Raw genomic sequence first — 113874 nt, 5'->3', positions numbered from 1 at the left:
GGATCCCGTCCACAACCGGCTGGAGGCGCGCTGGCTGCCGGGGTTCGCCAACGACTGGCTCAATGCCCAGGCCGGGCGCGCGCAGCGCAACATCGCCCGCGTGCGCGACGAGCCCGACCTGTTCAAGGACGCGGCGCTCGGCGCCGCACCCACCGCGCTGATGCTGCTGCTGCCGGTGTTCGCGCTGATGCTGAAGCTCGCCTACCTGTTCAAGCACCGCCTGTACATGGAACACCTGATCATCGCCCTGCACAGCCATGCCTTCCTCTGCCTGGCGCTGCTGCTGGTGCTGGTGGTCGCCGCGCTGGAGCGCTGGCTGGCGCCACAGCCGGGACCGGCGCACACGGCGTTCCTGGTCGTGGAGGGCGCGCTGTGGACGTGGATGCCGCTCTACCTGCTGCTCATGCAGAAGCGCATCTACGGGCAGGGTTGGGTGGCGACGCTGCTCAAATTCAGCGTGCTGGGCATCTCGTACAGCGTGCTGCTGTCGTTCGCGGCGGCATTCGTCGCGATCGCCGGGCTGGTCGGGGTGTAGCCCGCGCTCAGGGGGCGACCTGGCGCCGCAGCCACGCGGCACGGCTGGCAGGCGGCGTGGCCAGCAATGCGATCCGAAGCTCCTCGCGCGCCTGTGGCGGCGTGCGCACGGCGAGCACGGCCAGGTCGGCGCGCGCCTGGGCTGGCAGCGCACGCAGCGCTGCCAACAGCGGCGCGCGTTCATGGCCGGGAACCTGGGCGATCAGGGCATGCAGGCGGGTGTAGTCGGCGCCCAGCCCGGGGCCGAGCAGCCAGCCGTGGCGCTCGCTCTCGTCGAGTGCATCGAACCGGGCGCGCAGTGCGGCGCGCGCGTCGGCATCCAGCGCGGCGAACGCATGCGCGGCGTCCTGCAGCTGGCGGCGCTCGGCGACCGGCAGCGCCTGCCAGGCCTGCCAGCGCTCGCGCAACGCACCCTGCTCGCCCGGCGGCAGCGCGTCCCAGGCTTCGCGGCGCGCCTGGAGCGCGCTGCGCTCGTCCGGTGAAAGCGCGTCGAGGCGGCGCTGCAGGGCCGCCACTTCGGCGCGGCGTTCCGGCGGAAGCGCGGCGAGCGCGTCGCGGACCGCGGGGGCCTGGGGCGGTACCTGCGCCAGGGCGGGGGCCAGCGGCAGGCACAGGACCGCGAGCAGAGCGGCGTGCAGGCTACAGCGACGCATCATCGGTCTCGCTGTGCTGGTCGGGATCGACGGGATGGGCCGGGGCACTGCCCGCGGCGCCGGGTGCCACGCCAGCGGCGGACGTGGGCCCCTCGGCAGCGGCCGCGCGCTGCGCGGCGTACCAGGCGTGGAAGGCGGGATCGATGGCCTCGGGCCCCGCGGCGCCGGCATCGAGCAGCAGGCCGAGATCGGGGTGCAGGGCAAGGGCGGCATCGTCGGGATAACGGGCCGCCGGCGCCGCCGCGGCGGGCAGCGGCTCGACCAGGATGCCCTCCGGCCCGTCGCCGCCCACGAACCCGCTGTCGGCGAACCCCGGCCAGAAGGTGGCGGCGAATGCGAGGAGCGTCAGCAGCGCGATGACCCATAGCGCCGCGCGGTGACGATGTCCTGGCGGCGCCTCGGCCTCCACGCGCGGGCGGGCGCCGGCGGCGGGAGCGGCAATCGCCTCCTCGCGGACGTGCGCCAGGTGCGCCAGGCGGTCCGGCGGCAAGCCGCGCAACATGCCCTGCGCAGCTGCGCCCAGCGCCTGCCAGGCCGCCAGGTCGGCGCTGCCGTCGGCGTTGTGCGGCAGGGCGCGCTGCAGGCCCAGGCGGTAGGTGCCGCGGGCGATGCCAAGGACCGCGGCGGCGTCGGATTCGGCCAGGCCGGCCACCAGGCGCAGCAGCAGTGCGGCGCGTGGCCCGTGGCCCAGATGCGCGAGCCAGCCGAACTCGGGCTCCCAGGCGGGCGTGGCGGGAGGCTGGCGGAGGGCCGGCGTGGCCAACAGCTGCGACCAGAACCGGCGCGGCCAGTCGCCGAAGGCCGTGCGCCCGGCCTCGGCCCGGAACGCCTCCATCGTGTCCGCCAGCGCCGCGTCGCCGGACGCCTGCGAGCCGGACAGCAGGTGCGCGAACACGGCGCCGCGGCGTTCAACTCCGCGCAGGAAGGCTGTGAGTGCGGTGGGCGCCGCGGCGGCGTCTTGCGGGGGGCGTGCTGTCATCGGACTCGCTGCTTTGCTGGCCGCATCATACCCATGCCGTGGTCTCCCCAGTCCCTTGACGGAGAGCACAATTCACGTTCCACCGCGGCCCTGGAGGCATTTGCCGCCTCTGGAGGTTGTGCACAGCGGTCACCGGATCGTCACAAGGCGGGCCCGACGGCAGTACCCGGCAATTTGCGCCAGCATGTTTCACGACCAAGTGTCTGATTGCGATGGCATTTATGGGAATGGTGAAAAAAGCGCCAACCTTCTTGTAATGCCGCGTTCACGGGCTTTCCACGCCCCACTTCGAGTTGCATGCACAGGCTTATCCACAGATCGTGTGGATAAACACAAAAGCCTTGAACATCCGCAACTTGCAGCCGAAAGGTCAATTGCATGGCAACAGTGGCTCGCAAGCAGCGAGGCGGCTGGAAACGCCCCTCCAAACCTGCCCGCCGCCGACCTGCGAGCGCCAGATCCGGACAGCGGCGCGGGGCGGATCGCTAGACTGTCGCGATGCCCGACGACGTCCTGCGCATTGCCCTGCCCTTGCCGCTGCCGCGCCTGTTCGACTACCGGGCGCCGGACGGCGATGCGGTGTCGCCGGGTGATGTCGGGCGCCGGATCCGCGTCCCGTTCGGGCCGCGCGAGCTGGTCGGGGTGGTGGCCGCCGTCGGCCCGGCGGCGAGCGAGGGGCCGGCGCTGCGCGAGGCGCTTGTCTGGATCGACGATGCCGCCCTGTTCCAGGGCGAGCTGCTGGCGTCGGCGCGCTGGTTGGCGCGCTACGTGCACGCACCGCTCGGCGAAGTGCTGGCGACCGCCCTGCCGGCGCCGCTGCGCCACGGCGAGGCACTGCCGGCAACGCACACCTGGGCCTGGCAGCTGACGCCGGCTGGCGCCGAGGCAGTCGACGGACTGCGGCGCGGCAGCCGGCCGCGCCTGGTGGCGGAGCGGCTGCGCAGCGGGCCCGTCGCCGAGGACCTGCTCGACGATGCCATGGACGGCTGGCGCCCGGCGGCACGCAGCCTGGAAAAGCGCGGGCTGGCCGAACGCGTAGCGGTGGCGGCCGCCAGCCAGGCCCCGGTGGCGATCGCCGCGCACACGCCCAACCCCGAGCAGGCCGCGGCGCTGGATACCCTGCGCGAGGCCGACGGCTTCGTGCCGGTGCTGCTGGAGGGCATCACCGGCAGCGGCAAGACCGAGGTCTACCTGCAGGCGATCGCCGAACGCTGCCTGGCGCAGGGCCGGCAGGCGCTGGTGCTGGTGCCCGAGATCGGCCTGACGCCGCAGATGCTGGCGCGCTTCCGCGCCCGGCTCGGCGTGCCCGTGCACGCCCTGCACTCCGGCCTGTCCGACGGCGAGCGCGCGCGCACCTGGGCCGCCGCCTGGCGCGGCGAGGCGCGGGTGATCGTGGGCACGCGCTCGGCGGTGTTCGTGCCGCTGCCCGAGGCCGGCCTGATCGTGGTCGACGAAGAACACGACGGCAGCTTCAAGCAGCAGGACGGCATCCGCTACCACGCGCGCGATTTCGCTCTGGTGCGCGGCAAGGCGCTCGACGTGCCGGTGCTGCTGGGCAGCGCCACGCCGTCGCTGGAAACCCTGCACAACGTGCGCGCCGGGCGCTACGCGCACCTGCGCCTGACCAGCCGCGCCGGCGATGCGCGCCCGCCGCGGGTGCGCGTGCTCGATGTCCGCAAGCGGCCGCTGCAGGCCGGCCTGTCCGAGGAGCTGCTGCAGGCCGCGCGCACTGCACTGGATGCCGGCGGCCAGGTGCTGGTGTTCAAGAACCGCCGCGGCTACGCACCGGTGCTGCTGTGCCACGACTGCGGCTGGAGCGCGCGCTGCCGCCGCTGCAGCACGCCCGAGCATGGCAGCGCGATGACCGTGCACGGCGCCGGCCGGCGCCTGCAGTGCCACCACTGCGGCGCGCGCCAGCCGGTGCCGCTCGCCTGCCCGGACTGCGCCGGACTGGCGCTGCAGCCGCAGGGCGTGGGAACCGAGCGCATCGAGGAGCTGCTGGCCGAGCGCTTCGCCGACGTGCCGGTGCTGCGCATCGACAGCGCCAGCACCCGCCGCCGCGACGGCCTGGAGCAGCAGCTCGCGAAGCTGGGCGACACGCCGGGCGTACTGGTGGGCACGCAGATGCTGGCCAAGGGCCACGACCTGCCGCACCTCACCCTGGTGTGCGTGGTCGGCATCGACGAAGGCCTGTTCTCGGCCGACTTCCGCGCCAGCGAGAAGCTCGCCCAGCTGCTGGTGCAGGTGTCCGGCCGCGCCGGGCGTGCGCAGCGCGCCGGCGAAGTGCTGCTGCAGACGCATCATCCCGAGCACCCGCTGCTGCAGGTGCTGGTGCATGGCGGCTACCGTGCATTCGCCGACGCCGAGCTTGGCCAGCGCGAGGCGGCGGGCTTCCCGCCATCGACGCACCTCGCGCTGCTGCGCGCCGAGGCGGCTCACGTCGCCGCGCCGTCCGCGTTCCTCGAAGCCGCACGCACGCTGTTGGCCGATGCCGCCGGCGATGACACCCGCATCGCCCTGCTCGGCCCGATGCCCGCGCCGATGCCGCGTCGCGCCGGCATGCAGCGCGCGCAGCTGCTGCTGTCGTCGCCGTCACGCGGCGCGCTGCAGCGGCTCCTGGATCGCGGCGTGGCCGCCTTGCATGCGCTGCCCGAAGCGCGCCGCGTGCGGTGGTCGCTGGACGTGGATCCGGTCGACCTGTACTGACCGCCGGGGCGACCCGCCCTCGCCAGACCGCGTGTGTTACCGCGGCTTGTCGGTCTTCGCGGCCGCGGCACCGTGCGCCGCCTTGGCGGTCCTGGCCGGGGCCTTGGCGGCCTTGCCCGCCTTCGCCACCTTCGCCGCCGGCGCACTGCGCGCCTGGCCACCGGCCGCGGCGACGCCCTTGCCACGCCCGCGCAGTTCGATGTTCAGGCCATGGCGGCGCACCTCGAACAGCCCGGTCGCCTCGATCAGGTCGCTGAGCTTGCGGTAGCCGAAGTTGCGCGAATCGAACGAACCCTGGTTGCTGATGTGGCTGCCCACCGCGCCCAGCCGCGACCAGCCGTCCTCGCCCTGGGTGGCATCCACCGACGCGCGCAGCGTGCGTACCAGCGCCTGGTCGGCCTGCAGCTCGGCCTGGCTGCGCGCGCGCGTCGGCGCCGCCGCCTCTTCGGCCGGATCCGGCGTGCCCAGTTTTTCCAGGTAGAGGAACGTCGAGCACGCCTTCACGAACGGCTCCGGTGTCTTCTCCTGGCCGAAGCCGTACACCGCCACGCCGTCGTTGCGCAGGCGCATCACCAGCGGCGTGAAGTCGGCATCCGACGACACGATCGCGAACCCGTCGAGGTTGCCGGCGTACAGCAGGTCCATCGCGTCGATCACCATCGCCATGTCCGAGGCATTCTTGCCGGTGGTGTATGCGAACTGCTGGATCGGGCGGATCGCGTAGGTGTGCAGGCACTTCTCCCAGCTGACGAGGTGCTGGCTCTTCCAGTTGCCATAGGCGCGGCGCACGTTGGCCACGCCGTGGCGCGCGACCTCGGCAAGGATGGCGTCGATCTTCGCCGCCGGTGCGTTGTCGGCGTCGATCAGCACCGCGATGCGCTTTTCGTGTTCGGCCATGTCGGTTGTTCCTCGGGCGCGCCCGGCGCGATGACGCATGATGCCCGACACGCCGCGATGCCCGCGTATCCGCGCCCGGGGGCTTCGGCTAGGATGGCGCGACCGCCCAGGATCCAGCGCCCATGGAAATCCCCACCGCCAACCTGCTCATCGCGCTGGCGGTCACCACGGGTGCAGGACTTGCGACCGGACTGGGCAGCCTGTTCGTGTTCGCGCAGAAGAAGCCCAACGCACGGCTGCTGGCGTTCGGGCTGGCCTTCGCCGGCGGTGCGATGGTCTTCGTCTCGCTGTCCGAGATCCTCAACAAGTCGGTGTGGTCCTTCAGCCAGGGCTACGGTCCCCGCCTGGGCTTCTCCTACGGCACCTTCGCGTTCCTCGCAGGCGTCGGCCTGATCATGCTGGTCGACCACCTGGTGCCCAACCCGCACGAGCGGCTCGAGGTCGACGACCCGTTCTTCCGCGAACACAACGCCGCCTACATCAAGCGCGTCGGCCTGCTGACCGCGCTTGCGATCACCGCACACAATTTCCCGGAGGGTCTCGCGACCTTCTTCGCCACCCTTGAAAACCCGGGCGTCGGCCTGCCGCTGGCGTTCGCGATCGCCATCCACAACATCCCCGAGGGCATCGCGATCGCGGTGCCGGTGTACTTCGCCACCAACAACAAGGCCTACGCCTTTGGTGCCTGCCTGGTATCCGGCCTGGCGGAACCGGTCGGTGCGATCGTCGGCTATGCCCTGCTGCGGCCCTGGCTGTCGGACGCGGTGTTCGGCAGCGTGTTCGGGATCATCGCCGGCGTCATGGTGTTCCTTGCGCTGGACGAGCTGCTGCCCGCGGCCAAGCGCTACTCCAAGGGTCACGAAACCGTGTACGGGCTGGTCTCGGGCATGGCGGTACTGGCGCTGAGCCTGGTGCTGTTCAAGTGGTGAGCGCGTCGTCACAACGCCGGCAGAAACGAAAAAGCCCGGCCTGAGCCGGGCTTTCCAGTTGCGGGGCACTGCACTCAGGCCGCGAACAGCGCCTTCATCTTCTTCAGCGCGTTGGCTTCGACCTGGCGGATGCGTTCGGCGGACACGCCGTACTGGTCGGCCAGTTCCTGCAGGGTGACCTTGCTGTCGTCATCCAGCCAGCGGCGCTTGATGATGTCGCGCGAGCGCGCGTCCAGCCGGCCCAGGCCCTCGCGCAGCAGGGCGAGCTGGTTGTCCTCGCTGTCCTGGCGCTCATACGCCTGCGACGGATCATCCTCGCGCGCGGTGAGGTAGGCGGCCGGCGACGGCGGCGCGTGGTCGTCATCGTCATCGGACGGTGCATCGAAGGCGACGTCGCGGCCCGACAGGCGCGACTCCATCTCCAGCACCTCGCGCTCGGAAACGTTGAGGTCGGCGGCCACGACGCGCACTTCCTCGGCGTTCAACCAGCCCAGGCGCTTCTTGCTCTTGCGCAGGTTGAAGAACAGCTTGCGCTGCGCCTTGGTGGTGGCGACCTTGACGATGCGCCAGTTCTTGATGATGTACTCGTGCATCTCGGCACGGATCCAGTGCACCGCGAACGACACCAGGCGAACGCCTACCGTGGGGTCGAAGCGCTTCACCGCCTTCATCAGGCCGATGTTGCCCTCCTGGATCAGGTCGCCGAGCGGCAGGCCGTAGCCGTTGTAGCCACGCGCCACGTGCACCACGAAGCGCAGGTGCGAGTGCACCAGCTCGCGGGCGGCATCGAGGTCTTCGCCATCGCGGAAACGGTGGGCCAGCGCCTGCTCGTCCTCGACCGTGAGGACGGGGATCTGGTGGACGGCGCCGATGTAGGCCTCGAGCGAGCCCAGCGCGCTGGGGATCGGGAGGCTGTTGGAGACAAGAGCGGTCGCGGTGGTTGCAGTCATGGCCGTGATCTTAGCAGTGGCTCCATGGGACTGCTAAAGACCGGAAGAGTTCCTTAGTGTTCCATTCATGATCAAAAATCAATCCAGACCGATCGATTATTGCTATCGAAGAGGCCATTCACCTGGGTCGCCGATGCCGCGCGCCGGTAGGGAGAGAGGATCCGGCGCGGCGGCACAGACGCCCGCCGCCACCCGTGTGGCGGCGGGAAACCTCAGAGCTGGTCGCCGGGATCCGTTTCCCTGTACAGGATCGTGCCGAGGTCGATCAGGGGCGGCACGTTGCAGCTGAAGTTCAGCGTGCCGTTGGCCGCGCCCTTGTGGACGCCGTTCCAGGTGAGCCACGCCGTGCCGGCGCTCGGGACGACGGCACTGCCGGCGGTGTAGGACAGGTTGTCGGGCGTGCCTGTCACCAGCTGGCAGTTCACCGTGGTCGCCGGGCCGCTGCCGCGCATGGCGAGGCGCACGCTGACCGTGGCGCCACCGGGTGGCGCCGCGGAATCCGCCGGCAGCGAGCAGGAAACGAAGATCGACGTGGTGCCTTCGTTGCCGATGCCGATCGGGCGCTTGCGCAGGGTGGCGTCGAAGACCGGCAGCGGCGCCTCGCACGCGGCGGTGGCGCTCACCCGCTGGACGCGCTCGGTGGCGGCCCTGGCTTCCGGAACGTGCAGGACAGCGGCGAGCGCCAGCGCGATGGCTGCACCCGCCGGCAGGCGGCGGCTCATACCCGGCCCCCGCTGTCGGTCTGGGTGTAGGTGATGGTTTCCATCGCCACCCCCGCGGGCAGGTTGCAGCTGAAGGCATAAGTGCCGGAATTGCTCCACTTGTTGACCTGCAGCCAGGTGATGCCGGCGCGGCCGTTGGCCGCGATCGCCTGGTCCCTCGGCACGTAGAAGACCTGGGCACCGCTGGTTCCGGACACCATCGTGCAGCTCACGGTGGCCGCTCCGGCGAAGCTCTTGAAGCCGACCACCACCGATCCGGAGTTGCTGTCGCCCATGACATCCGTGGGCAGCGTGCAGGACACGAACACCGACTGGTCACTCTCGTTCTGCAGGGCGACCGGGCGACGTCGCAGGTGCACGTTGTAGACCGGCAGCGGCGCGTCGCAGACGCCGGTGGCCGAGACGCTGATCGTCCGCATGGAGGCAGCGTCGGCGTGCGGGGAATGCAGGACCGCGGACACGAGTACGAAGAAACTGGCCGCGGCGATGGTGCGCGGGATGCAGGTTGGAATCATGGGTTGGCTCCGGGGTACGGGTATGGGTGCGGCTGCGTCAGATGCCGCCGGCGCTGTCGCTTTCCTTGGCATAGAGGCCGGTCAGCTGGACGCCAGGTGGCAGCGCGCACATGACCGCGAAGAGGCCATCGATGCTCAGCTTGTCGAGGCCCGCCCAGGTGAACCAGTTGTTTCCGTAGGGCGCCAGCGGGCGGCTGAACGCGTCGTAGACCGGCGCGTCGGCGCTACCGGTGACGAGGGTGCAGGTCACCGAGGTGTTCGCCGCCACCGTGGACTGGATACGAACCTCGACCCAGGCCGACCCGAGATCGCCCACCGGATCGGCAGGCATCGCGCAGTTGACGAACACGGTCTCGTCGCCGGTGTTGGTCACCGCCTGTGGCGACTTGCGCAGATAGGCGTCATAGACCGGCAACGGCGCCTCGCAGATACCGCTGGGGCGGATATGCCGGGCCCGCTGGCTGGCGGCCCTGGCGTCCGTGGGCTGCAGCCCGGCCAGCAGGCCGAGCACGCAGGCCGCCGCCAGCACCGGCGGCATCGTGGAATTCCTCATGGAACAGTGCTCCCGTCGAAGTTGCGGACGCGCCTCCAGGCGGTCCTGACAACATCAATCGAGGAAAGCATCCAGCTCCCGCCACCGCACTTCGAACAACCTCAGCGGCGGTGCCCGGCCAGGACCCGGCGGTACAGGGCCACGTCACGCGCGTGATGCGCCTCGATGCGGCTGCGGAGCAGCGGACTGATCACATATCCGGATTCGCCACGCAGCGGATTCGCCAGCGCCACGGCGGGTACCGCGGTGCCGCCGAGGAACCGCCGCGCCATCTGCTGCAGGTCCTCGTCGTAACGCTCGGTGATGCCGATGAAGTCGAAGCCGGCCGGATCGAAGCGCCACAGGTACTCGTGGTACAGGTCGCGCATCTCGGCACCGAGGGCGAAGCGCTCGAACGACCAGCGTTCGCGCAGCACCCGGTTGCGCAGCGGCTGGGCAGGATCCAGGCCGTCGTAGTCGCGCATCCAGTAGTGGTAATGCGAGGCCAGGCGGTCGACCGGCTCGCGCAGCCAGGTCACGTACCGCACCGCGCGTGCCGCGCCCGCGGCGATGCGGAATTTCACGGGCAGGAAATGGCCATGCACGCAGGCCAGGCCGTCCGGCAACACCCCCCGCCCGGTCAGCCCGGCGCGCAGCGCGCGCCAGCGCCGGCACCAGCGCGTGTACTGCATGGGCTGGTCGACGTATTCGATCTGGCAGGCACCAGGCTCCGGGAACGCCGCGCGCAGGGTTTCCGCAAGGCTCGTGCCCGCGGTCTTCGGCATGTGCAGCGATACCAGCAGCGGTGCGGGCGTCATGCGATCGCGAGCTCCGCGCGCAAGGGCAGCGACCAGTCCAGCGGCGTGCCGCCACGCGCGACGAGATAGCGGTTGGCCGCCGAGAAGTGGCCGCAGCCGAGGAAACCGCGATGCGCCGACAGCGGCGACGGATGGGTGGCCTTGAGCACACGGTGGCGCGACGGATCGATGACCTTGCCCTTGGCCTGCGCGTACGCGCCCCAGAGCACGAACACCAGGCCTTCGCGCTCGCGGTTGAGCACGTCGACCACGTGGTCGGTGAAGCCCTCCCAACCCTTGCGCTGGTGCGAGCCCGCGCAGCCGGCCTCGACCGTCAGCACGGCGTTGAGGAGCAGCACGCCGCGCTGCGCCCAGGGCAGCAGGCAGCCATGGTCCGGCGCGGCGATGCCGAGGTCGCGCTGGATCTCCTTGAAGATGTTGAGCAGAGAAGGCGGCACCGGCACGCCTGGCCGCACCGAGAAACACAGGCCGTGCGCCTGGCCGGCGCCGTGGTAGGGGTCCTGCCCCAGGATCACCACGCGCACATCCTCGAAGGGCGTGGCGTCGAACGCGGAAAAGATCTCCGGCCCGGGCGGGAACACCTGCACGCCTGCCGCCTTGCGTGTGCGCAGGAAGTCGGCCAGCGCCTGCATGTCGTCGCGTTCCAGGTAGTCGCCGATGTGCGGCTTCCAGGAAGGAGCGAGGCGCCCGCGTACGTCGCTCATCCGCCGAACACCGTGGATTCCGGCGTACGCGCCAGGCGCAGCTGGAACAGGGCCTTGGTCACCAGCAGGCGCTCCTCGATGGGCTTCAGCACCAGGTCGTTGGCGCCGTCGCGCAGCAAGGCGGTCTGGTTGTCGGGATTGGCATCGCCGGTCATCACCAGCACCGGCAGCTTGCGCTTGGACCAGCCGAGCTCGCCGCGGATCGCATGCACCACGTCATGCCCGCTCAGCTCGCCCTTGAGATAGACGTCGGTGAGCACGAGGTCGGCGCCCGGGCCTTCGCCGGCATCGTGGCGCTCGCGCAACCAGTCGATCGCGGCCTCGGCGCTCACCACGTGCACGACCTCCATCTGCTGCGCCTTGAGCATGCGCGAGGTGGCCAGCGCCACGGTGCGGCTGTCCTCCACGTAGAGCACGCGCGCGCCCGGGATCGGCTGCGGCTGCACGTAGCCGCGGATGAACTCCGCCAGCGCGTGGTGGCCGTGCGACTTGTCGAAATAGTCGGTGATGTCATCGCTGAAATGCCGTCCCTCGAGATGCGCCTGGGCGTTGCCGGAGACCACGATCACCGGCACGTAGCGCTGTCCCGCGGCGGTGCGCACGAGCTCGGCCAGCTGCTGGCCGTCACCGTCGGGGAGCACCAGGGAGGTCGTGGCGAGGTCGATCGGCGCCGCGTCCAGCGCGGCGCGCGCCTCGGCGAGATTGCCGCAGGCCACCACGTCCACGTCGACCAGTTCGCTGCGCAGCACGTCGCCGATCAGCTTGCGCACCAGCCTGGAACCATCCACCACCATCACGCGCAGGGCGCCGCTGGCGAGATGGCGGATGTCGTGCGAAGCGTCCATCAGGTGTCGGTGGGCCGCGTCTGGCGCAGGAAGTGGCCGGTGACGGCGCCCGCGCCAAGCCAGCCGAGCGCGGTCGTGCCGACCAGTACCACCAGCACCTGGCGCGGAGTGAAGCCGACCAGCCCGAAGCCGCTGCCGTAGCTCGCCGCCAGGTCGGCCAGCGGCAGGCGGAGCGCGGCGCCGGCCGCTGTCAGCAGCGCCAGCGCAAGCGCGCCGGCGGCCAGGCCGTACCACGCACCGAGGTACAGGAAGGGGCGGCGGATGAAGCCGTCGCTGGCGCCCAGCAGCTGCAGAACGCCGAGCTCGTCGCGTCGTGACTGGATGTCGAGGCGCACGGTGTTGCCGACCACCAGCAGCGCGCCCGCGCCCAGCAGGGCGGCCAGCACCCAGGCCACGCGGCCACCGAAGCGCAGCCAGCCGTCCAGGCGCTGGCGCCAGCCGGCATCGTGCTGCACCAGGTCGGCCTCGGGCAGGGTGCGCAGCGAGTCGGCAAGCAGGGCCTCGTCGCCCGTGGGCGTCACCACCAGTACGTGCGGCAGCGGGTTTTCGCCGAGCGCGTCGATCGCCTGGCCCAGGCCACCGCGCGCGCGCAGCTCTTCGAGGCCCTGTTCCGGCGTGCGATGCGCCACGTCGCCGATGTCGGCGCGCCCGCGCAGCGCATCGGCCAGCGCCGCGACCGCGTCGGCCGCCAGGTCCTGCTTCAGGAAGACACTGAGCTGGCGCGACTGCTGCACGTCGCCGGCGAAGCGCTCGACGTTGCCCAGCACCAGCCACAGCCCCAGCGGCAGCGCCAGCGCCACCGCCATCACGCCGATGGTGAGTGCGGTCGACCAGGGTCGGCGGAAGATGCGGCCCAGGCTTGCGACGAAGCTGTAGGCATGGTGGTCGGACCAGGTGCCGAGTCGCGACCGCGCGCGCTCCGGCCTGGGCCTGGCGAGCGGCTCATTCATCGGCCAGGTCCTCCGGCGAGATGTCGTCGGCCAGACGGCCATGGTCGAGCACCAGCACGCGCTTCTTCATGCGCTTGACCAGGCCGAGGTCGTGGCTGGCGACCAGCACGCTGGTGCCGCGCTCGGGCAACGACGCGAACAGCTCCATGATTTCCGCAGCCAGGGTGGGGTCGAGATTGCCGGTGGGCTCGTCGGCCACCAGCAGGCGCGGCTCGGCCACCATGGCACGCGCGATGCCGACGCGCTGCTGCTCGCCGGCCGACAGCTGGCCGGGAAGCGCACTGCCGCGCGCGCCCAGGCCGAGGCGCTCCAGCACCGAACGCACGCGCCGGCCGATGTCGCCGCGGCGCATGCCGCGCAGCACCAGCGGCAGGGCGATGTTGTCGTACACGCTGCGGTCGCCCAGCAGGCGGTGGTCCTGGTAGACCACGCCGACCTCGCGCCGGTGCAGGGCCACCCGGCCGCCGCGCACCTTGAGCAGGTTGCGATCGCCGAACACCACCGCGCCGCGGCTGGGCCGCTCGGAGAGGTGGATCAGGCGCAGCAGGGTGCTCTTGCCGGCGCCCGAATGGCCGGTGACGAACAGCATCTCGCCTGCGTCCACGGCGAAGCTCACGTCCTCGAGCGCGACGTGCCCACCGGGGTATTGCTTGCTGACGCTGTCGAAGCGCAGGACGGGCATCGTGTTGCGGTTCCGGGAAGGGGTGCGCAGCGATTATGGCCGCTGTCGCACCCGCAAATCACCCGCGCGCACACGGGCATCCATTCCCGACCGCGCCGCGGTGCTCAGTGCTGCGAGCGCGGCGCGCGCGTGACCAGCTTCTTCAGGCCAAGGCCGATGCGACCCAACAGCGATGCCGGCTCCGCCGCGGTGGGCTGCGGACGCGCGGCATGCGGCTGCGACTCCGGCTTCGCGCGCGGCGCACGAGGCGCCTGCTTCGCGCCGGCGCCAGCATGGGCCGGCGGCTGGGCCTGCGCCTGGCCACCCTGCTCCGCAGCGCCCTCGGCACTGTCGGCACCTTCGACCCGACGGCCGCCACGGCGGCGACGACGCTTGCGCGGCGCGCGCTCGCCTTCGGCCGCTGGCACACCGGATGCAACCGCGGTTACGACCGGTGCGGCGGCTTCGACCGCGGCGGGCGTTGCCACGGCGACCTGGGCCGTGCCCGTCGCGGAAGCGTCAACGGTCGCCGCTGCAGGCGCGGCGCGCGGCGGACGCGGCGGGCGCGGCCCGCGCTCGCCGTCGGCACGCGGGCCACCACGGCCGCGTCCCGCACCAGCGGATCCGGGACCACCACTGCGGCCACCGCCACGTCGCGCATCCTCGGCGGCACGCTGCTCGCGCGCCTCGCGGAAGATCTCGCTGACGCTTTCACCTTCCTCGGGCACCAGCTCCACGCCTTCGCGCGGCTTGCGCGGCACCGGCGTCATCAGCTCGACGGTCACCGGCTCCGACGGGATCTTCTGCTCGATGAAGGCCTCGATGTCCGGCAGGCCGATCGCATAGCGCTCGCAGGCGAAGCTGATCGCGTCGCCCTCCTCGCCCAGGCGCGCGGTGCGGCCGATGCGGTGCACGTAGTCCTCGGCATCGAACGGCAGGTCGTAGTTGTAGACGTACTTCACGCCGTCGATGTGCAGGCCGCGGGCGGCGACATCGGTGGCGACCAGGATCTCGAGCTGGCCGGCCTGGAACTTCTTCAGCAGGCTCTCGCGCTTCTTCTGCGGCACGTCGCCCGACAGCACGCCGACGCGGTAGCCGGCGCGCTCCAGCGAGCGCGCGACGCGCTCCACGAACGCCTTGGTGTTGACGAACACCATGGTGCGCGCGCCTTCAGAGCGCGACAGCAGGCCCAGCAGCAGCGGCAGCTTCTCTTCGTCGGACGGGTAGTAGAGCTTCTGGCGCACCTGCGCGGCGGTGATGAACTCCGACTCCACGACCAGCTTCTGCGGCTCGTTCATGTGCTCGTAGGCCAGCTCCAGCACGCGGTGGCTGAGCGTGGCCGAGAACAGCAGGGTCTGGCGCTCGGTGCGCACCGGCATGCGGCGCAGCAGGAAGCGGATGTCCTTGATGAAGCCGAGGTCGAACATGCGGTCGGCCTCGTCCAGCACGCAGACCTCGCAGGCGTGCAACGACACCACCTTGTGCTGCTTGACGTAGTCGATCAGCCGGCCGGGGGTGGCGATGATGACGTCCACGCCCTCCTGCAGGATCTGGCGCTGCTTGTCGTAGTCGACGCCGCCGTAGACCAGCGCGAACTTCAGCCCCATCTCGGGACCGAACTTGAGCGCGTCCTTGTGGATCTGGATGGCCAGCTCGCGGGTCGGCGCCAGGATCAGCGCGCGCGGGTCCTCCGGCTTGCGGTCGGCGAGCGCCGGCCGCGTCAGCAGGCGGTTCATCACCGCCACCAGGAAGGCGAGGGTCTTGCCCGTGCCGGTCTGGGCCTGGCCGGCGACGTCGCCCCCGGGCAGCGCGACCGGAAGGGTCAGCGCCTGGATCGGCGTGAGGCGCGTGAAGCCCGCGGTCTCGAGGCCGGCAAGCAGCGACGGATGCAGGTCGAAGGAGGAGAAGGTGAGGTCGGTAAGTGGCTTGTCGGACATTCGTCAGGGAGTCTGCGCGGCGGGCGCGCTTGCGTGGAAGGCGGCAGCCAAGCAGACTGCCCTCGATGAACCGGAGCGGGTACCCGGCCCCGGGGCGGCCCTTGTTCTGGCCGCGGATTCCCCCAGTCTAGCACCACAAATGCCGCCGCCATCGCCGCCATCAGGCCGGCCCGCGGCCACCCCCCATGCAGGAGAAAGCAGTGAGCGACCACGTCATCCATGCCAGCGACGCCGATTTCGACGCCACCGTCCTCGCCTCCGCCGAGCCGGTGCTGGTCGACTTCTGGGCGCCCTGGTGCGGCCCATGCAAGATGATCGCCCCGGCGCTCGACGAGCTGGCCGATACATACGCGGGCCGGGCGAAGGTCGTGAAGATCGACATCGACCAGAACCGCGCCACGGCCATGAAGTACCACGTGCGCTCCATCCCCATGCTGCTGCTGTTCAAGGGCGGCCAGGTGCAGGACACGCAGATCGGCGCGGTCGGCAAGCCGCAGCTCGCGCAGATGATCGAAAAGGCACTCTGAGGCGCCGCACCCCCCCGCTTGCCGTCATGGCGCGGGGGTGCTAGTTTCCGTAACGCACCGGCGCGAGACAGGCGCCGCACCCATCTGCTAGACCCCATCTCATCAACTCACGCCGCCCGTCCCGGGCGCGCTCGCAGCAAGCGAGGATTCCCACTTGTCCGACACTCCATCCGATTCCGGCGACAGCGCCGTGAAGCGCGTGCGCAAGCCGCGCGTCGCCAAGGCCACGGCCGGCGACTCCCCCTCTTCCGAAGCATCCGCGCCGCAGGCTGCACCGCGCGCCGAGGCGCTGCCCCAGGCGACCGGCGTCAGCCAGCCGTCGCTGCCCATGCCGCCACCGGCACCAGCGCCCGCACCTCCGCAGCCCGCCAGCACTGAAGGCGCTCACGGCCGGCATGGCGGACAAAACCAGGGTCAGGGCCAGCAGAGCCAGGGCCAGAACCAGAACCAGAACCAGGGCCAGGGCCAGGGCCAGAACCAGAACCAGGGCCAGGGCCAGGGACAGGGCGGCCAGGGCGGCGGTCATGACGACGACGACCAGGGCTCCGACGGCGGAAGCCGCCAGCAGCATGGCGGCCAGCACGGGCAGGGCCAGGGCCAGGGCAACCGGCGCGACCGCAACCGCAACCGCCGCGACCGGCCGCGCCAGCGTGATGACGGGCTGCCCCAGGACAACGGCAACGACCAGGCCAACCGCCTGCCGCCGCCGAACATGCCGGAAGGCTTCCCGCAGTACTCGCTCTCCGACCTCAAGCGCATGCCGGCGCAGAAGCTGCTCGACATCGCCGAGCAGCTGAACATCCACGAAGGCGTGGCGCGCGCGCGCAAGCAGGACGTGATCTTCGCCCTGCTGAAGGTGCTGACCCGCCACGGCGAAGGCGTCGTCGCCGACGGCGTGCTGGAAATCCTGCCCGACGGCTTCGGGTTCCTGCGCGCGGCCGAGGCGAGCTACCTCGCCGGCCCGGACGACACCTATATCTCGCCCAGCCAGATCCGCCGCTTCAACCTGCGTACCGGAGACCATCTGAGTGGCCGCATCCGCTGGCCCAAGGACGGCGAACGCTACTTCGCGCTGAACGTGGTCGACACCATCAACGGCGAGCCGCTGGAGGCGTCGAAGAACAAGGTGCTGTTCGAGAACCTGACGCCGCTGTTCCCGCGCAAGAAGTTCAAGCTCGAGCGCGGCGATGGCAGCAGCGAGGACATCGCCGGCCGCATCCTCGACCTCATGGCCCCGCAGGGCAAGGGCCAGCGCGCGCTGATCGTGTCGCCGCCGAAGGCCGGCAAGACGATGATGATGCAGCAGATCGCCAGCGCCATCACCTACAACCATCCCGACGTGCACATGATCGTGCTGCTCATCGACGAGCGGCCCGAGGAAGTGACCGAGATGCAGCGCAGCGTGCGCGGCGAAGTGATCAGCTCGACGTTCGACGAGCCGGCCGCGCGCCACGTGCAGGTCGCCGAGATGGTGATCGAGCGCGCCAAGCGCCTGGTCGAGCACAAGAAGGACGTGGTGATCCTGCTCGACTCGATCACCCGCCTGGCGCGCGCCTACAACAACGTCGTGCCGAGCTCGGGCAAGGTGCTCACCGGCGGCGTCGACGCCAACGCCCTGCACCGCCCGAAGCGCTTCTTCGGCGCCGCGCGCAACGTCGAGGAAGGTGGCTCGCTCACCATCATCGCCACCGCGCTGGTCGACACCGGCAGCGCGATGGACAAGGTCATCTACGAGGAGTTCAAGGGCACCGGCAACTCCGAGGTGCACCTGGACCGCCGCATCACCGAGAAGCGCGTCTACCCGGCGATCAACGTCAACCAGTCCGGCACGCGCCGCGAGGACTACCTCATCGAGCCCGAGCTGCTGCAGAAGATCTGGATCCTGCGCAAGCTGCTGCACCCGATGGACGAGATCGCGGCGATGGAGTTCCTGCTCGACAAGATGAAGACCACCAAGTCCAACGACGAGTTCTTCTCTTCGATGAAGCGCTGAGCCGCACGCGGTCGACGCAAGACAGAAAGGCCCCGCGCGAGCGGGGCCTTTCCTGTTCCAGCAGCCGGCGCGTTGACGTGGGCCGGCACCGATGCGCGATACTCGGCCGCACAGGGATCGACAACCGGGGTATCGCATGTCCAAGGGACTGTTCCGCGCTTCCATCGTCGCCGCCATCCTGCTCGCCTGGAGTACCGCCGCAGACGCCAGCCGGTTTGGCCGCGACGGCTTCTCCGGCAACCCCGGCACCAACAACGGCGCCACCTGCACCGCCTGCCATGCCCCCGGCGCAGCACTGCCCACGGTCACGATCAGCGGCCCGCAGACCCTGGATGCCAACACGATCGCCGAGTACACGGTGACCATCGCAGGCGGCCCCGGCGTCACAGGTGGTGTCGGCGTGTCGTCCTCGCGTGCCGCCGGCAGCTTCGAGGCGGTCGGCAGCGACGTGCATGTGGTCGGTACCGAGCTCTCGCATACCCAACCGAAGGCCTTCGCCGCGGGCACGGTGAGCTTCCGTTTCCGCTGGCGCGCGCCGGCCTGGAACGGCCCCATCACCCTGTACGCCGCCGGCAACTCGAGCAACGGCCAGCTGAGCCTGCTCGGCGACGGCATCGGCACCAGGCAACTCACCGTCAACGTGCAGAACGGCAGTGCCGAGCCGCCACCGCCACAGCCCCCGCCGCCGGCCGCCGCCTCGCTTGCGATCTTCGCCACCGGCCTCTCGCAGCCGGTGGTGATCACCCACGCCGGCGACGCTCGGCTGTTCGTTGCCGAGCAGCCGGGCCGCATCCGCGTGATCGACAACGGAGTGGTGCTGCCCACGCCGTTCCTCGACATCACCGCGCGCGTCGATGACGCAGGCAACGAGCAGGGCCTGCTCGGCCTCGCCTTCCACCCGGAGTACGCCAGCAACGGCTACTTCTACGTCAACTACATCTTCGACCCGCCGGCCAGCACCCTGGACCGCACGCGCATCTCGCGCTTCACGGTGGGCGCCAACGCCAACGTCGCCGACCCCGCCTCCGAAGTGGTGCTGATGGAGTTCGAGCAGCCCTACAGCAACCACAACGGCGGCGACCTGCAGTTCGGGCCCGACGGCTACCTGTACATCGCCTCCGGCGACGGCGGCAGCGGCGGCGATCCGCAGAACAACGCGCAGAACCCGGGTCGCCCGCTCGGCAAGCTGCTGCGCATCGACGTGGATGGCGGCGGCGGCACGCCCGACTGCAACCTGGTGGCGGCCAACCACTACGGCATCCCGCCTGGCAACGCGTACACCGATGGCGATGGTGGCGCGGGCTGCGACGAGATCTTCGCCCTGGGCCTGCGCAACCCGTGGCGCATCGCCTTCGACGCGGTCACCGGCAACCTGTGGATCGCCGACGTCGGCCAGAGTGCGCGCGAGGAGATCAACTTCGTGCCGGCGGGCACCGCTGCGGGGCTGAACTTCGGCTGGCGCTGCTATGAGGGCGACCAGCCGTACAACACCGCCGGCTGCAACGGTGCCTACTTCGCGCCGCTGGTCACCACCTCGCATTCGGCCGGCAATTGTTCGATCACCGGCGGGCGCGTGTATCGCGGCAGCGCATCGCCGGCGCTCGCCGGGCGCTATTTCTTCACCGATTACTGCAACACCGCGATCCGCACGGTGACGTTCGCCAACGGCCAGCCGGTGGTGGAGAGCCCGATCCCGGCGGGTGCGGTCGGCCAGCCGGTCGCGTTCGGCGAAGACGTGTTCGGCGAGCTCTATGTCGCCAGCCTGACCGGCACGGTCTATCGCATCGTGGGCGCGGGCGACACGCCGCCGTCGCAGCTCGCCACGCTCTCCAACCAGTGCCTGCACGCGCTCGGCACCGGCCTCGCGGGCGGCACCAAGCTGGCCGCGTGGCCATGCAACGGCAGCGCGGCGCAGCGCTGGATCCTGCGTGCCGACGGCTCGCTGCTGAACCCGGCGTCCGGCGGCTGCGTGGACGTGCCCAACGGCGACACCCGCCCCGGCGCGGTGCAGCTGCGGCTCAGTGCCTGCAACGGCCAGGCGGCGCAGCGTTTCACGACGACTGCCGCGAACGAACTGCGTGGCGTCGGCGGCCTGTGCATGGACGAATCACGCAAGGTGCGTCGCCGCGTGCAGATGTATACCTGCGACGGCAGCGACCACCAGGTCTGGTTCTTCGCACCTTCGCCGGCGCGCGCCGCGCGCTGAGCACGGACGCGGGCGCCGGCTGGATCAGCGCGGCTCCCGCAGGAACCGCGCCATCGACACGCCCGTGGTCGGTGGCGCGAACTCGGCGGCCACGTCCACGAAGCCGCGCATGACCGCGATCTCGCGCGGGGTGCGGTTGAGGGCATCGCGCAGGTCGGGATCGCAGCCTGCGCGCAGCAGGTGGTGGGCCAGGCGCAACAGGCCGTGCAGCGCGGCCAGGTGCAGCGGCCCGAAGCCGCGCGGATCCTGGGCATCCAGCTCGGCGTCTTCATCAAGCAGGCGGTCGACGGCGGGCAGCACCACGTCCTCGTCGCAGGCGGTCCCCGGCTCGGCGCGCGCGCCGAGCAGCAGCAGCAGCGGAGTCACGCCGCCCGCGGCACGGGCACCGGGCTCGGCGCCGGCCAGCAGCAGGGTGTCGAACAGCGCCAGCAGGCGCGGCCGGTCGCGGGCCGTGAACCCGAACAGCGCCGCGCAGTGCAGCGGCGTGAGGCCCTGCGCGTCGGCGGTCTGGATGTTGGCGCCGGCCGCCAGCAGGCGCGCACAGATGTCGGGCAGGCCCAGCGCCGAGGCGAGCATCAGCACGGTGACCTCGCCGGGCAGGCGCTGCTCGAGGCCAACGCGCGCGTCGAGCAGCCGCTCGACGATGTCGCCGTGGCGCATGCTGACCGCGGCCGACAGCGGCGTGGCGCCGGTGTGTGCGGCGCATTGCGGGTCGGCACCGCGTTCCAGCAGGAGTTCGAGGGTGGTGGCGTGGCCGCCGCCGGCGGCACGCAGCAGTGCGCTGCAGCCCTGCGCGTCGGCGGTGTCGACCGCGAAGCCGAGGTCGAGCAGGCGACGCACCGCGTCGTGGTCGCCGACCATGGCGGCGGCCGGGAGGTCACCGGCACGCAGCGGACGGCCGGGCAGCGGCCAGCCGCGCCAGTCGAGCCAGTCGGCGAGATCGCGCCGCCCGGCCGAAAGCGCGACGCCGAGCGGGGTCTGGCCGTCGGCGGCGCGCACTTCGGGCGATGCCCCGCCCTTCACCAGCAGCTTCAGCGCCGGCTCGCGCGCCAGCGCGGCGGCGATGTGCAGCGCGGTCATGCCATGGGCATCGCGCAGGTCGAGGTCGATGCCGGCAGTGACCAGGCGCTCCAGCATGCGCATCCAGCCGAGGCGTACGGCCAGCGCCGGAGCGTGGTCGCCTTCCGGCGACGGCGCGAACACGTCCACGCCCTGGTCGACGAGTTCGAGCGCGAACTGCTCCAGTCCGCGACCGGCCTGGTCGCTGCGCGCGCAGGCGCCGAGGAATCGCGCCAGGCCGCCGGCCCCCGCCACCGAGGCGCCGCCACGCAGCAGCGCCTGCAGCGCCTGCAGGGCGTCGGGGCCGCGCGCCAGCAGGCGCATGGCCACGGTGTCACCGCCGTCGACGCGCACGTCGGGGTCGGCACCACGCGCCAGCAGCCAGTCGATGCGCTCGACCGAAAGGGGGGCGTCGTCGTCGACCAGCAGCTCGCCCAGCTCGGCCGCGGTGACCAGCTGCAGCAGCGGCTCAAGCTGGTCGTAGCGCGCTTCGCGCAGCTGCCCGCGCAGCACCACGAGCGGCGCACGGTCGACCGGCACGCCGGGGTCGTCGGGATCGTCACCGAACACGCTGGCCGGCAGAGGGTGCGCGGGATCGACCGCCGCCACCAGTGCCCAGCGGCCCGCGGCCGCGGCATGGTCGATCGCGCGCTTGCCGCCACCGTCCACGGCGTCGGTGGCCACGCCCAGCTCCAGCAGCCGCTTCACCAGCGCGGGCGATGCCGGCTCGGCGAGGCAGGCGAGGTGCAGGGCGCTGCGACCCTCGCTGTCGATGGCGTGCACGTCGGCGCGCGTGGCCAGCAGTTCGAACGCGGCGATGCCGCCGCCGCGCGCGGCGTCGAGCAGCGGCGTGCGGCCCTGGGCATCGCGGGCATCGATCGCGGCGTGGGCCTCGATCAGCGCGGTGACGATCTCCGCATGCCCGGCCAGCGCCGCTTCGTGCAATGCGCTGCGGCCGCCGGCATCGCGCGCGTCGACCTTGGCCTTGTGCTTGAGCAGCAGGGTGACGCCGGCGATATCGTCATCCTCGCCACCGGCGGCGGCTAGCAGCGCCGGCGTGCCGCCGGCCGGCTCCGGCCTGGCGCCGCGCTCCAGCAGGAAGCGCGCCAGGCGCCAGTTGCCGCTGGCGCAGGCGATGCCGAGCGGGGTGACGCCGTCGTTGTTGAGCACGTCGACTTCGGCCGCGGCGTCGCGCAGCAGTGCGGCCACGCCGGGGTCGGAGCTGCGCGCGGCGTGGTGCAGAGGCGTGTTGCCGTCGCGGTCGACGGCACGCGGATCGGCGCCGTTGGCCAGCAATGTCGTGACCGCGTCCGGCCGGCCGTGCCAGCTGTCGCGGGTGGCCGCGAGCAGCGGGGTGACGCCGGCGTGTGAGGCGTTGAGCTCCACGCCGCCTGCGATCAGCGCGCGCAGCAGGCGCAGGTCCGGGAGCACGGCGGCGAGCACCGGCAGCGAGCGCTGGTCGCGCTCGTCGGCCGGCGGAAGCGCCCGCGGATCGCAGCCGGCTTCGAGCAGCGCCAGCGCGCGATCGACGCGGCCGCTGCGGGCCGCGGCGTAAAGCGCGGCCACGGGATCGCCAGCGCCGTCATCCAGGTCCACGGCCGGGCCGTCCGGCCCCGGCATGTCCACCACGTCCAGCGCCACCATGTCCGGGGCGCCCGCGCGCTGCAGCGCCCAGTGCAGCGCCGGCCAGGCTACCGCCGCCAACGCGACCAGCAGCCAGCGTGCGTTGCCCGCCACCAGGCCCGGCCAGCCCAGCGCCAGGCCGAGCGCGAGGATCGCGGCGATCGCCAGCGCCACGCGCAGCCCGGCCCAGCTCGAGCCGTCGCGGTCGTCCAGCGTGCGCCAGTGGGCGGCGAGCGTGCCTCCGCCGTCGCGCTCGGCGGCGTGCCACAGCGGCCACAGCCGCCACAGCGCAATGACCCCCAGACCCGCGGTCGCGCTCAGCGCCAGCGCGGCGCCCAGCGATGCGCCACCGCTCGCCAGCAGTGCCGACAGCGGCCAGCCGACCAGCAGCGCCGTGGCGCCCATGGCCAGCGCCCACAGCAGCAGCAGGGCAAGCAGGTCGCGGCGCAGGCCGGTCGTATCGACCGCCGCGTGCGTGCCGCGCCAAAGGCGCACGCCGAGCGCAATCAGCGGCTGCGCCAGCCACGCCGCGGGCACGGCAATCGCCGCGACCACAGTGGCGGCCGTGAGCAGGAGTCCGGCGCCGAGGACCAGACCGGCGCGCGGCTGCAGGCGTGGCGACTCAGGCATCGGTGCCCCAATCCTCGGTCATCGGATCCAGCGCCTGCCGCGGCGGCATCTGCAGGTGGAAGCCGCGCAGCGCGAGGTTGCCGCGGACCACCGCGGCGTCCTCGATCGCCAGCTTGCGCCCCGGCTCCAGGTTCACGTCGAGGACGAACCGCAGCTCGCCGAGTTCGGCACGCAGCGACTCCGGAAGGCGGTCGAACTCCTCCCGGGCGGCGAGATAGACATAGGTGTCGGCCTTGCGAAGGCTCTTGTAGACGAAAGCGTGCATCGACGGGTCTGCGGTCGGTTGGTGCCGACGGGCGGACATCGCGCATCGACGCACCGGGGCGGAAGCGTGCAGCATAAAGCAACCGCGCCGCGAAGCCCGCCGCGGGCGCCAGCCGGAGGCGCCGCGCGACGGCGGAGGTTCAGTGGTAGCCGGAATCGGCTTCGATCTTGCCGCGGAACACCGAATACGACCACGCCGTGTAGCCGAGGATCACCGGCAGCAGCACCACCAGCCCGCCGAGCACGAACAGCTGCGACGACGGCGGCGACGCGGCCTCCCAGATGCTCAGCGACGGCGGCACGATGTTCGGCCAGATGCCCAGCACCAGGCCGATGAAGCCCAGCAGGAAAAAGCTCAGCGACAGCAGGAACGGCCGCACGTCGCGCCCCTCGTACATGGTGGCGCGCCACAGCGCGAACACGTTGGCCAGCGCCAGCAGCGGCACCGGCGCGAGCCACCAGAAGTTGCCTTCGGCGAACCAGCGCGCCATCACCTGCGAATCGAGGAACGGCAGCCAGGCGCTGACCAGCCCCATGAACACCGCGACCACCAGCACCAGCGGACGCGCCAGCGTGCGCGCCACCAGCTGCAGCCGGCCGGCGGTCTTCAGGATCAGCCAGCACGCGCCAAGCAGCGCGTAGCCGAACAGCACCGCGGCGCCGGTCAGCATCGAGAACGGGCTGAACCAGTCGAAGATGCCGCCGACATACTTGCCCGCCTCCAGCGGCATGCCTTCGACCAGCGCGCCGAGGATCACGCCCTGCGAGAACGCCGCCACCATCGAGCCGACCGCGAACGCGCCGCCCCAGAAACGCTTCGCGCGCCGCGCCTTGAAGCGGAACTCGAAGGCCACGCCGCGGAAGATCAGCGCGATCAGCATCAGCAGCACCGGCACGTACAGCGCCGACAGCACCACGGCGTACGCCTTGGGGAATGCCGCCAGCAGCGCCGTTCCACCGAGCACCAGCCAGGTCTCGTTGCCGTCCCAGATCGGCGCCGCCGTGTTCATCATGTGGTCGAGCTGGTCGCTGTCCTCGGCGAACGGCGCCAGGATGCCCAGGCCGAGCACGAAGCCGTCGAGCAGCACGTACATCAGCACGCCGAAGCCGATCACGCCGAACCAGACCACCGGCAGCCAGGTCTCCATGCTCATGGCCCCGCCTCCGCGGCATCGTCGTCATCGCCGACAGACAGCGGCCGCGCCGGCGTCTTGTCGCCACCTTCGGTGTCCGGGGCCTCCTCGAACGGCTGCGGGCCCTTGCGCACCAGCCCCAGCAGGTACCAGCTGCCGGCGCCGAAGATCACCGCATAGGCGACCGCATAGGTGGCCAGCGAGGCCATCACCGCCGCCGCCTCGATGTTGGGACTGACCGCCTCGCTGGTGCGCAGCAGCCCGTAGACCACGTACGGCTGGCGGCCGATCTCCACCACGTACCAGCCGGCAAGCAGGGCGATGAAACCCGCCGGGCTCAGCAGCCGCCAGCCATCGAGCAGCCAGCGCGAGCCGAACAGGCGCCCGCGCCACCACGCGAACGCGGAGGCCAGCGCCAGCAGCAGCATCGCCACGCCCAGTCCGACCATGATCCGGAAGCCCCAGAACACCGGCAGCACCGGAGGCCGCTCGCTGGCCGGGACCGCTTTCAGCGGCTGGATCTCGCCGTCCCAGCTGTGGGTCAGGATCAGGCTGCCCAGCCGCGGTACCGCGACCTCGTAACGGTTGCGCTCCTGTTCCGCATCGGGCCATGCGAACAGCACCAGTGGCACGCCCGCCCCCGGCTCGCCCGTTTCCCAGTGTCCTTCCATCGCCGCCAGCTTCACCGGCTGGTGCTCGCCGACGTTCAGTCCGTGCAGGTCGCCCACCAGCACCTGCAGCGGCAGCGCGATCGCGGCGAACGCCACCGCGAGCTTCAGCATCCGCCGCCCCTCCGCCACGTGCACGCCGCGGCGCAGGTACCAGGCGCTCACGCCGCCGATCACGAAGCAGGTGGTGATGAACGCCGCCAGCACCATGTGCGCCAGCCGGTACGGGAACGACGGATTGAAGATGATCGCCATCCAGTCGACCGGCTGGAACATGCCGTCGACGATCTCGTGGCCCTGCGGTGTCTGCATCCAGCTGTTGGCGGCGAGGATCCAGAACGTCGAGAACAGCGTACCGAGCGCCACCATGCAGGTCGCGAAGAAATGCAGCCTGGGCGACACCCGCTTCCAGCCGAACAGCATCACGCCGAGGAAACTGGCTTCGAGGAAGAACGCGGTGAGCACCTCGTAGGCGAGCAGCGGTCCGAGGATCGCGCCGGCGCGCTCGGAGAGCACCGCCCAGTTGGTGCCGAACTGGAAGCTCATCACGATGCCGCTCACCACGCCCATGCCGAACGAGATCGCGAAGATCCTGAGCCAGAAGAAGTACAGGTCGCGCCACATCGTGTCGCGGGTGCGCAGCCAGCGCCATTCCAGGAACGCGAGCCAGTGCGCCAGGCCGATGGTGAAGGCCGGGAACAGGATGTGGAACGAAATCACGAAGCCAAACTGGATCCGCGAGAGCAGCAATGCATCCACGCCGTTCTCCGCGATGCGGGCGGGCGCATCGCCGCCGACGATTGTGCGCCGAAACCGGCGTGACCGCGGTTCGGGCCACGTGAACACCACCATGACCACCGGCCCACGGGCATGACGCGGGCCGGCTGCTACGCTGGCGCGTCACGTTCCAGGGGTCCCTGCACCATGCGCCATCGCTCCGTCGCTCCATTCCTGTCGCTGCTGCTCGCCGCGGTTCCGGCGGGCCACGCCCTGGCCCAACCCGCGCAGGTACTCGACCTGCACCAGGTGATGGCCGACCCGGACTGGATCGGCCAGCCGGTCGAGCGGATGTGGTGGTCGTGGGACGGCGGTACCGCCTACTACAGCGCCAAGCGCATCGGCAGCAACGTCCGCGACACATACGCCCAGCCGATCGCCGGGGGCGCGGCGACGCTGGTCGATGGCGCTGCCCGCGGCGGAATCGATGCGCTCAACCCGCTTTACGATGTGGCGCGCAACCGCATGGCGTTCGTGCGCAACGGCGACGTCTTCGTCCGCGACCTGCGCGGCGGCACGCTGCAGCAGCTGACGCGCAGCGAGGCGCTGGAATCGCAGCTGCAGTGGGCGCGCGATGGCGCGCTGGTGTGGCGCAGCGGCAACGACTGGTTCCGCTGGAGCGCCGCGACCGGGGTCGGCCAGGCGACCAGCCTCAAGGCCGAGGACGCCCCGGGCACCCCGCCCAAGGCCGACGAGCTCCGCGAGCGCCAGCTGCGCTACATCGAGACGCTGCGCGTGGAACGCGCGCGCCGCGACGGGATGCGCGAGCAGGCCGACGCCTGGCGCCGCGCCGACGCCACCCGCGCGCCGGCCCCGGCATACCTCGGCAAGGACGTCGAGATCCAGGGCAGCGCGCTGTCACCGGACGGCCGCTGGCTGCTGGCGGTCACCCAGGCCAAGGGCGCCGAGTCGGGTCAGAAGGGCAAGATGCCGCAGTACGTCACCGAATCCGGCTACGAGGAGTTCGAGGACGTGCGCACCCGCGTCGGCCGCGCCGATCCCGCGCCGCAGTCGTTCTGGCTGGTGTCGGTGGCCGATGGCCAGGTGCGCGAGCTGAAGACCGACAGCCTGCCGGGCATCACCGCCGACCCGCTGGCGGCGCTGCGCAAGGCGGCGGGCCAGGACGCGCTGAAGGGCCACCGCGCCGTGCGCATCGAGGCCGGCGGCCCCGACGGCATCACCGACGCCGCACGCTGGAGCGACGACAGCCGCGGCCTGGCGCTGATGCTGCACTCGGTGGACAACAAGGACCGCTGGCTGGCCACCGTCGACCTGGCGCAGGCGCGGCTGCAGCCGGTGCACCGCCTGACCGACGCCGCCTGGATCAACTGGGGCTTCAACGACTTCGGCTGGATGCCTGACGGCGGCGACCTGTGGTTCCTTTCCGAAGAGTCCGGCTGGTCGCACCTGTACCGGGCGTCCGGCGGCCGTGCCAGGGCGCTGACCTCGGGGCGCTGGGAAGCGTCGATGCCGGTGCTGTCCGCCGACGGCCGCGGCTTCCTGTTCCTGTGCAACCGCGCGCGTCCGGGCGACTACGAGGTCTGCCAGGTGGACGCCGCGGGTGGCGAGGTGCGCGAACTCACCACGCTCGACGGCGTCGAGGATTTCGTCGCTTCGCCCGACGGCAGCCGCGTGCTGGTGCGCCATTCGTCGAGCTACGTGCCGCCGCAGCTGTCGGTGGTCGAGGCCGCGGGCGGCAGCGCGCGCCAGCTCACCGACACCCGTTCTGCGGAATTCAAGCGCTTCGACTGGCTGCAGCCGGAGTACGTGCAGGTGCCGTCGAAGCACGGTGCCGGCGCCGTCTGGGGCAAGTACTACGGTCCTGCCACGATGGAGCCGGGGCGCAACTACCCGGTTGTGATGTTCGTGCACGGCGCCGGCTACCTGCAGAACGTCAGCGACCGCTACCCGAACTACTTCCGCGAGCAGATGTTCCACAACCTGCTGGTGCAGCAGGGCTACATCGTGCTGGACCTGGATTTCCGCGCCTCCGAAGGCTACGGCCGCGACTGGCGCACGGCGATCTACCGGCAGATGGGCCATCCGGAACTCGAGGACCATCTCGACGGCATCGACTGGCTGGTCGCGCACAAGCAGGCCGACCGCGAGCGCGTCGGCATCTACGGCGGCAGCTACGGCGGGTTCCTGACGTTCATGGCGCTGTTCCGCGAGCCGGGCACGTTCAAGGCCGGCGCGGCGCTGCGCCCGGTGAGCGACTGGTCGCAGTACAACCACGCCTACACCGCGAACATCCTCAACACGCCGGCGCTCGATCCGGGCGCCTACGCGAAGTCGTCGCCGCTGGAGTATGCGGAGGGCCTGCAGGACCACCTGCTGATCGCGCACGGCATGATCGACGACAACGTGTTCTACAAGGACTCGGTGATGCTGGCGCAGCGCCTGATCGAGCTGCGCAAGGACAAGTGGGAGCTGGCGAGCTATCCGCTGGAGCGGCACGGGTTCGTGCATGCCGACTCCTGGTACGACGAGTACCGGCGCATCCTCGAGTTGTTCAACCGCACGCTCAAGGCGCCCTGAGGGCGCCGGCACGGCGGCTTACAATGGCGCCATGAACGATTTCGACCGCGTCCGCGGCTACCTGACCGACCTGCAGGACCGCATCTGCGCGGCCATGGAAGGCGCCGACGGCGCCGCCCGGTTCCATGAGGACGCCTGGACACGGCCCGACGACAGCGCCGACGGCGGCCTGTCCGGCGGCGGGCGCACCCGCATCCTGCGCGACGGCGCGGTGTTCGAGCAGGCCGGCATCGGCTTCTCCGACGTCTCCGGCACCCGCCTGCCGCCGTCGGCCACGGCCAACCGGCCGGAGCTCGCCGGCGCCTCGTGGCGCGCGGTCGGCGTGTCGCTGGTGTTCCACCCGCGCAATCCCTACCTGCCCACCACCCACGCCAACGTCCGCCATTTTCGCGCCGAGCGCGATGGCGCCACCGTGGCCTCGTGGTTCGGCGGCGGCTTCGACCTCACGCCCTTCTACCCCTTCCACGACGACGTGCTGCACTGGCACCGCACCGCGCGCGCGCTGTGCGAGCCGTTCGGCGGCGAGGCGCGCTACGCGGCGCACAAGCGCTGGTGCGACGAGTACTTCTTCCTGAAGCACCGCGACGAGACGCGCGGCGTCGGCGGCCTGTTCTTCGACGACCTGGCCGACGACTTCGAACGCGACTTCGCCTACACGCGCGCGGTCGGCGACGGCTTCCTCGATGCGTGGCTGCCGATCGTGGAGCGTCGCAAGGGAATGCCATATGGCGAGCGCGAGCGCGAATTCCAGCTCTACCGCCGCGGCCGCTACGTCGAGTTCAACCTGGTCTGGGACCGCGGCACGCACTTCGGCCTGCAGTCGGGCGGCCGCAGCGAATCGATCCTGATGAGCCTGCCGCCGCTGGCACGCTGGGAATACGGGTACCAGCCCGAGCCGGGCAGCGCCGAAGCGCGCCTGGCCGACTACCTGCGGCCGCGTGACTGGCTGGCGGAGCCGGGCTGAGCCTCCGCGACCGGCTCAGCGCGAGTCATCCTTGCGCGGGACCACGGTGATGGTGCCGTCGACCTCCAGGGTCACCAGCGCGGCACCCGAGACGTCGGGCAGGCCGCTGTCGCGCAGCGCCTCCTCGAGGTCCTTGCGGCTGATGTTCTGGGCTCGCAGGACCGGTTCGAACATCACCCCGTCGCGTGCCAGCAGCACCGGACTGCCCTCGACGAGCTTCTCCACCCGCCGGCTGCGCGCGGTCACGAAGCCCACCACCCAGTTGCAGGCGACCAGGGTGGCGGCCAGCAGCAATCCGCCGAGCAGCGAGGAATCCTCGCCGAGGAGCGCGTTCTGCACCGCGCTTCCCAGCAGCACCACGACCAGCAGGTCGAAGGGCGTGAACTGGCCCACCGTGCGCTTGCCGGACAGGCGCAGCATCGCCAGCAGCATGAAATAGACCGCAACCGCGCGCAGCATGAACTCCCACCACGGCATCGCGAGTGCGAACAGGTCGGACATGGCGCGTGCACCTCTGGACGGGCGACGAGTGTCCCACCGCGCCGTGAAGGAGGTGCGCTCGCGGGCCTGGAGCGCGGTGCATGCCGGGGGCACGACGGGTGACTCCGCGCGACGCCGCGGTGGCGCCTCCTGCACGTGGCGTGGGCTAAAGTGCCGGTCCGCACCCCCGAGACCGTCATGCTTCACCGCCTGAGACTGCCGCGTACGTATTGGGCCGACCGGTCCCTCCTGGCATTCCTGATCGCGACGACCGCGTGGCTCTCGCTCACCCTCGCGCGCGGGCCGGGCGAACTGGCCGCGATCTGGGTGGGCAACGGCATCCTCACCGGCTGGCTGCTGTCCAGGCGCACGGCGACATGGCCCGGCTACATCGCGGTCGCGTTCGCGGCGGAGTTGCCGGCACGCATGCTGGCCGGCGACGAGCCCTCGTACGCGTTCGCCATCGCGGCATGCAACCTGCTTGAAGTGCTGACAGTGGCCGGCTTCGTCCGCAGCCGCGTACCCGACATCCGTGCACCGAAGGACTGGGTCGGGCTGGGTGGCATCGCGACAGGGTCGACGCTCGTGGCCTGCGCGGTGTCCGGACTGATCGCCGCGAGCGTGGCGCAGGCCTTGCACGGCCAGGACTTCGTGCGCTCCCTCGGTGGCTGGTATGCCGCCCACGTCGTCGGCATGGTGATCCTGGCCACCACGACCCTGGTCGCACAGCGCGAGGGGCTGGGCCTGTTCATTGCGCCGGGCCGGCGCTGGAGCCTGGCGATCACCATGGCGGTGCTGGTCGCGGTGGGGTCCGGCGTGTTCCTCACCAGCTACCCGGTGCTGTTCCTGACCTATCCCGCCCTGCTGCTCGTCGCCATGCGCCACCAGTTCGTGGGCGTGGCACTGGGCGTGATCGCCCTGGGGCTGATTGCAGCCGTCGCCACCACCCTGGGGCACGGGCCGCTGTGGCTGCGCGCGGACCTCGACGGCGCAGGCCGGATCGCGCTGCTGCAGATCTACCTCGCGGGTGGCTGCCTGATGACCATCCCCATGTGCCTGGCCATGGCCGAACGCAAGCGCCTCGCCGCGCGCCTGGGTGAGAGCGAACGCCGCTACCGCATGCTCGCCGACCATTCGCATGACGTCATCGCCCGGATCCGGGCTGATGGCGAACGCGTGTATGTGTCGCCATCGGCAGCGGAGATGTTCGGCCGGACACCCGCGGAAATGCTAGGCTCGCGCTGGGACATCGTGCATCCCGACGATGTCGCGCAGCAACGGCAGGCCATGGCCGAGGTGCTTGCCACCGGTGAAACCCGCACCGACATCTACCGGGTGCGGCACAAGGATGGCCACCACGTCTGGATCGAGGCGGTCGCGCGGTGCATCCCCGCTGACGACGGCAGCGGCCCGCCCGACCTCATGCTCACCGCGCGCAACATCAGCCGGCGCGTGGCGGCCGAGCAGGCGCTCGCGGAGAGCCGGCGCGAACTGGAGCGGCTGTCCCGCGTCGATGCCCTCACCGACCTGGCCAACCGGCGCCAGTTCGAGGAACGCTTCGCGCTGGCGCTGAAGCGGCTGCAGCGCCACGGCATGCCGGTCGCGCTGATGTGCCTGGACATCGACCACTTCAAGCAGATCAATGACGGCCACGGCCACGCCGCCGGAGACACCGTGCTGCAGGTGTTCGCGAAGCGCCTGTGCGACAGCGTGCGCGAGACCGACCTGGTCGCGCGCCTGGGCGGCGACGAGTTCGTCATCCTGATCGAGGACGCCGCGCCCGGCGCGGCCGAAACCATCGCGCGCAAGGTGGTCGACGCGACCGCCGGGGCGATCGATGCCGGCGGCACCCTGCTCACCGTCACCACCAGCATCGGCATCGCCTACGCGCAGCGGCCCACCGCTGCCGCGAAACTGATGGCGATGGCGGACGCCGCGCTGTACGAGGCGAAGAAGGCGGGCCGCAACCGCTACGAGGTCGCCACGGTGTCCTGAGGCCCCGCAGCGGCCGGGTCCGGCCCGGCCTCGCGAAGCGCCATCGCCGCACCCAGCAGCCCGGGATTGGCATGGGTGGCGACCTGGATCGACACCGGTTCGAGGTAGGCGGCGAAGCGGCCTTTGGCGAGGAAGCGTTCGCGGAACGCGCTCGCGCGCAGGAAGGGAATGAAGCGCGGCACGATGCCACCGGCAATCACCACCGCGCGCGCGCCATGCACGAGGGCGACGTCGCCGGCGACGCTGCCGAGGATCGCGCAGAAGCGCGCCAGTGCGCGCCGCGATGCCACGTCATGCCCGTCCAGCGCGGCGGCGACGATGTCGGCGGGATCGCGCAGCGGCGCATCCCCGCCGAACGGCGAACCCGTGGCGCCGTCATCCTGGCGCAGCACGGCATCGATCGCGGACAACCCGCTGCCCGACAGCAGCCGTTCCCAGGACACGCGGCCATGGCGCGCGGTCGCCCAGTCCGCCAGCGCGCGCTCCTCCTCGCCCAGCGGGGCGAAGCCGACGTGGCCGCCTTCGGTCTCCACTGCATGCCAGCCGCGCACGGCGTCACCCACCAGCAGGCCGACGCCGAAGCCGGTGCCGGGCCCGAGCACGGAGACCGGGCCGCGCGTGAAGTCGTGCCCCTGGCCATAGAGCGCGACACGCTCGCTTGGCGCCAGCACGGGCACCGCGCGCGCGACGGCGCCGAAATCGTTGATCAGGCGCAGTTCCTCGAGCCCGAGCGAGGCGCGCAGCTCATGCCGGCTGAACGACCAGGCGCGATTGGTCAGGCGGATGCCGTCGCCGTCGACCGGGGCGGCCAACGCGATCGCCGCGCGCCGCGGGCGCGCACCCACGGCGGCGAGGTAATGCTCGGCCGCGTGCTGCAGGCTGGCGAACCCGGCGTTGCGCAGGGACTGAACCTCGTGCAGCTCCGGCACGGGCAGCGACGGGTCGCACAGGGCGAAACGCGCATTTGTGCCGCCGATGTCGGCGATCAGCGCAAGGTCGCTGGTCGAAGGGAGGCTCGTCACGGGCTCCAATGTACGTGCATACGATTCCAGGATCGCGGGCAATAAAAAGCCCCGCAGGCAGGGGGGGCCGGCGGGGCTGGAGAACGGGGCTCGGGGAGAAGCCGTCGTTCCGGGGTCGATCAGCTCCAGGGGAGGGAGTGATCAGTGACAGACCTTGCATCTGTCACGGGCTATATGACCACCGCGCACATTGATAGTTCGTGAAGAACTTCGTTAACTTTCTGTTGGATTCAGCCGACGTTTAGCGGGCCGCCCGGCAACAGAATCTGAATGCGTCAATGCGCCTGTTCCCAGTTGTCGCCGATGCCGCTGTCGACCACGAGGGGCACGCGCAGGGCGGCGGCCCCGGTCATGCGCTCCACCACCGCCGGCAGCAGGGTGGCGACGAAATCCGCATCGCATTCGAACACCAGTTCGTCGTGCACCTGCAGGATCATCCGCGCGCGGTCGGCGTGGCCGGCCAGCCACGCATCCACCGACACCATCGCGCGCTTGATGATGTCGGCCGCGGTGCCCTGCATCGGCGCGTTGATCGCGGCGCGCTCGGCACCGGCGCGCTGCGGCTGCGTGCCGCGGCTGATGTACTCGAGGTAGAGGCGGCGGCCGGAGACCGTTTCCACGTAGCCCTGCTCGCGCGCCTGCGCGCGGGTGCGCTCCATGAAGTCGCGCACGCCCGGATAGCGCGAGAAATACAGCGCGATGTAGTCCTGCGCCTCGCCGCGTGGGATGCCGAGGTTGCGCGCCAGGCCGAACGCACCCATGCCGTACATCAGCCCGAAGTTGATCGCCTTGGCGGCGCGGCGCTCGTCGCCGGTGACCTCGTCCAGCGTGCGCCCGAACACTTCCGCCGCGGTCGCGCGGTGGATGTCGGCGCCGGCCTCGAACGCCGCGACCAGGCCGGCGTCCTGCGACAGGTGCGCCATGATCCGCAACTCGATCTGCGAGTAGTCGCAGGCCACCAGCTTGCGCCCCGGCGGCGCGATGAAGGCGGTACGGATGCGGCGCCCGTCCTCGGTGCGGATCGGGATGTTCTGCAGGTTGGGATCGCTCGACGCCAGCCGCCCGGTGGCAGCGCCCGCCTGCTGGTAACTGGTGTGCAGGCGGCCGGTGTCGGGATTGATCATCTCCGGCAGCTTGTCGGTGTAGGTACCACGCAGTTTGGCGAGGCTGCGGTAGTCCAGGATCACCCGCGGCAGCTCGTGCAGGTCGGCGATCGCCTCCAGCGCCTCTTCGTTGGCGGAAGGCTGGCCTTTCGGCGTCTTCACCAGCGTCGGCAGCTTCAGCTCGTCGTAGAGCAGCGCGCAGACCTGCTTGGGCGAGTCCAGGTTGAAGGTACGCCCGGCAAGCTCGGTGCCGCGCTGCTGCAGCTCCAGCATGCGCCGGCCCAGGCCCGCGCCCTGGCGGCGCAGCTCGTCGGCGTCGACCAGCACGCCATTGGCCTCGATGCGCGCCAGCACCGGCACCAGTGGCATCTCGATGTCGCGATACACGCCGGTGAGACCCGGCTCATCGGCCAGCCGCGCCGACATCACGCGGTGCAGGCGCAGGGTGATGTCGGCATCTTCGGCGGCATAGCGCGTGGCGTCGTCGATGGCGACCTGCGAGAACCGGATCTGCTTGGCACCCTTGCCGGCGACGTCCTCGTAGGCGACGGTCTGGTAGCCGAGTTCGCGCCGTGCCAGCGAATCCATGTCGTGGCGCGCGCGCCCCGAATCGAGCACGAAGCTTTCCAGCAGCGTGTCGTCGGCGTAGCCGGCAACGGCCACGCCGTGGCGGCGCAGCACGTGCAGGTCGTACTTGCCGTTCTGGCCGACCTTGCGCACCGCGGGGTCTTCCAGCAGCGGCCGGAGCGCGTCAAGCGCTTCGGCGCGCGGCAGCTGCGCAGGCGCGCCGGGGTAGTCGTGGCCCAGCGGGAGGTAGGCAGCGTGCCCCGGCTCGAGGCAGAAGCTGATGCCGACCAGGTTGGCGCGCATGGCGTCGAGCGAGTCGGTCTCGGTGTCGAGCGCGAACAGCCCCGCGGCGCGCAGGCGCGCGATCCAGTCGTGCAGCTGTGCAGCCTCGAGCACCGTCTCGTAGCGGCCCGGTGCGGCGAGCGCCGGATCGGTCGGGGCCGCGGGCGTGCTTGGCGCCACGAATCCGGCACCGGGGCGGGTGAATCCGGCACGCGCCGGCACCACGCCCGCGGCGTTGCCACCGTCGAGGTCCTTCAGCGCCTGCACGAATCCGTAGCGTTGGTAGAGCGCGCGCAGGGTCTCGGTGGCGGGCTCGCGCAGGCGCAGCGCGTCGGGTTCCAGGCCCAGTTCCAGGTCGGTGCGGATGGTGGCCAGGGTGCGGTTGAGCGGCAGCCGGTCGAGCGCCTCGCGCAGGTTGTCGCCGATCTTGCCCTTGACCTCGGCGGCATTGGCGATCACGCCGTCCAGCGAGTCGTACGCCGCCAGCCACTTGGCCGCGGTCTTCGGCCCGCACTTGTCGATGCCCGGGATGTTGTCGACCGCGTCGCCCATCAGCGCCAGGAAGTCGACGATCTGGTCGGGGCGCACGCCGAATTTCGCGAATACCGCTTCGGCGGAATCGGTGCGGCTGCCGCTCATGGTGTTGACCAGTGCCACGCCCGGGCGCACCAGCTGCGCGAAGTCCTTGTCGCCCGTGGAAATGGTGACGTCGATGCCGTCCGCGGCGGCGGCGAGTGCCAGCGTGCCGATGACGTCGTCCGCCTCCACGCCCGGCACGCGGAGGATCGGCAGGCCCAGGGCCTCCACGATCCCACACATCGGCTGCACCTGCGCGCGCAGGTCGTCGGGCATCGGTGGGCGGTTGGCCTTGTAGTCCGGGAAGATGTCGTCGCGGAAGGTCTTGCCGGGCGCGTCGACCACGAAGGCCACGAAGTCCGGCTTTTCCTTCAGCGTTGCGCGCAGCATGTTGACCACGCCGAACAGCGCGCCGGTCGGCTCGCCCTCGGCGTTCGACAGCGGCGGCAGCGCGTGGAAGGCGCGGTAGAGGTAGGAGGAACCGTCGATCAGGACCAGGCGCGTCATGCCGCGGATTCTACGTGGTCGCCGGGCGACGGCGGCGCTGGCGCATACTCACGGCCCTTGCCACGGGAGAACGCCATGAAGCGCCTTGCGACCACCCTGCTCGTTGCCATGTCCCTGGGCGCATGCGCCAGCATGGGCGATCCCGCCACCGGCATCCCGGCCGACGCCGAGCAGGCCACCCGCACCGAGTCCAACGGCGACGTGGTCACCGAGTACCGCGTCGACGGTCGCCTGCGCGCGTTGAAGGTCACGCCGTCGCGAGGCGCGCCGTACTACCTGTTCGACCGCAATGGCGACGGCATCGTCGACGACGAACGCGACGGCGTGTCACCCGTCTACTTCAAGCTGTTCGAGTGGAACTGAAACCGGCCGCCAGCGCGGACCCCGCGGCGCCCGCCGGCGGCAAGCGCCTCAACCCGCTGCTCGGCACCTGGCTGACCGGCCTGCTGGCGGTGCTGCCGCTGGTGCTGACCCTGGTGCTGCTGGGCTGGGCGGTGGGCATCGTCAACCGGTTCATCGGCCCGAACAGCCTGTTCGGCCGTTCGTTCACGGTGTTCGGCGACTGGTTCGCCGCGCACCCGATGCTGGCGTACCTGTTCGGCACGTTGCTGCTGGTGGTGGTCATCTACGTGCTGGGCCTGCTGGTGCAGTCGCGCCTCAAGGCGCCGATGAAGGCGCTGCTCGACGGCACCATGCGCCGCATCCCGCTGGTCGGCAGCGTCTACGCGCTGGCCGACCGCTTCGTGTCGGTGATCGGCGACCGCCAGGAGGCGGACATCGCGGCAATGAGCCCGGTGTGGTGCTTCTTCGGTGGCGACGGCGTGGCCGTGCTCGGCCTGTTGCCGAATCCGGAGCCGGTGCACATCGACGGCCGCACCTACCTGACCGTGCTGGTGCCCACCGCACCCATCCCGGTCGGAGGCGGGCTGCTCTACGTGCCCGCGGAGTGGGTGAAACCGGCCGATTTCGGCATCGACACCCTGACCAGCGTGTACCTGTCGATGGGCATCACCCTGCCGCGTGGTAAAATTCCGCGTTCCGTTGGGGAGTAGCCGGCTTCCGTCCCCGGAAGCGTCCGCGTCAACATGCTCGGCAACACATGCCGTGGCGCGGAACACCATCCAGGTTGGCGAGACCATCGGCACGCAGGTGCGATCTCCGGGTCGGGCACGCCGCGTGCCGTTGTCCGCACGCCCGGCCCTGGACCCCACATGCATCCACTTTCGATCCTCCTGCTCGGCATCGCGATGTCGACCGACGCGTTTGCCGCCGCCGTCGGCAAGGGCGCGGCGATGCGCACGCCGCGGCTGCGCGATGCGCTGCGCGCCGGGCTGATCTTCGGCGTCATCGAGGGCCTGACTCCCGTCATCGGCTGGGCACTGGGCACCGCGGCCGCGCCGTACGTGCGGGCCTGGGACCACTGGATCGCGTTCACGCTGCTGGTGCTGCTTGGCCTGCGCATGATCTGGGCCGGACTGCGCAGCGACGATGATGCAGGCGATCCACCGAACCACCACGGATTCTGGGCACTCGCCGCCACCGGGTTCGCGACAAGCATCGATGCGATGGTGGTGGGCGTGGGCCTCGCGTTCCTCGACGTCAACATCATGGTCGTGGCGGCGGTGATCGGACTGACCACGCTGGTGATGGTGACCCTGGGCATCCTGCTGGGTCGCGTGCTGGGCGCGCTGGCGGGCAAGCGCGCCGAGATCGGCGGCGGCGTGATGCTGCTGGTGATCGGCTGCTTCATCCTCTACGAGCACGTCACCGGCGCAGCGTGAGGTCGCAGTGTTCGCGGCACGCGCCACTTCACGTTCCGTACAATGCGCCGGCAACAGAATCCTCGAAACAGAACAGATGGAATCGAATGTACGGTCGCGAGCGACGCAAGCCGCAGGCCAGTGAGCCTGCCACGCTGCGCGCCGGTCTCACCCCGGCACAAGTGAAGGCACTGGAGACGCTCGAGCATTTCGGCTGGACGCTGAAGTTCGTGCGTCGGCCGATGTTCCAGGACGCGATTCCCGTGGTCGTGGACCGCGAAGGCAAGCGCCATGCCGTGCTGCTTCCCGACGGCACGCTGGACGACTCGCCCGCGTTCGCGATCCGCGACTGACGCATCGCCCTCAGGCCGGCTGCAGCTTCGCGTAGGCCATCACCAGCCACTTGCTGCCGACGTCGTCGAAGTTGACCTGCACACGCGCATGCGCGCCAGCGCCCTCGATGTCGGTCACCACGCCGCCGCCGAAGCTGGCGTGGAGCACGTTCTGTCCCACCATCAGCCCGGCCGTGTCCTCGACCAGCGCGTGACCGTGGTCGCGACGCGGCGTCGGCGTGAAGCGCGGCCGCTGCACCTGCACCTTCGGCCGCACCTCGTTGAGCAGGGCCGGCGGGATCTCGCGCAGGAAGCGCGAGGGCATGCCGTACATGTCCTGGCCGTGCAGGCGCCGCGTCTCGGCATGGCTCAGCACCAGCTTCTGGCGCGCACGGGTGATGCCCACGTAGGCCAGCCGCCGTTCCTCTTCGAGGCGCCCGGCCTCTTCGATGGAGCGCGTGTTCGGGAACAGGCCTTCTTCCAGGCCCGCCAGGAACACCAGCGGGAACTCCAGGCCCTTGGCGCTGTGCAGGGTCATCAGCTGCACGCCGTCCTCGCCGGCCTGGGCCTGGCCTTCGCCGGCTTCGAGCGCGGCGTAGGCGAGGAACGCCACCAGGTCGTCCATGCCGGCGCTGTCGTCGTCGTCGCCGCGCACGAAGCGTGAGGCCACCGACACCAGCTCGTCGAGGTTGTCGACGCGCGAGTCGAGGCTGCCCTTGGACTCGCGCGCGTAGTGCTCGCGCAGGCCCGATCGCAGCAGCACGTGGTCGATCTTGTCCTTCAGCGGCAGCTCGCCGAGCTCGCCGCCGATCGCATCGATCAGCGCGTGGAAAGCCGCCAGCGCGTTGCGCGCACGCCCGGCCAGCCCGCCCGACTGCGCTTCGCGCACCGACGCCTCCCACAGCGACACGCTGTCGCGGCGCGCACGCATGCGCACTTCGTCCAGCGTGCGCCCGCCGATGCCGCGCACCGGCGTGTTGACCGCGCGCTCGAAGGCGGCGTCGTCGGCGTGGTTGGCGACCAGGCGCAGGTAGGCCAGCGTGTCCTTGACCTCGGCGCGTTCGAAGAAGCGCACGCCGCCATAGACGCGGTACGGCAGCTGCGCGGCGAGCAGCTTCTCCTCGATGATCCGCGACTGCGCGTTGCTGCGGTACAGCACCGCGCAATCACCGTGGCTGCCGCCGTCGCGCACCCACTCGCGGATGCGGCCGACGATGTATTCGGCCTCGTCGATCTCGTTGTAGGCCGCGAACAGGTCGATCGGGTCGCCCTGCCCGCTTTCCGTCCACAGCCGCTTGCCCAGGCGCTGCGGGTTGTGGGCGATCACCGCGTTGGCGGCGTCGAGGATGCTGGCGGTGGAGCGGTAGTTCTGCTCCAGGCGGATGGTCTGCGCGCCGTCGAAATCCTGCAGGAAGCGCTGCACGTTCTCGACCTTGGCGCCGCGCCAGCCGTAGATCGCCTGGTCGTCGTCGCCGACCACGAACACCTGGCCGGCCTCGCCCGCCAGCAGCCGCACGAACCCGTACTGGATGGCGTTGGTGTCCTGGAACTCGTCCACCAGCAGGTGCGCGAAGCGCTGGCGGTAGTGCGCCAGCAGCACCGGCGTGTCGCGCAGCAGCTCGTGCGCGCGCAGCAGGATCTCGGCGAAGTCCACCAGCCCGGCGCGGTCGCAGCGCTCCTGGTACAGCGCGTACGCCTTGAGCATCACCGACGACCACTCGTCCTGGCCGTCCTGGATGTGCGCCGCGCGCCGGCCTTCATCCTTCTGCGCGTTGATCCACCACGCGATCTGGCGCGGCGGAAAGCGTGCTTCGTCCAGCTCGAGCTGCTGCACCACGCGCTTCACCAGCCGCAGCTGGTCGTCGGAATCGAGGATCTGGAACGCTTCCGGCAGCTTCGCGTCCTGCCAGTGGAGGCGCAGCAGGCGGTGCGCCAGGCCGTGGAAGGTGCCGATCCACAGGCCGCGGCTGCCATGGCGCAGCAGCGCGTCGGTGCGGTGGCGCATCTCGGCCGCGGCCTTGTTGGTGAAGGTGACCGCGAAGATGCCGTGCACCGGCACCGCGTAGACCTCGTTCAGCCAGGCGATGCGGTGGGTGAGCACGCGGGTCTTGCCCGAACCGGCGCCGGCAAGCACCAGGTAGTGGCCGGGAGGCGCCGAAACGGCCTCGCGCTGGGCCTCGTTGAGGCCGTCGAGCAGGTGGGAGACATCCATCGCGGCATTTTACGCGACGCGGGACGCCCCCACCGATGACGCGGCGCGCGGCCGCGCCGCGCTCAGTGCGCGTGTTCGCGCCGGGTGGCCGACCCCGTCATCAGCTTGTCGGTCCAGGCGATGCCCATCGCCGACAGGATGAAGGCGAAATGGATCACCGTCTGCCACAGCACGCCCATTTCGGTGGCGTTGGTGCAGGCCTTGCCCTTGATGCCCGCCGCGGCGGCCGCGGTCACCGCGGCAATGCCCTCGGCCGACGTGCAGTACGGCAGCCCGCTGCCCAGCGTGCCGGCTTCGATGAAGGTCTTCAGAAGGTGGATGGACGAGATGCCGATGATCGCCATCGCCAGCTTCACCTTGAGCACGCTGGCGTTCACGTGCGACAGCCATTCCGGCTGGTCCGGGTGGTCCTTCAGCCCAAGGCGCGAGACGAATGTCTCGTAGCCGCCCACGATCACCATCACCAGCAGGTTGGAGATCATCACCACGTCGATCAGGCCGAGCACGATCAGCATGATCTCCTGCTCGCCCAGCGACGGGGTCAGCTGGATCAGGTGCACCAGCTCCTTGGCGAACAGGAACACGTACACGCACTGCGCGGCGATCAGGCCCAGGTACAGCGGGAGCTGCAGCCAGCGGGAACTGAAGATGAGGTGGGGGAGCAGGCCGAGCCTGGGTACTGGGGGTCGCGACATCGGGATCCTTGGCGAGGGAAAAACCGGCGAAGCGTAGCGGCCGCCCGCCGCCGCTGCCAAGCGGCACGACGTTGACCCCCGCCAGCGCCCCGCCGGGGCGACGTGACGCAGCGTTGCGCCCGCACGCGCGCGTCGGCGAGGCACGCCGGCCTAGACTCCACTGCCCACCCGCGAGGAGCCCGCCATGATCGACCTCCACTACTGGCCGACGCCGAATGGCCACAAGGTCACCCTGCTCCTCGAGGAGGCCGGGCTGGAGTACCGGATTGTTCCGGTCGACATCGGCAAGGGCGCGCAGTTCGCGCCGGACTTCCTCGCCATCTCGCCCAACAACAAGATGCCGGCGATCGTCGACACCGCGCCGGCGGATGGCGGCGCGCCGGTCAGCGTGTTCGAGTCCGGCGCGATCCTGCTGTACCTGGCCGAGAAGACGGGGCGTTTCCTGCCCGCCGACCTGCGCGGCCGTGCCGCCACGCTGGAGTGGCTGTTCTGGCAGATGGGCGGGCTGGGCCCGATGACCGGCCAGTACGGCCATTTCAACGTCTACGCGCCCGAGAAGATCCCGTACGCCATCGACCGCTACACCCGCGAGGTGGAGCGCCTGCTGTCGGTGCTCGACAGGCGCCTGGCCGGCCGCGCGTTCATCGCCGGCGACGCCTACACGATCGCCGACATGGCCGCCTACCCCTGGATCAACCCCTACACCAGCGCCCCGGTCGACCTGGCACCGTTCGCGGAGCTGCGCCGCTGGCAGGCGGCGATCGCCGCGCGCCCGGCCACGCAGCGCGCCTACGCGCTGGCGGCGCAGGTGAATCCGGACCTCGACAAGCCGATGTCGGACGAGGCGAAGGCGCAGCTGTTCGGCCAGGGCGCGCGCCGCGACTGACGCTTCACCGGCGCCGACCCGCTTGCCCCGCCCGGGGAACCCGGCGGGGGCTTGCGGCATGATGGCCGCCTCCACGATTCCCCGGACGCCCCTGATGCGCCTGCTGCTGGCCACCGCCCTGATGACCCTGACCATCGCCCACGCCCATGCCGCCCCGCCCGCCGCTGCGCCCGCCGCCTCGCGTCTGACGCTGGAGGCGATCACCGGCGATGCGCCACTGTCCGGGCCGACCCTGCTGAAGCCGCAGGTGGCGCCCGACGGCTCTCGGGTGACGTTCCTGCGCGGCAAGGACAGCGACCGCAACCGCCTCGACCTGTGGGCGTACGACGTGGCCAGCGGTGAAACCGCGATGCTGGTCGATTCCGCGGTGGTGCAACCCGGCACCGAAGTGCTCAGCGACGAGGAGAAGGCGCGCCGCGAGCGCCAGCGCATCGCCGCGCTGTCGGGCATCGTCGACTACCAGTGGGCGCCGGACGCCCGCCACCTGCTGTTCCCGCTCGGTGGCGAGCTGTACCTGTACGACCTGTCCAAGCAGGGCGCCGACGCCGTGCGCCGCCTCACCAGCGGCGCGGGCTTCGCCACCGACCCCAAGGTGTCGCCACTCGGCGGCCATGTCAGCTTCATCCGCGCCCGCAACCTGTGGGTGATCGACCTCGCCGACGGCCGCGAGCGGCAGCTGACCCGTGACGGCAGCACCACCATCGGCAACGGCGTGGCCGAATTCGTCGCCGACGAGGAGATGGCGCGCCACACCGGCTACTGGTGGGCGCCTGATGATTCCGCCATTGCCTACGCGCGCATCGACGAGTCGCCGGTCCCGGTGCAGAAGCGCTACGAGGTGTACGCGGACCGCACCGAAGTCGTGGAGCAGCGCTACCCCGCGGCCGGCGATGCCAACGTGGGCGTCGAGCTGTTCGTGGCGCGGCTCGGCGAAGACAAACCGCTGCGCATCGATCTGGGCGCCGATCCCGACATCTACCTCGCCCGCGTCGACTGGCGCGACCCCGAGCGCCTCACCTTCCAGCGCCAGTCGCGCAACCAGCGCCGCCTGGAGCTGGTCGAGACCACGCTCGCCAGCGGCCGGCAGCGCACCCTGGCCACCGAGACCGCGAAGACCTGGGTGCCGCTGCACGACAGCCTGCGCTTCCTGCGCGACGGGCGTTTCCTGTGGTCGTCGGAGCGCGACGGCTTCGAGCACCTGTACATCGCGTCCGAGGACGGCCGGTCGATGCAGCAGCTGACCCGCGGCGATTGGCCGGTGGACCGCCTGGCCGCGGTCGACGAGGACAAGGGCCTGGCGTACTTCATCGCCGGGCGCGCGTCGCCCACGCAGTCGGCGCTGCATGCGGTGCCGCTGGCGGGTGGCGACATCGTGGCGCTCGGCTCGCAGCCGGGTACGCACGCCATCAGCTTCGCGCGCAACGCCAGCGTCTACGTCGACAGCTGGTCGAACACGCGCACGCCGCCGCGCATGGACCTGCACCGCGCCGACGGCAGCCTGGTCGCGGCGCTGGTCGACAACGACCTCGCCGATCCCGTGCATGCGTACGCGCCGTACCGCGCCGCGCACCTGGCCACCGAGTTCGGCACGCTCACCGCGGCCGACGGTCGCACGCCGCTGCACTACAGCGTGGTCAAGCCCGCCGGCTTCGACCCGGCCCGGCAGTACCCGGTGGTGGTGTTCGTGTACGGCGGGCCCGCCGCGCAGACCGTGCTCGACGCCTGGCCGGGCCGCGCCGATGCGTTCTTCAACCAGTACCTCGCGCAGCAGGGCTACGTGGTGTTCTCGCTCGACAACCGCGGCACGCCGCGGCGCGGGCGCGACTTCGGCGGCGCGCTGTACGGCAGGCAGGGCACGGTGGAAGTGGCCGACCAGCGCGCCGGCGTGGCCTGGCTGCGCGCCCAGCCCTGGGTGGATGGCGCGCGCATCGGCGTGCACGGCTGGTCGAACGGCGGCTACATGACGCTGATGCTGCTGGGGCAGGCGCCAGGCGACTTCCGCTGCGGCATTGCCGGTGCACCGGTGGCCGACTGGGCGCTGTACGACACCCACTACACCGAACGCTACATGGACCTGCCCGGCGCCAACGTCGACGGCTACCGCCACGCCAGCGTGTTCACCCACCTCGACGGCATCCGCGACGACGCGCTGCTGCTGGTGCACGGCATGGCCGACGACAACGTGCTCTTCAGCAATGCCACCGGCCTGATGTCTGCGCTGCAGAAGCGCGGCACGCGCTTCGAGCTGATGACCTACCCCGGCGCCAAGCATGGCCTGCGCGGCGCCGATGCCCTGCACCGCTACCGGCTGGCCGAGCGCTTCCTCGGGAAGTGCCTCGCGCCCTGACGCGCACCCATGACCTGCGGCCCGTTGCGGGCCGCGGCAGCGGGGGTTAGCGTCGCCGCTCCAGCCACACGGACCGACGCTGCCATGAAGACCCTTGCCCTCGCCATCATGCTTGCGCTGGCCGCGCCGACCACCGCCTACGCGCAGGCGCCTGCGCCTGCTCCCGCGGCCGCAGTGGCCGCCACGCCGGCCTGGGTGACGCGCAGCAACGAGCATGCGCAGGTGCTGATCGATGCCCAGGCGAAGTTCGCGCCCGAGGGCTTCTCGTTCTTCGGCATTCCCGGCCTGGATACGCTCACCGCGGACCTCGGCCCCGACAACGGCGCCCGCTTCCGCGCGGCCACCGCCACCGCGCGCGCCGAGCTGCAGCGCCGGCTGGAGCTGGAGCGCGACGCCAACGTCCGCCAGGACCTGGCGATCATGATCCGCGCCGCCGACGAGGCGATCGCCAGCAGCGCGCTGCAGGAGCGCATGGTGCTGCCGTTCGCCGACGCGCCGCAGCTGGTCTTCCAGGGCATCAACGGCCTGCTGTCGAAGCAGGTGCCGGCCGAGCGCCGCGCGCACGCCCGCGAGCGCCTGGCGCGCTACGTGGGCCTGGCGCCGGGCACCACCCCGGTCATGGTCCAGGCCCGCCAGCGCTACGAGGAGCGCGTCGGCGACGCGTCGCTGCTGCGCCCCACCAGGCTCGAGGTCGAACAGGCGCTGCAGAACGTCGACACCTACGCCGCCGGCATCCGCACGCAGTTCACCGAGTACGGCATCGACGGCATGGACGAGGCCCTGGCGGCGCTCGACGCGCAGTCGAAGGATTACGCCGCCTGGGTACGCGCCGACGTGCTGCCGGAGGCGCGCACCGATACGCAGCTGCCGCCGGAGCTGTATGCCGAGCGCCTGAAGCAGGTCGGCATCGACATCGACCCGCTGGTGCTGGTGCAGCGCGCGCAGCTGGAGTTCATGGAAACGCGGGCGATGATGCAGCAGCTCGCACCGCTGGTCGCGAAGGAGAAGAGGATCGCGGCCAGCGACTACCGCGAAGTGATCCGCGCGCTCAAGCGCGACGTGATCGCCAACGATGCGCTGGAGCGCGAGTACCGCGTGGTGATCGACGCCATCGACCCGATCATCCGCGAGCACGGCATCGTCGACGTGCCCAACCGGCCGATGCAGATGCGCCTGGGCACGCCGGCGGAAAGCGCCGCGCAGCCCGCACCGAACTTCAGGCCGGCGCCGCTGGTCGGCAACACCGGCCAGCAGGGCACGTTCGTGCTGCCGCTGGGCAACCCCGCGCTCGGCCCGGAAGCCTCGTATGACGACTTCAACCATCCATCGGTCGCCTGGACGCTGAGCGCGCACGAGGGCCGCCCCGGGCACGAGCTGCAGTTCACCGCGATGGTCGAGCGCGGGATCTCGCTGGCGCGCACGCTGTTCGCGTTCAACTCCGTGAACGTCGAGGGCTGGGCGCTGTACGCCGAGGCCGAGATGGTGCCGCACGAGCCGATCGACGGGCAGCTGATCGCCCTGCAGTTCAGGCTGATGCGCGCGGCGCGGGCGATGCTGGACCCGATGCTCAACCTCGGGCTGATCGACCGCGAGCGCGCCAACCGCCTGCTGATCGACGACGTGGTGCTGTCGCCGGCGATGGCCCGCCAGGAGATCGACCGCTACACCTTCAACGCCCCCGGCCAGGCCGGCGCCTACTTCTACGGCTACACGCGCATCCTGGAGCTGCGCATGGAGACCGAGCTGGCACTGGGCGCGCGCTTCGACCGGCTGGCGTTCAACAACTTCCTGCTCGACCAGGGCCTGTTGCCGCCCGACCAGCTGGCGGAGGCGGTGCGCACGCAGTTCATCCCCGCGCAGGCCAAGAAGTAGCGTTCACACACCTGCGCACTGCCGTTGCGCGACGCGTGGATATACTCGGCGACTTTCCGCCACCGAGTCCCCCACGTGTCGCCATCGCAGCCCCTGTCGCCCATCCCGGCGCTGGCCATCACCGCCTACACCGCCACCACCGCGCTCGGCCGTGGCCGTGCGGCGCAGGCAGCGGCGCTGCGTGAACGCCGCAGCGGGCTGCGGCGGAACGATTTCGGCCGCGACCCGCTGCCGACGTGGATCGGCCGTGTCGAGGGCCTCGAAGACGCACCGCTGCCACCGGAAATGGCGCAATGGGAGTGCCGCAACAACCGCCTGGCGTGGCTGGCGTTGCAGCCGGATGGCCTGCTGGACGCGGTGGCGGCCGCGCGCACGCGCCATGGGGCGGAGCGCGTGGCGGTGGTCATCGGCACCTCCACCGCCAGCATCGGCGCCACCGAAGAGGGCTACACGCGCCTGGAAACCGGCGCCGACGGCGTGCCGCGCTTCCCCGCCGACCTGGCGCGCATGATCGTGCACACCCCGCATTCACCCGGCGATTTCGTGCGTGCCGCCACCGGCCTGCGCGGGCCCTGCGTGACCGTGGCCACCGCGTGCTCGTCGAGCGCCAAGGTGTTCGCGCAGGCCGCCCGGCTGCTGAACGCGGGAATCGTGGATGCCGCCCTGGTCGGCGGCGTGGACACCCTGTGCGGCAGCGTGCTGTTCGGCTTCAACGCGCTGGGACTGGTGTCAGCGGCGCCATGCCGGGCGTTCGACCGCGACCGCGACGGCCTGTCGCTCGGGGAGGCCGGCGGCTTCGCACTTCTGGAGCGCGCCGCACCCGGCGCACACGGCCTGCAGCTGCGTGGCTACGGAGAATCGAGCGACGCGCACCACATGTCGTCGCCGCATCCCGACGGCCTTGGCGCCAGCCTGGCGATGCGCGATGCACTGGCGCGCGCGGGCATCGATGCCGCCGAGGTCGGCTACCTCAACCTGCATGGCACCTCCACGCCGGCCAACGACACCATCGAGGCGCGCGCGGTCGCCGCAATGTTCCCTGACACCCTGCACGCCAGCTCCACCAAGGGCTGGACCGGGCATACGCTCGGCGCCGCCGGCATCGTCGAGTCGGTGTTCGCGCTGCTCGCACTCGAGCACGGCCTGCTGCCGGGCATCCTGCACAGCAGCGAGTACGACGCCGCCTGCGGCCCGCAGATCCGCTTCGACAACGCCGAGGACGCGACCATCCGCTACGCCATGAACAACTCCTTCGGCTTCGGCGGCAACAACAGCGCGCTGGTCTTCGGTCGCGCATGAGCACCCTGGTCGCGCGCATCGAAGGCATCGGCTTCTGGCTGGACGGGCTGCCAACCTGGGCCGACGCGGTCAGCCATGCCACCACCGGCACGCCTGTGACAGAGGGCGGCAAGCCCGTCCCGCGGCTGCTCGCGCCCAACGAGCGCCGCCGCGCGCCGCCCTCGGTGGCGGTGGCGCTGGACGTCGCCCAGGCCGCCTGCGAAGCCGCGGGCCGCGCCCCCGCCGACCTGCCGTCGGTGTTTGCCTCCACCCACGGCGACCTCGGCATCACCGACTACATGTGCGCGACGCTGGCCAGTGATCCGCGCGCGCTGTCGCCGACGCGCTTCCACAACTCCGTTCACAACGCCGCCGCCGGCTACTGGACCATCGGCGCCGGCTGCCTGCATCCGGCCACGGCGCTCAGCGCGCACCGTGCCAGTTTCGCGCAGGGGCTCATCGAGGCGCTCGTGCAGCTCGTCTGCGGCGACCCGGCCGTGCTGCTGGTGGCCTATGACACCTCCGATGTCGGGCCCCTCGGCGAGATCTCGCACAGCGAAGGCCTGCTCGGCGCGGCGCTGGTGTTGTCCGCCGACTCCGGCGATGCCGCGGGCACGCGCCTGCGCGCCACCCTCACCGAGGGTTCGGCGCCCGCCGCCCACGGCGCGCTGGCACGGCGCGGCGCCGGCAACGCGATGGCGCCAATGCTGCCGCTGTTCGACGCGCTGGCCACCGGCGGCGACCTGGTGGTGCTGGATGCCGGCGCCGGGCGCGTGCTGCGCGTGGAGCTGGCGCATGGCTGAGGCGACCCGCCTGCAGCGCGACAACGTCGCGATCGTGGTGCCCGCGCTCAACGAGGCGCTGCGCATCCGTGAGGTGGTGGAGGGCGCGCTGGCGCAGGCGGCGCGCGTGATCGTGGTCGACGACGGCTCCGACGATGGAACGGTGGACCGGATTGCCGGCCTGCCGGTCACCGTGATTCGCCACGCACGGCGCATGGGCAAGGGCGCGGCGCTGCGCGCTGGCTTTGCCGAAGCCGCCCGCCAGGGCGTGCAGGCGGTGGTCACCATGGACGGCGACGGCCAGCACGCCGCCGCCGACATTCCGCGCCTGATCGATGCCGCCAACCGCCACCCGGGCTGCGTGATCGTCGGCGCGCGGCTGCGCAAGCGCGTCTCGCAGCCACTGCACCGGCGCATCGGCAACGACTTCGGCGACTGGGGCCTCGGCTGGGCCTGCGGCTTCCGCGTGGTCGACAGCCAGAGCGGCCAGCGCCTGTACCCGCGCGCGGTGTTCACCCTGCCGGACGTGCCTGGCGAGGGCTTCGTGTTCGAAGCGCAGATGCTGGTATCGGCCGCGCGCAGCGGCGCGCGGATCGTCGCGGTGCCGATCGAGACGCGCTACGCCTGCGCAGGCGAGCCGACCGAGTTCCGCAAGAGCCATTTCCGCCTGGTGCGCGACCTCGTCGCCATCACCACCCACGTCGTCGGCCAGGTCCTGCGCCACGGCGATGTCGCGCGCCGCTACCTCAAGGCACGCGGCGAGCCGCCGGTCATCGACGACCCGAGCGGCGAGTTCGGCCCACACATCCCCCACGCAGCCCAAGGACCCGGCAGCCCACCATGAACGCAACCCCGCAGCAGCGTGACATCGTCATCCTGGGGGGCGGGCTTGCCGGCCTGACCCTGGCCATCCAGCTGCGCCAGCGCAGGCCGGGACTCGACGTCCTGGTCATCGAACGGCGCGCGCACCCGGTGCGGGAAGCCGCGTTCAAGGTCGGCGAATCCACCGTCGAGATCGGCGCGCACTATTTCGCCGACGTGCTCGGCTTCCGCGAGCACCTGGAAACCCAGCAGGTGCGCAAGTACGGCCTGCGCTACTTCTTCAGCGAGGGCATGGACGACGTCGGTCCCTGCAACGAGCTCGGGGTCAGCAAGCTGCTGCCGACGCCGTCGTGGCAGCTCGACCGCGGCCGCTTCGAGAACTTCCTCGGTGACGAGGCGCGCAAGCTCGGCGTGGAGTTCCTCGATGGCGCGGTGGTCCGCGGCCTGGAGCTGCGCGAGGACGGCAGCGCGCATGAGGTGCGCTACGAACACGACGGCAGCGAGCACGTCGCCAGTGCGCGCTGGGTGGTCGACGCCTCGGGGCGCGCGGGGCTGATCAAGCGCAAGTTCGACCTGGCCCAGCCCAACGACCATGACGCCAATGCCGTGTGGTGGCGCGTCGACGGCCACCTCGACCTCGACGCATGGTCCGACGATCCGGGCTGGCGTTCGCGCTTCGTGCCGGCCGAGCGCTGGCGCTCGACCAACCACATGTGTGGCCCGGGCTACTGGTTCTGGCTGATCCCGCTGGCCTCCGGCTCGCATTCGGTCGGCATCGTGTGCGACGCGAAGATGCACCCGCTGGACACCATGAACACCCACGCCAAGGCGATGGACTGGCTGCGCGAGCACCAGCCGCACGTCGCGCGCGAGCTCGACAAGCCGCAGCACGCGCTGCAGGACTTCCTGTTCCTGCGCCACTTCTCGTATGGCTGCAAGCAGGTGTACTCCGGGCACCGCTGGGCACTGACCGGCGAGGCCGGGCTGTTCCTGGATCCGTTCTATTCGCCCGGCAGCGATTTCATCGCCATCAGCAACACCTACGTCTGCGAGCTGATCGACCGCGACCTGGCCGGCGAATCGGTGGCCATGCACGCATCGATCTACCAGCAGCTGTACTTCAGCTTCTACGAGAACACGCTGTCGCTCTACCAGGACCAGTACCCGGTCTTCGGCCACCCGGTGGTGATGCCGCTGAAAGTGCTCTGGGACTATGCCTACTACTGGTCGCTGCTGGCGCCGCTGTTCTTCGGCAAGCGCCAGGCCGACCTGCCGCTGCTGACCCGGCTGCGCCCCGCGTTCAACACCGGCCGCGCGCTCAACCTCGGCATGCAGGCGCTGCTGCGCGACTGGGGCCTGCGCGATCCGGACGCCGCGCTCGACGGTGGGCATGCGCTCGACCAGTACGGCGTGGACTGGTGCCGGCGCATGAACGGCGCGCTGCCGGAGCAGCTGGACGACGACACCTTCGTCGCGCGCGCCGGGGAGAACGTGGAGGCGATGCGTCGCCTGGCCGGCGAGATCCTGGCGCTGGCCCGCACCGCGTTCCCGGACATCGCCGACCACGGCCTCGCCGCGCTGGCTCCGGCCTTCGACCCCGATGCGGAGCCCGAGATGGTCCCCGCCCACTGGTGGCAGGTGGCGACCGCGGCGACCGCCGCCGAGGCGTGAGCACGGCCCCGTGACCACCCTGCTGTTGCTGCAGCTCCTCGCCATCCTGGTGGCGGCGCGCGGCTGTGGCCTGCTGCTGCGCCGCTTCGGGCAGCCGGCGGTGGTGGGCGAGATGGCCGCAGGCGTGCTGCTCGGCCCGGTGGTGTTCGGGCAGCTGTGGCCGGCCACGCATGCGGCGCTGTTCCCGGCCGCGTCGCTCGCGCCGCTGTCCGCGCTGGCCACCCTCGGGCTGGTGCTCTTCATGTTCGTGGTCGGCGCCGAGCTGCGCGCGCCGCAGGGATTGCGTTCGCAGGTCCGCGCCGCGGGGCTGGTCGGCGCCTGCGCGTTCTTCGTGCCGATGGCGATGGGCCTGGTGCTGGCGGTGTGGCTGTATCCCGCGCTGGCGCCGGATGGGCTCGCCTTCTGGCCGTTCGCGCTGTTCTTCGCCGCGGCCATGTCGATCACCGCATTCCCGGTGCTGGCGCGGATCCTCAAGGATCGCGGCATGACCCGGACCGGGGTCGGCCAGCTGTCGCTCAATGCCGCCGCGCTCGCCGACGTGTTCACCTGGATGCTGCTGGCGCTGATCCTGGCGCTGGCCGGCGGCGGCGACGGCTATGCCGGCTTCACCCGCGTCGCCGGTGGCCTGCTGCTGATCGTCGCGCTGGTGTTCCTGGTGCTGCGGCCGCTGTATGCGTGGCTGCTGCGCCGCCACCCGCTCGACGAGGATGGCGCCACGGTCTCGTTCGGGCTGCTGCTGGCCGGCATGCTGGCCTGCGCGGCCGCGACCGAATGGGTGGGCCTGCACGCGGTGTTCGGCGCGTTCCTGTTCGGCGCCTGCCTGCCACGCGATGACCGCCTGCTGGCGGTGCTCATCGAGCGCATCGAGCACATCGCGGTGGTGGCGCTGATGCCGATCTTCTTCGCGCTGGCCGGCCTCGGCATGAGCGCGGACGCGTTTACCGGCGGCAGCGTGGGCGTGCTGGCGGCGATCGTCGCCGTGGCGGTGGCGGGCAAGGTGGCCGGCGGTGCGCTGGGCGCGCGCCTTGCCGGCCATCCGTGGCGGCCGAGCCTTGCAGTGGGCTCACTGATGAACGCGCGCGGCCTGATGGAACTGGTGGTGATCAAGGTCGGCCTGGACGCGGGGCTGATCGGCCCGGTGCTGTTCACCATGCTGTTCGCGATGGCGATCCTGACCACGGTGATGACCGGTCCCCTGCTCGCCCTGTTGGCGCGCGGACCGCGGCCCGCGGTTCAGTTGGAGGGCGGTGCGGCCGGCGGGTCGGCCAGCGGCGGCGGGTTGGATACGTAGATCGCCACGCCGCGCGCGTGCTTCTGCCGCGGGCTGATGCTCACGCCGACGCCAGCGCTGGTGTGGCTGCGGCCACCGAAGCGCCCGCCGCCGGCACCCACGCTCACGCCGCTGCCGCCGTAGCTGTCCGCGGTGCCCTGGAACAGGATGCCGTTGGCGCCCAGCGAGGCGGCTTCCTCGCGCAGCTTGCGCAGCACCGAGTCGGTCTTGTTCTGCTCGCCGTAGGTGAGCGCACCGCTGCTGGTCTCCAGCAGCGCGATCTCTTCGTACGGCACGGACGGCGCACCGTAGTACACGCGGACCTGGGCGGGGTCGATCGGCGCCCGCGGCGTGCCGGTGAGGATGTGCGAGGACGCGCAGCCGGCCAGCAGCAGCACGGCGCTGGCGGCGACGAAACGAAGCGTGTGGATGGCGGTCATGTCGGCACCTTCGGCGATGGATGGAAATCTTCCGCTGGCCATCATGAACCCTCCGCGACGGACCGCGCCACGACGGCGGCGGCGTCAGCCCATGCCGCCGTTGACCCCGATCACCTGGCCGGTGACGTAGCCGGCGGCATCCGAGCACAGGAAGCCGACCATCGCCGCCACTTCGTCCGGCGTTCCCGCGCGGCCCGCCGGCACCATCTGCTTCACCACCTCGGGCGCGAACGCGGCCTCGGCCATGCGTCCGGCGATCACGCCGGGCGCGACCACGTTGACGGTGATGTTGCGCGACGCCATTTCGCGCGCCAGCGATTTCGACGCGCCATGCAGCGCCGCCTTGGCCGCGGCGTAGTTCGCCTGGCCGCGGTTGCCGAGCACCGCGGCGACGCTCGACACGCTGACGATGCGCCCCCAGCGCGTGCGCGCCATGGGCAGCAGCAGCGGCTGGGTGACGTGGAAGAAGCCGTGCAGCGACACGTCGATGACCCGCTTCCACTGCGCGTCGGACATGCCCGCCATCGGCGCGTCGTCGTGGATGCCGGCGTTGTTGACCAGTACCTGCACCGGGCCGTCGGCGAGCAGGCCGTCGATTGCCGCGCGCGTCGCGTCGCCGTCGGCGACGTCGAAGGCGACCGCATCGGCACTGCCGCCGGCTTCGCGGATCGCATCGGCCACCGCCTGCGCACGCGCGAGGTTGGCATTGCCGTGGACGACCACGTGCAGGCCGGCCGCGGCCAGCTGCCGGCAGATCGCACCGCCAAGGTCGCCGCTGCCGCCGGTGACCAGTGCGCGTCGTGGAGCCTGCATGGATGTGTTCATGCGCGGATTATCGCGGCATCGCCGCGGCGTCGGCGAGCATCACCGCCGCGCGGCCCTCTGCCAGCAGCGCGCCGGCATGGTGGATGCGGAACGCGTACTGCTGGCTGGCCTCGCCTTCCATGAGCAGCTCGGCCTCGCACTCCAGCGCGCCGGCCAGGTCATCGATGCGCGCGCAGTGCAGCTCCACCCCGCGCAGTGCGACCAGCATCCCGGCACGCGCGGCCTCGCCACCGGACGCACGCGCGCGCAGGCCGCCGTGCACCGCCATCGCCTGCGCGCCGTACTCGCACAGGTGCACCGCGCGCAGCAGGCCGCCGCTGCGCAGCGGATGCGCGGGATCGCGGTGGTTGCCGGCGCGCAGGCGGATGCTGCTGGCATCGAAGCCCAGCACCTCGTCCCACAGGCACATGGCGCCCTGGTGCGGGATGAGCGCGAGGATCTCGTCGCGGCCGATCACGCTTGGGACTCCGCAGGCGGGTGGCGCGACACCAGCAGGGCGAGCACGAAGTTCGACAGCACGCCGAGCGCCACGGTGCTGCCGATCGCGCGCAGCACCGGAATCGACGACAACGCCAGCAGGCTGAACACCAGCAGGGTCATCAGGCTGCACACCACCACAGCGTGCAGGGTGCGCAGCTGGTCGGCGCGGTCGTCGCCGGCATGTTCGAAGAACAGCGCGTAGTCGAGCCCGAGGCCGGCGGCGAGGATCAGCGCCACCAGGTGGAACAGGTTGAGTTCCACGCCCAGCCCGCGCAGCACCGCCAGCACCACCAGCGTGGTCAGCGCCATCGGCAGCAGCACGCGCACGACGCGCCTGGGCGAGCGCAGCGCGATCCACACCGTCGCCGCCAGCAGCAGCGCGGCGATCGCCAGCGCGGCCAGCACGCGGCCGCGGTATTCCGCGACCAGCGACTCCGAGGCCAGTTTCATGTCCAGCAGCTCGCCACCGGCGTCGGCCGCCACGCGCGCCACCGCGGCGGGATCCGACAGGCCGCTCAGCGACACCAGCGCCGTGGCACCGGCCTCGCCCTCCAGCAGCAGGCCTTCCACGCTGCCGGCCAAGGGCGTGCCACGCAGGTCGGCGGCGCGCAGCGGCGGCGCGGTGCGCGCGTGTTCGACATCGGCCAGGAACGGCGCGAACGCGTCCTCGCGGAACGGCGAGTCCTGCAGCGCGGTGGTGAGCGCCGCCTGCAAGGTGCCCGGATCCGGAAGGCGGGCCTGGCGTGCACGCTGGGTGGCCGCGGACGGCAGGTATCGCGCCGCGCTGTCGTAGCCGTCGATGGCACCCGTTGCCACCAGTGCGTCCAGCCGCGGGTGGATCGCCTCGGCCGCGGCCAGCGCGGCGTCGCCATCGGCGCCGCGCAGCACCAGCACGTAGCGCACGTCGGGTGCGCCCAGCTCGTCGCGCAGGCGGGTATCGACGGCCATCGCGTCGTCCGGCACCGGCGTCAGGCGCGAGAGGTCGTTTTCCCAGAACGGCGTGCGCGCCGTCGCCAGCACCGCGACGCAGGCGATGGCCAGCACCAGCAGCGACCAGCGCGGGCGCGGCAGGCGGTTGATGCCGCGCCACAGCGCCTGCACGCGCGGGAAATCGGCGGTGTCGCGCGGCGACGGGTCGACCAGCGGCGGCAGGCCGTAGCGCGTGGCCAGGGCCGCGGCCGCGAGCGCGGCGATGGTGAACACCGCCAGCTGGCGCAGGCCGTCGACGCCCGAGAACAGGAAGGTGAGGTACGAGATGCAGGTGGCGATGACGCCGGTGGCCAGGGTGGGCCACAGCTGGCGCACGTTGCGCTGCGGGGTGAGGCCGGCGCGCTGGTGGCTGAAGAAGTGGATCGGATAGTCCTGCACCACGCCGATCAGGGTGAAGCCGAAGGCCACGGTAATGCCGTGCACGGCCTCGAACATCAGCGCCACGGCGCCCAGCCCGGCGAGCCCGGCGGTGGCCAGCGGCAGCACGCCGAGCAACGGAATGCGCCAGCTGCGATACGCGACCAGCAGCAGCAGGATCAGCGAGATGCTGTCGATCGCGCCGACCCACTGCGCCTCGCGCGCGGTGCGGCCGCCGATCTCCACCGAGAACGCGCCCGGGCCGGTCATCCGCAGCTGCGAAGGCGCATCGCCGCGGGCGGCGGCGAATGCGGCGTACACCGCGTCATAGGCGCGCTGCTGACCGGTCGGGTCGAAACCGCCGGCATGGGTCTGCGCCAGCAGCAGCGCCTCGCGGCCGGCACGGTCGAACCACACGCCGTGCAGGCGCGACGGCGCCGCGGCCGGCTGCCACGCTTCGGCGACCTTCAGCAATTCCAGCGTGGGATCGGACGGCAACAGCGGCTCGATCAGCGCGGCGGCCGGCGAGCCGAGATCCTGCAGGCGTTCGTCGAGCTGCTCGGCGAGGTACGCGGCGTCCAGCGGCTGCGTATCGAAGCCGGGTGTCAGCAGGTAGCGGTAGGCGCGCAGCGATTCCGGGATGGCATCGAGGTTGGCATCGCCGCCGTTGGCGACGAACTCGAAGTCGTCATTGGCGGCAAGCGTGGCCGCCAGTGCCTGCGACTGCGCGGCCAGCGCTTCGGGGTCGCCGCCCGACAGCGAGATCAGCAGCAGGCGCGTGCCGGGGCCGTCGCCCAGTTCGTCGATCAGGAGCTTCTGCGCGGCCGTGCGCGGCTCCGGCATGAAGCGGCGCAGGTCGCCACTGAGCGCGAGGTGCTGGCCCACCACCCAACCGGCGATCGCCAGCGCCGCCAGCCACAGCAGGGCCAGCGCGGTGCGGCGTGCGGGCGTCATTGCGCGCCGGCGCCGGGCTCGCGGCACAGCACGGCCAGCGCCGCGGCGTCGGCATCCACGGCCGCGGAGCGCGCGGCGCCCGCCAGCAGCGTGCGCTGCAGTTCGCCTTCCACCGGGCGGGTCTCGATGCAGCGCAGCTCGGCGCCGCGGCCGCGCAGGGTGATGTCGCGCAGGGTCGCGGCCAGTGCGGCGTCACGCGGTACCAGGACCAGCGTCCAGTCCTCGCGGCTGCCGCTGGCCGTGGTGCGGTAACTCTGCCCCAGCGCCGCGGTGTCGCCGCCGAGCAGCGCGCCGAAGCTGGCCTGCAGCCCTGCAAGTTCGGGTGCGCGCGACAGCGCGAAGCTGCGCGGCGCGCGGGTGCCGCGCACGATCGTCGCCCGGCCACCGCGGATGGTCGTGGTTTCGGCGTACGGGGCGCGCACCTCGCGCACCAGCGTGTCGGCGTCGGGACGCGCGTAGACGCCTTCGATGCGCAACGGGGCTTTCAGCATCGCCGAACCGCGCACCTCGACGAACGGCGTGCGCATTGGCGCCGGCCGCGCCAGGCGCGCGAGGATCCAGCCGCTATCGACCGCCGCCGGCTGCGCGGCGGACGACAGCGCCGGCAGCAACGCGAGCGCCGCCGTCAGCAGCATCGTCCACCGCCGCACCCGGAACGGCGTCGTCGCCGGGCCGGGGGTCATGCCTGGCGTGGACCCTGACATCGGGCCTGGCGTCGGGCGTGGAGTCTTGCTGGCTTCGGTCGTGCTCACGGTCGCCCCAGAAGTCGTAGAAGTTGAACCAGTTGTATGGCGCATCGCGGACATGATGCTCAAGGCGCGATGCATAACGCTCGATGAGCGCCGGCAGCGCGGTGGCGCGCTCGCGCCGCGGGATGACCAGGCCATCGGAAAAGGGCTCGAACACCAGATCGTAGCGGGAGCCGCCGCGGTACAGGCCGAAGGCGAGCTGCACCGGCACGCCCAGTACCGCGGCCAGCTGCCATGGCGTCAACGGGAACTGGGCTTCGGTGCCGAGGAACGATGCCGGCAGCGACGGCTCGCCGGGCTGGGTGCGGTCGACCAGCAGCGCGATCACCGCGCCCTCCGCGGCCGCCTGCTGGATCTCGAACATGATCGCCGGCCCGCCCTGGCTGGCATCGATCACCGACGCCGCGATCTCCGGGTTGAGCGCATCGAGCAGCGCGGTGACCGCAGGGCTGTGCGCCTTGTCCAGCACCACGCGGATCTGCACGTCGGGGCGCTGCCGGCCAAGCACGCGCAGCACCTCGAAGCTGCCGAGGTGCGAGCCGAACAGCAGCAGTCCGCAGCCACGGTCGAGTACTTCGTGCAGCGGCCTGAGCCCGCTGATGCCGATGTCGAAGCGCGCGGCGTCGCCGCCGAGCAGGAACACGCGGTCGAGGATGGTGGCGGCGAAGGTGTGGATGTGGCGCGCGACATCGCGCAGCCGCGCCGGGCGCCCGAGCGCGCGCGCGAGGTAGGCGCGCGAATCCCGCCGCTCCTCGTGCCGGCGCAGCAGGAAATACAGCGTGATCGGGAACAGCAGCAGCCGTGCCAGCCTGCGCCCGCCGTGCCGGCTGACGCCGCGCAGCAGCCAGAGCGCAAACCAGCCGCCGCCCTCGCGGCGCTGCTTCCAGTGCCGGGTCATGCCGCCACCACGTCGCCGGTCGCGACCAGCACGTCGCCGGCCTGCACGCGGAACCGCCAGCGCGGCGCGGCGCCATCGAGCACCACCGTCGCCACCACGCCCGGCAACAGGGGCGCCAGGAACTTGACCTGCGGCAGCCGCAGCGGACCCGTCGGCGCGTGCCCGCGCTCGATGGCGGCCAGCACGTGATCGAGGATCACCACGCCGGGCACCAGCGGGCTGCCGGGGAAATGCCCCGGCAGGCAGGGATGGGTAGGCGCAACGACGAACTGCATGGTGTGGCCGAGTGCTCTCAGGACGGGCGGCGCAGCAGCGCCTGCACGGAGGCGTGTGCCGCATCGGCCAGGGCCTGGCGGGTGACGGCGACGGCGTCGGCGGCATCACGGGTCGGCAACGGCGTGCCGATGCGCACGCGGATCACCCCGGGACGGACGCGGAACATCCGGTCGGGCGGCAGCACCGCGCCGGCGCCCTCGATCGCCACCGGCAGCACCTCCACGCCGGCATCGATCGCGGACTGGAACGCGCCGCCCTTGAACGGCGCCACCGCGCCGCTGCGGCTGCGCGTGCCTTCCGGGAACAGGCACAGGCTGTGGCCATCGCGCAGCAGCGCCGCGGCCTGGCGGCGCAGCAGCGGTCCGGAGCGCGGGTTGTCGCGCTCGATGAACAGCATCCCGCAGGCACGCGCATACCAGCCCACGAACGGCACCCGCGCCATCTCCTGCTTGAGCAGGAAGTGCAGCGGCACCGGAACCGCGCGGAACAACGCGCAGATGTCGATGATCGACTGGTGGTTGGAGACCAGCAGGCGCGCGCGCGACCAGTCGATGTCGTCGGCGCCTTCCACCTCGAATCGCGCGCCTGCGCCGGCGATCAGCGTGGGTGCCCAGCAGCGCGCGGCCATGCGCAGCGCGAGGTCGCGGCGCCGCGTCAGTGCCAGCACCAGCAAGGCCAGACTGATCCAGCCCGCCGTCCAGAACAGCATGAACACGAAGCCGAGGGCGTTGTGGGCGCCCCAGGCCAATCGTCGCGCGGCCGGTTCGGCCTCTTCCATGGTGTCGACGCGGATCTGCATCGGCGAAGCATACCAATGCCGCCAGGCGCTTCCGCGCTTCAGCGCAGGAAGTCGCGCCAGAACGCCGGGCCCAGCGCCGCCATCTGGCGAAGAAAGGAGAGAAAACTGACATAGCGGCCAGGGAAACGCCGCTTGCGGTACATGAACTCGATGGCAAAGAACCCGCCCACGACGCCGTAGGTCAGGAGGTTTGCGAACAACGACCATTGTTCGAGGGTGATCGCCACCGGCGGCCGGATGCCGAGGCTCGCCAGCAGGCCGCCCGGCTCCGCCGCCAGCGCCAGCGCCAGGTTGGCCAGCGCCATGCCGGCGAGCACCCAGGCCCAGGCCGCGGTCAGGCCGCGGCTGTAGGCGAGCAGGTCCGGCGCCAGCGTGGCCGGCGTGCTGCCGTCCAGGGCCGCCACGATGCGGGTGATCAGCGCGCCATGTGGTGACTGCAGGCTGCGCCCGAACAGCCACGCGATCAGCGCGACGAACGCCACCGGCACCAGCAGCAACGGCACCGCGGCCAGGCCGGCGAGGTAGAGCGCGTGGCAGGCGGCGACCGACAGCGGCAGCAGCAGCCACGCCCAGGTGCGGCGCGCGGCGATGCCGGCGGCCAGCATCATCACCACCAGCGAAAGCAGCGCGCCGTAGGCGAAGCGGCCGTCGCCGGTGGCGCTGGCGGCATGCGCCAGCAACGCGTAGGCAACCGCCATCGCCACCTGCAGGCCCAGCACCATGGACGTCGTCCCGGCGGCGGCGGGCGCGTTCAGGTGCGCTGCTGCTCGACGTGTGCCGACAGCGCGCGCAGCGACGCGAAGATGCGCAGGTTTTCCTCGTTGTCCGAGCGCAGCTGGAAGCCGTAGCGCTTGCCGACCGCCAGCGCGAGCTCCAGCGCGTCGATCGAATCCAGGCCCAGCCCGGTGTTGAACAGCGGCGCCTCCGGGTCGATGCCGGCCGGATCGACGTCCTCGAGGTTCAGGCTTTCGACCAGCAGTTCGGCGAGTTCGCGTTCGGCGGGGGTCTGGTTGGACATCTGCGGTTTCCGGGTTGCGGCTGGGGTCGTGGCGACCGTGGCCCGCCGGCCCTGCGGCTGGCGGCGCGCTATCATCTGCGTCCCGGAATCATCGCATGGCCGCACAGCGCCGCGAAATGTCGAACACAACCGAAGACACGGACGCCTCCGCGCAAGACATCGAAACCGACGTGCTGGTGATTGGCGGCGGACCCGCCGGTTCCACCGCCGCGACCCTGCTGGCCCGGCGCGGCTGGCGCGTGCTGATGCTGGAGAAGGCGCTGCATCCGCGCTTCCACATCGGCGAATCGCTGCTGCCCATGAACCTGCCGATCCTCGAGCGCCTTGGCGTGCTGGAGCAGGTGCGCGCGATCGGCGTGCACAAGCAGGGCGCCGATTTCCCGCTGCAGGATGCGGCCGGCACCACCAACGTGTTCCGCTTCGACCGCGCCATCAACCCGAAGTACGGCTACGCGTTCCAGATCAAGCGCGAGGAGTTCGACCAGCTGCTGTTCGAACACGCCCGCGCCAATGGCGTGGACGGCCGCGAACAGGTTTCGGTCGACGCGGTGGAGTTCGAGGGCGGACGCCCCACCGTTGCGCGCGCCCGCGATGCCGACGGCAACACGCTGCGGGTGCGCATGCGCTACGTGGTGGATGCCAGTGGCCGCGACACGTTTTTCGGCCGCAAGCTCAAGCTCAAGCAGAAGAGCAGCCACCACCAGTCGGCGGCGATCTTCAGCCACTTCCGCGGCGTGCAGCGTCGGGCGGGCGAAGACGCCGGCAACATCACCATCGACCGCTTCGCGCACGGCTGGTACTGGCTGATCCCGCTGCGCGGCGACGTGATGAGCGTCGGCGCCGTATGCCATCCCGAATACCTCAAGCAGCGCCGCGGCAACAACGAAGACTTCCTGATGCAGACCCTGGCGCTGGCGCCATCGGTGTGGTCGCGCATGCAGGATGCCGAGCGCGTGGCGCCGGTGCACGCCACGGGCAACTACTCCTACGGCTGCAGCCGGATGTCGGGCGACGGCTGGGTGATGGCCGGCGACGCATTCGCCTTCATCGACCCGGTGTTCTCGTCGGGCGTGTACCTGGCGATGAACAGCGCCGAGCATGCGGCCACGGTGGTCGACGGCAGCCTGCGCACGCCGGCGCGCGAGCGCGCCCTGCAGCGCGCCATGGACCGGCGCCTTCGCCGCGGGCTGAAGCACTTCTCGTGGTTCATCCACCGCTTCACCACGCCGGTGATGCAGCGCCTGTTCGCGGCTCCGCGCAACGACTGGCAGCTCGAGCAGGCGGTGATCTCGATGCTGGCCGGCGACGTGTTCGACAACAAGCCGGTGCTGCGCCGGCTGCGCCTGTTCCGCCTGCTGTACGCGGCGAACGCCGTGGTGATCGCGCCGCAGGCGCTGCGCGGCTGGCTGCGCCGCCGTCGCCAGGTCGCTGAACAGTTCAGCGGCGACACGCTGCAAGACGGCAACCCATGAACAGCGTGCTCGCCTCACTGCCAGCCGCGCCACGCCTGGCCGTCGATTATGTCCAGGCCGATGCGCCGCAGGCGCTGCTCGGCGACGACACCCTGGCGGTGTTCGGCTTCGGCGCGCGCGTCCCCCAGGCGCTCGCCGATCCGCGCTACCTGCGCGTGCCGCTGGAGCCCCATGGCGATGCGCCATACGAAGTCTGGCGCGCCAACGCGCCGGTGATGCGCGGCCGCGACGGCGACATCCGCTGGTCCAGCGACGGCCAGCTGCTGTTCGGCGCCATCGAGGTGGAAGAGGGCGCGGACGGCATCGAAGCCGCGGCGCGCCACGCCTATGCACGGCTGGTGGCATTCACCCGCGGCAGCCGCACGCCGCACCTGCTGCGCATCTGGAACTACCTCGACGCGATCACCGTGGGCCAGGGCGACGCGGAGCGCTACCGCGAGTTCTGCATAGGCCGCGCCGCCGGTCTCGGCGATTTCGATGCCCGTACGCTGCCGGCGGCGACCGCCATCGGCCGCTGCGATGGGGCACGCGTGGTGCAGGTCTACTGGCTGGCCGCGCACGCGCCCGGCACGCCGGTCGAGAACCCGCGCCAGGTCAGCGCCTACCACTACCCGCGCCAGTACGGCCCGCAGCCGCCGAGCTTCGCGCGCGCGATGCTGGCGGCCGACGGCAGCGCGATGCCGCTGCTGCTGTCCGGCACCGCCGCCGTGGTCGGGCATGCCTCGATGCACGAGGGCGAACTTCTGGCGCAGGTCGACGAGACCTTCGCCAACTTCGATGCGCTGCTGCACATGGCGCGCGCGCGATGCCCCGCCCTGCCGCCGCGCTTCGGCGCCGGCACGCGGCTCAAGGTGTACGTGCGCGACCGCGCCGACCTGCCGCTGGTGGCCGCGGCGCTGGACCGCCGCTTCGGCGACACGGTGCCGCGCATGCTGCTGCACGCCGCGATCTGCCGGCGTGAACTGGCGGTCGAGATCGACGGCGTTCACGGAAATCCAGAGAGCCCCGTCACCTCCTGAACAGACAGCCGATCACAATACCGTGGCGTTCTGTTGCGCTGCAAGATTGAGTATCGGGGCAAAAAAAATGCAGACTCGGCGCGGGCCAAGACGACAACGACCCGCCGCAGCATCCACTCTTTGCATTGACCAAGGAGCACCGCCGGGGAGACGGTGGCATCGACCACTGCATCCCGCGTGCCTCCATTCCGAGGATCGCCCTGATGAAATGCACCACCCTGTTGCTGCTGGCCGGCCTGAGTGCCGGTTTTGCCGCGCATGCGTCCGAGCCGGCCGTCGCCGACTCCGACGCCACCGGCAGCCTTGCCGGCGTCACCGTTGCCATCGATCCCGCCACCGGTCGCCTGCGCGCACCGACCGCGTCCGAGCTGGCGTCACTGCGCGCGGCCGCGAGCCGCATGCGGACCGACAACTCCATGTCGATCGCCAAGCCGGGCCCGAAGACCCGCGCCGAAGCCGAGCGCACCATGCGTCGCCATCCCGATGGCCGCGTCAGCATGCAGGTGTCCGACGACATGATGTCGAATGTCACCGCCACCCAGCAGGCCGATGGCAGCATCGTGATCACCCACGGCGACCACGCCCCCGCCGCGGAGGGCGCCGCCCATGAATAAGACCCTGCTTGCGTGCGCCCTGGCCGTTGCCTCGGTGGCCGCCATCGGCACGGCCCAGGCCGCGAACATCATTCCGGTCAACATGAACGCTCCCGGCGTCGGCCTCAACGACCCCGCCGCGGCGACGCCGGTCGGCAACAACCCGGGCAAGACGGTCGGTGAACAGCGCCGCATCGTGTACCAGTTCGCGGCCGACCTGTGGGGCGCGGTGCTGGAAAGCGACGTGGACATCCGCGTGCGCGCCCAGTTCACCCCGCTCACCTGCGACGCCACCAGCGGCGTGCTCGGCTCCGCCGGCGCGCGCTTCATCCAGCGCGACTTCGACGGCGCGGTGCCGGCCACCTGGTATGGCGAAGCGCTCGCCAACGCCATCGCCGGCGACAACCTGTCGCCGACCGAAGACGAGATCAACAGCAACTTCAACTCCAACCTCGGCACCCCGGGCTGCCTGGAGAATTCCGGCTGGTACTACGGCCTCGACGGCAACACGCCGGCAGGGAAGATCAACTTCCTCGACGTGGTGATGCACGAGATCGGCCACGGCCTGAACTTCCAGGGCTTCCACAACCTGGCCACCGGCGCGCCGCAGAGCGGCTTCACCGACATCTATTCGAGCTTCGTGTACGACAACGCCACCAGCAAGGCGTGGAATGCGATGACCAACGCCGAGCGCGTTGCCGCCGCGAAGTCCGATGCACTTGCCTGGACCGGCGCCGAAGTCACCGCGCAGGTGCCGGACGCGCTCGCGCCGCTGACCATGCTGGTCGCCAGCGGCACCGCCACCGGCAGCTTCGCCTTCGGCACCGCGGCCTTCGGTCCGGAAGCCACCTCGGCGAACTTCAACGGGGCGGTGGTGCTGGTCAACGACGGCAGCGCAGCGCCCTCGCAGGGCTGCGTGGCCTCGCCCGCCGGTGCCTACGCAGGCAAGGTGGCGATCGTCGACCGCGGCACCTGCGCGTTCGAGATCAAGGCGAAGTTTGCCCAGGATGCCGGCGCGATCGCGGTCATCGTGGCCAACAACGCCCCCGGTACGATCGCCATGGCCGAGGACGCCACGGTCAATGCCACGGTGCCGACCATCAGCGTCTCGCAGGCCGACGGCGTCACCATCAAGGCGGGCATCCCGGGCGTCAACGTGACGCTGGCACAGGTCCCCGGGCGGTTCGCCGGTTCCGACATCGCCGGCCGCGCGCGCCTCTACTCGCCGACCGTGCTGGCCCAGGGTTCCACGTTCTCGCACTTCGACATCAGCCACGTGCCGAACGCGCTGATGGAGCCGTCGATCAACCAGGACCTGGACGGCAACCTGCGCCTTGACCTGACCCCGGCGCTGTACGCGGACATGGGCTGGACGCTGAACGACGGCAACGCCACGACCCACGGCGGGCGTTGCGACACCGGCGTGCCGGTGTTCGATGCCGAGGTCGTCGGCATGGTCGGTGGTGCCAACCTGCAGGCCGCCGAGGCCATGTGCCGCAGCACGGTCAAGGCCAAGGCCGGCGTCGCAGCCTGCCTTGCCCCGTTCGTCGCCAAGCTGCGCTCGGTGGGTGCCATCCCGGCGAGCGCGGAAGCCTCGCTGCGCAAGTGCTCGCTGTAATACGCGTTCTGCATTGAGGTAGTTCAGGGCCGGCGCTCCTTCGGGGCGCCGGCCCTTTTTCATGCCCGCGATGCGCCGCCCCGCCGCGGCGTAGAATCCCGCCATGGCCTATCCCGACACCCGTTTCCGGCGCATGCGCCGCGATGCGTTCTCGCGCCGGCTGATGCGCGAGCACACCCTGACCGCCGACGACCTGATCTACCCGGTGTTCGTGCACGAGCCGGCGGGTCGCGCCGCGATCGCCTCGATGCCGGGCATCGAACGCATGTCGATCGACGACCTGCTGCGCGAAGCCGACACCGCCTGCGAACTCGGCGTGCCGGCGCTGGCGCTGTTCCCGGTTACCGCGCCGGAAGCCAAGTCGCTCGACGCCGCCGCGGCGTGGGACGACGACGGCCTCTGCCAGCGCGCGGTGCGCGCGCTCAAGGCGCGCTTCCCGGAGCTGGGCGTGATCACCGACGTCGCCCTGGACCCCTACACCAGCCACGGCCAGGACGGCCTGGTCGACGGCCGCGGCTACGTCATGAACGACACCACCGTCGAGGCGCTGGTGCGCCAGGCGCTGTCGCACGCGCGCGCCGGTGCCGACGTGGTGGCACCCAGCGACATGATGGACGGCCGCATCGGCGCGATCCGCTTCGCGCTGGAAGAGGACGGCCACGTCCATACCCGCATCCTCGCCTACGCGGCAAAGTACGCGTCGAGCTTCTACGGCCCGTTCCGCGACGCGGTCGGCAGCGCCTCGGCACTCGGCAAGGCCGACAAGCGCACCTACCAGATGGATCCGGGGAACAGCGACGAGGCGCTGCGCGAAGTCGCCGCCGACCTCGACGAAGGCGCCGACATGGTCATGGTCAAGCCGGGCATGCCCTACCTCGACGTGGTGCGACGGGTGAAGGACAGCTTCGGCGTGCCCACGTTTGCCTACCAGGTGAGCGGCGAGTACGCGATGCTCAAGGCCGCCGCCGCGAATGGCTGGCTGGACGAGCGCGCCTGCGTGCTGGAATCGCTGCTCGGCTTCAAGCGCGCCGGTGCCGACGGCGTGCTGACCTATTTCGCGCTGGACGCCGCGCGCTGGCTGCGCGAGGGCTGACGGCGCAACGACCGGGACCGGCTGCAGGCAGCACCGCGGGCGGCGTAGACTCGGAGCAAACGCCCGGCCACGCACCCGCGGCCGGCAACGCCAAGGCAACAGGGAGGCATGGCATGAAGCATTACGCGGTATTCGGGCATCCGGTCGCGCACTCGCTCTCTCCTCGCATCCATGCCGCCTTCGGGCGAGAGACCGGGATTCCGGTGGACTACGTCGCGATTGACGCGGACACGGGCGGGTTCCCGCACGCATTGCATTTGTTTGCCGCACGCGGCGGCGCCGGCGCCAACGTCACCCTGCCGCTCAAGCAACTGGCGCTGGACCTGTGCACCGACGTCACCGAACGCGCGCGCCGCGCCGGTGCGGTCAACACGCTGGTGCGCAACGGCGAAACCTGGCACGGCGACAACACCGACGGCACCGGCCTGGTGCGCGACCTCACCGGCCGCCATGCGCTGGACCTGCGCGCCCGGCGCACGCTGCTGATCGGCGCCGGCGGCGCGGCGCGCGGCGTGGCGCCGGCGCTGCTGGACGCGGGCATCGGCGACCTCTTCATCGTCAACCGCACCTCGGCGCACGCCGACGCGCTGGCCGACGGCCTCGGCCAGCCCGGGCGCGTGCACCCGCGACACCTGTCCGATATCGGATCGCTGGGCGAGTTCGAGCTGGTGGTCAACGCCACATCGGCGGCGCGCAACACCGGGTTGATGGGGCTGCCGCGCTCGCTGGTCGGGCGGCGGATGGCGGCGGTGGACCTCAACTACGGCGAGGCGGCGGTCCCGTTCCTGGCGTGGGCACGCGCCAGCGGCGCGCACGCGGTCGTCGACGGCCTGGGCATGCTGGTGGAGCAGGCGGCGCTCGGCTTCGCGCGCTGGCACGGCGTGGAACCCGAGACCGACGCCATCTACGGCGAGCTGCGCGCCGAACACAACCACCTGATCACCGCGGACTGATCACCGCGGACCGGGCGGGCGGTGCGCCCACTCAGCCGGCCGCCAGGTACTCGTCCTTCAGGCGCACGTAGTGCGCGGCGCTGTACAGCAGGCCTTCGACGGCGGCATCGTCGATCGTGCGCACCAGCCGCGCCGGGTTGCCCAGCCACAGCTCGCGGCTGCGCACCACCTTTCCAGGGGACAGCAGCGCACCGGCGCCGACGTAGCCGTTGTCCTCGACCACCGCGCCGTCCATCACGATCGCGCCCATGCCCACCAGCGCCGCATTGCCGATGCGGCAGGCGTGGATGATCGCGCCGTGGCCGATGGTGACGTCGTCGCCGATCACGGTGGCGTAGCCGTCCATGCGCGAATGCGGGCCGGCATGGCTGACGTGCACGATGGTGCCGTCCTGCAGGTTGCAGCGCGCACCGATGCGCACCACGTTGACGTCGCCGCGCACCACGGTGCCCGGCCACAGCGAGCAGTCGTCGCCGAGTTCGACGTCACCGATGACCGTGGCAGCCGGGTCGACGTAGACGCGCGCGCCGAGGCGCGGAAACTGGCCGCGGTAGGGTCGTAGGCTCATGCGCGCATTCTAGCCCGGGCTATAGTCGCCGCCATCGCGCGCCGGAGCCCCGCATTGAAGATCGCCAGCTGCAATCTTCACTAGCGTCCCACGTCGTTTCTCGTTGGTCACCTATTACCTCTAGGTAATTGTTTTACTGGGGAACGTTGCTTCACAACGCACCCTAACGTTGCGTATCGTTGCAGCCCAGCCGGGTAGCTACGTTGGTAGTCAGCCAACTGGCTACCCGCCACAGGGGGCACGGGCATGGCAAAAACAACGAACCGACTCACCGACATTCATCTCAAGCGCTGGATCGCCAAGGGCGAGCCTGTAGCGAAGTCCGATGGCGACGGCCTGACCTTCACCTTCAGCAAGGGCGGCACCGCCGCTTGGGTGCTGCGCTACCGCACCGGCGGGAGAAGGAAGGAACTGACCCTCGGGAACTATCCCGACCTCGGGCTCGCTGCAGCGCGCGAAAAGGCGCGTGCGCACCGCGTCGCCGTCGATGGAGGACGCGACCCCGCTGCCGAAAAGCAGGAGGCGAAGACGCGCGCCATGGCCGCGTGGACTATGCGGGAGCTGGTGGCCGACTACCGGGAGAAATGCCTGCAGGGCGGAAACCTCGCTCCGGGCACGGTCAAGTACCGGGAATACGACCTTCAAGGCGTAGTGCTGCCTCGCCTCGGGTCCCGCGACGTTCAGCGCGTGACCACAACCGATATCGTGTCGGTCCTGATCGACGCGAAGCGCACTTGGACGATTACCCGACGGGTCAAGACCACTCTGACTCAGCTGTTCGACCACGCGGTCGCCCTACGGATCGTTCCGGCTAATCCATGCGCCGGCATTAAGCTGAATGCCCTCAAGGGCCCCCGGCCGCCGGTCCGCAAGCGGGTGATGCTGTCTGAAGCCGAGCTGCGGAAGCTCCTACCCGACATCAAGGTTATCGGCATGGAAAACGCGCTGGCGTTCCGCATTCTGCTGGCCACCTGCGTTCGTACCAGTGAGTTGGTGCAGGCGAAGAAAGCTGACATCGACCTTTCCGGCGGCTCGTGGTGGGTGCCCGACTCAAACACGAAGACCCGCAAGGGATTCAGCGTGCCGCTGACCCCAACCGTGGCGGCATGGTTCCGCGAGCTGATCGACCTTTCCGGCGGCAGCGACTACCTGCTGCCCGCTCGACAGGAGCGCCGCAGGCGCAACGTGGGCGGGGATACCCACGTCGCTGCAACTACGCTGTGGGCGGCCATCTGTCGCGCCTTCGACCGAAAGGAAATCGAAATCCGCAGGTTCACCCCTCACGACACTCGATCCACTGCCAAAGGCCATCTGCGGAACCTTGGATTCTCCCGGGAAATCTCCGAAGTCGCCCTCAACCATGTTCTGGAAGGCATGGAGCGGATCTACGACGTTCGTGAGGAAATCCCCGAGCGTCGCGTGGCGCTGGAAAAGTGGGCCGGATTGATTGTGGCTTGCGAGAACGGCGAACCCAGCCCTCCCCCCGCATCCAACGTCGTACCCCTCCGCTCCGCTGCCTGATCAGCCCACTAATAGAACGCAATGACAGATCCCTCGACGCCGAACATCATCCGCCTGACCGACTACCTGATCGCGCAAGGGGCAGGCACGGACACTGCAGTCAGCACCGCCATCTTCGCCAAGATTCACAGTGGCGCCATTCCTGCCTTCATCACGGTTTACCCGGCTTCGTCGCCTGCCGGCACGAGTCTTGCCTCGGTGCTTCGGCACGCAACGAATATCGCCAGCGAACCCCGAGAGCTTTCCATCACGCTCCACGCCAAGGCCAAGGTGGAAATCAGGAAGGCGGCGCTAGGTCTGGACGCAGACTGGGCCTTGCTAGACAGCCTCATCCTGCACGTACCCTATATCGCCGCCGGAGCATGCAAGACGGCAATGAAGGCTGCCCGGGGGCAGGTCGGCACACCTGTTAAGCGAAAGGACAAATCCGTCAACGGGGATCGGGCCGCGATCATTCTTAACGTAATCGAGAAGCTGGGTTTCGACCGGCACGCCATCGTTGGCCCCACCAAGAATGGTCGCAGCGGCCAGCGTGCCGAAATTTTCCGTGCGATGCCTCCTGACAGCATGGGGGAGCATGCAGCTAATGACGCCAGCGCCTTCATGCGCGCGTTCGGTAATGCGTGGGAGTACATGCTGAGGAACGGGATTATTTGCCCCAAGAAGGAGGCGCTTGCCACCTAGCGGTTTGATCGACCCTAATTAGGGTTCAAGGTGCTTCTTACAGGGTGGTCTGCATCGCCAGAGTTCGCTGGAACTATCCAGCAACGAGGCGACACATGCAGAACACCACGATTCACCCCGACTTGCCCGTTGAGGGCAAGGTCCGGTTTCCGACCATCAAGCGCGTCACCGGCATCATGTCGCGCTCCACCATCTGGCGCTACGAGCAGGCCGGAAAGTTCCCGAAACGCACGCGCATCACTCCCCGCATGTCGGTGTGGGACGCCGGCGAACTGCGCGAGTGGCTGGCCGACCCGACCGGCTGGGCGACGGCTGCTGCCTCCAAGGCGGAGCCGTAATGGTCATCACCGCAACGAAGATTGCATTCGACCACACCGCCGACCAGTTCATTCGCGACTGGGGCGCGCTTCCCGCCGTTGAATCCAAGGTGCAGGCGCTGGCGGCGGCCGTCACGGTGATGGGCCACCTGCTGAGCGAGCTGGTCCACCACATCGCCACGAGGGACCTGCAGGTCACGAGCGGGCTCAACGGCATCCCCCACCTGTCCGTCGTGCAGCTCCTCCGCCGCGTGGACCAGTTCATGGTCCTGCAGCCGGCGAAGCAGGAGGGCTAACCCGATGCGCGATTACGGGAAAGTGCACACCTCGTTCTGGGAGAGCGTGTCGGCACGTGCGTTGACGGAGGACGGTCGCTACTTCGCGCTCTACCTGATGACCTGCAAGCACAACAACATCGCGGGTGCGTTCCGCCTCCCGGACGCATATGCCTGCGAGGACATGCAGTGGTCGATCGAAAGGGTTTCCGAAGGGTTCCGCGAGCTGTTCGAGAACGGTTTCGCGACCCGTTGTCGAGTCTCGAAGTGGGTGTTCATCAACAAGCACCTCGTCTGGAACGCCCCGGACAACCCCAACCAGCGCAAGGCTGTGGCCAAGGTCGCATCGATGGTCCCGGACACCTGCAGCTGGCGCACCGACTTCAGTCTGGTACTGCGCAACCTCCAGCTCGGTGGTGTCGAGGCGGCAAACAACCGGCCCGAAAGGGATTCGGAACCCTTCAACAACCGTTGCGAAACTCCTTCGGAACCGTTCGCCAACCAGAAGCAGGAGCAGGAACAGAAGCAGGAACAGGAGCAGGAAGTCATTGGCGCTGGCGCGCCCCAGCCCGATGCCCAGATGCTCAACGGCAAAAAGACGTCGGCAGGGGCAAAGGGCAAGTCCTCGGGCACGCGCATCTCCGCCGACTGGACGCTGTCCGAAGCCGACCGCCAGTACGCCAAGTCCAAGGGCGTGGATGCCGACGATGAGGCCGAGAAATTCCGCGATTACTGGCTGAGCAAGGCGGGCCCCGCCGGCATGAAGGCCGACTGGGACGCGACGTGGAGGAACTGGGTGCGCAATGCGACGGAGTACAGCCGCGACAAGTCGCCCCGCGGCCACGCCGCGGCCACGCTCCCGAATCCGCTGCCGAGGCTCACCGCATGAGCGCTGACGATTCCCTCATCCACGTTGAGCGGCAGGTGCTCCACACGGCCATGCAGCGCGCTTCGAGCCTGCAGGACATGCCGCTTCTCCCGAAGCATTTCTCGACCGAACAGCACGCCGACCTCTGGCAGATCATCCAGTCGCTCTCGCTGGACGGTAAGCCGTTCGATGCCGTCTCGGTCATGGACGCCGCAAGCGGGGCTGGTCTGTCGCAGGCCACGCAGTCCCTGTCAATCCAGATCGCAAGCGCTCCGGAGCTGTACCCCGCGACTGAGCCGGGTTACCCGGCGGAGCGGATGATCGAAGGCTGGCGGAACCGGGAATCGGCACGCATTGCACGGCAGCTGACTGCCGACCTCGGCAGGCGCAAGGAAGGCGCAACGGATCTCGCCATCGCTGCCCTGATGGGGCTGCACGCCGAAGACGCCAGCTGCGAACACACGGCCAAGCAGGCGCTGCAGCTTGCCTACCGGGACGTGCTGGCGGCGCATGAGGCCGGCGGCCGCCTGATCGGTGTGCCGACCGGGCTGCGCGGACTCGATGACCATCTGGGCGGGCTGCACAACAGCGACCTCGTGGTGATCGGCGCGCGCCCCGCCTTGGGCAAGACGGGCATGCTGCTGGGCATGGTGGCCGAGGCGGGCAAGCATGGCCCTGCGGGCCTCGTTTCCGGCGAGCAGGGCGCGGCTCAGGTCGGGCTGCGCTGGATGGCCGGGGGCTCGGGTGTCGCCGTCGGCAAGCTGCGCGCCGCGCAGATCGAGGAGGAGCAGTGGGCGCGGCTGCAGGCGACGGTCGCCAAATTCACGGACCGCCCGATCCACATTCTGGACCGCTCCGGGCCGGACATCACGGAGGTCACCCGCGTCGCCCGCCGCTGGAAACACCAGTACGGGATCAGGGCGCTGTACGTCGATTACCTGCAGCGGCTTGAGATCGCAAGCATGGTGAAGGCTCCGAAACACGAGAAAGTCGGTGCCATCGCTCGCGCGCTGAAGAATCTGGCACGCGATCTTGAGATTCCGGTGGTCGTTCTGGCGCAGGTCAGCCGCGATGCGGAGGGTCTGCGGCCTCAGATGAATCACCTGTCCGACTCGTCGGAGATCGAGAAGGAAGCCGACCAGATCATGATGCTCTGGCGCGACACCACTGCCCCGGGTGTCGCCATGGCGCCCGCGGAGATCAACGTCGTCAAGAACCGCCATGGGAACGTCGGCGTTGTGCACTGCCTGTGGCACGGCGCGTCCACATCGTTCGTGGATGAGGCGCCCGACATGGCGGCGGAAGGGAGCATCGCATGATTGCCGCCGACGCGAACCGGAAATGGCTTGAACGCGCCCGCTGGTGCCACAGGCAAGCTGACGAGGCAGAACGCGACCTCCAGCCACGCGGCGTGGATGAACCGAAATCGATGACCGAGCTGGCCGTTGACTTCTGGCGCGGCATGGCCCTCACCATTCTGGAGAGCTTGGAGAAATGACCTATCAGCAGAGGCACTTCGACGCCTCAGAAGCCCTCGGCGCTTCGCGGCCTCTGACCCGGCCCCGAACGACGCTGCCCCACTCGCCGCCGCCGCGAGGCCCGTTCGTTGTCGTGGGCAGCGGGGCGCTGTTGCCATGATGAACAGCGATCCTGCCGACGATGCAGCGCAGCTACTGCGGCCTTCCGAGAGGAAAAGCGGTCACGACTGCGAGGCCGTGGGCTCGGAAACTCTGGACGCCCGCACCTTCTCGGACTTCGAGCGGTACGGCGAACTTTGGGGCTAGGAGTGATTGACATCACGCTGGCTGCATCTATGTCGGCCGTGTGGGCCTCGACGGGGACCGTTGTCGCCAGCAGGGCCAGATCGGCGCCGTCGAAGATCGGCATGACCTACAAGGGCAAGACCTACGCGCCGCTGGTGATCGAGTCGATTGGTCAGCCGATTGGTTCGCCCGTCGCTAGCACCGGCAGGTTCGTTGAGCTGCTTGTACCGATGACGCTCTGCACGCTGACGGCGCTGGACCGCGACGACTGGAAGCGCATTGGCGGCGACTGAGGCCACGGCGCGCGCATTAATCGCAACAAAGGGAACTAAAAATGATGAGAATCGAGACAGACGACGCGCTGGCGCAGGCGGGTGACCATTTGCCGGTGCTGGTGGCGATGCTCGAAGGCGTCGAAATGGTGCGCGCCGAACTGCTGCCGGGCAGCGAGGACGATTTCAGCAATCTGGAGCTGCTGAAAATGATCCGGCTCGCCTACGACAACGCCGACCCAGTCGGCATGGACCTCGGGGGTCGCATCGATGCCGACGAAGCCGCGATCAAGCGCGCGCTGGCGACTTCTGGCACTTTGGACTTCGCGTACCGTCTGGCCGCCAAGGCGGGGGGCTGAGCCATGGGGATGAAGAAGACCACCGGCAAATCCAAGACTTCCACGACGGCCAAGGCGGCGACCAATGACAAGGCTGCCAAGGCACCGCCGATGCGCGCCAAGGGGCCGCAGAAAGCCACAGGTGGCAGGCCAACCAAGTACCTGCCGATCTATGCCGACTTGGCGCACAAGGCCGCCCTGCTTGGCGCTACGGATGCCGAAATGGCTGGCCACCTTGGCGTAGCCGAGTCCACGTTTCACCTGTGGAAGCGCGAGCATCCCGGGTTTTCGGAGTCCATCAACGCGGGGAAGGAACGGGCTGATGCTGCTGTCGCCGCGAGCCTGTACCGGACGGCGCTTGGCGGCGGCACGGTGACAGAAATCAGGGAAGAGCCGGACTCCGAGGGCAACATCATCATGAAGCGGGTGGTGAGGGAACTCCCTGCGGACGTTCGAGCGCAGCGTTACTGGCTGGGCAACCGTCACCCCAAGCTGTGGCGTGATCGGGTGGTGCTCATTGATGAGACACCGCCGGAGGTGGTCGCCGAAACCGCAAATCGGTTTGTCGAGATCATGGCGCGGTCGCGCGCGCGACAGCAGGCGGTGCTGGCAGAGCGCGGCCTATTGCCCGACGGCGAGGCTTGACCATGCAGAACCCCGATACCGGTCGGCCCACGCCCGGGAGGTCGGCAAGGCAGCTACGTGAGGCGCTTCGCCGACCTGCTCGCAAGCCGGAGGCTACCGATATGCCCGTGACGCGGGCCATGCGCGACGTGCTGCGCAAGGAGGCTGCCGCCAAGCCCGCACCCAACATCGCGGCCGCTGCGGACAAGATGACGCCGATGCAGAAGCTGCGGGCCACGCAGCTCGCGAACGAGCTGCGTGGGGAGGCTGCGGAAGTACTCGCAGCGTGGAGCCGTTCGGGCCTGTGGAGCCTATGGAAGCGCGTAGAATCGCCCCTGCCCGGCGGCGTGGCGAGAATTGCCATCCACGCCCCTTAGCCTGCGCAATGTCCACGCTCGTGCGCAGCGCCGGGCACATCCTCCGAAGGCCGCGATCCGCCGCGGCCTTTTCATGCGCGGACCCCGCGCCCGCGTACACCTCGCCCTCGCCGCCGCTCCCGTGGGCGTGCCGCGCATCACGGTCGCGCCGGTGGTGCAGGTGCCGCTCAACGGCACGCTGGAGCCGATGTCTGTCGTGGTGCAGATGAGCAGCCGGTCGCTGGGCATGACGTGTTCGATCGCGGCATCGCATCGCGCACATTTCCACCAGCGGATACGCAGCCGGCGCGTGACGCCGGCGCGGCGCTCAGTACGCGGCGAGGGAGTACTCGTAGGTGCCGCCCGTGGTGCTGACCTGCACCTCCACGATGCCGCCGCACTCGATCGGCTGCAGCCACAGCTCGCTGCCGAACTTCAGGCTGGCCGGATACTCGGGCAGGGCGCCGGCGGCGGTCAGTAGCGGGCAATTCCCGCGATTGGCGATTACCGCTTCGATGGCCACGTTGTCCGTGATGGATTGGATGACCAAATAGGTGATGGTCGAGTAGGCCGGGCCGGGACGTTCCTGCAGGCTCACGCGCAGCTTCGCCTCGCTGGCCACCTCTGCCGCGGCGGAGTAGGCCGCAGCGAGCGCGACGTCCTCGTCACTCGCGGGCGCGTAGTCCTCGGGCCGCGCGTTCACGGGCTCGTAGTCGCCCGGAAGCCGCGTGATGCCCGGGGCAATCTCGATCGGCGCCGGTTCCTCGGCAATCACGTCGAGTGACGCGTCCGACGTCGCTGCCTCTGCATAATTAGGCGGCAGGTTGCCAAACGTATACCCAACCAACAGCGCAGCCACTACGGTGGCGAAAATAGCCATCTTCGACTTCATGTCTTCCCCTGTGATGTATCCGCCATTGTGAGGCTCTGTCGCTGCCCGGTGCCGCTGAGCCGGTAGGTGGCGGAGGGCTGATGCTAGCCGGGATCAGTCGAGAGTCAGTGTTTGCGCCCTGTCTGCAGATTCATCACCAGCACCCAACTGAGGCGGAATTAAGACTTCCCCTACAGTTCGGGAGCCGGCTCGGGGCGTAGCGTGATGCCATGCCAGCAACGTCCGGCGCTCGCCAGCCTCCCTCCCCGGGTTGGCTGGCAGCCATCTGACCGGGCGGGCGTCGCATGGATAGCGGCGCTGCTGGCGACTCGCACTTGCCTCTCGCCGCAGCTGCGGGTGAGCTGGCATTGCCCCCACCTTCCACCCCCGCTGCCAAGCCCCTACCATCTGAGGACCTAGGGGAATTCACTGAACTATGACTACGGTTGATGCAGTCGTCTCTCAGTTCGGGGCCAGCGCCAAGCTGAAGCTCTCGAATCCCGGGGCCATTGGCTCTCCTGAAGACCAGCTCCGCGCCCCGTTCGAGCAATTGCTGTCTGATCTGGCCGCCCTCGGCAACTTCGCATCCGCCAAAGTGGTCGCCGTCGGCGAAACCTCTCTCTCCGACCTGAAGATTCGCCCCGACTACTCCGTCACCGTGCATAGCGCACTAGTCGGGTTCGTCGAACTCAAGGCCCCCGGCAAAGGTGCCGATCCACGCCGCTTCAAGGACAAGCACGACAAGGAACAGTGGGAGAAGCTAAAACAGCTGCCGAACCTGATCTACACGGACGGCAATAGCTTCAGCTTATGGCGCGATGGCGAACTGGTCGGCTCAATCGTGCACCTCTACGGTGACATTGAATCCGCCGGCATCGCGCTGAAGGGGAACATGGACCTGCTGTCAGTGTTCAATGACTTCCTGCATTGGCAGCCGACACCTCCGCGCAGCGTGAAGGAGCTTGCCATGATGTCGGCGCGCCTCTGCCGACTGCTTCGCGACGAGGTGGAGGAACAACTGGAGCGGGACTCGCCTGAGTTCAAGAACTTCGCATCTGACTGGCGCATGATGTTGTTCCCGGAAGCTACCGATCAGCGATTCGCCGACGGCTATGCGCAGGCAGTCACCTTTGGCTTCCTGATGGCAAGGGCGCAAAACGTCTCGCTACAGGGTGGCGTCGCCCCCGTGATTTCGGCGTTGAAGGCATCTGGCTCCCTGATCGGCAGCGCGATTCAGTTGCTGGTGGACGATTCAAGCAAGAACGCGATTAAGACCTCACTGGCCACGCTTTCGCGCGTTCTGGAGGTGGTGGATTGGCCAAAGCTATCCAAGGGCAAGTCGGATGCTTGGCTGTACTTCTACGAAGACTTCCTAGAGGTATACGACAACAAACTCCGGAAGCTGACCGGCTCCTACTACACACCGCCCGAGGTGGTGTCGGCGATGGTGCGCTGGACGGACGAGGTTCTGCGCGGCCCGGCGCACCACCTGCCGCAGGGCTTGGCGTCGCCAAAGGTCTGGCTGGTCGATCCGGCTACCGGCACCGGCACCTATCTGCTCGGCGTGCTGCGCCATATCGCCGAACAGGTGAAGGCGGATCAGGGCGAGGGAGCCGTGGCCGGCTACATCCATGCCGCGCTCGAACGCATAGCCGGGTTCGAGATACAACTCGGCCCCTATGCGGTGGCGCAGCTGCGTATGTTGGCTGAAGTAGTGGAACTCACCGGCGCAGCCCCGGAAAAGTCGCCAAACCTGTTCGTCACCGACACCCTCGGCAATCCCTACGACGATGGCGGCAAGATGGCGCAAATCTTCGCGCCGATCGCTGAGTCGCGGAAGGCGGCGAACAAGATCAAGCGCGATACACCGGTGACGGTGATCCTCGGCAACCCGCCGTACAAAGAAAAAGCCATGGGTAAGGGAGGTTGGGTCGAAACCGGTGACCCGGCACGCCATATCGACCCGTTGCTGGACGTATGGCAGCCACCGAAGGAACTGAAGGCCGGCGCTCATGCGAAACACCTTCGCAACCTCTATGTTTTCTTCTGGCGATGGGCTAGTTGGAAGATCTGGGATCATGGCCCGGGCGACAAGACCGGCATCGTTTGCTTCATCACGGTTTCGGGCTTCCTCAACGGCCCCGGATTCCAGCAGATGCGGGCGTGGCTGCGCGATACGTGCGATGACCTTTGGGTAGTCGATTGCTCACCGGAAGGTCATCAGCCGGAAGTGCCAACGCGCATCTTCCAAGGCGTCCAGCAGCCGGTGTGCATCGTCTTGGCCTCTAGGTCGTCAAAGACGGCAAAAGCAACGCCGGCGCGTGTTCGGTTCCGCGCCCTGCCGGAAGGTCACCGCAGCCTCAAATACGACGCGATGAAGGGCATCGACCTATTCGGCGACGGCTGGACGGATTGTCCGACAGATCGGTATGCCCCGTTCCTTCCGGCATCAACTGGCGCGTGGGCCAAATTTCCTGAGCTCGAAAGCCTTTTCACCTATGACGGTTCCGGTGTAATGCCCGGTCGAACGTGGGTCATTGCGCCAGACGCGGGGAGCTTGCTTGAACGCTGGAGTCGGCTCGTTACGGCAACGCCGGGCGTAGATCAAGAACGCTTTTTCCACCCGCATTTGCAAGGCGATAAGCACGTCAATAAGAAGGCAACCACTTCACTTCACGGGCATGAGGAGCGCCTGTTGGCGGTTTCCGCTGACAAGGGAGTGAGCATTACGCCCACACGCTACGGGTTTCGCTCTTTTGACCGGCAATGGATCATTCCCGATACGCGACTCATCAATCGCCCAAACCCGAAGTTGTGGGAATTGCAATCGGACAAGCAAATATTTTTCACCGCCGTTACCCGGAAGACGATAAGGAATGGACCGGCGCTAACAATCACTGGGGTGGTTCCAGACCTCGACCACTACAGCGGTCGCGGCGGCCGCGTGCTCCCTCTCTGGTCTAACGCTGACGCAAGCCAGTCGAACCTTTCGCCAAAACTGGCGGACGCTCTTTCAAAGCGGTACGGAAAGCCAGTGGCCGCTGAGGACGTGTTCAGCTACATCGCCGGCATCGCCGCGCACCCGGCGTACACGGCGAAGTTCCAAATGGACCTGAGCAAACCCGGTCTGCGCATCCCGTTAACTGCGGATGCGGACAGCTTTGCAGCGGTCGCCAGCGCCGGCCGCCGCGTGATCTGGCTGCACACCTACGGCGAACGAATGGCCGATGCGGGACAGGGGCGGCCTCAAGGCGCGCCGCGTGCGCATGCCGGCTCGCGCCCCACCGTTCCGAAGGATGGCGCCATTCCGCACCACGCGGCGCTACCGGAGGAACTGAGCTACGACGCAGAGAAACTTCGCCTGCACCTCGGCGATGGCTACATTGATCATGTAGCTCCGAAGGTCTGGGCCTACGAGGTTGATCGAAAGCAGGTCATCCTTCAGTGGTTCAGCTACAGAAAGCGCGACCGCAGCAAGCCAACGATGGGCGACAAGCGCCCGCCGTCGCCCTTGCAGACAATTCAGCCTGACCACTGGCTGGCCGAATACACCACCGACCTGTTGGACTTGCTCAATGTGCTGACCCTGTTGGTCGATTTGGAGCCGGAACAGGCGAAGCTGCTCGATAGAGTTTGCGGTGGCCCGCTGATTTCAGAAGCGGAGTTGCAGGCTGAGGGCGCCCTTGGGACTTCGCCGGTTGCAGACGCTCTCGGCGAATCGCAAGTGGAAGTGCAGCAGGGTTTGTTCTAACTCGCGTAAATATTGTCGAGTACAGACCCCGGGAAGAAACCTCGGATGAACAGCAAACCTCTGGGGCTTGTCCTGACTGCCATGAGTGCGTTTGCGGCATTGATCGACGAACTATGCGTTCGAATGGATGCGCTTCCACGGCATGGTTCGGAATGATCGCGCCCGAAACTCGGCTTAGCCTTGGCTCTGGTTTGCCGTGGATGGCCGAGCAATTCTTTCAGGCCGAAGCGGCACCTAATCCGATAGAGAGGACGACATGGACGAAACTGAGCTCAAGCGCCTCCTGAATCAGTTCGATCCCCTGCGTAACGCGCGCGACATGTCGGTTCAGCAGAACGGCATTACGACCGCACTGAAGGACATTCAACAACTACGTGATCTTGCGATGCCCGGCGACGCGATGCAGCGGTTATTCAAGGAGCAACGAGAACATCTCGCCGCGCTCCCTCGCTTGGGGGATAGCTTCGCTGATCAGTTCAGACAAATGCGGAGATTGACCGATTCGATAAATCCATCGCATGTGCTCGGCGAGGCATTCATGGCGCAGGCCGAGCGAACCGCGATGGCGCGCCTTGCAGAGGAGATGCGCGCGCCCTTCGAGTCTGTGCGAAAACTGTTGTTGCCTGACCATTCGCACATCGACGAGGTCATCAAGCGCTTCGCCGCCAACTCTGCTGCCGAGTGGCTGGCGGCCAACACCTTTGATCAGAATCCAATCGTTGCGATTTCGTCCGATGAATTCGACGAACAGCTTGTCGAACTATGCACCGTGCTCGCGAACGTGCGTGCAGCCGAAGCCGAAGGCAACTGTGGACTAACTTGGGAGCAGTGGCTTGCGCTCGCGAGCGCAGTCATGACCATCCTGATGTTTTGGTATCAATTACGCGACTCGGAAGCGATGGAGAAACGCCTTTCAGATGCGACCGCAGCGGGCGGTTCGCAGATTGCAGCGCTTATCGAGGCAAACGCCCGAGTAACCGACGCAAGACTGGTCGAGCTCACTGCGGCCATCGAGGAACTGAAGCCGGGCCGCCATGGCCCACCCGCTTCCCAATACGCCGTCATTGTTGACGTCTTGCGAGTTCGCGCGAAGCCCGAAGGTGCACAAATCGCACTGGCTCACGCAAACCAGATCGTCACGGTCACGGACCAGCGAGGGCGCTGGCTTCGCGTGAGGTATTACGATTACCAAGATGCGCGTCTCGTCGAGGGATGGTGCCGAAAGCATCACCTTCAGCTGATAGAGCGCATAGAAGCGTAGCCAGCGGCTGAACTGCCGCGAAGGCGTTACCGGGTACGAAAGTCGCCAACATCGTTCTGCCAATGGATCTCGGCCGATCGTACAATCACCAACGTTTCAAGTGGCGCAATTGGAGGAGTGGGATGAAGCTTGGGGGTCAAAGTTGGGGTCAAGTCGTGCCACTTCGCCTCACCAAGGGAGGGCCTTAGGCAGCGGCTTCGCGTCACCAAAAATCACGCTCAGCATTTGAGCATCGAAAGACGTATTGTCGAGACTGAACATTGCTTCGTGCTCCTCACTCGAGAGTATTGCCATGACGAGGGAGCGAATAGTTTCGTCGCAGAATTCAGATATGCGGATAAGCTCGGGCAACTTTGCAGCCCGAACCGTATCGCCATGTACGATTTTCGAGCGCACCACATACGCCTGCTTAACTAACTTGTAGTACCAGAGCCGACGCTCGCTGGAGTCTCCAATCAAAAACGCCACGCGTTCTGCGAGTTGGTGTGAGAGTTCGGCTTGAGACGAAGACAGCAACGCTTCCAACGCGGAGCAGTAGCCAGATATCTTGAACCCAATGTCGGACTCAGCTCTGGCGGTCATCGTATGGTGCAAGGCGCGCTGGATGCGCGATGTCTCCTGCGTTAACGACAACTTTGGCTTGGCGAAGGGGAAGTCTGGGAGTGTAACTTGCTCACGGTAGAACTCCCGCACTCTCTTGAGTTGCGTCCGTGAGCAAATGAGATCGGACATTTCTCCGTTGGCGCAAGTGTTCATCGACGCCAGATGATTACTCGTCCCGCCCAATCCCTCGCTGTTGACGAAGAAATAAAAGCCCGTTTCATCGTTGACCGAGTGATCAGTGAACAGCCACAGGATTGCGAGAAAGATCTCAACCTCATAGAGCTTCGACACTAGATGTTGCTCTGGAGTCACTCCTCCGGACGCAGGTTCGTGCGAGTAGATCACCGCCGATGCTTTGCGTATTGCTAGCTCCTCTAAGCCGCCAAGAAATTGAGAATGCTGCCGATCCAGCAGGCCATTAATTGTCACGGGGTCATTGGTGATGAACGTCGTATCGTTGATCTTGTCGCCGCGAGATAGGTTCTCGCTGATCGTGATGTTGTACAGCGCAGTGACGAATGTGTCGTTCATGATGGTAGGCAGTCAGCTTTGCGGCGTGGGCATTAGGATTCGCATCGTGCCTCGGTGTTCACGCGCCGATGCCATACGTTGCTGCAATCTGCGCAGCGATTGATCGGTGTGCCGCGGTGGCTCTTCGAAAGTGAATTTCGGTTTGGAACCGCGGCCAGTCGCCGGCCTTCCGAATGAGATAAACAACTTCGGCCTCTACGGTCTCCACGCTGAGACAATCGCGATCGATTGCGTTCGTATGGCACCAGATGTCGAGGTCCACCGCCGCGAACTCATGTCGCCATGCGTAGCCGTGATAGCCATGCTTGCCATTGGCCTTCCAGCCATATCGGAGCCGAGTTCCGACTGGTTGCCGGGTGATCCCAACGTAGATGGGCTCCCCTTGGGAGGAAGCCACGTACAGCTTGGGGGACTTCGACGCGGCGAGGCCGGAAAATTTTGTGCTTCCCTTAGGGCACTCGACCGAGAAGCGGTCGGGATGGCAAGCAATGCGATAACGGCCGAGATGCTGTACTTCCATCCGATAAATTCCTAGTGTGGGACTGGGACGGAATGACCGTCGTCACGGTAGTCTAAACAGATGAGACAGGTCCGGAGCATTAGTCAGCGCCATTGCTCCGTTAGGCAGCGCCCAAGTGCTCGGCGAACCTTCGACCAAACAGGATTTCAATGAACGCTTACATCGGAAGTTTCGTCCTATGAGCAATGTTCACATTAAGCGCGCTGTTGAGAACATCAAGAGCGGTACGACCATCTATACGCCGGTGATCGAGCTGATCGTAAATGCGATTCAGGCTATCGAATCTATGACTAGCGCGAAACCCGGTTGCGTGACGGTCGCCGTGAGTAGGTCGCCCCAGCTTGAGATGCAAGGAGAGGACAGCTCCATTCCTGCGGTCGAATCCTTCTTGGTTGAGGACAACGGGATAGGGTTTGACGATGTCAATCGTGACGCATTCGACACGCTCTACACGGACAACAAGATCAGTCAGGGCGGTAAGGGTTTTGGCCGTTTCACTTGCCTTAAATACTTCGAGAACGTTGAAATTGATAGCACCTTTGTCAGCGAAGGCGCTCTCAAGCGCAGGCAGTTCGAGATGGGAAAACAAACGGAAATCATCGTAAATGAGCGGATCGGTCCGGCAATCCGATCTGAGACAGGCACACTAATCAGACTAGAGTCGGCAAAGAAGGCCGGACTAGACAAGAAGCTGTCGACAATTGCTCGCGCCCTAGTGGAGAAGCTTCTTCCCTACTTGATTGCCGAGAACTATGTATGCCCGCGCATCGTTCTGAAGGAGGCCGACGCAAGTGAAGAGGTGGTCCTAAATGACTACCTTCACGAAAGCTCCGCAGTGATAAGCGAGATTCGCGCCATCGACCAAACGTTCTCCTTCGATGCAAACGGAAGCACCTATGACTTCAAAGTGCGCATCTTCAAGTTCTTCTCCCCAAGAAATGCTAAGAGCAAGATCAGCCTCGTAGCTCATAACCGCGAAGTCACCGAAGTCCCTACTCAGAGCTACATTCCTGAGTTCTCGGAGGACTTTTACGAGAAGGGAAGAGGCGACGCACCGGAGACCGGTCGGAACTACGTGGTAAAAACATACGTGTTCGGGGAATACCTGAATAAACATGTGTCCTTGGAGCGAGGCGGGTTCGAATTTCAGAAGGAACATGACGCGTTACATGGCATTTCGCAGTTTCAGATCGAAAAGAAGGCCGCCGAACTGACGCAGTGTGCAATTTCGGCGGAAGTGCTTTCGCGACAGCAGAAGAAGGCTGCGCAAATTACCTCGTACGTCGAGCATGAGGCCCCTTGGCATAGGACCATCATCAAGAAAGTTGACCTCAGTCAGTTTCCTTACAATCCCTCGCATGAGGAGATTGAGGCGCGACTGCAAGAGGAGAAGTTTAAAGACGAAGTCAAGATTCGGCGTGATGTCAATCGAATCTTGAATGATGCGAGCGTTGGTGCCTTCGAATCGGGCATATCTGACATCGTTGAGCGCATCTCCGAAACTAGCAAGAACGATCTCGTTCATTACGTTGCTCTCCGTAAGAACGTGCTTGCGCTATTCGAGAAGAGTCTGCAACTTGCGGCTAGCAACAACTATAAGAGCGAAGGGTTCGTACACGACATAATTTTTCCGCGCGGAAAGGACAGTGAGTCCGTCGGGTACGAAGACCATAACCTGTGGCTCATTGACGAGCGTCTGAACTTCACAAGATACCTGTCGTCAGATGTTCCGCTGAATGGTGCTAAGACCGAGCGGCCCGACATCATCTGCTTTGATCATCCCTTTGCCTACCGCGGCGATAACGAGCCGAGCAATCCGGTGACGATATTTGAATTCAAAAAGCCGCAGCGGGATGACTTCGCCAACGCCGCATCGAAAGAGGATCCCATTGAGCAGATAGTTCGCTACGTGAACAACATCCAAGACGGGAAGTTCAAGACACCCCAAGGGCGAAGTATCTTGGTGGCCGAGAACACGCCATTTTATGGTTATGTGGTTTGCGACCTCACCGAAAAGGTCAAGACGTGGCTGAAGCGACAGAAGAATTTTAAGGTGATGCCCGATGCTTTAGGTTGGTTCAATTGGTACGACAACATCAACCTCTACATCGAAGTTCTTAGCTGGGACAAAGTGCTAAAGGACGCAGGGATGCGTAACAGAGCCTTCTTCCACAAGCTTGGTATCTAGGGTTCGCCTGCTTCCGGGGAAGGCGGATTCAAGGCCCACAATTCCTAAGGGGAATAGATGGCATTGCTGCACGCCGGCGAAGATGCGGCGCAATGGCTCGCCCGGGCGGATGTCGCGATATACCTCGCCAAGCAGCAGGGCCGCGATCGCGTTGTGGTTCACGAAAGCGATGGCGCCAGCGTCAACTTGCCGACGTTGATCGGGTCGGGTTGGGTATCGGATTGAGTCGCAAGCTCCCCTCACCGCACTCAGGAGCCTAGTCACGCGCGCGTAGCCAGTCACCAGAGCTCGTCCACAGACACCGCTGCAGGCCCCGCATGCATTCGGCCTGCGCGCGCCCTCTCCCTACCCGAAACAACCGAAGCAAGCCTTCACTTGAGCCACCGTCCAGCCGATGGGCGCCCTGCGCTGGCGCCCGGATGGCTGCTGTAGCCTTAACAGAGAGTCGGGTTGCGGCGCCCGCCCTTGCCGGCCCAATCCTCAAAATTTGGGTAGCCAGCTGGGTAGCTGAAGAAAAATTTCCACCGCTAAACCAAGTTGTCTTATTGATATATAAAGAGATTTTTTAGGCCGTGAAAATCGCCAGCTGGAACGTCAACTCGCTCAACGTGCGCCTGCCGCACCTCGAGCAATGGCTGAAGGACGCCGCGCCGGACGTCGTCGGCATCCAGGAGACCAAGCTCGACGACGCGCGCTTCCCCGACGACGCGCTGGCCGCGCTCGGCTACCGCAGCGTGTTCTCGGGGCAGAAGACCTACAACGGCGTGGCGATCCTCGCGCGTGGCCAGGCGCCCGCCGACGTGCAGGTCGGCATCCCGGGATTCGAGGACGAGCAGAAGCGGGTGATCGCGGCCACCGTCGGCGACGTGCGCATCGTCAACCTGTACGTGGTCAACGGCCAGGACGTCGGCACCGACAAGTACGCCTACAAGCTGCGCTGGCTGGCAGCGGTCCGCGACTGGCTGGCGGCCGAGCGCGCACTGCATCCGCGGCTGGTGGTGGTGGGCGATTTCAACATCGCTCCCGACGCTCGCGACGTGCACGATCCGGCGGTGTGGAACGAGGGGCACATCCTCACCTCCACCGCCGAGCGCGATGCGCTGCGCGCCCTGCTGGATCTTGGCCTGCACGACGCGTTCCGCCTGCACAACGACGAGGCCGGCGTGTTCAGCTGGTGGGACTACCGCCAGGCGGCGTTCCGTCGCGACCTCGGCCTGCGCATCGACCTCACCCTGGTGTCCGACGCTTTGCGCGCCGAGGCCGTGGCAAGCGGCATCGACCGCGAGCCACGCACCTGGGAGCGCCCGAGCGACCACGCCCCGGCGTGGGTGCGCCTGGGCGTCTGAACGCAAACCAAAAAAAAAGGCCCGGCAGTGCCGGGCCTTTTTCACACCGACCTGATCAGGTCAGCGCACGCTGCCGCGCCGGAACAGGTTGACGATGGCGAGCAGGATCACCGCGCCGATCAATGCGGTGATCAGGAAGCCGACCCAGCCGCCACCCAGGCCCAGGCCGATGGCCGGCAGCAACCAGCCGCCGAGGAAGCCGCCGATGATGCCGACGATGATGTTGAGCAGGAGGCCCTGCTGTCCGTCGGTGCGCATGATCATGCTGGCCAGCCAGCCGGCGATGCCACCGACGATCAGGTAGATGATGAAATTCATTCGATTCTCCAGGTGGTCACGGGGGCCGAACCCGTATCTGGGACGGCGCCGGCGCAGTCTCCCGGCCTCCGCGTGACGGCTGCGTAGCGGCGAGGCGCCCTGGACGGGCTCAGGGCCCGCCGTGCTGGAGCAATGCGAGCAGCGCCTCGCGCGGCAGCTTTCCGGTCTCGTTGCGCGGGAGCGCCGTCACCAGGCGCAGCGGACGCGGCAGGAACACCGGGTCGATCGCCTGGCGCAGCGCGGCCTGGATGGCGGTTTCGTCGAGCTCCGGCGCCACCACGGCGGCGGCCAGCCGGCGCACCCCGAAGGCGTCGGGATCGAGCTGCAGCAGGGCGGCATCGCGGACACCCGGGATCGCCAGCAGGCGGCGGGTGAGGTCGCCGAGCGAGGCGCGCTTGCCGGCGATCTCCAGCAGGTCGGACTGCCGGCCGCACAGGCGGAAGCGTCCGTCCGGGCGCAGCTCGACGATGTCGGCCAACGCCACGGGCGCCGCGAGGTGGGCGGCATGCACAAGGGTGCCGTCGGGCTGTGGATGCAGTTCAACGCCGGGCAGCAGCGTCCATTCCTCCTCGCAAGCCGTGCGCCGGCGCGCCAGGATGCAGGTCTCGGTGGAGCCGAACATCTCGCGCACCTCGCAGCCGAAGCGGGCTTCCGCGGCGACCGCCAGCTCCACCGGCAACGCGGCCGTGGACGCGACGATGCCGGCCAGCGGCGGCAGCGTGATGCCCGATTCGACCAGCGCGCGCAGGTGCACGGGCGTGGTGACCAGCAGCGGCGGCAACGGCGCGTCGGCGAGCGCGGCGGCGATGTCGACCGGGAAGAACGGCCGCGCATCGTGCACCGCCACGCCGCCCACCAGCGGCAGCAGCACCGACATCTCCATGCCGTACATGTGCTGCGGCGGCACCGTGGCCACGATGTGCGCGGTGGCGCCATCGGGCAGCAGGCCGGCGAGCGCGGCGATGTTCTGCGCCGTGCTGGCCACGAAGCTGCGCCAGGTCTTGTGGTTGGCCTTGGGTGCGCCGGTGCTGCCGGAGGTGTAGCCGATGGCGACCGTGGCATCGCCCGCCACCAGCGGCATGGCGCCGTCGCGGTCGCCGCACGGCAGGGGGTCTGGCAGGCGCAGGTACTGCGGCAGCGGTGCGATGGCCTCGTAGCCGGCGGCATCGCTGTCGCCCAGGCAGTAGCTGTCGGGGTGGTGGGCGCAGACTTCATCGATCGCGGCGCGCGTACGCGACGGTGGCAGCAGTGTGGTCTGGCCGCGCAGCGTGGCCGCGGCGAACGCCACCAGGAACGCATAGCGGTGCTCGCAGAGGTTCACCGCGTACGGCCTGTCAGGCAGCAGCGCCGCCAGCGCCGTCGCCTGCGCCACGAAATCCGCCAGCGCCACGGGGCCGCCAGCGCCAAACGCCACGGCACGCGCAGGCACGCCTGACGCCAGCGGCGAAGCCAGAACGGCTGCGGCTTGCTGCCGCGGATGGGTTTCGATGACAGCCGACATGTTGCTGGATACTCCCTGGCGCGCGAGCGCCCCCTGTTCGCGGCCGAAGCCCATGCAACCACGGCGTTACTTTACGCTGGCCAACCCGAGTCCCCAAGGATCACCGCACCGATGCCGCTCGCCCCCGGCCAGCTCCAGGTCGGTCCCGTCCGCTGCGCCTGGCAGCCGTACCGCCATGGCGAGCCCGCCGAACCGCTGGTGCGGACCTGGCTGGCCGTTCAGCTCGGCGGCCCGCCGGCGTCGCTGCACATCACCCGCGAGATGCACGGCCGGCCGCTCCTGGGCGCCCATCACGGCGGGTTCGACACGAGCTGGAGCCACAGCGGCGACGGCCTGCTGATGGCGCTGGCCGCCGACGTGCGGATCGGGATCGACCTCGAGTTCGAGCGTCCGCGGCCCAAGGCCCAGGTGCTGGCCAACCGCTTCTTCGCCGCCAGCGAGGCGGCCACGCTGGCAGCGCTGCCCGATGACGCCCGCGAAGCCGCATTCGTCAGGCTGTGGTGCGCCAAGGAGGCGGTGCTCAAGGCCCACGGCCAGGGACTGTCGTTCGGCCTGCACCGGCTGGTGTTCGCGCCGGAGGGCGACGACTGGGCGCTGGTGGACTGCGACCCGGCACTCGGCGCGCCCGGCGACTGGACGCTGCACGCGTTCCGCCCCGCACCCGACTACCTCGCCACCGTCGCCTGGCGCCCGCACTGGCCCTGAGGCCGCGCCGCCTACAATGGGGGCATGACCGATCCCCGCCACTACGCCACGCTCGAAGCCGGACTTGCCGCCCTCGACCTCGCCCCGGCGCTGGCCGCGCCCCTGGCCACCTACCTCGACCTGCTGGCGCGCTGGAACCGCACCTACAACCTGACCGCGATCCGCGACCCGGGCGACATGGTCACACTCCACCTGCTCGATTCGCTGTCGATGCATGCGCACGTGCGCGATGTCGCCACGCTCGCCGACCTCGGCACCGGCGCCGGCCTGCCCGGCATCCCGCTGGCGATCGCGCTGCCTGCGCTCCAGGTCACGCTGGTGGAATCCAACGGCAAGAAGGCGCGGTTCCTGCGCGAGGCGGTGCGCACGCTCGGCCTGGCGAACGCGCGCGTGGCGGAATGCCGCGCCGAGGCCGTCGACCAGCCTGGTGCGTTCGACGCGATCACCGCGCGCGCCATGGCCACCCTGCCCGACATCCTCGCCGCCGGCGGGCACCTGCTCGCGCTCGAAGGCCGCCTGCTGGCGATGAAGGGCGCGAGGCCCGACGCCGAGATCGCCGCGTTGCCCGGCGAATGGCGGCTCGAAGCCGTGCATCCGCTCGCCGTCCCCGGTCTTGACGCCGAACGCCACCTCGTGGTGGTGCGACGCGCGGCCCGCGGCGGGGCATAATCACCGACCCGGCCGGGGTGTGGCCGGGGATCCCCGTCGTATTCCCTGCATCGAGGCAGCCGGAGCCCATGGCCCGCATCATCGCCATCGCCAACCAGAAAGGCGGCGTCGGAAAGACCACGACGGCGGTGAACCTTGCCGCCGCGCTCGCCGCCACGCCACAGCGCGTGCTGCTGGTCGACCTCGACGCCCAGGGCAACGCCACCATGGGCAGCGGCATCGACAAGCGCGAGGTCACGGCGTCCACCTGCGACGTGCTGCTCGAGGAAGTGCATGCCAGCGACGCCATCGTCGCCACGCCGGAAGGCTTCGACCTGATGCCGGGCAACACCGACCTCACCGCCGCCGAGATCGGGCTGATGGACGAGGAAGGCCGCGAGCAGCGCCTCAGGCGCGCACTCGACCCGCTGCGACCCAGGTACGACTACATCATCATCGACTGCCCGCCTGCGCTGTCGCTGCTCACGCTCAACGCGCTCACCGCCGCCGACAGCGTGCTGGTGCCGATGCAGTGCGAGTACTACGCGCTCGAAGGCCTCACATCGCTGCTGGCGACCATCGAGGCGCTGAAGGGCAAGCTCAACCCGGGACTGCAGATCGAGGGCGTGCTGCGCACCATGTTCGACGTGCGCAACAACCTCGCCAACGCGGTCTCGGCCGAACTGGTCAGCCATTTCGGCGACCAGGTCTTCCGCACCATCGTGCCGCGCAACGTGCGCCTGGCCGAGGCCCCCAGCCACGGACAGAGCATCGTCGGCTACGACCGCGGTTCGCGCGGCGCCATCGCTTACCTCGGCCTCGCCGGGGAGGTGTTGCGTCGCCAGCGCGAACGCGAACAGAAGGAGAAGGCGGCATGACCGCTGCAAAGAACGCGCCGGCGAAGGGCGTGGCCAAGAAGCGCGGGCTCGGACGCGGGCTGGAAGCCCTGCTCGGACCCAAGGCCGCCGAGGCGCCGGTGCTCGAGGCGCGTCCCGGCGACACCCTGCACTCGCTGCCGGTCGACGCACTGGCGCCCGGCAAGTACCAGCCGCGGCGACAGATGGACCCGGGCAAGCTTTCCGAGCTCGCGGAATCCATCAAGGCGCAGGGCGTGATCCAGCCGATCGTGGTGCGCGCGCTGCCCGATCGCACCTACGAGATCATCGCCGGCGAGCGCCGCTGGCGCGCGTCGCGCCAGGCAGGCCTGGCCGAAGTGCCGGTGGTGGTGCGCGATGTCGACGACCGCACCGTGGTCGCGATGGCGCTGATCGAGAACATCCAGCGCGAAGACCTGAATCCGCTCGAGGAAGCGCAGGCGCTGCAGCGCCTGATCGACGAATTCGACCTCACCCACGCCCAGGCTGCCGAGGCCGTCGGCCGTTCGCGCGCGGCGGTTTCCAACCTGCTGCGCCTGCTTGAGCTGCCGCCCGCCATCCGTCTCCTGCTCGAGGCCAAGCGCCTGGAGATGGGCCACGCGCGCGCGCTGCTGACGCTGTCGCCGGAGCTGGCCAGCAAGCTGGCCTCGGATGCCGCCGAGCACGGCTGGTCGGTGCGCGAGGTGGAACACCGCGCCCAGCAGTTCGCCGCCGGCCGCGTGCCGGCGAGCAGCCGCAAGAAGGCCACCACCGGCAGGGCGCGTCCGCAGGCCGACATCGCCGCGCTGGAGACCGAGCTCTCCGAATCGCTCGCGACCCGCGTGAGCATCGCCCACGGCCGCGGCAACAAGGGCCGCCTGGTCATCCACTACAGCGACCTGGACACGCTGGACGGGGTGCTGGAGCGCCTGCGCGGCACGCCCTGAAGCGGGGGCTGGCCACGACCGGAGCCCGCCAAATGGCGGGCTTCTTCATTTCGGGGCTGTCACTTTGTCCGTCCTGGCCGGGTCTCGGCGTTTCCCAGATTTCAGGGAGCGCCACTCAAGCTGGAGAACGCGATGAACCGTCTGCTGCCCGCCTGGTTCGCACTGGTGGTTTCCGTGGCGTCCTCCGGCGTTGCCGCGCAGAACATCGGCAACCATGCAGGCAACGGGGAGCAGGGATTCAGCGGCGACGACGGCCCGGCGGTGCAGGCCCAAGTCGATCGGCCGCAGGGTGTCGCGCTCGACGGCGATGGAAGCGTCGTGATCGCCGACACCTGGAACCACCGCATCCGTCGCATCGACAGCCAGGGCATCATCACCACGATCGCGGGTAACGGCGTGGCCGGCTTCAGCGGCGATGGTGGCCCCGCGACTTCGGCCAGCCTGAATCGCCCGACGGAACTCGCGATCGATGCCGCCGGCAACATCTACGTCGCGGACCGCAACAACAGTCGCGTTCGCAGGATCGCGGCCAACGGCACGATCACCACGTTCGCCGGCAACGGCAACTTCGGTTTCGGCGGCGACAACGGCCCGGCCACGGGTGCGACACTCGGCAGGCCGTTCGGCGTGGCGGTGGACGCCGCGGGCAATGTCTATATCGCCGATACCGACAACCATCGCATCCGCAAGGTGGCCGCCTCGGGCATCATCACCACGATCGCCGGGACCGGGCAGGAGAGCGAAGGCGGCGATGGCGGGCCAGCCCTGGCGGCAGGCGTACTGGCACCGTTCGATGTCGAAGCGCGTCCCGACGGAAGCATCTACCTGAACGGGTGGAACACGATCCGGAGGATTTCTCCCGGCGGCATCATCGACAGGATCGCCGGAACGGCTGGCGTCGAAGGTTTCGCCGGTGACGGTGGACCGGCGCGGCTGGCAACGCTGGCCTCCCCCGACTCCATGGGTTTCGACGCGTACGGAAACCTGTACGTCCTCGACTCGTTCAACCATCGAGTTCGCCGGATCAGCCCTGGCGGTACGATCACGACCGTTGCCGGAACCGGTGAAGACTCAGGCGTACCCGGCGACGGCGATGACGGCCCCGCGATCGATGCCTGGATCTGGCAACCGATCGGCCTCGCCGTTGCCGCCTCGGGTCGGTACTTCCTGGGTGACTACGGCCACAGCCGTGTCCGCGAAGTCGCCGCGCCATCCGCCGTGGAGCGCCTCGGCGACATGCAGCGGACGCTCGACCGCGAGAACCTGCGATCGAAGGCGAACGCGCCCGCCTTTCACCTCAGGCAGGCGCGGCGGTTGCTCGATGACGGCAATGCGGCGAACGACGTCCTGGCCTGCGGCGCGCTGCAGCGTTTCGAATCCAGCGTGGAGGGCATGGTGGCCACCGGACGCATCGGCGAACCCGCCGGCCTCGATATGGTGCTCTGGTCCGAAGTCCTGCGTTCGGACATCGCACCCTGCGTCGCTCCCCAGCGCGCCCGCCGCCAGGGCGCATAGACCCCCAGCCCACGGGTGCCCCGCGGCCCGGCGGGACCAAGTCTTGCAATGACCCCCCGCATTGCAGCAAAATGCCCGGCTCGCTGCGCCCGCCTTCCTCGCGGAAGGCCCTGGCGGCCCGGAAATGCGATTCCGGCGCCCCTCGGCAGCGCCTACAGACCCGTATCGCGTGGCGTGCCCTGAGGGGTGTGCCGGGGCCGCCGTTCCCCAGGCCATGGGGTGCAACCAACACCATCGAGGTGCGTAATGTCCCGTGTATGCCAGGTGACCGGCAAGCGCGTGCAGAGCGGCAACAACGTCTCGCACGCCAACAACAAAACCCGTCGTCGTTTCCTTCCCAACCTGCACGAGCGCCGCTTCTGGGTCGCCAGTGAGAACCGTTGGGTGAAGCTGCGCGTTTCCGCTGCCGCCATGCGCACCATCGACAAGAACGGCATTGACGTCGTCCTGTCCGATCTCCGCGCCCGCGGCGAAAAGGTCTGAGGAGCACACGACAATGGCAGGCAAGCGCGACAAGATCCGTCTGATTTCCTCGGCCAACACCGGGCATTTCTACACCACGGACAAGAACAAGAAGAACACCCCGAACAAGATGGAGATCAAGAAGTACGATCCCGTCGTCCGGAAGCACGTGATCTACAAGGAAGGCAAGATCAAGTAAGGTCCCGCCGACCGGATCCAGGAAAAGCCCGCCGCAAGGCGGGCTTTTTCGTGGCAGGCCCGCCAGCAGCCGGCACCACGCGCGCCCGGTTGTGGGCCTAAACTCCGGCATCGGGTTGAGGGGACGCGGATGCTGCCTGGCTGGATGCTGCTGCTGGTGTCGCTCGGCTATGCCGCGCTGCTGTTCGCTGTGGCGTGGTGGGGCGACCGCCATCCGGTGCACCTGCGCCCCGGAAGCAACTGGCTGCGGCCGATGGTCTACAGCCTGTCGCTGGCGGTGTACTGCTCGTCATGGACCTTCTACGGCGCGGTAGGCACCGCCGCGCGCAGCGGCATCGGCTACTTCGCGATCTACCTCGGTCCGCTGCTGATGCTGCTGTTCGGCTGGCGCATCCTCGAGCGCCTGGCGCTGATCGCGCAGACCCAGAGCACGGTGTCGATCGCCGACTTCATCGCTGCGCGCTATGGCCGCTCGCAGCGCCTGGCCGCGCTGGTCACGTTGATCGCCCTGCTGGCCGCAGTGCCCTACCTCGCGCTGCAGTACAAGGCGGTCACGCTGAGCCTGCATGTGCTGGGCGGCGGCCGCGACACCGTGCTCGACCGCATCGGCGACCCGGCGATCTACGTGGCGGTGCTGATGGCGCTGTTCGCGATCCTCTACGGCACCCGCCAGGTGGACGCCACCGAGCACCGCCCCGGCATGATGCTGGCGATCGCGCTGGAGTCGATGGTCAAGCTGGTGGCGCTGATCTTCGTCGGCGTGTTCGCGGTGCGCTGGCTTGGCGCCAACGACCTGCCACTGGCCGATGCGACGCGCGCCCTGGTCGACAACGCGCCGCCGGTGGGATTCATCGGCCAGACCCTGCTCGCGTTCACCGCGATCATCTGCCTGCCGCGGCAGTTCCACGTGGCGGTGGTGGAATGCGTGAACGTGGCCGACATCCGCCGCGCGCGCTGGATGTTCGGCACCTACCTGATCCTGGTGTCGGCGGCGGTGCTGCCGATCGCCGGCGCCGGCGTTGCGATGTTCGGCAGCGACGGCGCGGTGGCGCCCGACACCTTCGTGCTGGCGCTGCCGCTGGCCGAGGGCAACGACATGCTGGCGCTGTTCGCCTATGTCGGCGGCTTTTCGGCGGCGACCGGCATGGTGATCGTGGCCTCGGTGGCGCTGGCCACCATGGTCAGCAACGACCTGGTGATGCCGCCGCTGCTGGCGCGCGGCTGGGCGCAGCGCCACGACGGCAACGTCGCGTCCACCGTGCTGTGGATCCGGCGCGTGGCGATCGTGTGCTTTGCCGCGATGGCCTATGGCTATTACCGCGTCAGCGGCAGCGACACCACGCTCGCCGCCTACGGCCTGATGTCGTTCGCCGCGGTGGCACAGTTCGCGCCGGCGCTGATCGGCGGCCTGTACTGGCGCGGCGCCAGCCGCCAGGGCGTGGAGGCGGGGCTTCTGCTCGGCTTCGGCATGTGGGTCTACACGCTGCTGCTGCCGACCCTGACCGACGCCGGCTGGTTCGACAGCACGTGGCTGGTCGCCGGGCCCTTCGGCCTCGACTGGCTGCGCCCGCGGCAGATGTTCGGCCTCGCGGGCTGGGACGCGCTGACCCACGGCACGTTCTGGTCGCTGCTGGTGAACGTCGGCACGCTGTTCCTGGTCTCGGCGCGCTGGCGCCCCGGCTTCGAGGAGCGCCTGCGCACCGCGCCGTTCCTGGATCCCTACTCCACCGCGCGCGAGCCGCTCGGCAGCGGCGTGTCGCACAGCGGCGTGCTGGTCGGCGACCTGCTGACGCTCGCCGGGCGCATCGTCGGCGAGGCCACCGCGCGCCGCGCGTTCGACGACCACGCGCTGGCCAGCGCGCGCGAACTGCAGCCCGCGGCGGCGGCGGACCGCAGCTGGGTGCAGTTCACCGAACGCCTGCTGGCGGCGGCGATCGGTGCGTCGTCCGCACGGCTGGTGCTGACCAGCGCGCTCAAGGGCTCGGGCATGGACGTGGCCGAGGTGGTCGCGGTGCTCGACGAGGCCGGCCAGGACCTGCGCTTCGACCGCGCGATCCTGTCCGCCACGCTCGACAACCTCGACCAGGGCGTCAGCGTGGTCGACCGCGGCATGCGCCTGGTGTCGTGGAACCGGCGCTACCTGGAAATGTTCGGCTATCCGGACGGCATGCTCTACGTCGGCCGCCCGGTCGCCGACCTGATCCGCTACAACGCGCTGCGCGGCGAGCTGGGCGGTGGCAACCCCGACGTCGAGGCGGAGATCGCCAAGCGCGTCGACTACATGCGCGCCGGCTCGCCCTACGTGTTCGAGCGCGTGCGCGCCTCGGGCCAGGTGGTGGAGATGCGTGGCCAGCCGCTGCCCGGCGGCGGCTACGTGACCAGCTACAGCGACGTCACCGAGTACAAGCGGGTCGAAGGCGCCCTTCGCGAGGTCAACGAGACGCTCGAACAGCGCGTCGCCGAACGTACCCGCGAAGCCGAAGCCGCGCAGGCATCGCGCACGCGGTTCCTGGCCGCGGTCAGCCACGACGTGCTGCAGCCGCTCAACGCCGCGCGCCTGTTCGCCTCCGCGCTGCGCGAAAGCGACACCGTGGCCGAGCAGCGCCACCTCGCCGAACGCGTCGACACCTCGCTGCGCGCCGCCGAGGAACTGCTGGAAGGCCTGCTCGACGTCTCGCGCCTGGACGCCGGCGCGCTGCAGCCGCAGCTCGGCGATTTCGACGCCACCGAGCTGATGGAGCAGCTGGTCGCGCAGTACGCGCCGCTGGCGGCCGCGCGCGGCATCGACCTGCGCGTGCACGGCGGCCACCTGCCGGTGCGCAGCGACCGCCGCCTGCTGCGCCGCGTGCTGCAGAACTTCCTGGCCAACGCGCTGCGCTACACGCGCGAAGGCCGCATCGTGCTCGCCGCGCGGCCGCGTGGCGACGAGGTGGAACTGCAGGTCTGGGACACCGGGCCGGGCATCCCCGATTACCACCTGCGGCAGATCTTCGAGGAATTCTTCCGCCTCGAGCACCCCGGCAGCTGGGACGAGCAGGGCCTGGGGCTGGGGTTGTCGATCTGCCAGCGCATCTCGGCGGTCCTCGACCACCAGCTCGACGTGCGCTCGCGGAGCGGCCGCGGCAGCATGTTCTCGATCCGCGTGCCGCGCGCCGCGCACGCCGAGCCGACGCCGGAAACGTTTCAGGGCGGCGGCCTGCCGGACTCGCTGGCGGGCCTGCGCGTGCTGTGCGTGGACAACGACCCCGACATCCTCGCCGGCATGGCGGTGCTGCTGGGCCGCTGGAAGATCGACGTGCTGCGCGCGGGCACCGTGGACCAGGCGCTGGCGCAGATGGCCGGCGAACCGGACGTGCTGCTGGTCGACTACCACCTGCACGACCGCCTCGACGGCCTGGACACGCTGGATGCGCTGCGCGAACACGCGCCGCACCTGCCCGGCGCGCTGGTCACCGCCGACGGCAGCGACCAGGTGAAGCGCGCCGCGCGCGCACGCGGCTACCGGGTGCTGACCAAGCCGATCAAGCCGGCATCGCTGCGTGCGTTCCTGGCGGCACAGCGCAGCCAGCAGCGACGCGCCGACGCTTGACCGCCGCTCTCATGCGGCGCCTGCACGACGCGATCAGTCGCCCGCTTCGTCCGGCTGCGGCGCGATGCTGCCCGGGTCCAACGCCAGCCTGCCGGCCACCAGAACCGCCTGGGTGCGGTTGCTGGCGCCGAGCTTGCGCAGGATCGCGGTCATGTGCGCCTTGATGGTGGCTTCCGACACGCCCAGCTCGTAGCCGATCTGCTTGTTGAGCAGGCCCGCGCCGAGCATCTGCAGCACGCGGAACTGCTGCGGGGTGAGCTCGGCGACGCGGCGGGCGGCGTCGTGTTCATCGGCGCCGGCGGCCGGCGCCGCGCGCGCCGCGGCGGGCGCCCAGCGGTCGCCGTCGAGCACGGCGGTGATGGCCTGGCCGAGCGTGCCGGCATCGGCAGACTTGGGGATGAAGCCCATCGCGCCATGGTCCAGCGCGCGGCGCATCACCCCGGGTTCCTCGCGCGCCGACACGACCACGATCGGCAGCTCCGGATGCTGCGCGCGCAGGTGCACCAGCGCGCTGAAGCCGTGCGCGCCGGGCATGTTGAGGTCGAGCAGCAGCAGGTCGGCGTCGGCCTCGGCCTCGACCATCGCGTACAGCGCCTCGACGCTGTCGGCCTCGCGCAGCGTGGCCGCGGGCAGCACGCGCGCCACGACGCCGCGCAGCGCCTCGCGGAACAGCGGGTGGTCGTCGGCAATGAGCAGGGTGGTCACGTGGCGGGGCGCGCTGCGGTCATTGCGGCGGTGGGCAGGGTTGATGTCATGGCTGGCGGCGGTTGCCGAGCAGCGCGTCGACGACCGAAGGGTCCGCCAGCGTGCTGGTGTCGCCAAGCTGGTCGGGCGCGTTCTCGGCGATCTTGCGCAGGATGCGGCGCATGATCTTGCCGGAGCGCGTCTTGGGCAGCGCGGTGGCCCACTGCAGGAAGTCGGGCGAGGCGATCGGCCCGATCTCGCGGCGCACGTGCGCCACCAGCTCCTTCAGCAGCGCGTCGCTCTCCACCTCGCCCGCCACCAGGGTGACGTAGGCGTAGATGCCCTGGCCCTTGATGTCGTGCGGGAAGCCGACCACCGCGGCCTCCGCGACCTTGGGGTGCAGCACCAGCGCGCTTTCGACCTCGGCGGTGCCGATGCGGTGGCCGCTGACGTTGATCACGTCGTCGACGCGACCGGTGATCCAGTAGTCGCCATCGGCGTCGCGGCGGCAGCCGTCACCGGTGAAGTAGGTGCCGGGATAGGTGCTGAAGTAGGTCTCGATGAAGCGCTGGTGGTCGCCGTACACGGTGCGCATCTGGCCCGGCCACGAATCCAGGATGACCAGGTTGCCCTCGCCTTCGCCTTCGATGATCTCGCCGGCGGGATCCACCAGCGCCGGGCGCACGCCGAAGAACGGCTGCGTGGCGGCGCCGGGCTTGGCGTCGATGGCGCCGGGCAGCGGCGAGATCATGATCCCGCCGGTCTCGGTCTGCCACCAGGTGTCGACGATCGGGCAACGGCCGTCGCCGACCACGTCGTTGTACCAGCGCCAGGCCTCCGGATTGATCGGCTCGCCGACGCTGCCCAGCAGGCGCAGCGATGCGCGCGACGTGCGCTTGACGGGTTCGTCGCCCTCGCGCATCAGCGCGCGGATCGCGGTCGGCGCGGTGTAGAAGATCGTGACCTTGTGCCTGTCGATGACCTGCCAGAAGCGCGAGGCGTCCGGGTAGCTGGGGATGCCCTCGAAGATGAGCGAGGTGGCGCCGTTGGCGAGCGGCCCGTAGACGATGTAGCTGTGGCCAGTGACCCAACCGACGTCGGCGGTGCACCAGTAGACGTCGTTGTCCTTGAGATCGAACACGCACTCGTGGGTGTATGCCGCGAACAGCAGGTAGCCGCCGGTGGTGTGCAGCACGCCCTTGGGCTTGCCGGTGGAACCCGAGGTGTAGAGGATGAACAGCGGGTCCTCGGCGTTCATGCGCTCGGGTTCGCAGGTGTCGGGCTGGCTGTCGACCACGGCGTCATACCAGCGGTCGCGCGGCATCTGCATGTCCACCGCGCCACCGGTATGGCGCACCACCAGCACGGTCTCGATGGTGGTGGTGCCGGGCATCTTCAGCGCGGCATCGACATTCGCCTTGAGCGGCACGGTCTTGCCGCCGCGGCGGCCTTCATCCGCGGTGATCACGAGCTTGGAGCCGCAGTTGCCGATGCGATCGGCGATCGAGTTCGGCGAGAAGCCTCCGAACACCACGGTGTGCACCGCGCCGATGCGCGCGCAGGCGAGCATGGCCACCGCGGCCTCGACGATCATCGGCAGGTAGATGGTGACGCGGTCACCCTTGGCGATGCCGAGGTTGCGCAGCGCGTTTGCCAGCCGGCACACGCGCGCATGCAGCTCGCGGTAGCTCACCCGCTGCACGTCGCCATCCGGCGAATCCGGCTCGAAGATCAATGCGGTCTTGTCGCCTCGGGTAGCGAGGTGCCGGTCCAGGCAATTGACGCTGGCGTTGAGTTCGCCGTCGCCGAACCAGCGGATGTGCAGGTCGTCACGGTCGAAGCTGACGTCGCGGATCTCGCTGGGCGCCTTCATCCAGTCCAGGCGGGTGGCGATGCGCGCCCAGAACGCGTCCGGGTCGCGGATCGACTCGGCGTAGTCGCGCGCGTAGTCGGCGCGGGTGACATTGGCACCGGCAGCGAAGGCGTCGGGCACGGGATACACGGTCTGCGGGTCGGTCATGTCGGCTCACCGGTGGAACGTCGAACCACAAGTGTGCCGCATCGCAACGCACGTGGCCTTAGACCTTCGTCGCGCCACGCCCCGTATTCGACCAATGGCGAATAGGCGACCCGCAAGGGGTCGCGCAGTCTGCGGGCGACCGCCCACTCGGCGGCAAATCCGTGCTGCGTCAATTCCGGAGGGGAACATGACCGCAATGCCTGTCCCACGTGGGACCTTGTTGGACAGGCCGGGGCCTGTTGCGAAAGCGCCTCGGCGCGTGCTCGCGACAGCGGTCCTGGTCGCACTGCTGGCGCCGGGAATGGCGTTCGCGCAAACCGCGAAGGAACAGGAGCTCGAGGCGCGCGTCGCCCAGCTCGAACGCATGGTCGAACAGCTGCTGTCGCAGCAGCAGCAGACCGCGACCACGGTGGCCGAGACGCGTGCCGAGGTGACCGAGGTACGCAGCGCCCAGGCGGGCACGCCGCCGGTCGACGGCAAGCCGCGCATCCAGAGCACGCCGATCATGACCGCCGCCAACCCGGGGACCACGTTCTCGTACGGCGGCAACATCAAGTTCGACACCATGGTCACCGACACCAGCGACGGCCGCATCGCAGACGGTTCCGCAGGACGGCTGTTCTACCTGCCATCCGCGATCCCGGTGGGCGGCCCGGGTGCCGATGGCGGCGACGTCTACACCGACCAGCACGCGCAGTTCTCGCGCTTCTGGTTCAGCGCCGACCACGTCACCGAGGGCGGCCAGAAGGTCAAGGCCTACATCGAGGCCGACATGTTCGGCGGCGGCAGCAATGCCCTGCTCGGCAACGAGACCGCCACCAACACCTACGGCGTGGCGCTGCGCCATGCCTACGTGAGCTGGAACGAATGGCTGGCCGGCCAGACCTGGTCCAACTTCATGGACGTGGCCGCGCTGCCGGAGGCGGTCGACTTCGTCGGCCCCACCGACGGCACGATCTTCGTGCGCCAGGCGCAGCTGCGCTACACCAAGGGACCGTGGTCGGTATCGATCGAGAACCCGCAGACCACGGTCACGCCGTACCTCAACGCCGGCGCGCGCTTCAACACCGGCGACAACGTGCTCCCCGACCTCACCGCGCGCTGGACCACCAAGGGCGACTGGGGCCACTTCAGCGTTGCCGGCCTGCTGCGCCAGTTCAAGTGGCTGGATGAAACCGCGACCGGCGCGGCCGTCAGCGTGTCCGGCCGCTTCAACATGGGCCCCAGCGACGACATCCGTTACGCCGTCAACGCCGGCTCCGGCATCGGCCGCTACCTGGCGTTCGGCCTCGGCAGCGACGTGGTGGTCGACGCCAGCGGCGACCTCGACGCACTCGACGGCTACGGCGCGTTCGTGGCCTGGCGCCATGCGTACACGCCCAAGCTGCGCAGCAACCTCATGTACTCGCGCGCCGAGTTCGACAACGACAAGGCCATCACCGGCTTCGGTGTCACCGAGGCCGCGCACTCGTTCCACGCCAACCTGATCTATTCGCCGTTCCCGAAGCTCGACGTCGGTGCGGAGCTGATCTTCGGCCAGCGCTTCCTCGAGGACGACCGCGAGGGTGACCTGACCCGCCTGCACACCCACATCAAGTACACCTTCTGAGGGACACCACGATGTCGACGACAACCGCAACCACCTTGCCGGACGGCAAGCCGCTGACCGCAGGCCACAAGAAGGTCATCTTCGCGTCCAGCCTGGGCACCGTGTTCGAGTGGTACGACTTCTACCTGTACGGATCGCTCGCGGTGGTGATCGCCGCGCAGTTCTTCAGCGGCGTCAACGAGACCACCGGCTTCATCTTCGCGCTGCTGGCCTTCGCGGCCGGCTTCGCGGTGCGCCCGTTCGGCGCGATCGTGTTTGGCCGCGTCGGCGACATGATCGGGCGCAAGTTCACGTTCCTGGTGACGATCGTGATCATGGGCCTGTCGACGTTCTTCGTCGGCCTGCTGCCAAGCTACGACAGCATCGGCATCGCGGCACCGATCATCCTGATCGCGCTGCGCATGCTGCAGGGACTGGCCCTGGGCGGCGAGTACGGTGGCGCGGCGACCTACGTGGCCGAGCACGCCCCGAACGGCAAGCGCGGCCTGTACACGAGCTTCATCCAGACCACCGCCACGATCGGCCTGTTCCTGTCGTTGATGGTGATCCTGGGCGTGCGCGAGTACTTCGGCGTCGAAGCGTTCAACGACTGGGCCTGGCGCCTGCCGTTCCTGCTGTCGATCGTGCTGCTGGGCATCTCGGTGTGGATCCGCATGCAGCTGTCCGAATCGCCGCTGTTCAAGGAGATGAAGGAGAGCGGCAAGGCGTCCAAGGCGCCGATCACCGAGAGCTTCTTCAGCAAGAACGGCAGGATCGTGCTGCTCGCCCTGCTCGGCGCAACCGCCGGCCAGGCGGTGGTCTGGTACGCCGGCCAGTTCTACGCGATGTACTTCCTCACCCAGTCGCTGAAGGTGGACAGCACCACGACCTGGCTGCTGATCGCAGGTGCGCTCGCCATCGGCACGCCATTCTTCATCTTCTTCGGCTGGCTGTCGGACAAGATCGGCCGCAAGCCGATCATCATGGCCGGCTGCCTGATCGCGGCGCTGACGTACTTCCCGATCTTCAAGGGCATCACCCACTACGCGAACCCGGCCGTCGAGGAAGCCAGCTCGGAGTCACCCGCGGTCGTGATTGCTGATCCCGCCACCTGCAACTTCCAGTTCGACCCGGTCGGCAAGAAGAAATTCACCAGCTCCTGCGACATCGCCACCGCGGCCCTGGCCAAGGCGGGCGTGCCGTACAGCGTGCAGGAAGCCCCGCCGGGCACCGTCGCCCGCGTGATGATCGGTGATACGCCGATCGACGGCTTCGAGGGCACCGGGCTTGCCGGCGATGAGTTCAAGGCCAGCACCGCGACCTTCAACACCGGGCTCACCGGTGCGCTGACCGAAGCCGGTTATCCCGGTGCGGCGGACCCGGCGCGGATCAACAAGCCGATGGTGCTGCTGCTGCTGAGCATCCTGGTGATCTACGTGACCATGGTCTACGGTCCGATCGCGGCATGGCTGGTCGAGCTGTTCCCGACCCAGATCCGCTACACCTCGATGTCGCTGCCGTACCACATCGGCAACGGCTGGTTCGGCGGCTTCCTGCCCACCATCGCCTTCGCACTGGTGGCCGCGACCGGCAACATCTACTACGGCCTCTGGTACCCGATCGTGATCGCGCTGATGACGTTCGTGATCGGCTCGCTGTTCCTGCGTGAGACCTACAAGCTCGACATCACCCGGGAAGACACCTACACCGACCAGCACAAGTAAGCGCAGCACGCTCCGCGACAACGCCGGCCCAGTGCCGGCGTTGTCGTTTCTGATGTGCGGTTGCGGACGCGGGACCTCCGCGGTGCCGCCCTACTGCGGGGGCGCCGCCAGCTCGCGTGCGTCGAGGCTGCCGTTGCGATCGACGTCCTGGCGGTTGAAGGTCAACGCGATGCGTGCGATGTACTCGGTGCGCAGCACCGGCTTGCCCTTTCCGCCAGGCAGCTCGGCCGCCGAAAGCACGCCGTCGCCGTCGCGGTCCATGCCGTCGAAGCCATAGCTCATCCACGCCTGGTACTCGGCAAGCGAAACGCGCCCGTTGGCATCGGTATCCATGCGTGCCAGGTATTCGCTGGTGGCGGTCACCTGCGCCATCGCCGGCGCCGGCGCCCACGCAGCCAGTGCGGCAAGCGCGCAGAGCACGACACCGGCGCCGGATACCAAGGCCCTTGAGGGCTCATGTCCCCCGGCAATGGCCTGCGGCCATCGCCTCCTCCTTGACTTCCCCCTCAAGGGCCTTGGCACCCGGTCCGCCGCACTACGCGGTGGTGCCAGGAGCAAAGCCACAGCCCGCAATCCCGCCCATGGTGTCGGTACTGTCAGCCCGCACAGAGCCCCGAACTGGCCGTGAGGCCTTCGCGGGGAAGTCAAGGAGGAGGTATCCGCCGCCAGGCGGATGCCGGGGGACATGAGCCGCGAAGGCCTCACGGCCACCGCAGGGCCCTCGAGATCAACGCTTGGCAAAGATGCAGCAACCTGCAGCTGAGCCATGAAGAAGCCCGGCCGTCGCCGGCCGGGCTTGTTGCTTGCGCGAACGCGATCGGCCATGGCCGGGGGCGTGCTCAGGCGCGCGTCGGCTGCAGCGCGTAGCCCTTCAGGCGCGCCGAGTACTCCTGCAGCGCGCGGACGCCGCTGGCTTCGGCTTCGCGGCACCACGACTGCAGGCTGGCCAGCGATTCCGCCGCGTCGTGGCCACGCTGCTCGAGGAGAGCGGCGAGGCGCGCTCGGTATTCGACCAGGGTGCTGATGCGCGGACGCTCGGCCACCCAATGGCGCAACTGCTCGCGGGCATCGCTGTCCAGCCAGCGGCCGTCATCGACCAGGCCCTTGCGCAGCTTGCGCGGCAGCAGCGCGCGCAGCCGCGCACCGGCCGCGCGGGCCTCCTCGCGCAGCGCCGGGGCCAGCACGTGGTGCTGGTAGTCGGTCATGGCCTGGAAGCGCAGCGCGAGCAGCGCCTTCAGGGTGTCGGTGTCGGGCACGTTGATGTTGGGGCGCACGTCCAGCGAGGGCGCAACGCGCAACACCTTGGCCAGGCCGACCTTCTCCAGCGACTTGATCGCGATCCAGCCGATATCCACTTCCCAGCGGCGCAGCGCGAACTTGGCCGAGCTCGGGAATGCGTGGTGGTTGTTGTGCAGCTCTTCGCCGCCGATCCACACGCCCCACGGCGAGAGGTTGGTGGCGGTGTCGGTGGTCTCGAAGTTGCGATAGCCCCACCAGTGGCCGAGGCCGTTGACCACGCCGGCCGCCCAGAACGGGATCCACAGCATCTGGATGGCCCAGATGGCGACGCCGGCGGCGCCGAACAGGGTGGCATTGATGGCCAGCAGCAGCACCGGGCCCATGGTGGCGTGCGGGGTGTAGAGCGTGCGCTCGAGCCAGTCGTCCGGCGTGCCGCGGCCGTACTGCTCCATGTCGGCGCGATGCGTACGCGCCTCACGGTAGAGCTCGGCACCCTTCCAGAACACTTCCTTGATGCCCTTGTGCATCGGGCTGTGCGGGTCTTCCTCGGTCTCGCACTTGGCGTGGTGCTTGCGATGGATGGCCACCCACTCCTTGGTGATCATGGACGTGGTGAGCCAGGTCCAGAAACGGAAGAAGTGGTTGACCACGGGATGGAAGTCCACGCCGCGATGGGTCTGGCTGCGATGCAGGAACAGGGTCACCGCGAAGATCGTCAGCTGCGTGCAGACGAGCATGTACAGGGCGAGGCCCCAGAAGCCGGACTGGACAAGTCCGCCGGCGAGGAAGTCGAGCAGGGAAGCAGGCATGGCGTGGATCATCATGGGGGTATACACGGGCCATCATGCGGGGCCGGGAAGGTGATTTCCAGCCCTGCGGCAGCGTATGGGCACGCGTGTTCACGTTTCCCGTCAACAACTTGCGCGCGGTCCTGCACGCCCCCACGCTGCCGACATGCCTGAACTTCCGGAAGTTGAAACCACGCGCCGCGGACTTGCGCCACACCTCGAAGGTCGCCGCGTGCGCGGCGTCACGCTTCGCCGGCCCGATCTGCGCTGGCCGATCCCGCCTGAGGTCGCGGCCGAGCTTCCCGGGCAACGCATCGAATCCGTGCGCCGCCGTGCGAAATACCTGCTGCTCGACACGCAGGCGGGCAGCGCACTGCTGCATCTCGGCATGTCCGGCAGCCTGCGCGTGCTGCCCGCGGACACGCCGCCGCGGCTGCACGACCACGTCGACATCGCGCTCTCCCGCGATGCGGGCCAGCCCGACCGCGTGCTGCGCTTCACCGACCCGCGCCGCTTCGGCTGCCTGCTCTGGCAGCCGGCCGGCGAACTGCATCCGCTGCTGCGCGGGCTGGGCCCGGAGCCGCTGGGCGACGGATTCGACGGCGACTACCTGCATGCACGCAGCCGGGGCCGCAAGGTGGCGCTCAAGGCCTTCCTGATGGACCAGAAGGTGGTGGTGGGCGTGGGCAACATCTACGTGGCCGAGGCGCTGTTTGCCGCCGGCGTGTCGCCGATGCGCGCGGCGGGGCGCGTGTCGCGCGAGCGCTATGCCGCCATCGCCGCCGAGATCCGCGCGGTGCTTGCGCGCGCCATCGCCCGCGGAGGCACCACGCTGCGCGACTTCCTGGCGCCCGACGGCGCCCCCGGCTACTTCGAACAGGAGCTGTCGGCCTACGGGCGCGGTGGCGAGCCCTGCCTGCGCTGCGGCCGGGCGCTGCGGCACGCCATGGTGGGCCAGCGGGCGACCGTCTGGTGCGGCCACTGCCAGCGCTGAGCCGAGGCGCTATGATCGCCGCTCCGAGGGGAGCGCCATGTCCGATACCGCCGATATCACCCTGTGGCTGGATGCCGCCCGCGGCGGGGACCGGAGCGCGCTGGATCGCGTGCTCGCCACCCTCTACCAGGAGCTGCACTCGATGGCGCGGCGCCAGCTCGCCGGCCAGTACGGGCAGACGCTCGACGCAACGGCACTGGTCCATGAGGCCTACCTCAAGCTGATCGGCCGCCGCGAGGCGCAGTTCGACGACCGCGCCCACTTCTTCGCCTATGCCGCCTCGGCCATGCGCAGCGTGGTGGTGGACTACGCGCGCCAGCGCATGGCGCAGAAGCGCGGCGGCGACCTGCACCGCGTCACCGACCTGCCGGAGGATGTCGAAGGCGGGTTGCGCCTCGACGAGGACACGCTGGCCCTGGACAACGCGTTGACGCGCCTGGCTGCCGTGGACAAGCGCCTGGCCCAGGTGGTCGAACTGCGCTACTTCGCCGGGCTGTCGGAAGTGGAGATCGCGGAGCTGCTGGATCGCTCCGAGCGCAGCATCCGCCGCGACTGGCAGAAGGCGAGGATCTACCTGCTGGCGTCGCTGAAGGTGGATTGACCGGCACCGGGGCCGCGCGATGGATGCCGACCGCTGGCAACGCCTGTCGCCGCTGCTCGATGCGCTGATCGAGCTCGAACCCGGCGCGCGCGCGCAGAGCCTGGCATCGCTGCGCGACGACGACCCGCAGCTCGCTGGTGAACTGGAGGAGCTGCTGGCGCTGGAGGAAGGCCAGGAGGATTTCCTCGCCGAACCGGTGGTCTCGCAGCTGCCGCATGCACGCACCGGCGCCATGGTCGGGCCCTACCAGCTGGAGCGGATGATCGGCGAAGGCGGCATGGGCCAGGTGTGGCTGGCCGGCCGCGCCGACGGCCTGTACCAGCGCCGCGTGGCGCTGAAGCTGCTGCGGCCGGGGCTTGGCGATCCGAACCTGCGCCTGCGCTTCACCCGCGAGCGGCAGATCCTGGCGCGGCTGGAGCACGCGCACATCGCGCGCCTGCTGGATGCCGGCATCAGCAGCGACCAGCAGCCCTACCTGGCGCTGGAATACGTCGACGGCGAACCCATCACCGACTGGTGCCGTGCCCGCGCGCCCACCATCCGCCAGCGCATCCACCTGTTCCTGCAGGTCTGCGAAGCGGTCAGCCACGCGCACGCCAACCTGATCGTGCACCGCGACCTGAAGCCGTCGAACATCCTGGTCACGCCGCTCGACGAGGTGCGGCTGCTCGATTTCGGCATCGCCAAGCTGCTCGACACGCCGGATGCCGCGCCCGACAACACGCGCACCGGCCTGCGCGCGTTCACCCTGCACTACGCGGCGCCCGAGCAGATCCGCGGCGAGCCGGTCACCACCATGACCGACGTGTATTCGCTGGGCGTGGTGCTGTACGAGCTGCTGGTCGGCGCCAAGCCCTACCGCCTCAAGCGCCAGAGCGACGCCGAGTGGGAGGAGGCGATCCTGGCGGTGGACCCGGCGCGGCCCTCGGTGGCCCTGCAGCGCCGTGCCGACGACGCCACGCTCACCCCGCCGCAGCTGCGCCGCCAGGCGCGCGAGATCGCCGGCGACCTCGACAACATCGTGCTCAAGGCGCTCGCCAAGCTGCCAGAGCACCGGTATCCCTCGGTCGAGGCGCTCACGCTCGACCTGCGCCGGCACCTCGACGGCCAGGCGGTGCACGCGCGCCCCGCCAGCCTGGCGTACCGGGTCCGCAAGTACGTCAGCCGGCACCGCTGGACGCTGGCCACGGTGGCCGCGATCGGCGTGGTGCTGGTGGCGTCGCTGGGCATCGTCGGCTGGCAGGCGCAGCAGGCGGTGCAGCAGGCCGCGCGCGCGCAGGCGCTGCAGAGCTTCATGGTCGGCCTGTTCGAGAACGCCAGCGCCGCGCCGGATGGCGCGCCGCTGGACATCCGCCGGCTGCTCGAGGACGGCGTCCGCCGTGGCGACCTGGAGCTTGCGCAGCAGCCGGTGGCACGCGCCGAGCTGCTCGGCGTGATCGCGCGCCTGCGCTCGGGGCTGGGCGACTACGCCGAGGCGCTGGCGCTGCAGGAGCGCCAGGCGACGATCATCGATGCCCTCGACAGCCCGCCGGCCAGCCTGCGACTGCAGGCGGTCACCGACATGGGACGGACACGCCGCCTGCTGGGACAGGCCTCCGGATGCGTCAAGGCCATGCACCCCTGGCGCGCCCTGAGCCGGCGCGAACAGGAGCGCTTGCCACTGCAGGCCGCCGACTTCCACGCCCAGCTGGCCCGCTGCCAGCGCGATGCCGGGCAGCTGGACGCGGCGCGCGCCGGGTTCCAGCGTTCGCTCGCCATCCGCCGCAACGCCAACGGCCAGGATGCTGGCGTGGTGGAAGACCTGTCCGACCTGGCCGGGTTGCGCGCCGCCGCGGGCCAGAGTGCGCTGGCGCTGCGCGAGCAGCGCGCGGCGCTGGCCATGCTGCGCGCCCGGGTCGGCGGACGGCATCCGCTGGCGGTGGAGATCCTGCGCCGCACCTGCGCGCTGCAGCGCGAGCTTGGCGACGTGGGCGCGGCCGAGCGCGACTGCCGCGAGGCGCTGGCGCTGGCACTCGAAGTCCATGGTGACCAGCACCGGGCGACCATCGATGTGCGTCGCCAGCTCGCCGCGCTGCTGGTCGACGAAGGGCGCATCAGCGAGGCCGACACCGCCCTGCGCGATGCACAGGCCTGGCTGTTGGCGCGGCTGGGCGCCGACCACAGCGACGTCGCCCGCAACTACAACAGCCTTGCGGTGGTGGCCTGGGAGCGCGGCGACCTCGCTGCCGCGCTGCGCGACCTGCGCCGCGCCAATGCCATCTGGCGCCGCCAGGGCGACAAGAGCCTGTTGGCCGGCGGCCTGTTCAACCAGGCGCAGGTGCTGCACGAGGCAGGCAGCGACGACGAGGCCGCAACCCTGCTGCAGGAGGTGCTGGCGCTGCGCAAGGACGCGTTCGGCGAAGGCCACGGCCAGGTCGGCAGCACCTGGCGGATGATCGGCGAGGTCGCGGCCGCACGCGGATCCGACGACGAGGCGCTGGCCGCCCTGCGCCGCGCGGTGGCGCTGACCAGCAGCTCCTTCGGCGCCGCCCACCCCGCGTCCCGGCGCGCCGAGCTGGCACTGGCCACCTTCGAGGCCGGGCATGGCGTGATCGGCGCCGTGGCGCGGCTCGACCATCTCGGTGCCCTGCCCGAATCCGACATCGAACTGCGCAAGATCGCGTGGCGGGCACGCGCCGCGGCTGCAGCGTTCCGCTGCGGGGGGCCGCGTCGGGCGGAGTCGCTGGCGGCGCTCGTCGCGCTGGGCCGGACCGTGGCCATGGCGCAGCCCGAAGGCGGCGTGGTGGCGCGCGAGATCGAGCGCTGGCGCCAGCACTGCGGCGCCGACGCCGCGGCGCCCTGAGGCCGCGCGGTCAGCCCAGCGGCAGCGACTGCTGCAGCGGCGCGATGCGGCCTTCGCCGCGCGCGATGCGCTTGTATTCGGCGCGGCTCACCGACACGTAGCGCTCGTTGCCGCCGATCTCGACCTGCGGTCCGTCCTGCACGGCGTGGCCCTGTTCGTCGACGCGCACGGTCATGGTGGCCTTGCTGCCGGTGTGGCAGATGGTCTTGATCTCCTGCAGCTCGTCCGCCCAGGCCAGCAGGTACTGGCTGCCCTCGAACAGCTCGCCGCGGAAATCGGTGCGCAGGCCATAGCAGAGCACCGGCACGCGCAGTCCGTCGACGATCTCCGAGAGCTGCCAGACCTGGCTGCGGCTCAGGAACTGCGCCTCGTCGACCAGCAGGCAATCGAGCTTGCCGCTGGCGGCGATGTCCGCGCGCGCCCAGGCCTCGAGGTCGGTGCCGGGGTCGAAACCCACGGCGTCGGCGCTCAGGCCGATGCGCGAAGCCACGCGGCCGCTGCCGGCGCGATCGTCCAGGCGCGGCGCGAGGATCGCCACGCGCATGCCGCGCTCCTGGTAGTTGTGCGCGGACTGCAGCAGGGTCGTGGTCTTTCCGGCGTTCATCGCCGAGTAGTAGAAATAGAGCTTGGCCATGGCGGAATTCTAGCGCCAGGCCCCGGGGCTCCGGACTCGCGGGGTAAACTCGCCAGCCGCCCAGGACCCGCCATGCACGGTCTCAACCCCCAACAATCCGCGGCCGTCGCCCATTGCGAAGGCCCGCTGCTGGTGCTCGCCGGCGCGGGCAGCGGCAAGACGCGGGTGATCGTGGAGAAGATCGCGCACCTGATCGGGTCGGGCCGCTATCCGGCCAAGCGCATCGCCGCGATCACCTTCACCAACAAGGCCGCGAAGGAGATGCGCGAGCGCGTCGGCAAGCGCATCCGCGGCGACGCGGCGGAAGGCCTCACCATCTGCACCTTCCATGCGCTGGGGCTGCGCATGCTGCAGGTGGAGCACGAACGCGCGGGCCTGCGCCGCGGATTTTCGATCTTCGATTCCGACGATTCGCTGGCGCAGTTCAAGGACCTGATGCCCGGCGCCAAGCCCGACGCCATCCAGGCGATGCAGGGCCTGGTGTCGCGCGCCAAGAACGCCTGCCTGACGCCGGAACAGGCGCGCGCCATCGCACGGTCCACGCCCGAGCACGAAGCGGCGATGGTGTACGAGCTGTACCAGGCGCGGCTGGCGGCGTTCAACGCGGTCGATTTCGACGACCTGATCCGCCGCCCGGTGGAGCTGCTCGAGAACGATCCGGAGTGCGCGCTCGGCTGGCGCGAGCGCATCGGCTACCTGCTGGTCGACGAGTGCCAGGACACCAACGACGCCCAGTACCGGCTGCTGAAGGCGCTGGCCGGCGACAAGGGCAACTTCACCTGCGTGGGCGACGACGACCAGTCGATCTACGCCTGGCGCGGCGCCAATCCCGAAAACCTCTCGCAGCTCGGCGTCGACTACCCGGCCCTGCGGGTGGTGAAGCTGGAGCAGAACTACCGCTGCTCGAACCGCGTGCTGCGCGCGGCCAACGCGCTGATCGCCAACAATCCGCACGAACATCCCAAGACGCTGTGGAGCGCGCAGGCCGACGGCGAGCGGATCCGCATCTGGGAGTGCCGCGACGCCAGCCACGAGGCCGAGCGCGTGGCCGGCGAGATCCAGTTCCTGAACACCGCGCGCAACGCCGAATGGAGCGAGTTCTGCATCCTGTTCCGCGGCAACCACCAGTCGCGGCTGCTCGAGAAGGCGCTGCAGATGCTGCGCGTGCCCTACCACCTCTCCGGCGGCACCGCGTTCCTCGACCGTGGCGAGGTCAAGGACGCGCTGGCCTGGCTGCGCCTGCTGGCCAACCCGGACGACGACTCCGCGTTCCTGCGCGCCGTGCAGTCCCCGGGCCGCGGCGTGGGCGCGACCTCGCTGGCCAAGCTGGCCGGCCTCGCGCAGCACGCCGGCCAGCCGATGTCGCGGGCGATCGAATCGATCGGCCTGCTGAAGCAGCTGCACCCGCGTGCCGGTGCAGCGCTGTCCGGCTTCGCCGACCTGATCCGCGGGCTGCGCAGCGATGCCGCGCGGCTCACGCCGTCCGAACTGGTGCGCACGCTCAACGAGCGTTCCGGGCTCCTGGCCGCGCTGCGCGCGGAGTGCAAATCGGACGAGATGTTCCGCATCCGCCGCGGCAACCTGGATGAACTCGCCGACTGGTTCGATGGTGCCCGGGGCGGCGCCGGCCCGGGCGAGCTGGCCGCCTCGCTGGCACTGCTCAGCCACGCCGACAAGGGCGATCCCGGCAACCAGGTGCGGCTGATGAGCCTGCACGCGGCCAAAGGCCTCGAGTTCCGCTACGTGTTCATCGTCGGCGTGGACGACTACACGCTGCCGCACGAGGCCAGCATCGAGGAAGGGCGCATCGACGAGGAGCGGCGCCTGCTGTACGTGGGCATCACCCGCGCCAAGGAACAGCTTTGGCTGTCGCACTCGCGCGAGGCGCAGCGCTGGGGCGAGCGCTTGCGGCTGAAGCCGAGCCGCTTCATCGACGAACTCCCGGCCGCCGAACTGCAGCGCGACGGCGCCGACCCGGTGGCCGACGCGGCGCGCAAGAAGGAGCGCGCCGAGGTGGGATTCGCCGCCATCCGAGCGATGCTCGACGGCTGAACTGCCGGGCGCGCCGCAATCCTGCAGTTGCGGACGTCGGCTAGACTCCGCGGCTGTCCAGAAAGCAGGTCCTGCCATGCGACGCACGCTGCCCACGCTCACCCTTCTCGCCGCCGCTCTGGCGCTGGGCGCCTGCGCCACCACGGCACCTGCCCCGGCTGGCGGCACGCCCGTTGCCGGCACGCCCGTCGCCGACCAGGCCGCGGTGCCGGCCGATGACAACCTCAACGCCGTGCTCTGGGTGCAGCGCTCCGTGGAATACCGGGCGCTCTCGGAAACCGTGTACCGCGCCGCGACCGAGCGCCTGGACGCCGCGCTGGCCGCCAAGGACTGGGATGCCCTGGTACCCGGCGAGCGTGACAGCGCGACCGCCATCGCCCGGCTGCCCCCCGCGGTGGTCATGGACATCGACGAGACCGTGCTCGACAACTCGCCCTACCAGGCGCGCCTGGTCCAGGACGGCCTGGAATACGACGACGCCACCTGGGCCGAATGGGTTGCCGAGGAGAAGGCACGGCCGGTCCCGGGCGTGCTGGAGTTCGCGCGGGCAGCCGAAGCGAAGGGCGTGACCATCATCTATCTCTCCAACCGCGACAAGGCCCTGCACGCGGCGACCCTCGCCAACCTGCGCGCGGTGGGACTTCCGGTGAAGGACGACAGCGTGTTCCTCGGGCTGGGTACCGTGGTCGAAGGCTGCGAACAGAAGGGCTCCGGCAAGACCTGCCGTCGCCAGCTGGCCGGGCGCGGGTACCGCGTGCTGATGCAGTTCGGCGACCAGCTTGGCGATTTCGTCGAAGCACCCGCCAACACGCCGCAGGCGCATGCCGCGCTGCACGCCGAATACCGCGCCTGGTTCGGCGATCGCTGGTGGGTCCTGCCGAATCCCACCTACGGTGCCTGGGAACCGGCGCTGTTCAACAACGCCTGGAGCGCGCCGCGTGCGGTGCGCCGCGCAGCGAAGCACGAGGCACTGGTCACGGACCGATAATGAAATCAATTTGTTGCATGACCTAATTTCAAGCATTGCATCAAGTTGTGGCAGCGGGTAACCTGCTGCGGCCACAACACAGTCCTCCGGTTTCGGCCGGCTTTACGGGAGACCCCAGGGTCTCCCGTTTTTTATGGGACACGACCTAGGGTTTGCCCCGGGGTGCGCCTGCTCCGCGCGGCGCCTAGCCTCGGGGTCTGTCCACGCCCGCCGCGGCGGCGACATGGCCTACGCCGGAGGCGCGCGATGTCCATCATCGACAATGTGCACGCAAACGCGCAGGCGCTCCTCAACAGGGGACCGCAGGGCCCGCGCGGACCGCACCATGGCGGCGGCCCGCCGCAGCACAGCAACGCGCATGAAGGCGCGAACGGCCGCGGCTTCGGCGGCCCGAGGGGGCCTGAGCTGCCGGCGGGCGTGCCCCGCGCAAGCCCGCCGTCACTCGGTGGCACATCCAATGCGCCCTCGATGCCCACGGTGCCGGGCATGCCCGCGCTGCCCACGCCGGGCGCCGACCGGCCGCAGGTGGGCCAGACGCCCCATGGCGCCGACCGACCGGGGCATGACCAGCTTTCGCCCGGCCCCCCCAGCCACGCGGGCCCCGGCGGTACGCAAGGGGTGACCAACCCCCTGTCCGGTGTGCAAGGCCTGGTGACCACCGTCCTGCCACGCGCGATGCCCGCCACGGCGTCGCCTGCTGCGCCGGCCGCGCTCCCCCACGCCATGCCATCCCAGGCCGCGGCTGGCATGCACGCCACGGCCCCTGCGGGACAGGCCGCGGCAGCCGCGCTGCAGCCCGGCCAGGTCGGCGGCGCCACGCGTGGCGAGCTTGCACAGCCGAACACGCCTGTGCGGAGCGATGTCGTTCCGGCGGGCGCTGCACGTCCGGATGCGCCCGCAGCGGCGCCGCGATCCGATGCCGCGTTCATGGACCGCATGGCCGTACTGCAGCGCGCCGCCCTCGCGCCATCGGCCTTGCCTGCCAATGCCGCCGCCAACACCGCGGCGCCGACGGCCCTTGCCGCTGCCGCCGCGGGGGCGACCATGGCCACCAGCGCCACGCCGCAGGCGTTGCCGGTGAACCAGGCCGCCGATGCCCGGAACGCTGCGGGGCTGACCGTGGCCGACCGCGGCCAAGCCATCCGCAGCGACGCCATGACCGGGACGTACACCGGCGAAGGCCCGCTGCGTCGCCGCCTGCGCCGAGGCGCCTCCGCGCTCCCGGGCAGCCTGTCCACGCTGCTGGCGGCGATGGGTGCCCAAGGCCGCACATCGGGCGCGGGCCAGGATGCGCGTGCGATGGAACGTGAGCTCCAGGCAGCCGCGATGCAGTGGCTGTTCTGGCTGCTGGCGATCATCGCCTACGGCTGCGTCGCCTTCGCGGTCATCGGACTCATGCCGCCCGGGGCGGGCACCGTCGTCTCCGCGGGAGCCGGGCGGGGCTGGGCGGGCGGGTTCGCGATCGCCGGCCTGCTCGCGGCTTCAGGCGCGTGGTGGTTTGCGCGCCGTCTGGCGCCTGGCCGCGGCAAGGCACCGCCCGCTACGCCACGCGGCGACTGACCGGCCGCGTCGTCAACGGGCCAGCAGGCCCCGAGTGGTGCACACCGTGCGCCGCGACC

At 69.4% G+C, this 113874-nt stretch carries 101 protein-coding genes and 1 pseudogene (1 of these 102 cut by a window edge); 59 read left to right on the top strand and 43 right to left on the bottom strand.

What is annotated here, in order from left to right; translation table 11 throughout:
• On the top strand, window positions 1–535 hold the end of the coding sequence (locus JHB91_RS11135) for a DUF3667 domain-containing protein (protein WP_199472916.1). The gene continues 656 nt to the left of window position 1, outside the view; 535 of the gene's 1191 nt are visible here — the last part of the coding sequence; its start codon lies beyond the left edge, outside the window; its stop codon occupies window positions 533–535.
• A 7-nt stretch (window positions 536–542) separates the two neighbouring features.
• Here the strand turns inward: JHB91_RS11135 and JHB91_RS11130 are convergent, their stop codons facing one another.
• Together JHB91_RS11130 and JHB91_RS11125 are read right to left on the bottom strand one after the other, a co-directional pair.
• Window positions 543–1187 (bottom strand): DUF3106 domain-containing protein, encoded by a 645-nt coding sequence (locus JHB91_RS11130; RefSeq protein WP_199373843.1) that lies wholly within the window; start codon window positions 1185–1187, stop codon window positions 543–545.
• On the bottom strand, window positions 1174–2166 hold the full coding sequence (locus JHB91_RS11125; protein WP_199472915.1) for a hypothetical protein: 993 nt from the start codon (window positions 2164–2166) through the stop codon (window positions 1174–1176). Before JHB91_RS11125 ends, JHB91_RS11130 begins: the two co-directional genes overlap by 14 nt.
• A 498-nt stretch (window positions 2167–2664) precedes the next feature.
• Between JHB91_RS11125 and JHB91_RS11120 the strand changes: the two genes are divergently transcribed.
• Window positions 2665–4872, top strand: a complete 2208-nt coding sequence (locus tag JHB91_RS11120; RefSeq protein ID WP_199472914.1) for a primosomal protein N' — start codon at window positions 2665–2667, stop codon at window positions 4870–4872.
• A gap of 36 nt (window positions 4873–4908) precedes the next feature.
• Here JHB91_RS11120 and JHB91_RS11115 read toward each other — a convergent pair whose 3' ends face one another.
• Window positions 4909–5769 carry an NYN domain-containing protein gene (locus JHB91_RS11115; RefSeq protein WP_199472913.1) on the bottom strand — a complete coding sequence of 287 codons (861 nt, stop codon included), beginning with the start codon at window positions 5767–5769 and terminating at the stop codon, window positions 4909–4911.
• A gap of 122 nt (window positions 5770–5891) precedes the next feature.
• Here JHB91_RS11115 and zupT point away from each other — a divergent pair, with 122 nt between their 5' ends.
• Complete coding sequence (gene zupT, locus JHB91_RS11110; RefSeq protein ID WP_199472912.1) at window positions 5892–6698, top strand: zinc transporter ZupT; 807 nt, start codon at window positions 5892–5894, stop codon at window positions 6696–6698.
• A 74-nt stretch (window positions 6699–6772) separates the two neighbouring features.
• Here the strand turns inward: zupT and rpoH are convergent, their stop codons facing one another.
• The 10 genes from rpoH to rhlB all read right to left on the bottom strand — a co-directional run bounded on the left by rpoH (window position 6773) and on the right by rhlB (window position 15332).
• On the bottom strand, window positions 6773–7648 hold the full coding sequence (gene rpoH, locus JHB91_RS11105; RefSeq protein WP_199373853.1) for an RNA polymerase sigma factor RpoH: 876 nt from the start codon (window positions 7646–7648) through the stop codon (window positions 6773–6775).
• A gap of 212 nt (window positions 7649–7860) precedes the next feature.
• A complete protein-coding gene (locus tag JHB91_RS11100) occupies window positions 7861–8370 on the bottom strand; it encodes a hypothetical protein (protein ID WP_199373855.1) in 510 nt (169 codons plus the stop codon).
• Window positions 8367–8885, bottom strand: coding sequence for a hypothetical protein (locus JHB91_RS11095; RefSeq protein WP_199472911.1), 519 nt, complete (start codon window positions 8883–8885; stop codon window positions 8367–8369). Before JHB91_RS11095 ends, JHB91_RS11100 begins: the two co-directional genes overlap by 4 nt.
• A 37-nt stretch (window positions 8886–8922) precedes the next feature.
• Complete coding sequence (locus tag JHB91_RS11090) at window positions 8923–9438, bottom strand: hypothetical protein (RefSeq protein ID WP_199373859.1); 516 nt, start codon at window positions 9436–9438, stop codon at window positions 8923–8925.
• Window positions 9439–9539: 101 nt separating this feature from the next.
• On the bottom strand, window positions 9540–10235 hold the full coding sequence (locus tag JHB91_RS11085) for a hypothetical protein (RefSeq protein ID WP_199373860.1): 696 nt from the start codon (window positions 10233–10235) through the stop codon (window positions 9540–9542).
• Window positions 10232–10939: a uracil-DNA glycosylase gene (gene ung, locus JHB91_RS11080; RefSeq protein WP_199472910.1), complete on the bottom strand. Its 708-nt coding sequence runs from the start codon at window positions 10937–10939 to the stop codon at window positions 10232–10234. The genes JHB91_RS11085 and ung overlap by 4 nt, the downstream gene beginning before the upstream one ends.
• Window positions 10936–11784, bottom strand: coding sequence for a response regulator (locus JHB91_RS11075; protein WP_199472909.1), 849 nt, complete (start codon window positions 11782–11784; stop codon window positions 10936–10938). Before JHB91_RS11075 ends, ung begins: the two co-directional genes overlap by 4 nt.
• Window positions 11784–12734: a permease-like cell division protein FtsX gene (gene ftsX, locus JHB91_RS11070; protein ID WP_199472908.1), complete on the bottom strand. Its 951-nt coding sequence runs from the start codon at window positions 12732–12734 to the stop codon at window positions 11784–11786. The genes JHB91_RS11075 and ftsX overlap by 1 nt, the downstream gene beginning before the upstream one ends.
• The gene (ftsE, locus tag JHB91_RS11065) at window positions 12727–13416 is read right to left on the bottom strand and encodes a cell division ATP-binding protein FtsE (protein WP_199373864.1); all 690 of its coding nucleotides are present in this window, start codon (window positions 13414–13416) and stop codon (window positions 12727–12729) included. Before ftsE ends, ftsX begins: the two co-directional genes overlap by 8 nt.
• Window positions 13417–13520: 104 nt before the next feature.
• Window positions 13521–15332 carry an ATP-dependent RNA helicase RhlB gene (gene rhlB / locus JHB91_RS11060; RefSeq protein ID WP_199472907.1) on the bottom strand — a complete coding sequence of 604 codons (1812 nt, stop codon included), beginning with the start codon at window positions 15330–15332 and terminating at the stop codon, window positions 13521–13523.
• A 200-nt stretch (window positions 15333–15532) separates the two neighbouring features.
• Between rhlB and trxA the strand changes: the two genes are divergently transcribed.
• The 3 genes from trxA (at window position 15533) to JHB91_RS11045 (ending at window position 20058) form a co-directional block, all read left to right on the top strand.
• Window positions 15533–15859, top strand: a complete 327-nt coding sequence (trxA, locus tag JHB91_RS11055; protein ID WP_199373866.1) for a thioredoxin — start codon at window positions 15533–15535, stop codon at window positions 15857–15859.
• Between the two features lie 154 nt (window positions 15860–16013).
• Window positions 16014–17852 carry a transcription termination factor Rho gene (gene rho / locus JHB91_RS11050; protein ID WP_199472906.1) on the top strand — a complete coding sequence of 613 codons (1839 nt, stop codon included), beginning with the start codon at window positions 16014–16016 and terminating at the stop codon, window positions 17850–17852.
• Window positions 17853–17988: 136 nt separating this feature from the next.
• A complete protein-coding gene (locus tag JHB91_RS11045; RefSeq protein WP_199472905.1) occupies window positions 17989–20058 on the top strand; it encodes a PQQ-dependent sugar dehydrogenase in 2070 nt (689 codons plus the stop codon).
• Between the two features lie 24 nt (window positions 20059–20082).
• Here the strand turns inward: JHB91_RS11045 and JHB91_RS11040 are convergent, their stop codons facing one another.
• The 4 genes from JHB91_RS11040 to JHB91_RS11025 all read right to left on the bottom strand — a co-directional run bounded on the left by JHB91_RS11040 (window position 20083) and on the right by JHB91_RS11025 (window position 26194).
• Window positions 20083–23370, bottom strand: coding sequence for an ankyrin repeat domain-containing protein (locus JHB91_RS11040; protein ID WP_199472904.1), 3288 nt, complete (start codon window positions 23368–23370; stop codon window positions 20083–20085).
• Window positions 23363–23635: a YcgL domain-containing protein gene (locus JHB91_RS11035; protein WP_199373874.1), complete on the bottom strand. Its 273-nt coding sequence runs from the start codon at window positions 23633–23635 to the stop codon at window positions 23363–23365. The genes JHB91_RS11040 and JHB91_RS11035 overlap by 8 nt, the downstream gene beginning before the upstream one ends.
• Before the next feature lie 139 nt (window positions 23636–23774).
• The gene (gene cydB, locus JHB91_RS11030; RefSeq protein ID WP_199472903.1) at window positions 23775–24788 is read right to left on the bottom strand and encodes a cytochrome d ubiquinol oxidase subunit II; all 1014 of its coding nucleotides are present in this window, start codon (window positions 24786–24788) and stop codon (window positions 23775–23777) included.
• A complete protein-coding gene (locus JHB91_RS11025) occupies window positions 24785–26194 on the bottom strand; it encodes a cytochrome ubiquinol oxidase subunit I (protein ID WP_199472902.1) in 1410 nt (469 codons plus the stop codon). Before JHB91_RS11025 ends, cydB begins: the two co-directional genes overlap by 4 nt.
• Window positions 26195–26359: 165 nt before the next feature.
• On the opposite strand from JHB91_RS11025, the gene JHB91_RS11020 reads away from it, so the two are divergent.
• Both JHB91_RS11020 and hemF read left to right on the top strand, forming a co-directional pair.
• Window positions 26360–28750 (top strand): S9 family peptidase, encoded by a 2391-nt coding sequence (locus JHB91_RS11020; RefSeq protein WP_199472901.1) that lies wholly within the window; start codon window positions 26360–26362, stop codon window positions 28748–28750.
• 31 nt (window positions 28751–28781) lie between these two features.
• Entirely contained in the window at window positions 28782–29714 is a 933-nt protein-coding gene (gene hemF / locus JHB91_RS11015) for an oxygen-dependent coproporphyrinogen oxidase (protein ID WP_199472900.1), read from the top strand.
• Between the two features lie 15 nt (window positions 29715–29729).
• Here the strand turns inward: hemF and JHB91_RS11010 are convergent, their stop codons facing one another.
• The gene (locus JHB91_RS11010) at window positions 29730–30215 is read right to left on the bottom strand and encodes a YetF domain-containing protein (RefSeq protein ID WP_199373884.1); all 486 of its coding nucleotides are present in this window, start codon (window positions 30213–30215) and stop codon (window positions 29730–29732) included.
• Window positions 30216–30392: 177 nt separating this feature from the next.
• On the opposite strand from JHB91_RS11010, the gene JHB91_RS11005 reads away from it, so the two are divergent.
• Window positions 30393–32189 carry a sensor domain-containing diguanylate cyclase gene (locus JHB91_RS11005; protein ID WP_199472899.1) on the top strand — a complete coding sequence of 599 codons (1797 nt, stop codon included), beginning with the start codon at window positions 30393–30395 and terminating at the stop codon, window positions 32187–32189.
• Here the strand turns inward: JHB91_RS11005 and glk are convergent.
• Entirely contained in the window at window positions 32165–33211 is a 1047-nt protein-coding gene (gene glk / locus JHB91_RS11000; protein WP_199472898.1) for a glucokinase, read from the bottom strand. The two genes, JHB91_RS11005 and glk, sit on opposite strands and share 25 nt — an antisense overlap.
• Before the next feature lie 275 nt (window positions 33212–33486).
• The gene (gene polA / locus JHB91_RS10995; protein ID WP_199472897.1) at window positions 33487–36246 is read right to left on the bottom strand and encodes a DNA polymerase I; all 2760 of its coding nucleotides are present in this window, start codon (window positions 36244–36246) and stop codon (window positions 33487–33489) included.
• Window positions 36247–36321: 75 nt separating this feature from the next.
• Here polA and JHB91_RS10990 point away from each other — a divergent pair, with 75 nt between their 5' ends.
• The 4 genes from JHB91_RS10990 (at window position 36322) to JHB91_RS10975 (ending at window position 38359) form a co-directional block, all read left to right on the top strand.
• On the top strand, window positions 36322–36609 hold the full coding sequence (locus JHB91_RS10990; protein ID WP_199373892.1) for a DUF2782 domain-containing protein: 288 nt from the start codon (window positions 36322–36324) through the stop codon (window positions 36607–36609).
• Window positions 36600–37298 (top strand): DUF502 domain-containing protein, encoded by a 699-nt coding sequence (locus JHB91_RS10985; protein WP_199472896.1) that lies wholly within the window; start codon window positions 36600–36602, stop codon window positions 37296–37298. The genes JHB91_RS10990 and JHB91_RS10985 overlap by 10 nt, the downstream gene beginning before the upstream one ends.
• 159 nt (window positions 37299–37457) lie before the next feature.
• Window positions 37458–38027 carry a manganese efflux pump MntP family protein gene (locus JHB91_RS10980; RefSeq protein WP_199472895.1) on the top strand — a complete coding sequence of 190 codons (570 nt, stop codon included), beginning with the start codon at window positions 37458–37460 and terminating at the stop codon, window positions 38025–38027.
• Between the two features lie 86 nt (window positions 38028–38113).
• Entirely contained in the window at window positions 38114–38359 is a 246-nt protein-coding gene (locus JHB91_RS10975; RefSeq protein WP_199472894.1) for a hypothetical protein, read from the top strand.
• 10 nt (window positions 38360–38369) lie between these two features.
• On the opposite strand, the gene uvrD is transcribed toward JHB91_RS10975, so the two are convergent.
• Entirely contained in the window at window positions 38370–40550 is a 2181-nt protein-coding gene (gene uvrD / locus JHB91_RS10970; RefSeq protein ID WP_199472893.1) for a DNA helicase II, read from the bottom strand.
• A gap of 62 nt (window positions 40551–40612) precedes the next feature.
• Window positions 40613–41245: a TIGR00645 family protein gene (locus tag JHB91_RS10965; RefSeq protein ID WP_199472892.1), complete on the bottom strand. Its 633-nt coding sequence runs from the start codon at window positions 41243–41245 to the stop codon at window positions 40613–40615.
• A 184-nt stretch (window positions 41246–41429) separates the two neighbouring features.
• Between JHB91_RS10965 and JHB91_RS10960 the strand changes: the two genes are divergently transcribed.
• From JHB91_RS10960 to JHB91_RS10925, 8 genes are all read left to right on the top strand, one after another.
• Entirely contained in the window at window positions 41430–42131 is a 702-nt protein-coding gene (locus JHB91_RS10960) for a glutathione S-transferase N-terminal domain-containing protein (protein WP_199472891.1), read from the top strand.
• Window positions 42132–42225: 94 nt separating this feature from the next.
• On the top strand, window positions 42226–44478 hold the full coding sequence (locus tag JHB91_RS10955; RefSeq protein WP_199472890.1) for a DPP IV N-terminal domain-containing protein: 2253 nt from the start codon (window positions 42226–42228) through the stop codon (window positions 44476–44478).
• An 84-nt stretch (window positions 44479–44562) separates the two neighbouring features.
• Window positions 44563–46350, top strand: coding sequence for a DUF885 domain-containing protein (locus JHB91_RS10950; RefSeq protein WP_199472889.1), 1788 nt, complete (start codon window positions 44563–44565; stop codon window positions 46348–46350).
• Between the two features lie 102 nt (window positions 46351–46452).
• Entirely contained in the window at window positions 46453–47649 is a 1197-nt protein-coding gene (locus tag JHB91_RS10945) for a beta-ketoacyl-[acyl-carrier-protein] synthase family protein (protein WP_199473239.1), read from the top strand.
• Window positions 47646–48431, top strand: a complete 786-nt coding sequence (locus JHB91_RS10940; RefSeq protein WP_199472888.1) for a beta-ketoacyl synthase chain length factor — start codon at window positions 47646–47648, stop codon at window positions 48429–48431. The genes JHB91_RS10945 and JHB91_RS10940 overlap by 4 nt, the downstream gene beginning before the upstream one ends.
• Window positions 48424–49254 carry a glycosyltransferase family 2 protein gene (locus JHB91_RS10935; RefSeq protein ID WP_199472887.1) on the top strand — a complete coding sequence of 277 codons (831 nt, stop codon included), beginning with the start codon at window positions 48424–48426 and terminating at the stop codon, window positions 49252–49254. The genes JHB91_RS10940 and JHB91_RS10935 overlap by 8 nt, the downstream gene beginning before the upstream one ends.
• A complete protein-coding gene (locus tag JHB91_RS10930; RefSeq protein WP_199472886.1) occupies window positions 49251–50903 on the top strand; it encodes an FAD-dependent oxidoreductase in 1653 nt (550 codons plus the stop codon). The genes JHB91_RS10935 and JHB91_RS10930 overlap by 4 nt, the downstream gene beginning before the upstream one ends.
• 10 nt (window positions 50904–50913) lie before the next feature.
• A complete protein-coding gene (locus JHB91_RS10925; RefSeq protein ID WP_343225092.1) occupies window positions 50914–52194 on the top strand; it encodes a cation:proton antiporter in 1281 nt (426 codons plus the stop codon).
• Here the strand turns inward: JHB91_RS10925 and JHB91_RS10920 are convergent.
• The 10 genes and pseudogenes from JHB91_RS10920 to JHB91_RS10875 all read right to left on the bottom strand — a co-directional run bounded on the left by JHB91_RS10920 (window position 52137) and on the right by JHB91_RS10875 (window position 59959).
• Window positions 52137–52613, bottom strand: coding sequence for a hypothetical protein (locus tag JHB91_RS10920; RefSeq protein ID WP_199373912.1), 477 nt, complete (start codon window positions 52611–52613; stop codon window positions 52137–52139). The two genes, JHB91_RS10925 and JHB91_RS10920, sit on opposite strands and share 58 nt — an antisense overlap.
• Window positions 52614–52697: 84 nt before the next feature.
• Window positions 52698–53438, bottom strand: coding sequence for a 3-oxoacyl-ACP reductase FabG (fabG, locus tag JHB91_RS10915; protein ID WP_199472884.1), 741 nt, complete (start codon window positions 53436–53438; stop codon window positions 52698–52700).
• 7 nt (window positions 53439–53445) lie between these two features.
• Complete coding sequence (locus tag JHB91_RS10910) at window positions 53446–53895, bottom strand: phosphotransferase (protein WP_199472883.1); 450 nt, start codon at window positions 53893–53895, stop codon at window positions 53446–53448.
• On the bottom strand, window positions 53892–56219 hold the full coding sequence (locus tag JHB91_RS10905) for an MMPL family transporter (protein ID WP_199472882.1): 2328 nt from the start codon (window positions 56217–56219) through the stop codon (window positions 53892–53894). The genes JHB91_RS10910 and JHB91_RS10905 overlap by 4 nt, the downstream gene beginning before the upstream one ends.
• On the bottom strand, window positions 56216–56854 hold the full coding sequence (locus tag JHB91_RS10900) for a LolA-related protein (protein WP_199472881.1): 639 nt from the start codon (window positions 56852–56854) through the stop codon (window positions 56216–56218). The genes JHB91_RS10905 and JHB91_RS10900 overlap by 4 nt, the downstream gene beginning before the upstream one ends.
• Before the next feature lie 124 nt (window positions 56855–56978).
• Window positions 56979–57866: pseudogene (locus JHB91_RS10895) on the bottom strand (acyltransferase); the annotation flags it as partial.
• Entirely contained in the window at window positions 57863–58141 is a 279-nt protein-coding gene (locus tag JHB91_RS10890; RefSeq protein ID WP_199373923.1) for a hypothetical protein, read from the bottom strand. The gene JHB91_RS10890 and the pseudogene JHB91_RS10895, both read right to left, overlap by 4 nt.
• 17 nt (window positions 58142–58158) lie before the next feature.
• The gene (locus JHB91_RS10885; protein ID WP_233348266.1) at window positions 58159–58851 is read right to left on the bottom strand and encodes a lysophospholipid acyltransferase family protein; all 693 of its coding nucleotides are present in this window, start codon (window positions 58849–58851) and stop codon (window positions 58159–58161) included.
• A 128-nt stretch (window positions 58852–58979) separates the two neighbouring features.
• Entirely contained in the window at window positions 58980–59663 is a 684-nt protein-coding gene (locus JHB91_RS10880) for a ketosynthase (protein WP_199373925.1), read from the bottom strand.
• A 29-nt stretch (window positions 59664–59692) separates the two neighbouring features.
• Window positions 59693–59959, bottom strand: a complete 267-nt coding sequence (locus JHB91_RS10875; protein WP_199373927.1) for a phosphopantetheine-binding protein — start codon at window positions 59957–59959, stop codon at window positions 59693–59695.
• 116 nt (window positions 59960–60075) lie between these two features.
• Here JHB91_RS10875 and JHB91_RS10870 point away from each other — a divergent pair, with 116 nt between their 5' ends.
• The 6 genes from JHB91_RS10870 (at window position 60076) to aroE (ending at window position 66707) form a co-directional block, all read left to right on the top strand.
• Complete coding sequence (locus tag JHB91_RS10870; protein ID WP_199473238.1) at window positions 60076–61431, top strand: NAD(P)/FAD-dependent oxidoreductase; 1356 nt, start codon at window positions 60076–60078, stop codon at window positions 61429–61431.
• The gene (locus tag JHB91_RS10865) at window positions 61428–62450 is read left to right on the top strand and encodes a pteridine-dependent deoxygenase (RefSeq protein WP_199472880.1); all 1023 of its coding nucleotides are present in this window, start codon (window positions 61428–61430) and stop codon (window positions 62448–62450) included. The genes JHB91_RS10870 and JHB91_RS10865 overlap by 4 nt, the downstream gene beginning before the upstream one ends.
• 203 nt (window positions 62451–62653) lie before the next feature.
• Entirely contained in the window at window positions 62654–63064 is a 411-nt protein-coding gene (locus tag JHB91_RS10860) for a hypothetical protein (RefSeq protein ID WP_199472879.1), read from the top strand.
• Window positions 63057–64661, top strand: a complete 1605-nt coding sequence (locus JHB91_RS10855; RefSeq protein ID WP_233348209.1) for a PA domain-containing protein — start codon at window positions 63057–63059, stop codon at window positions 64659–64661. The genes JHB91_RS10860 and JHB91_RS10855 overlap by 8 nt, the downstream gene beginning before the upstream one ends.
• 103 nt (window positions 64662–64764) lie before the next feature.
• Complete coding sequence (gene hemB, locus JHB91_RS10850; RefSeq protein ID WP_199472878.1) at window positions 64765–65754, top strand: porphobilinogen synthase; 990 nt, start codon at window positions 64765–64767, stop codon at window positions 65752–65754.
• A 113-nt stretch (window positions 65755–65867) separates the two neighbouring features.
• On the top strand, window positions 65868–66707 hold the full coding sequence (gene aroE / locus JHB91_RS10845) for a shikimate dehydrogenase (RefSeq protein WP_199373936.1): 840 nt from the start codon (window positions 65868–65870) through the stop codon (window positions 66705–66707).
• A 31-nt stretch (window positions 66708–66738) separates the two neighbouring features.
• On the opposite strand, the gene JHB91_RS10840 is transcribed toward aroE, so the two are convergent.
• Window positions 66739–67275, bottom strand: coding sequence for a gamma carbonic anhydrase family protein (locus JHB91_RS10840; RefSeq protein WP_199472877.1), 537 nt, complete (start codon window positions 67273–67275; stop codon window positions 66739–66741).
• Between the two features lie 246 nt (window positions 67276–67521).
• Here JHB91_RS10840 and JHB91_RS10835 point away from each other — a divergent pair, with 246 nt between their 5' ends.
• The 11 genes from JHB91_RS10835 to JHB91_RS10785 all read left to right on the top strand — a co-directional run bounded on the left by JHB91_RS10835 (window position 67522) and on the right by JHB91_RS10785 (window position 74314).
• Window positions 67522–68796 (top strand): site-specific integrase, encoded by a 1275-nt coding sequence (locus JHB91_RS10835; RefSeq protein ID WP_199472876.1) that lies wholly within the window; start codon window positions 67522–67524, stop codon window positions 68794–68796.
• 21 nt (window positions 68797–68817) lie between these two features.
• On the top strand, window positions 68818–69480 hold the full coding sequence (locus JHB91_RS10830) for a hypothetical protein (protein WP_199472875.1): 663 nt from the start codon (window positions 68818–68820) through the stop codon (window positions 69478–69480).
• A 95-nt stretch (window positions 69481–69575) separates the two neighbouring features.
• Window positions 69576–69818, top strand: coding sequence for an AlpA family phage regulatory protein (locus tag JHB91_RS10825; RefSeq protein ID WP_199472874.1), 243 nt, complete (start codon window positions 69576–69578; stop codon window positions 69816–69818).
• On the top strand, window positions 69818–70093 hold the full coding sequence (locus tag JHB91_RS10820; protein WP_199472873.1) for a hypothetical protein: 276 nt from the start codon (window positions 69818–69820) through the stop codon (window positions 70091–70093). Before JHB91_RS10825 ends, JHB91_RS10820 begins: the two co-directional genes overlap by 1 nt.
• Before the next feature lie 4 nt (window positions 70094–70097).
• Window positions 70098–70961, top strand: coding sequence for a hypothetical protein (locus JHB91_RS10815; protein WP_199472872.1), 864 nt, complete (start codon window positions 70098–70100; stop codon window positions 70959–70961).
• Window positions 70958–72259: a DnaB-like helicase C-terminal domain-containing protein gene (locus JHB91_RS10810; RefSeq protein ID WP_199472871.1), complete on the top strand. Its 1302-nt coding sequence runs from the start codon at window positions 70958–70960 to the stop codon at window positions 72257–72259. Before JHB91_RS10815 ends, JHB91_RS10810 begins: the two co-directional genes overlap by 4 nt.
• Window positions 72256–72438 (top strand): hypothetical protein, encoded by a 183-nt coding sequence (locus JHB91_RS10805; protein WP_199472870.1) that lies wholly within the window; start codon window positions 72256–72258, stop codon window positions 72436–72438. Before JHB91_RS10810 ends, JHB91_RS10805 begins: the two co-directional genes overlap by 4 nt.
• 387 nt (window positions 72439–72825) lie before the next feature.
• Complete coding sequence (locus JHB91_RS10800) at window positions 72826–72996, top strand: hypothetical protein (RefSeq protein ID WP_199472869.1); 171 nt, start codon at window positions 72826–72828, stop codon at window positions 72994–72996.
• Between the two features lie 44 nt (window positions 72997–73040).
• On the top strand, window positions 73041–73334 hold the full coding sequence (locus JHB91_RS10795; protein ID WP_199472868.1) for a hypothetical protein: 294 nt from the start codon (window positions 73041–73043) through the stop codon (window positions 73332–73334).
• Between the two features lie 9 nt (window positions 73335–73343).
• Entirely contained in the window at window positions 73344–73958 is a 615-nt protein-coding gene (locus JHB91_RS10790; protein WP_199472867.1) for a hypothetical protein, read from the top strand.
• Window positions 73959–74077: 119 nt separating this feature from the next.
• Window positions 74078–74314: a hypothetical protein gene (locus JHB91_RS10785; protein WP_199472866.1), complete on the top strand. Its 237-nt coding sequence runs from the start codon at window positions 74078–74080 to the stop codon at window positions 74312–74314.
• Window positions 74315–74621: 307 nt separating this feature from the next.
• Here JHB91_RS10785 and JHB91_RS10780 read toward each other — a convergent pair whose 3' ends face one another.
• On the bottom strand, window positions 74622–75185 hold the full coding sequence (locus JHB91_RS10780; RefSeq protein ID WP_199472865.1) for a hypothetical protein: 564 nt from the start codon (window positions 75183–75185) through the stop codon (window positions 74622–74624).
• A 415-nt stretch (window positions 75186–75600) separates the two neighbouring features.
• On the opposite strand from JHB91_RS10780, the gene JHB91_RS10775 reads away from it, so the two are divergent.
• Window positions 75601–78915, top strand: a complete 3315-nt coding sequence (locus JHB91_RS10775; RefSeq protein WP_199472864.1) for a type ISP restriction/modification enzyme — start codon at window positions 75601–75603, stop codon at window positions 78913–78915.
• A gap of 256 nt (window positions 78916–79171) precedes the next feature.
• The gene (locus JHB91_RS10770; RefSeq protein ID WP_199472863.1) at window positions 79172–80176 is read left to right on the top strand and encodes an SH3 domain-containing protein; all 1005 of its coding nucleotides are present in this window, start codon (window positions 79172–79174) and stop codon (window positions 80174–80176) included.
• Window positions 80177–80344: 168 nt separating this feature from the next.
• On the opposite strand, the gene JHB91_RS10765 is transcribed toward JHB91_RS10770, so the two are convergent.
• Both JHB91_RS10765 and JHB91_RS10760 read right to left on the bottom strand, forming a co-directional pair.
• Entirely contained in the window at window positions 80345–81310 is a 966-nt protein-coding gene (locus JHB91_RS10765; RefSeq protein WP_199472862.1) for a HEPN domain-containing protein, read from the bottom strand.
• A gap of 58 nt (window positions 81311–81368) precedes the next feature.
• Entirely contained in the window at window positions 81369–81830 is a 462-nt protein-coding gene (locus JHB91_RS10760; RefSeq protein ID WP_199472861.1) for a hypothetical protein, read from the bottom strand.
• Window positions 81831–82008: 178 nt separating this feature from the next.
• On the opposite strand from JHB91_RS10760, the gene JHB91_RS10755 reads away from it, so the two are divergent.
• From JHB91_RS10755 to xth, 3 genes are all read left to right on the top strand, one after another.
• Window positions 82009–84018 (top strand): ATP-binding protein, encoded by a 2010-nt coding sequence (locus JHB91_RS10755; RefSeq protein ID WP_199472860.1) that lies wholly within the window; start codon window positions 82009–82011, stop codon window positions 84016–84018.
• Window positions 84019–84075: 57 nt separating this feature from the next.
• Window positions 84076–84243: a hypothetical protein gene (locus tag JHB91_RS10750; protein ID WP_199472859.1), complete on the top strand. Its 168-nt coding sequence runs from the start codon at window positions 84076–84078 to the stop codon at window positions 84241–84243.
• A 347-nt stretch (window positions 84244–84590) separates the two neighbouring features.
• The gene (gene xth, locus JHB91_RS10745; RefSeq protein ID WP_199472858.1) at window positions 84591–85364 is read left to right on the top strand and encodes an exodeoxyribonuclease III; all 774 of its coding nucleotides are present in this window, start codon (window positions 84591–84593) and stop codon (window positions 85362–85364) included.
• Window positions 85365–85424: 60 nt separating this feature from the next.
• On the opposite strand, the gene JHB91_RS10740 is transcribed toward xth, so the two are convergent.
• Both JHB91_RS10740 and JHB91_RS10735 read right to left on the bottom strand, forming a co-directional pair.
• Window positions 85425–85682: a GlsB/YeaQ/YmgE family stress response membrane protein gene (locus tag JHB91_RS10740; RefSeq protein WP_199373942.1), complete on the bottom strand. Its 258-nt coding sequence runs from the start codon at window positions 85680–85682 to the stop codon at window positions 85425–85427.
• A gap of 109 nt (window positions 85683–85791) precedes the next feature.
• The gene (locus JHB91_RS10735) at window positions 85792–87183 is read right to left on the bottom strand and encodes an AMP-binding protein (protein ID WP_199472857.1); all 1392 of its coding nucleotides are present in this window, start codon (window positions 87181–87183) and stop codon (window positions 85792–85794) included.
• 111 nt (window positions 87184–87294) lie between these two features.
• On the opposite strand from JHB91_RS10735, the gene JHB91_RS10730 reads away from it, so the two are divergent.
• From JHB91_RS10730 to JHB91_RS10695, 8 genes are all read left to right on the top strand, one after another.
• A complete protein-coding gene (locus tag JHB91_RS10730) occupies window positions 87295–87888 on the top strand; it encodes a 4'-phosphopantetheinyl transferase superfamily protein (RefSeq protein WP_199472856.1) in 594 nt (197 codons plus the stop codon).
• A 24-nt stretch (window positions 87889–87912) separates the two neighbouring features.
• Window positions 87913–88557 (top strand): 16S rRNA (guanine(527)-N(7))-methyltransferase RsmG, encoded by a 645-nt coding sequence (gene rsmG, locus JHB91_RS10725; RefSeq protein ID WP_199472855.1) that lies wholly within the window; start codon window positions 87913–87915, stop codon window positions 88555–88557.
• Window positions 88558–88625: 68 nt separating this feature from the next.
• A complete protein-coding gene (locus JHB91_RS10720) occupies window positions 88626–89414 on the top strand; it encodes an AAA family ATPase (protein ID WP_199472854.1) in 789 nt (262 codons plus the stop codon).
• Entirely contained in the window at window positions 89411–90337 is a 927-nt protein-coding gene (locus JHB91_RS10715) for a ParB/RepB/Spo0J family partition protein (RefSeq protein ID WP_199472853.1), read from the top strand. The genes JHB91_RS10720 and JHB91_RS10715 overlap by 4 nt, the downstream gene beginning before the upstream one ends.
• A gap of 132 nt (window positions 90338–90469) precedes the next feature.
• Window positions 90470–91852: an NHL repeat-containing protein gene (locus JHB91_RS10710; protein WP_199472852.1), complete on the top strand. Its 1383-nt coding sequence runs from the start codon at window positions 90470–90472 to the stop codon at window positions 91850–91852.
• Window positions 91853–92098: 246 nt separating this feature from the next.
• Entirely contained in the window at window positions 92099–92335 is a 237-nt protein-coding gene (rpmB, locus tag JHB91_RS10705) for a 50S ribosomal protein L28 (protein ID WP_182824244.1), read from the top strand.
• 13 nt (window positions 92336–92348) lie between these two features.
• Window positions 92349–92513, top strand: a complete 165-nt coding sequence (gene rpmG, locus JHB91_RS10700) for a 50S ribosomal protein L33 (protein WP_078757955.1) — start codon at window positions 92349–92351, stop codon at window positions 92511–92513.
• 129 nt (window positions 92514–92642) lie between these two features.
• Window positions 92643–96101, top strand: a complete 3459-nt coding sequence (locus JHB91_RS10695) for a PAS domain-containing hybrid sensor histidine kinase/response regulator (RefSeq protein ID WP_199472851.1) — start codon at window positions 92643–92645, stop codon at window positions 96099–96101.
• Between the two features lie 33 nt (window positions 96102–96134).
• On the opposite strand, the gene JHB91_RS10690 is transcribed toward JHB91_RS10695, so the two are convergent.
• Together JHB91_RS10690 and acs are read right to left on the bottom strand one after the other, a co-directional pair.
• Window positions 96135–96806 (bottom strand): response regulator transcription factor, encoded by a 672-nt coding sequence (locus JHB91_RS10690; RefSeq protein ID WP_199472850.1) that lies wholly within the window; start codon window positions 96804–96806, stop codon window positions 96135–96137.
• Window positions 96807–96852: 46 nt separating this feature from the next.
• Window positions 96853–98805 carry an acetate--CoA ligase gene (acs, locus tag JHB91_RS10685; RefSeq protein ID WP_199472849.1) on the bottom strand — a complete coding sequence of 651 codons (1953 nt, stop codon included), beginning with the start codon at window positions 98803–98805 and terminating at the stop codon, window positions 96853–96855.
• Window positions 98806–99001: 196 nt separating this feature from the next.
• Here acs and JHB91_RS10680 point away from each other — a divergent pair, with 196 nt between their 5' ends.
• On the top strand, window positions 99002–100414 hold the full coding sequence (locus tag JHB91_RS10680; protein ID WP_199374375.1) for a DcaP family trimeric outer membrane transporter: 1413 nt from the start codon (window positions 99002–99004) through the stop codon (window positions 100412–100414).
• A gap of 11 nt (window positions 100415–100425) precedes the next feature.
• Window positions 100426–102117 carry an MFS transporter gene (locus tag JHB91_RS10675; RefSeq protein WP_199472848.1) on the top strand — a complete coding sequence of 564 codons (1692 nt, stop codon included), beginning with the start codon at window positions 100426–100428 and terminating at the stop codon, window positions 102115–102117.
• Between the two features lie 90 nt (window positions 102118–102207).
• Here the strand turns inward: JHB91_RS10675 and JHB91_RS10670 are convergent, their stop codons facing one another.
• Together JHB91_RS10670 and JHB91_RS10665 are read right to left on the bottom strand one after the other, a co-directional pair.
• Window positions 102208–102489 (bottom strand): hypothetical protein, encoded by a 282-nt coding sequence (locus tag JHB91_RS10670; protein ID WP_199472847.1) that lies wholly within the window; start codon window positions 102487–102489, stop codon window positions 102208–102210.
• A 467-nt stretch (window positions 102490–102956) separates the two neighbouring features.
• Window positions 102957–104165, bottom strand: a complete 1209-nt coding sequence (locus tag JHB91_RS10665) for a fatty acid desaturase (RefSeq protein WP_199373960.1) — start codon at window positions 104163–104165, stop codon at window positions 102957–102959.
• A gap of 145 nt (window positions 104166–104310) precedes the next feature.
• On the opposite strand from JHB91_RS10665, the gene mutM reads away from it, so the two are divergent.
• From mutM to JHB91_RS10650, 3 genes are read left to right on the top strand one after another with little or no spacing between them, the layout of a single operon-like run.
• Complete coding sequence (gene mutM, locus JHB91_RS10660) at window positions 104311–105138, top strand: bifunctional DNA-formamidopyrimidine glycosylase/DNA-(apurinic or apyrimidinic site) lyase (protein WP_199472846.1); 828 nt, start codon at window positions 104311–104313, stop codon at window positions 105136–105138.
• 37 nt (window positions 105139–105175) lie between these two features.
• The gene (locus JHB91_RS10655) at window positions 105176–105739 is read left to right on the top strand and encodes an ECF-type sigma factor (RefSeq protein ID WP_199373964.1); all 564 of its coding nucleotides are present in this window, start codon (window positions 105176–105178) and stop codon (window positions 105737–105739) included.
• A 19-nt stretch (window positions 105740–105758) separates the two neighbouring features.
• Window positions 105759–108581, top strand: a complete 2823-nt coding sequence (locus JHB91_RS10650) for a serine/threonine-protein kinase (RefSeq protein ID WP_199472845.1) — start codon at window positions 105759–105761, stop codon at window positions 108579–108581.
• Between the two features lie 10 nt (window positions 108582–108591).
• On the opposite strand, the gene JHB91_RS10645 is transcribed toward JHB91_RS10650, so the two are convergent.
• Window positions 108592–109215 (bottom strand): thymidine kinase, encoded by a 624-nt coding sequence (locus JHB91_RS10645; protein ID WP_199373968.1) that lies wholly within the window; start codon window positions 109213–109215, stop codon window positions 108592–108594.
• A 72-nt stretch (window positions 109216–109287) separates the two neighbouring features.
• Between JHB91_RS10645 and JHB91_RS10640 the strand changes: the two genes are divergently transcribed.
• The 3 genes from JHB91_RS10640 (at window position 109288) to JHB91_RS10630 (ending at window position 113815) form a co-directional block, all read left to right on the top strand.
• The gene (locus JHB91_RS10640; protein ID WP_199373970.1) at window positions 109288–111267 is read left to right on the top strand and encodes a UvrD-helicase domain-containing protein; all 1980 of its coding nucleotides are present in this window, start codon (window positions 109288–109290) and stop codon (window positions 111265–111267) included.
• 76 nt (window positions 111268–111343) lie between these two features.
• Entirely contained in the window at window positions 111344–112255 is a 912-nt protein-coding gene (locus tag JHB91_RS10635) for a 5'-nucleotidase, lipoprotein e(P4) family (protein WP_199373972.1), read from the top strand.
• A gap of 747 nt (window positions 112256–113002) precedes the next feature.
• On the top strand, window positions 113003–113815 hold the full coding sequence (locus JHB91_RS10630; protein WP_199472844.1) for a hypothetical protein: 813 nt from the start codon (window positions 113003–113005) through the stop codon (window positions 113813–113815).
• The last annotated feature ends 59 nt before the right edge of the window (window positions 113816–113874 follow it).

Source organism: Luteimonas sp. MC1828 (genome assembly GCF_016461615.1).
In the GTDB taxonomy this organism is placed as follows: domain Bacteria; phylum Pseudomonadota; class Gammaproteobacteria; order Xanthomonadales; family Xanthomonadaceae; genus Luteimonas.
This window is presented reverse-complemented; position numbering and strand designations above follow the sequence as displayed.

What these genes read in the sequence shown, in the direction of transcription:
- JHB91_RS11130 (WP_199373843.1), bottom strand. Translation starts at nt 1,187, where the DNA reads ATGCGTCGCTGTAGCCTGCACGCCGCTCTGCTCGCGGTCCTGTGCCTG.
- JHB91_RS11125 (WP_199472915.1), bottom strand. Translation starts at nt 2,166, where the DNA reads ATGACAGCACGCCCCCCGCAAGACGCCGCCGCGGCGCCCACCGCACTC.
- JHB91_RS11120 (WP_199472914.1), top strand. Translation starts at nt 2,665, where the DNA reads ATGCCCGACGACGTCCTGCGCATTGCCCTGCCCTTGCCGCTGCCGCGC.
- JHB91_RS11115 (WP_199472913.1), bottom strand. Translation starts at nt 5,769, where the DNA reads ATGGCCGAACACGAAAAGCGCATCGCGGTGCTGATCGACGCCGACAAC.
- zupT (WP_199472912.1), top strand. Translation starts at nt 5,892, where the DNA reads ATGGAAATCCCCACCGCCAACCTGCTCATCGCGCTGGCGGTCACCACG.
- rpoH (WP_199373853.1), bottom strand. Translation starts at nt 7,648, where the DNA reads ATGACTGCAACCACCGCGACCGCTCTTGTCTCCAACAGCCTCCCGATC.
- JHB91_RS11100 (WP_199373855.1), bottom strand. Translation starts at nt 8,370, where the DNA reads ATGAGCCGCCGCCTGCCGGCGGGTGCAGCCATCGCGCTGGCGCTCGCC.
- JHB91_RS11095 (WP_199472911.1), bottom strand. Translation starts at nt 8,885, where the DNA reads ATGATTCCAACCTGCATCCCGCGCACCATCGCCGCGGCCAGTTTCTTC.
- JHB91_RS11090 (WP_199373859.1), bottom strand. Translation starts at nt 9,438, where the DNA reads ATGAGGAATTCCACGATGCCGCCGGTGCTGGCGGCGGCCTGCGTGCTC.
- JHB91_RS11085 (WP_199373860.1), bottom strand. Translation starts at nt 10,235, where the DNA reads ATGACGCCCGCACCGCTGCTGGTATCGCTGCACATGCCGAAGACCGCG.
- ung (WP_199472910.1), bottom strand. Translation starts at nt 10,939, where the DNA reads ATGAGCGACGTACGCGGGCGCCTCGCTCCTTCCTGGAAGCCGCACATC.
- JHB91_RS11075 (WP_199472909.1), bottom strand. Translation starts at nt 11,784, where the DNA reads ATGGACGCTTCGCACGACATCCGCCATCTCGCCAGCGGCGCCCTGCGC.
- ftsX (WP_199472908.1), bottom strand. Translation starts at nt 12,734, where the DNA reads ATGAATGAGCCGCTCGCCAGGCCCAGGCCGGAGCGCGCGCGGTCGCGA.
- ftsE (WP_199373864.1), bottom strand. Translation starts at nt 13,416, where the DNA reads ATGCCCGTCCTGCGCTTCGACAGCGTCAGCAAGCAATACCCCGGTGGG.
- rhlB (WP_199472907.1), bottom strand. Translation starts at nt 15,332, where the DNA reads ATGTCCGACAAGCCACTTACCGACCTCACCTTCTCCTCCTTCGACCTG.
- JHB91_RS11045 (WP_199472905.1), top strand. Translation starts at nt 17,989, where the DNA reads ATGTCCAAGGGACTGTTCCGCGCTTCCATCGTCGCCGCCATCCTGCTC.
- JHB91_RS11040 (WP_199472904.1), bottom strand. Translation starts at nt 23,370, where the DNA reads ATGCCTGAGTCGCCACGCCTGCAGCCGCGCGCCGGTCTGGTCCTCGGC.
- JHB91_RS11035 (WP_199373874.1), bottom strand. Translation starts at nt 23,635, where the DNA reads ATGCACGCTTTCGTCTACAAGAGCCTTCGCAAGGCCGACACCTATGTC.
- cydB (WP_199472903.1), bottom strand. Translation starts at nt 24,788, where the DNA reads ATGAGCATGGAGACCTGGCTGCCGGTGGTCTGGTTCGGCGTGATCGGC.
- JHB91_RS11020 (WP_199472901.1), top strand. Translation starts at nt 26,360, where the DNA reads ATGCGCCATCGCTCCGTCGCTCCATTCCTGTCGCTGCTGCTCGCCGCG.
- hemF (WP_199472900.1), top strand. Translation starts at nt 28,782, where the DNA reads ATGAACGATTTCGACCGCGTCCGCGGCTACCTGACCGACCTGCAGGAC.
- JHB91_RS11010 (WP_199373884.1), bottom strand. Translation starts at nt 30,215, where the DNA reads ATGTCCGACCTGTTCGCACTCGCGATGCCGTGGTGGGAGTTCATGCTG.
- JHB91_RS11005 (WP_199472899.1), top strand. Translation starts at nt 30,393, where the DNA reads ATGCTTCACCGCCTGAGACTGCCGCGTACGTATTGGGCCGACCGGTCC.
- polA (WP_199472897.1), bottom strand. Translation starts at nt 36,246, where the DNA reads ATGACGCGCCTGGTCCTGATCGACGGTTCCTCCTACCTCTACCGCGCC.
- JHB91_RS10990 (WP_199373892.1), top strand. Translation starts at nt 36,322, where the DNA reads ATGAAGCGCCTTGCGACCACCCTGCTCGTTGCCATGTCCCTGGGCGCA.
- JHB91_RS10980 (WP_199472895.1), top strand. Translation starts at nt 37,458, where the DNA reads ATGCATCCACTTTCGATCCTCCTGCTCGGCATCGCGATGTCGACCGAC.
- JHB91_RS10975 (WP_199472894.1), top strand. Translation starts at nt 38,114, where the DNA reads ATGTACGGTCGCGAGCGACGCAAGCCGCAGGCCAGTGAGCCTGCCACG.
- uvrD (WP_199472893.1), bottom strand. Translation starts at nt 40,550, where the DNA reads ATGGATGTCTCCCACCTGCTCGACGGCCTCAACGAGGCCCAGCGCGAG.
- JHB91_RS10965 (WP_199472892.1), bottom strand. Translation starts at nt 41,245, where the DNA reads ATGTCGCGACCCCCAGTACCCAGGCTCGGCCTGCTCCCCCACCTCATC.
- JHB91_RS10960 (WP_199472891.1), top strand. Translation starts at nt 41,430, where the DNA reads ATGATCGACCTCCACTACTGGCCGACGCCGAATGGCCACAAGGTCACC.
- JHB91_RS10955 (WP_199472890.1), top strand. Translation starts at nt 42,226, where the DNA reads ATGCGCCTGCTGCTGGCCACCGCCCTGATGACCCTGACCATCGCCCAC.
- JHB91_RS10950 (WP_199472889.1), top strand. Translation starts at nt 44,563, where the DNA reads ATGAAGACCCTTGCCCTCGCCATCATGCTTGCGCTGGCCGCGCCGACC.
- JHB91_RS10940 (WP_199472888.1), top strand. Translation starts at nt 47,646, where the DNA reads ATGAGCACCCTGGTCGCGCGCATCGAAGGCATCGGCTTCTGGCTGGAC.
- JHB91_RS10935 (WP_199472887.1), top strand. Translation starts at nt 48,424, where the DNA reads ATGGCTGAGGCGACCCGCCTGCAGCGCGACAACGTCGCGATCGTGGTG.
- JHB91_RS10930 (WP_199472886.1), top strand. Translation starts at nt 49,251, where the DNA reads ATGAACGCAACCCCGCAGCAGCGTGACATCGTCATCCTGGGGGGCGGG.
- JHB91_RS10920 (WP_199373912.1), bottom strand. Translation starts at nt 52,613, where the DNA reads ATGACCGCCATCCACACGCTTCGTTTCGTCGCCGCCAGCGCCGTGCTG.
- fabG (WP_199472884.1), bottom strand. Translation starts at nt 53,438, where the DNA reads ATGAACACATCCATGCAGGCTCCACGACGCGCACTGGTCACCGGCGGC.
- JHB91_RS10905 (WP_199472882.1), bottom strand. Translation starts at nt 56,219, where the DNA reads ATGACGCCCGCACGCCGCACCGCGCTGGCCCTGCTGTGGCTGGCGGCG.
- JHB91_RS10900 (WP_199472881.1), bottom strand. Translation starts at nt 56,854, where the DNA reads ATGCTGCTGACGGCGGCGCTCGCGTTGCTGCCGGCGCTGTCGTCCGCC.
- JHB91_RS10890 (WP_199373923.1), bottom strand. Translation starts at nt 58,141, where the DNA reads ATGCAGTTCGTCGTTGCGCCTACCCATCCCTGCCTGCCGGGGCATTTC.
- JHB91_RS10885 (WP_233348266.1), bottom strand. Translation starts at nt 58,851, where the DNA reads ATGCTGTTCTGGACGGCGGGCTGGATCAGTCTGGCCTTGCTGGTGCTG.
- JHB91_RS10880 (WP_199373925.1), bottom strand. Translation starts at nt 59,663, where the DNA reads ATGGTGCTGGGCCTGCAGGTGGCGATGGCGGTTGCCTACGCGTTGCTG.
- JHB91_RS10875 (WP_199373927.1), bottom strand. Translation starts at nt 59,959, where the DNA reads ATGTCCAACCAGACCCCCGCCGAACGCGAACTCGCCGAACTGCTGGTC.
- JHB91_RS10870 (WP_199473238.1), top strand. Translation starts at nt 60,076, where the DNA reads ATGTCGAACACAACCGAAGACACGGACGCCTCCGCGCAAGACATCGAA.
- JHB91_RS10865 (WP_199472880.1), top strand. Translation starts at nt 61,428, where the DNA reads ATGAACAGCGTGCTCGCCTCACTGCCAGCCGCGCCACGCCTGGCCGTC.
- JHB91_RS10860 (WP_199472879.1), top strand. Translation starts at nt 62,654, where the DNA reads ATGAAATGCACCACCCTGTTGCTGCTGGCCGGCCTGAGTGCCGGTTTT.
- JHB91_RS10855 (WP_233348209.1), top strand. Translation starts at nt 63,057, where the DNA reads ATGAATAAGACCCTGCTTGCGTGCGCCCTGGCCGTTGCCTCGGTGGCC.
- hemB (WP_199472878.1), top strand. Translation starts at nt 64,765, where the DNA reads ATGGCCTATCCCGACACCCGTTTCCGGCGCATGCGCCGCGATGCGTTC.
- aroE (WP_199373936.1), top strand. Translation starts at nt 65,868, where the DNA reads ATGAAGCATTACGCGGTATTCGGGCATCCGGTCGCGCACTCGCTCTCT.
- JHB91_RS10840 (WP_199472877.1), bottom strand. Translation starts at nt 67,275, where the DNA reads ATGAGCCTACGACCCTACCGCGGCCAGTTTCCGCGCCTCGGCGCGCGC.
- JHB91_RS10835 (WP_199472876.1), top strand. Translation starts at nt 67,522, where the DNA reads ATGGCAAAAACAACGAACCGACTCACCGACATTCATCTCAAGCGCTGG.
- JHB91_RS10830 (WP_199472875.1), top strand. Translation starts at nt 68,818, where the DNA reads ATGACAGATCCCTCGACGCCGAACATCATCCGCCTGACCGACTACCTG.
- JHB91_RS10825 (WP_199472874.1), top strand. Translation starts at nt 69,576, where the DNA reads ATGCAGAACACCACGATTCACCCCGACTTGCCCGTTGAGGGCAAGGTC.
- JHB91_RS10820 (WP_199472873.1), top strand. Translation starts at nt 69,818, where the DNA reads ATGGTCATCACCGCAACGAAGATTGCATTCGACCACACCGCCGACCAG.
- JHB91_RS10815 (WP_199472872.1), top strand. Translation starts at nt 70,098, where the DNA reads ATGCGCGATTACGGGAAAGTGCACACCTCGTTCTGGGAGAGCGTGTCG.
- JHB91_RS10810 (WP_199472871.1), top strand. Translation starts at nt 70,958, where the DNA reads ATGAGCGCTGACGATTCCCTCATCCACGTTGAGCGGCAGGTGCTCCAC.
- JHB91_RS10805 (WP_199472870.1), top strand. Translation starts at nt 72,256, where the DNA reads ATGATTGCCGCCGACGCGAACCGGAAATGGCTTGAACGCGCCCGCTGG.
- JHB91_RS10800 (WP_199472869.1), top strand. Translation starts at nt 72,826, where the DNA reads ATGACCTACAAGGGCAAGACCTACGCGCCGCTGGTGATCGAGTCGATT.
- JHB91_RS10795 (WP_199472868.1), top strand. Translation starts at nt 73,041, where the DNA reads ATGAGAATCGAGACAGACGACGCGCTGGCGCAGGCGGGTGACCATTTG.
- JHB91_RS10790 (WP_199472867.1), top strand. Translation starts at nt 73,344, where the DNA reads ATGAAGAAGACCACCGGCAAATCCAAGACTTCCACGACGGCCAAGGCG.
- JHB91_RS10785 (WP_199472866.1), top strand. Translation starts at nt 74,078, where the DNA reads ATGCGCGACGTGCTGCGCAAGGAGGCTGCCGCCAAGCCCGCACCCAAC.
- JHB91_RS10780 (WP_199472865.1), bottom strand. Translation starts at nt 75,185, where the DNA reads ATGAAGTCGAAGATGGCTATTTTCGCCACCGTAGTGGCTGCGCTGTTG.
- JHB91_RS10775 (WP_199472864.1), top strand. Translation starts at nt 75,601, where the DNA reads ATGACTACGGTTGATGCAGTCGTCTCTCAGTTCGGGGCCAGCGCCAAG.
- JHB91_RS10770 (WP_199472863.1), top strand. Translation starts at nt 79,172, where the DNA reads ATGGACGAAACTGAGCTCAAGCGCCTCCTGAATCAGTTCGATCCCCTG.
- JHB91_RS10765 (WP_199472862.1), bottom strand. Translation starts at nt 81,310, where the DNA reads ATGAACGACACATTCGTCACTGCGCTGTACAACATCACGATCAGCGAG.
- JHB91_RS10760 (WP_199472861.1), bottom strand. Translation starts at nt 81,830, where the DNA reads ATGGAAGTACAGCATCTCGGCCGTTATCGCATTGCTTGCCATCCCGAC.
- JHB91_RS10755 (WP_199472860.1), top strand. Translation starts at nt 82,009, where the DNA reads ATGAGCAATGTTCACATTAAGCGCGCTGTTGAGAACATCAAGAGCGGT.
- JHB91_RS10750 (WP_199472859.1), top strand. Translation starts at nt 84,076, where the DNA reads ATGGCATTGCTGCACGCCGGCGAAGATGCGGCGCAATGGCTCGCCCGG.
- JHB91_RS10740 (WP_199373942.1), bottom strand. Translation starts at nt 85,682, where the DNA reads ATGAATTTCATCATCTACCTGATCGTCGGTGGCATCGCCGGCTGGCTG.
- JHB91_RS10735 (WP_199472857.1), bottom strand. Translation starts at nt 87,183, where the DNA reads ATGTCGGCTGTCATCGAAACCCATCCGCGGCAGCAAGCCGCAGCCGTT.
- JHB91_RS10730 (WP_199472856.1), top strand. Translation starts at nt 87,295, where the DNA reads ATGCCGCTCGCCCCCGGCCAGCTCCAGGTCGGTCCCGTCCGCTGCGCC.
- rsmG (WP_199472855.1), top strand. Translation starts at nt 87,913, where the DNA reads ATGACCGATCCCCGCCACTACGCCACGCTCGAAGCCGGACTTGCCGCC.
- JHB91_RS10720 (WP_199472854.1), top strand. Translation starts at nt 88,626, where the DNA reads ATGGCCCGCATCATCGCCATCGCCAACCAGAAAGGCGGCGTCGGAAAG.
- JHB91_RS10715 (WP_199472853.1), top strand. Translation starts at nt 89,411, where the DNA reads ATGACCGCTGCAAAGAACGCGCCGGCGAAGGGCGTGGCCAAGAAGCGC.
- JHB91_RS10710 (WP_199472852.1), top strand. Translation starts at nt 90,470, where the DNA reads ATGAACCGTCTGCTGCCCGCCTGGTTCGCACTGGTGGTTTCCGTGGCG.
- rpmB (WP_182824244.1), top strand. Translation starts at nt 92,099, where the DNA reads ATGTCCCGTGTATGCCAGGTGACCGGCAAGCGCGTGCAGAGCGGCAAC.
- rpmG (WP_078757955.1), top strand. Translation starts at nt 92,349, where the DNA reads ATGGCAGGCAAGCGCGACAAGATCCGTCTGATTTCCTCGGCCAACACC.
- JHB91_RS10695 (WP_199472851.1), top strand. Translation starts at nt 92,643, where the DNA reads ATGCTGCCTGGCTGGATGCTGCTGCTGGTGTCGCTCGGCTATGCCGCG.
- acs (WP_199472849.1), bottom strand. Translation starts at nt 98,805, where the DNA reads ATGACCGACCCGCAGACCGTGTATCCCGTGCCCGACGCCTTCGCTGCC.
- JHB91_RS10680 (WP_199374375.1), top strand. Translation starts at nt 99,002, where the DNA reads ATGCCTGTCCCACGTGGGACCTTGTTGGACAGGCCGGGGCCTGTTGCG.
- JHB91_RS10675 (WP_199472848.1), top strand. Translation starts at nt 100,426, where the DNA reads ATGTCGACGACAACCGCAACCACCTTGCCGGACGGCAAGCCGCTGACC.
- JHB91_RS10670 (WP_199472847.1), bottom strand. Translation starts at nt 102,489, where the DNA reads ATGGCGCAGGTGACCGCCACCAGCGAATACCTGGCACGCATGGATACC.
- JHB91_RS10665 (WP_199373960.1), bottom strand. Translation starts at nt 104,165, where the DNA reads ATGCCTGCTTCCCTGCTCGACTTCCTCGCCGGCGGACTTGTCCAGTCC.
- mutM (WP_199472846.1), top strand. Translation starts at nt 104,311, where the DNA reads ATGCCTGAACTTCCGGAAGTTGAAACCACGCGCCGCGGACTTGCGCCA.
- JHB91_RS10655 (WP_199373964.1), top strand. Translation starts at nt 105,176, where the DNA reads ATGTCCGATACCGCCGATATCACCCTGTGGCTGGATGCCGCCCGCGGC.
- JHB91_RS10650 (WP_199472845.1), top strand. Translation starts at nt 105,759, where the DNA reads ATGGATGCCGACCGCTGGCAACGCCTGTCGCCGCTGCTCGATGCGCTG.
- JHB91_RS10645 (WP_199373968.1), bottom strand. Translation starts at nt 109,215, where the DNA reads ATGGCCAAGCTCTATTTCTACTACTCGGCGATGAACGCCGGAAAGACC.
- JHB91_RS10640 (WP_199373970.1), top strand. Translation starts at nt 109,288, where the DNA reads ATGCACGGTCTCAACCCCCAACAATCCGCGGCCGTCGCCCATTGCGAA.
- JHB91_RS10635 (WP_199373972.1), top strand. Translation starts at nt 111,344, where the DNA reads ATGCGACGCACGCTGCCCACGCTCACCCTTCTCGCCGCCGCTCTGGCG.
- JHB91_RS10630 (WP_199472844.1), top strand. Translation starts at nt 113,003, where the DNA reads ATGCACGCCACGGCCCCTGCGGGACAGGCCGCGGCAGCCGCGCTGCAG.